This is a genomic window from Methyloversatilis sp. NSM2 (assembly GCF_038066675.1).
GTDB classification, from domain to species: Bacteria; Pseudomonadota; Gammaproteobacteria; order Burkholderiales; family Rhodocyclaceae; genus Methyloversatilis; species Methyloversatilis discipulorum_A.
Window position 1 is genome coordinate 1,484,615 of the sequence record NZ_JBBUKV010000001.1, and the last position, 114,009, is coordinate 1,598,623.

The following is a 114,009-nucleotide window of genomic DNA, read 5'->3' on the forward strand; positions in this document are numbered from 1 at the left end:
GATGACCGCGCACCGGCACGCCACGCCCGGAACGCGACGCTGCGTGCCGGCGCGCCGCAGCGGATAGGCCGCCACCTCCATTGAATGACCGCACCATGCCACATCCATCCGACCCCTACTGCCTCGGCCTCATGCCCGACCCGTCCGAACTTCCCGCGCTGGCGGCCAGTGTCGATGCCGTCATGCTCATCATCCGGCTGTCGGCCCGCTACGGGCCGCTGATGTTCCTGCACGACGCGACCGGCGACGTGCTTCAGCCGCGCTGCCGTCCGGTCGGCTCGCTGCCGGTCGATGACCATGACATCAAGCTGGGCGAGGTGGCCGGGTGCGAATACTGGATCGCACCGTCGGCGCTCGATCAGCTCGGCTCAGGCGCTCTGTTGCTCGATGTGCTGGAAGAGCGCGGTGACGCCACCGGCCTGGCCAGCCGCTTCGTTCTGCGCAAGGTCGGCAACTGATCTGCGCCGGGGCGGCGTCACGCCGCCCCTTTCCCACCTGCGGCCGCCTTCAGGCCCTTCCGCTCCTCTCGTCCCCCTCCCTCCCCAGCGCCGCGAAGCTGCGCAGCGCTGTCCTCACGTCTGATGCTTGACACCATACTGCGAATCATTATCATTTAAAGAAATCGACCGTCTGCGGCCAGACCGCACGCATCCCATGTCCGCCACTGGCAACGAACCGACCGAAGCATTGAAGGTGCGCCTGTCCGCCCTGCTGGATGACCTGATCCGGCACGACGGCTTCGGCTCGCTGAGCGTCGAGGTCCGTTTGCTCAAGCGCGGCCAGAAGGAAGTCATCATCGACTGCGGCAAGCAGTATCGGTACGTCATCGATTTCGCGCCCGGCTGAGGCCGGCGTGACGCAGCACACTCCGGCGGCGCGGGGCCGCGGAGCAGGTTTTCAAATCACAGAAACCGCCTGATCGATCGCCTTCGCGGGGAAGGGATGGATGGCTCAGAACGAGGTCCATCATGTCTTTCCGCCTTCTGCTGTCCGCTGGCGCCCTGTGCGCACTGTCCTCCACCGCCGCCTTCGCCACCAGCGCCAGCTGGGACACCCCGCTTGCCGGTCATGACGGCAACGGAAGTTCCGCCGCCACGCCGTGGGCCAGCGGCAGCGTCTATGCCGAGTGGAACGTGTTCGACAGCTTCAGCACCGACGCCACACCCGACATCGCCGGCAGTGGCAGCGTGAGTCAGCTCAACCCGGGCGCCGGCAGCTTCCTGACCGGCAGCGGCAACCTGTACAGCGCCGCCGGCGCGGCCTCCTTCCTGGTCGATCTCGATGTCGCGCAAAGCGGCACCTGGAACGTGTGGCTGCGCATCGCGACCCAGGGCACGGCGGCCGACGCCGTCGCCACGCTCAATGGCATCGCCGCGAACAAGGTGGTCAGCTACAGCGCCGCGCTCGGCGGCTTCGGTGGCAGCGAGGAAGAGGCCTACTGGACCTGGGTGGTCACCGATCCGCTGTCGCTGCAGTTCAGCTTCACCAGCTCGGAAGCGCACCTCAGCCTCGACCAGCTCGCCGTACTCGCCCAGCCGGTGCCGGAGCCGGCGACCTGGATGTCACTGGCCGCCGGTTTGGGCCTGCTCGGCGCCCTGTCGCGCCGTCGCGCCTGATCCCGGGAGACCGCGATGACTCCGCACACCGATCCCGAGAGCCTGTATCACACCTTCCACGCGCTGAAGGCGGAGCGCCGCCTGCGCAATCGCGACGCTGCCGCAGCCCTCGGCATCAGCGAGGGCGAAGCGATTGCCAGCGGCGTCGGCCGCGACGCCGTGCGCCTGACCGCGCCCTTCGACACGCTGTTTCGCCGCATGCCCGAACTGGGCGAGGTGATGGCGCTGACCCGCAACGAAGCCGCTGTCCATGAAAAGACCGGCTGCTTCGAACAGATGTCGGGCGATGCCAAGGTCGGTCTGGCGCTGGGCAGCGCCATCGACCTGCGCATCTTCTACGGTCGCTGGGCATACGGCTACGCAGTGACCGAACAGGGTCCGAAGGGCGAGTCGCGCAGCCTGCAGTTCTATGACGCGCATGGCGACGCCGTGCACAAGGTGTTCTCGCGCGCTGGCACCGATCTCGCAGCCTGGGACCGGCTGGTCGCCGAGTTCGCCGCCGCCGACCAGAGCGCCGGCGAAAAGGTCGCGCCGCGCAGCGCGCCCGCCGGCGACGAAACGCCGCTCGACGCCATCGACGCCGTCGCCTTCCGCCGCGACTGGCTGGGCATGCAGGACACGCACGACTTCTTCCCGCTGCTGCGTCGGCACAAGGTGTCGCGACGCCAGGCCATGCAGATCGCGCCCGAGGGCCACGCCAACCGGATCGGCAACGATCTGACGCGTTCGCTGCTCGAAGTGGCGGCCGCCGATGGAGTATCGGTCATGTGCTTCGTCGGCAACCCGGGCATGATCCAGATCCACACCGGGCCGGTGCATCGGGTCGAAGTAATGGGGCCCTGGCTCAACGTGCTCGACCCCGGCTTCAACCTGCACCTGCGGCAGGACCTGGTCGACCAGACCTGGATCTTGCGCAAGCCGACCGCCGACGGCGTCGTCACCTCGGTCGAACTGCTCGACGCCGCTGGCGAAACCATTGCGCTGTTCTTCGGCGAGCGCAAACCGGGCAAGCCGGAGCGCGAGGACTGGCGTGCACTGGTGGCCCAGCTCGGCACCGCCGACAGCCTCGCGGCATGAGCCGCCGATCGATCCGCGGCGCGCTGTGGGCGCTGCTGTTCGCCGCTGGTGCGGCAGTTGCCGCGCCAGCGCAGCGGCTGGTCACGGTCGGCGGCGCGGTGACCGAAATCGTCCACGCGTTGGGCGCAGCCGACCGCATCGTCGCTACCGACACCACCAGCACCTGGCCGGCATCCGCGCAGGCGCTGCCTAAGGTGGGCTATCAGCGTGCGCTGGCGGCGGAGGGCGTGCTGTCGATGCGGCCCACCCACCTGATCGCCACCGCCGACGCCGGCCCGCCGGTCACGCTGACGCAGTTGCGCGGCGCCGGTGTGCAGGTGATCCAGCTGCCGCCGGACCACAGCGCGGCGCATGTCGGCAACGCGATCCGCATGGTCGCCGCCGCGCTGGCGATGGAAGACGCCGGCCGCACGCTGGCTGAGCGCTTCGATCACGACTGGAAGACGGCACAGCGCGAGGTGGGCGCCCTGCCCGGCCGGCCGCGCGCGCTGTTCATCCTCGACCACGGCGGCAGCAGTCCGATGGTGGCTGGCGACGACACGGCAGCCAATGCGATGCTGGGCTACGCCGGCGCCGTCAACGTGATGGCCGGACGCTTCCGCGGTTACCGACCGCTGACGCTCGAAGCGGCCTTAGCCGCGGCGCCCGACGTGATCGTGACGACTGACGAGGCCATCGCCGCCGCCGGTGGCGCCAGCGCCTTCCTCGCCCGCCCCGGACTGGCGGTGCTGCCGGCCGCGCGGGCGGGCCGGCTGGTCAGCCTCGACGCACTGCGCATGCTGGGCTTCAGCCCGCGCCTGCCACAGGCGGTGAGCGAACTGGCGCGCCGGATGCGCGCGCCGTGAACACGCGCGCACTCACTCTGCCCGGGGGCGCGCCTGCCTCGCTGACACTGCCGGCGCTTGCGCTGGCGCTGTTCTGCGTCGTCGTACTGGCACTGGGCAGCGGCGCGGTCAGCCTGTCGCCGACGGCCGTGCTCGGCGCGCTGTTCGGTGCCGACGCCGGCAGCGAAGCCGAACTGGTGGTGCGCACGCTGCGCCTGCCGCGCGTGCTGCTCGGCGTGATCGCCGGCGCCGGGCTGGGTATCGCCGGTGCCGCGATGCAGGGCCTGATGCGCAATCCGCTGGCCGACCCGGGGCTGGTCGGCGTCAGCAGCGGCGCGGCACTTGCGGCCGCCTGTGTCGTGGTGCTCGGCGAACAGGCGATGAGCGCGGGTGGCTGGCTCGCCAGTTCGGCACTGCCGCTGGCCGCCTTCGCCGGCGCCGCGCTGACCACCGCAGTCGTATACGCGGCCTCGCGCCGCAATGGCCGCAGTTCGGTCACGTTGATGCTGCTGTCGGGCATCGCCATCAACGCGCTGGCGATGTCCGGCATCGGTCTGCTCATGTTCATGGGCAGCGACGCGCAGGTGCGGCAGTTCACCTTCTGGACGCTGGGCAGCCTCGCCGGCGCGACCTGGCCCGGCGTGGTGGCGGCAATGCTGGCGGTCGCGCTGGCACTGGGCGCGCTGCTGCGCCGCGCCGGACCACTCGATGCGCTCGCGCTGGGCGAGTCGCAGGCCGCCCACCTCGGCGTCGCCACCGCGCGGCTGAACCGCAGTTGCGTGCTGCTGATCGCGCTGTCGGTCGGCGCGACCACCGCGCTCACCGGCACGCTGGGCTTCATCGGGCTGATCGCACCTCACCTCGCACGCCGGTTGGTCGGTCCGGCACATGCACGCCTGCTGCCGGCCAGCGCGCTGACCGGCGCCGCACTGGTCGTGCTGGCCGACAGCGCCGCCCGTACCTGGGTGGCACCGGCCGAACTGCCGATCGGCGTGCTGACGGCACTGTTCGGCGCCCCCTTCTTCATCGCCCTGCTGCGCCGTCGCGCCGCGCACGAAAGCACCTGACATGCTCGCTGCCCGCAATCTGACCGTTCGTGCTGGCCGTCGCCTCCTGCTCGACGACGTTACGCTGACGCTGAAGCCGGGCGAACTGCTGGCGCTGGTCGGCCCGAATGGCGCCGGCAAGACCACGCTGCTGCGCGCACTGGCCGGCGATATCGACGTCCCACACGGCAGCGTGCTGTGCGCCGGCGCCGCGCTGCAGGACATCGCACCGCTTGCGCTGGCGCAAATGCGCGCCGTGCATGCCCAGCACCAGCGCACCGACCTCGAATACACCGCGGTCCAGGTGGTCGAGCTCGGCCGCTTCCCTCACCACCACGGACGCCCGGGCGCCGAAGACCGGCAGATCGCACGCGCCGCGATGGCGCTGACCGGCGTCGACGGCATGGCGGCACGCATCTGTGCCACGCTGTCCGGCGGCGAGCAGGCACGCGTGCACCTGGCGCGCGCGCTGGCGCAGATCTGGACGGCACCCGAAGGCGCGCACGCGCTGCTGCTCGACGAGCCGGTGGCGGCACTCGACATCGCCTGGCAACACCGCACGCTGGCCTGTGCACGCGAATTCGCCCGGCGTCGAGGCTGCGCGGTGCTGGCCATCGTGCATGACCTGAATCTGGCCGCGCGCTACGCCGACCGCATGGTGCTGCTGGCCGACGGCCGCATCCGCGCCGATGCCGCGCCCGCCGCCGTACTGGCCTCACCCGAACTGGCACAGGCCTTCGGCCTGCGCTGCCGGCTGCTGCATGACGCGCACGACGGACAGGCCATACTGATTGCCGAGCCGGCATGATCGGTAAAAAAGCGCGGACAGGGGTTTAGAAGACCGCGCGCACGCCGTAGACCCCGATGCCCGCCCACCACGAGTGCGCGTGGCATCAACGGCACCCGAAACGGCAGAGATCCTCCGATGGCAAGCAATCCGATCGACTCCAGCACCTCGACCTTCCTCGGCATGGGGCTCAAGGTCGGCGACCGCATGCAGCTGGATCCACCGACCAAGATCACCGGCGGCGCGCGCGTCGTCAGGCTGGTCGGCTACACCGAAGACCGTTCGCTGCTGGTCAGCATGCCCGACGAGAGAAACTGGAGCGGCTCGCTGATCGAGGGCGATACCGTGCTGGTGCGCACCTTCTCCGGACGCAAGGCCTTCAGTTTCAACAGCCGCGTGCTCAGGCGCGCGGTCAGCCCCTACGAATACCTGCACCTGGAGTTTCCGTCCGCCGTATCGAGCCGTCGCATCCGCCGCGCCGAACGCGTGCGCACAGACATCGCGGTGCAGCTCAAGGGCGCCGACGCGCGCGCGGTGCGCGTCACCAATCTGAGCGCGACCGGGGCCGAACTGCGCAGCAGCGCCGCCGCGGGCGAAGTGGGGGAAACGCTGAGCTTCACGCTGCCGCTCAAGCTGCACTTCGTCGACATCGAGGTGCAGTGCGAGGGCACGGTGCGCAACGCCCATTCACTGCCGGACGGCGGTGTCGCCTGCGGCGTCGAGTTCGCAGAGCTGGACAACCAGAGCTGGATACTGCTGCGCAGCTACGTCTATCAGCACCTGCTCGATTCGCCGTCCGGGCGCGTCTGAAGCCCGGACGTCCCGCTGCAGCCGGTACATCCGCCGCAACCGGCAGACGGCGCACGCAGGGCGCGCCACCACTGACGCAGTGCCCGACTGGCCGCCAGCGCGGCCAGCGCCACGGCACACAGCGCAACGAAGTCGGTCAGTACGGTCATCCACTCACTCCGGATGCGATGCGGAAGGTCAGGAAGGCTGCCAGCCAGGCCAGCCCGAACAGATAGCCCGCCATCAGCAGCGGCGCCCGCCAGCCACCGGTTTCACGCCGCACGGTAGCCAGCGTCGACAGACATTGCGGCGCGAACACGAACCAGGCGAGCAGCGACAACGCAGTGGGCAGCCCCCAGCTGGCCGAAATCAGCGGTGCCAGCGCCTGCGCAGTGTCGTCGGCGGTGGCCGACAGCGCATACACGGTCCCCAGCGCGCTGACCGCCACTTCGCGCGCCGCCATGCCGGGCACCAGCGCGACCGCGATCTGCCAGTTGAAGCCCACCGGCTCGAACAGCGGCAGCAGGAAGCGGCCCAGCGTACCGGCAAAGCTGTACTCGATCGCCGGGCCGGTGGCGCCGGGCGGCGGTGCCGGGAAGGTGGCGAGGAACCACAGCAGCACGGTCAGCGCGAGGATGATGCCGCCGACCCGGCGCAGGAAGATGAGCACGCGCTGCCACAGGCCGATCGCGATATTGCGCACCGACGGCCAGTGATAGTCCGGCAGTTCCATCATCAGCGTCTGCGTCAGGTCGCGCGCGCCAAAGCGCTTGAGCAGCCAGGCGATGGCGATGGCCGACACGATGCCCGCCAGGTAGAGCGCGAACAGCACCAGCCCCTGCAGTTCCAGCCCGCCGGCAACGGTGCGCGACGGAATGAAGGCGCCGATCAGCAGCGCATACACCGGCAGCCGCGCCGAACAGGTCATCAGCGGCGCGATCATGATGGTGACCCAGCGGTCGCGCGGATTCTGGATGGTGCGCGTGGCCATGATCCCGGGTATCGCGCAGGCGAAGCTCGACAACAACGGGATGAAGGAGCGGCCGGACAACCCTACGCCGCCCATCAGCCGGTCGAGCAGGAAGGCGGCACGCGGCAGATAGCCCGATTCCTCGAGCAGCAGGATGAAGAAGAACAGGATGACGATCTGCGGCAGGAATACCAGCACGCCGCCCAGCCCGGCGACGATGCCGTCGACCAGCAGACTGCGCAGCAGGCCGTCCGGCAGGATCGATCCGACCGCTTCGCCGATCGTGGCGGTCGCCGCCTCGATCCAGCCCATCGGCGCCTCGGCCCAGGCGAACACCGCCTGGAAGATCAGGAACAGCAGCGCGCACAGCAGCAGCGGACCGACCAGCGGATGCAGCAGCACGCGGTCGGCGCGGTCGCTGAAGGCGTGCGCCTGCACGGTGTCGAGCCCGAGCGAAGCCAGGATGTCGCGCACACGTCTGTGGTCGTCGGCGACGTCGCCCGCTTCCGCCGCCGGCAGCGCGGCGCCCGGGCGCACGTCCTCGAGCAGTTCGAGCAGCGCGTCGGCGCCACCCGATTTCACCGCCACCGTGGTGACCACCGGCACGCCGAGCGCTTTCGACAGCGCCTCGGCATCGACGTGGATGCCACGCGCCCGTGCCAGATCGGTCATGTTCAGCGCAACCACCACCGGCAGCCCCTGGCGCATCAGACCGAGCACCAGTCTGAGCTGACGCGGCAGGTGGGTCGCATCGACCACCGCAAGGATCAGATCCGGACGGCGCTCGCCGGACAGACGTCCCGCGAGCACATCACACGTGACCTGCTCGTCCGGCGAATGCGGCGTCAGGCTGTAGGTGCCGGGCAGATCGAGCACCGCCAGCCGGCGGCCGGACGGGGTGCGCAGCACGCCCTCCTTGCGCTCGACGGTCACGCCGGCATAGTTCGCCACCTTCTGCCGGCTGCCGGTGAGCAGGTTGAACAGCGCGGTCTTGCCACAATTCGGGTTGCCCACCAGCGCCAGCAAGGCCGGACCGAGCCGGCTGCTATCGACCACCGTCTGCGTCACGCTGCCGCTCCATCGGCCGCTCGCACCAGTACGCAGTCGGCTTCGGCGCGGCGCAGCGCAAACGTCGACACGCCGACCCGTACCGCCAGCGGCTCGCCGCCCGGCTGACCGCGACGCAGCACGCGTACCGATTCACCACTGATGAACCCGAGTTCGCGCAGCCGGCTGGCCCATTCCGGCGCCCGGGCGTCGGCACGCACCTCGACCACAGTCATCGGCGCGCCGACGGTGGCGCTGCTCAGCGCGAAGCCGGAAGTCGGACCGGGCGTCTGGGATTCCACGTCGGAAGGCGTCGGCATTGCAATATCCGCTGATTCAGATGTTGAGAACAGTTTTCATTCTACCCGAGCGGACCACACAGAGACAGTCCGCGCAATCCGCCGACCCGCGCGGAATTTCCATTGCGCACGAATCGATTGTTGCGACGCCGCAACATCCAGTTTCCAATAACCGTTCTCATTTACACTGCGCCGCACTTGCCCATGTTCGTGTTCCTCGCACGCGCCGGGCAGCGGACCAGCCAGCCCCATTGCGTCGCAGCAAGCCAGTCCAGCCCCCGATATCAACCTACTGGACTTGCACTGATGAAACGCTCGATCCCGCAGCAGCCGCTGACGCTGGCCGCGGCCATGCTGATGGCCCTGTCGTCCACCGCCGGCGCCGAAGAACAGAAGCCCGCCACCGACACCAATGTCCCGGTTCTGCCGGAAGTGAAGGTGCGCGACGAATACGACCGCCCGAACTCCCCGAACCGCGGCTACCAGACCGGCATCGTCACGTCGGCCAAGACCAAGCAGCTGGCCAAGGACATTCCGCAGGCGATCACCACGGTGACCGAGCAGCTGATGCTGGACAGCAACTCGGACACGATGAAGAACGCGCTGCGCCACGTCGCCGGCCTCACCTTCAACTCCGGTGAAGGCGGTCGCATCGGCGACAACATCATGCTGCGCGGCTTCTATTCCTTCGGCGACCTCTATCTGGACGGCATCCGCGACGTCGCCCAGTACAACCGCGAAACCTTCCATGTCGAACAGATCGACGTGCTGCGCGGCTCCGCCGCCATGCTGTTCGGCCGCGGCCAGGCGGGTGGCGTGATCAACCGCGTCAGCAAGCAGCCGGGCCTGGTCGACCGCACTGAAGTGTCGGCCACCGTGGGCAGCTACGACTATGGCCGCGTTACCGCCGACGTGAACAAGGTGGTCGGAGAGAACGCGGCGCTGCGCATCAGCGCAATGAAGACCGATGCGGGCAGTTCGCGCCGTGGCGTCGAATCGGAGCGCGAGGGCATCGCGCCGACCCTGCGCTGGGGTATCGGCACCGCCGATGAGTTCTCGATCGGCCACCTTTACTACACGACGAACAATGTGCCTGACTACGGCGTGCCCTTCGTTACCCGCCCGGGCGCGATCACCCGAACCCAGGTCGCCCGCCGTCCGCTGGATGTTTCGGCGGGCGCCTTCTACGGTACGTCATCGGACTACGAGCAGAACGACACCAACATCACCACCGGTATCTGGACGCACCGCTTCTCACAGGACACCGAAGTGCGCACCGTTGCGCGCTTCGCCGACTACAAGCGCGACCTCTGGGGCGTCGCACCGAACCTGCGCGTGAACCTGGCGAACCCCGATCCGTGTGCGGGCGCCGGTCGCGCACAGCCCACCACCATAGACGACAACTCCATCGTCTGCCGCGGCCGCCAGGCCCGGGGCGGCCGCGAGCACACCGTCACGTTGCAGAGCGACCTGACGACCAAATTCGATCTCGCCGGCATGAAGCACGAAGCACTTCTTGGCGTCGAACTTCTTCGCGAGAAAGCGGATCGCTGGAGCTATACCTCCATCAATGTGACCGCTCCGAACACCACGGTCGGAAACCCGGACCCCGATGTCGCTGTGCCGGCGGCCTACGGTAACCGCGCGCGCTTCAACCCCGCCGGTTACGAGGGCGACTCCTACAGCATCTACGCCCAGGACCAGATCGAATTCATTCCTCAGTGGAAGCTGCTGCTCGGCTTGCGCCATGACCGCATGGACGCCGACTACGCGTCACTCGCGTCCGCAACCGGCATCACCACGGCCTTCAATCTCAAGTACAACGAGTGGAGCTATCGCAGCGGCCTGCTTTACCAGCCCACCGACCTGTCGACTTACTACCTCGCGTGGAGTGACTCCTTCAACCCGACAGCCGACCTTTATCAACTGTCGCCGGCCAACATCAAGTACGACGCTGAACGCAGCCGCACGGTCGAACTGGGCACGAAGTGGGAACTGTTCGATGGCGCACTGTCGCTGCGGACTGCGCTTTACCGAGCAACCAAGTTCAACGAACGCAACACCGATCTCGAGCAGGCCAACACTGCAGTACTGTCGAAGGAACGTCACACCGACGGTTTCGAGATCGAGGCGGCTGGCCGCATCACGCCGCAATGGGATGTGTTCGGTGGCATCGCACTGATGCGTGCGCAGATCGACGAGGTATTCGCTGCCAACAATCCGAATATCGTCGGCCTGCGTCCGCGGAATACACCGCGCTACACGGGCAATCTGTGGACCACCTATCGCCTGACCCCCGCCTGGCGCGTCGGCGGCGGCATTGAGGCAAAGGGCAACCGTCTTGCCTACAGTACCGGCGGCACGACGCCGGTCGCCGTCGCCATGGCGCCAAGCTATGTTCGGGCGGATCTGATGCTGGCCTACGAACAGCCGCGTTACGACGTCCGTCTGAACGTGCTGAACGTGTTCAACAAGCGCTATTACGAGGCGCTGTACGAGAACGGCGGCTTTGCCGTGCCGGGCACCGAGCGCGCCTTCCAGCTGACGGTGGCCGTGAAGTACTGATCGCCCCGCCGCGATGAAAGCCGGGTCGGTGGTCCGCGGACTGCCGGTCCGGCTTTTTTTCTGTCAGCGACCGCTCAAGGCCCGCCAGCCCGCCATCGTCCGCTCGACCAGCGCCCATCCGCCGCCGTTGTCGCACAGGCCGTAGCGGAAGGGCAGGCTGTCGCGGCCGGGCGTTTCGAAGCGCAGGTCGCGGAAGCTGACGCACCCGCCGCCGCCCGCACTGCCCACGCTGTCGAGTACCGGAAACATCGCGAACCAGCGGAAGAAGGCGAAATCCGGCGCCGACCAGACCGCGCGCACCTGATCGCGCACACCGTCGTATCCGCCATTGCCGAAGCGTTCGCGTACTTCCCACTGCGCCAGCGCGACCGGCCGGTAGTGGGCGGAAAAACGGCGAATCAGGTTGTCGTCGGGTCTCGCCTCCAGCACTTCGGTACGCCGCGTGTTGATGTGCGCGATGTGGTATCGCTCGCCGTCGTCGATCACGGCGGTCCAGTTGAAAGGCGAAGCCGGCCGCGGAATCGCGTCGATCGAGACGAAGGCGATGCCCTGCTCCACCGCATGACGCCGCGCGGCCTCGATGGCTTCCGACTTGCCGACCGCGCCCACGCCGACCCACGTGCAGACAGCCATTAGCCCGAGCGCGGCCGGCAGCCGGCTGCGCCGCCACAGCGCACTCGCCGTGAGGCCGGCAATCAGCAGCCCAGTCAGCGGCAGATCGATGATGAAGGTGGTGCCCCAGCCGAAGCGGCGATCGGAGAAAGGCGCCAGGATCATGGTGCCGAACTGCGTGATCAGGTCGCCCAGGATGTGGATCGCAATGCCCGCGCACGCCACTGCGTAGAAGCGCTGCCAGCCGACACTGCGCGCGCGCAGCAGACGCGGCATCAGCCAGGTCAGCAGCAGCGCCCACAAAGGCAGCAGGATGAGGGAGTGCGTGACACCTCTGTGGCCGCGCAGATAGGTGAGCTCGGACACGTAGCCGAGCACGAAGTCGAGGTCGGGAAAGGTGGCGGCCAGACCGCCCGCAAGCACCGTCTGCCAGACCTTGGGCTGGCGTTCGTCGGCCGGCGCGCGTGCCATGAAGCGGCCGAGCAGCGCGCCAGACAGTGCGTGAGTCAGGGTATCCAATCGATTCTTCCGTTCAGGACAGGTCGGATGCGTCGCAAGGACAACACCCCGGCGCACTTCGCGCCGATTGTGGCGCAGTGCACAAGAAGCAGGCGTATAATGCCGCTCCGATTCGCTTCATGGCTTGTTGATGGAATCCGCTACCGCGCTCATCGATTTGCAAGCTTCGCGCGACCCTACCCGACTGCGCGAAATCCCGTACAACTACACCTCGCTCTCCGACCGCGAAATCGTCATCCGGTTGCTGGGCGCACGCATGTGGGACACGCTGTCCAGCCTGCGCGACGAGCGCATGACCGGCCGTTCGGCACGCATGCTCTACGAAGTGCTGGGCGACATCTGGGTCGTTCAGCGCAATCCCTATCTCGAAGACGATCTGCTCGACAACCCGAAGCGCCAGGACGCGCTGGTCGGTGCGATGCACCATCGACTGCGGGAGATCGAACAGCGTCGCCAGCCCGGCAGCGACGCCGCCTCGCAGGAACGCGACCGCAAGGTGGGCGAACTGCTGGCGGCAGCCCGCAGCGCGGTCGAGGCCTTCGCCGCGCATTTCGGTGAAACGCGTCGTCTGCGCAGCCGCATCCGCAAGGTGCTCGGCCGTCACACGCGCGACGCAAATATCGCCTTTGACGGTCTGGCCCGCGTGTCGCACGTGACCGATGCCACCGACTGGCGTGTCGAATATCCGCTGGTCGTGCTCTACCCGGACACCGAGGACGAGATCGCGCCGCTGGTGCGCGGCTGCATCGAACTCGGCCTCACCATCGTGCCGCGCGGCGGCGGCACCGGCTACACCGGTTCCGCGGTGCCGCTGTCGGCAAAATCGGCCGTCATCAACACCGAAAAGCTGATCGATCTCGGCACCGTCGAGCCCATGGTGCTGCCCGGTCTGTCCGAACCGTACGCAACGATACGCACAGGCGCCGGCGTGGTCACCCGCCGCGTCATGGACGCAGCCGAGAATGCCGGCCTGGTGTTCGCCTGCGACCCGACCTCGGCCGATGCCTCCTGTGTCGGCGGCAACATCGCCACCAACGCCGGCGGCAAGAAAGCCGTGCTGTGGGGCACCGCGCTCGACAATCTGGCGAGCTGGCGCATGGTCGACGCCGACGGCTGGCCGATGGAAATCACGCGCCTGGACCACAACCTCGGCAAGATCCACGACGCGCCCGTCGTGCGCTTCTCGATCCAGCGCTTCGAAACCGACGGCCGCACGCCGCGTGGCGCATCCGAACTGCTCGAAGTGCCGGGCGCCCGCTTCCGCAAGGAAGGTCTGGGCAAGGACGTCACCGACAAGTTCCTTGCCGGTCTGCCCGGCGTGCAGAAGGAAGGCTGCGATGGACTGATCACCAGCGCGCGCTGGATCCTGCACAAGCTGCCGCCGGTCACCCGTACGGTCTGTCTCGAATTCTTCGGTCAGGTGCGCGAGGCGGTGCCGGCCATCGTCGAGATCAAGGACTACCTCGACGGCCTGCCGAAGTCGGGCAACGCGCGCGTGCTGCTGGCGGGTCTCGAACACCTCGATGAGCGCTACGTACGCGCGGTCGGTTACGCCACCAAGGCACGCCGCCACGGCCGGCCCAAGATGGTGCTGATCGGTGACATCGTCGGCGACGACGAAACGACGGTCATGGCCGCGGCGTCCGAAGTCGTTCGCCTGTGCAACCAGCGCGGCGCAGAGGGCTTCATCGCCGTGTCGGCCGAGTCGCGCAAGACCTTCTGGCTGGACCGCGCCCGCACCGCCGCCATCGCCCGCCACACCAACGCGTTCAAGATCAACGAGGACGTCGTCATCCCGCTGCCGCGCATGGGTGACTACTGCGACGGCATCGAACGCATCAACATCGAACTGTCGATCGCCAGCAAGCTGCGCCTGTGCGACGCGCTGGTCGACTTCCTGCGCGGCGAACTGCCGCTGCATGCCGGTGACGCCAATGTCGACGCCGACGAACTGATCGGTGACCGCCGCACCCAGGCGCTGCAGCAGGTGGCAGCGGTACGCGGTCGCTGGCAGTGGCTGCTGGACAATCTCGACATGCCGCTGGCACGTGCCGAACCCCTGCTGATGTCGATCGGCGTGGAGATGGGTCCGCTGCTCAACCGCGCCGACCGGCCCACGCTCTTCCATCGGCTGCAGGACTATTCGGTGCGCGTGTCGTGGAAGCGCGAGCTCAAACCGCTGCTCGACGAAATCTTCGACGGTGCGATGTATCGCCCGGTACTCGACCGCGTCGAAATCATCCGCAAGGAAGTGCTGCGCGGCCGCGTGTTCGTCGCGCTGCACATGCACGCTGGCGACGGCAATGTGCATACCAACATTCCGGTGAACTCGGACAACTACGGCATGCTGCAGGAAGCCAATGCCGCGGTCGCCCGCATCATGGCGCTGGCACGTTCGCTCGGCGGCGTCATTTCCGGCGAGCACGGCATCGGCATCACCAAGCTCGAATTCCTGACGCCGGAAGAGCTGGCGCCTTTCATCGCCTACAAGCAGCGGGTCGATCCGGACGGCCACTTCAACGCCGGCAAGCTGCTGCCCGGCGGCGATCTGGCGCGCGCCTACACGCCGTCCTTCTCGCTGCTCGGCACCGAGTCGCTGATCATGGAAATGAGCGACATCGGCCAGATCGCGACCTCGATCAAGGACTGCCTGCGCTGCGGCAAGTGCAAGCCGGTGTGCTCGACCCATGTACCGCGCGCCAACCTGCTCTACTCGCCGCGCAACAAGATCCTCGCCACCTCGCTGCTGATCGAAGCCTTCCTGTACGAGGAACAGACGCGACGCGGCGTGTCGCTGCGCCACTTCGACGAGTTCAGCGACGTGGCCGACCACTGCACGGTATGCCATCGCTGCGAGAAGCCCTGTCCGGTGGACATCGACTTCGGCGACGTATCGATCGCCATGCGCAATGCACTGCGCAAGCAGGGCAAGCGCAAGTTCAACCCGGGCACGGCCGCGTCAATGGCCTTCCTGAACGCGACCGATCCGGCCACCATCAAGACATTGCGCGTGGCCATGATGGGCGTGGGCTACAAGGCACAGCGGCTGGGGCATCGCGTGGGCAAGGCACTCGGCCTGGTCGACCGCCAGACCAAGGCGCCGCCGCCGACGCTGGGCAAGCCGACCATCAAGGCGCAGGTGATCCACTTCATCAACAAGCCGATGCCGGGCAACCTGCCGAAGCGCACCTCGCGCGCGATGCTGGACATCGAGGACGCGGCCATCGTGCCGGTCATCCGCGATCCGAAGCGCGCGTCCGAAGACCAGGAAGCGGTGTTCTACTTCCCCGGCTGCGGGTCCGAGCGGCTGTTCTCGCAGGTCGGTCTGGCCACCCAGGCCATGCTCTACCACGTCGGCGCGCAGACCGTGCTGCCGCCCGGCTACCTGTGCTGCGGCTATCCGCAGACCGCCGGCGGCAACGCGGAAAAGGGACAGCAGATCAGCACGTCGAACCGCGTGCTGTTCCACCGTGTCGCCAACACGCTGAACTATCTCGACATCAAGACGGTGATCGTGTCCTGCGGCACCTGCATGGACCAGCTGCAGCAGTACGAATTCGACAAGATCTTCCCCGGCTGCCGGCTGCTCGACATCCACGAGTACCTGATGGAAAAGGGCGTCAAGCTCGAAGGCGTGCAGGGCGTGCGCTACATGTATCACGACCCCTGCCACACGCCGATGAAGACGCACGCGCCGCTGAAGGTGGTGAATCAGCTGGTCGGCACGGCCGACGGCACGAAAGTGGCGCTGAATGATCGCTGCTGCGGCGAGAGCGGCACGCTGGCGGTCAGCCGGCCGGACATTTCGACCCAGGTGCGCTTCCGCAAGGAAGAGGAAATGCGCAAGGGGGCGGACGTGCTGCGCGCCGACGGTTTTGCCGGCGAGGTGAAGATACTGACCTCCTGCCCGTCCTGTCTGCAGGGCCTGTCGCGCTACGACAACGACAGCAGCACCCAGGCCGACTACATCGTGGTCGAGATGGCGCGCCACCTGCTCGGAGAGGACTGGGCCGCCCGCTACGTCGAGCAGGCCAACGCCGGCGGCATCGAGCGCGTGCTGCTTTGAAGCGTCGCGGGGGCGCGGTCAGCGGCGCTGCGCCGCGGCCGCGCCGTCGCGCAGCTCCTGCATGAAGTTCTCCAGCACCCGCTCCTCGTTCGCCACACCGGGTGCGACTTCGAGGCGCATCGTGCCGTTGCCGGCCGAGCGCTGATCGCGCGCACAGACCACGGTCGCCAGCTGCGTACCGAAGCGCTCACTGCGCCCCTCCTGCTGCAGATAGCGGTTCTGCACGCGGTAGGCATCGCGCTCCGAGCGCAACGTCGCATTGCAGTCGTGCTGGTACAGCGCACCTTTCTGCCGTGCCTCGAGCACGTGCACGAACTCGTGCACCAGGAAGGAATTGTCGGTCGGGTCCTGCAGGTCGAGATCGGCGCGTATAAGTATCTGCTCACGGTCGTGGTCGTACAGCGCAACCAGCTTGTCGCACTCGCGCGGATCGTCCGGACAGGCTTCCTCGACCAGTGCAGCCGGCGCCATCATGCGCAGCGTCGGCAGGTCGGACAGCGGAAGTTCGGGGTAGCCGGACAGCGCAGCGGCGGCGCTGAACAGATAGGACAGCAGGACGGTGTCGGCCATGGCGGCACTCCCTTGCGCGGTGCAATGTGGTCGGGACTTCGACACCGCAGGCGCCAGATATTTCCGCACAGGTTTGCGCAGAACTCGGGCACGCTGCCCGTGTCCCAACGCGAGCCCGGTGCCAGAATGCGCCGGCTGCCGCATCCCTGCAAGCCGTCCGTCCGGAGCCCGTCATGCCCAATGCACCGCGCCTCTGCGCCCGTCTGATCGCCATTTCCCTGTTTGCCTGCGGCAGTAGTGCATTTGCCGTACCGGCCGATTCCGCCCAGCCCGGCGTAAATGCGGCGTCGCCGCGTCTTGCCGGCAGCTGGAGCTGGACCGACCCACAACAGTGCAGCGAAACCTACGAGTACGCCGCCGACGGCAGCGGCCGCGTCAGCAGCGGCGACGAGCGCGCCGAAATGGCCTACATCTTCGATCCGGTGCCACTGAAGGACGGCTTCTACCGGCTGCAGGCGACCATCACCAAGGACAACGGCGGGCGCGACTGCGCCGGCGCCGCCAGCGACGACACCAACGAGCGCTACACCGTCTATCTGAAATTCCACCCCGATGGCGACCAGCACATCGTCTGCATGGAACCGGAACTGAAGCACTGTTTCGGTCCGCTGCGCCGCAAGGCAGCAAACGGAATCTGACACAGCGGCCTACAATCGAAACATGTCGTGCTCTGCGGAGGCCGTCATGCACATCCATCGATTCAAGCAGGCCTGTACCTCTCTGCTGCTCGGCGCGGCGCTGCTCGCGGCGTCGGCCTCGCAGGCCGCGCGCATCGAAACGGCCGGCCCGCTCGCCGCACCACAGATCGTCGGGCTGTGGAGCTGGACCGACGAGTCGCAGTGCGTCGAGAGCTACGAATATCGCAGCGACGGCACCGGCCGTGTCAGCAGCGGCAACGAACAGACCGACGTGAGCTACGTGTTTTCCAGCGTACCGGTCGCCGACGACTTTTTCGAACTGAACGTGACCATCCGGCACAACTCCGGCGGCAAGGACTGTCTCGGGCAGAACGCCGACGACTCGGGCGAAACCTACCGGGTGTTCGTGCACTTCCGCCAGGGCGAGGACAGTCACCTCGTGTGCTACCGCCCCGACGTGACGCAGTGCTTCGGCCCGCTCTACCGGCAGGCCCTGCCCCGCTTCTGACATGAGCACGCGCCTCGCATTGCTGCTGGGCGCTCTGCTGCTTGCGGCCTGCACCACCTACGGCGGCGGCGGACCGCCGGATGGGCGCTGGCAGATCCGCGAGGTCGGCACGACGACAGTACCGGACGACGTCGACGCTCACATCGAATTCCTGCCCGAGGGCCGGCTCGCCGGGCGCGCGGGCTGCAACCGCTACACCGGAAGCTGGGCCCGCCAGGGCCACGACCTGCGCTTCGGCCGCATCGCCGCCACCCGCATGGCCTGCGCCGGCGCGGCGATGGACATCGAGAACCGGCTGTTCGAAATGATGGACAAGGTGGTGCGTCAGGACAGACCGGACGCGCGCACGCTGATCATGGTCACCGGCGACGGCCGGCGCATCGTCGCGACGCGCTGACCGACGCCGCTCAGCGCAGCAGCGACTCGACGCGCGCCAGTTCTTCCGGCGTCGCCAGCAGGCGCACGACCTCGCGCAGATCGGCCTGATCGATGAAATGCGGCGCCCGGCTGGCGACGATTTCGCGGCGCACGACGCCGCCGAAACCGATCACCAGCGCACCGGCTTCTGCCGCTTCGAGATCGGTGATGCCATCACCGACCATCACCACGCGCTCGGCACCGGCGCCAACCCGGCGCACGATTTCCGCCTTGCCACCGCTGCGCGCCAGCGGAGATTCCGGGTCGAAGCCGGCGTAGTGGCCATTCGCGTCGAACCTCAGGTCGACGGCGTGTACGCGCTCGTCCGGCACACCGAGAAAGCGCGCGATGGCCAGCACCGCCTGGCGGATGCCGCCGCTCACCACGTGCACCTGCCAGCCCAGCGCGCCGAGTGCGGCGATCGTCTCGGCTGCGCCCTCGACACGCGTCTCGATGTACTGGCGACCGACCGCGTCGATGGTCGACGCGTCGGGCTTGATCAGGTCCAGCCGCGCGGCATAGGCCTCTTCCAGCTTGAGGCGGCCTTCCATCGCGGCATTGGTCAGCGGTACCACCTGATCGACCACGCCGGCCTGTTCGGCCAGCACGTCGATGCCTTCAATCGTCGACAGCGTGCTGTCGCAGTCGAACAGGATGGCGCGCATCACCGGCTCATCTCCTGCTTCACCGTGGCGTAGCCCCAGTCCAGCCAGGGCGTCAGCGCCGCAACGTCGGCGGTGTCCACGGTCGCGCCACACCAGATGCGCAGGCCGGGCGGCGCGTCGCGGTAGGCGGAAATGTCGAAGGCCGCGTCTTCCGCCTCCAGCAGCGCGCACAGACGCTGCACGATGGCCCAGCGCGCCTCCAGCGACTGCGCCTCGAACCACGGGTCGGTGATCTTCAGGCAGACCGAGGTGTGCGAGCGCACGTCCTCGCGGTCGGCCAGGAAGTCGACCCAGCCGGTCTTGGCCACCCAGCTTTCGAGCACCGCGAAACTGGCCTTGCTGCGCGCGATCAAGGCAGGCAAACCGCCAATATCCTGCGCCCAGCGCAGCACGTCGATCTGGTCCTCGACGCACAGCATGGACGGCGTGTTGATGGTATTGCCCTCGAACAGGTCTTCGGTGAGCTTGCCCTTGTTCATCAGGCGGAACACCTTCGGGATGGGCCAGGCCGGCGTGTGGCGGTACAGCCGCTCGACCGCGCGCGGGCTCAGCACGATCATGCCGTGCGCCGCCTCACCGCCCAGCACCTTCTGCCAGGACCAGGTGGTCACATCCAGCTTGTGCCAGGGCAGTTCCATCGCGAAGGCGGCCGACGTCGCGTCGCAGATCGACAGGCCGGCGCGGTCATCGGCGATCCAGTCGCCGTCCGGCACGCGTACGCCGCCCGAAGTACCGTTCCAGGTGAACACCACGTCACGGTCCCAGCTCACCGCCGACAGATCCGGCAGGCTTCCGTAGGGCGCAACCACGAGGCGTGCGTTGGCGAGCTTGAGCACCGGGCCGACGTCGGTCACCCAGTTGGCGCCGAAGGCTTCCCACGCGAGGCAATCGACCTCACGCTCCCCGAGCAGCGTCCACAGCGCCATTTCGACTGCACCGGTATCGGAACCCGGCACGATGGCGATGCGATAGTCGTCCGGGATGCCGAGCACCTCGCGGCTGCGGACGATGACCTCCTTCAGCTTGGCCAGACCGTCCTTGGCGCGGTGCGAACGGCTGATGAAGGCGTCCTTGAGCACGTCCAGCGTCCAGCCCGGACGCTTGACGCAGGGGCCGGAAGAAAAATACGGGCGGGCCGGACGGGTTTCGGGCTTGGCGACGGTCATGGCGCAATACGGGGGATGCAGGGAAAGCGGGCGAGTATAGCCGCCGCCGCATTGCGGCGCAGCAGCGCGCGCCGCCGGCTGTGCCGTTCAGTTCGCCGCGGCGAGCGGCAGGTTCAGCAGCAGGTTCTGTGGCTTCATCTGCACCAGACCCGCTTCGTCCATCGCCAGCGCCATCCAGACCGGCCGCGCTTCGCCGTCGCGGCGCAGTTCGGCGCGCATCTCCTGCGGATCGACGAAATCGAGGCGGAACAGCGCGACGATGCGTGCCATGCGGTCGGGCGCCAGTTCGCCGCCTTCGTACAGGGTGTTCAGCAGGTCCATCGCCTCGCGATCGAGGCCGATATGCCAGGCCCAGCGATCGTCGTGGATGTCCTTCTGCGGTGCGATGCGGACCGCGCAGCCGTAGAAATGCGCAATCCAGCGCTCCATCACCCGGCACAGCGCATCCAGCCCGGGCTGGCCGACATTCAGCGGCAGCACGGCGCGACGCCCCACCCGCGCGTACAGATCGGCAGCATTGGCCGGATCGAGCACCTCGAGATTCGCAGCCCGCGGCGCAGCACCCGCCTGCAGGATGAGGCGGCCGATATTGCCGAAGCCGCCTGTTTCGGCGTAGTCGCCGAGCACCTCGGCGTCCGCCATCAGTACGCGGCCGGACTGCGGCGTCGCGCGCTGACTGCGGAAGAACAGTTCCGCGGCGCGCCACATCAGCGGGTCGTCGCAGTCCTCCAGCAGCGCGTGCAGGATGATTTCGGTGAGTTGCGGCACGAACAGCGGCGCGATGCCGGACAGGCCGTCGAGGAACAGCTCCAGCCAGGCCGATTCGAGATCCGGCTGCGCCAGCACACGGTCGCGGAAGGCGACGTAGGCGAACCAGTTGTCGCGCGCGTCCTCGTCCGCGATGGCCCCGATCTCACCGTGCTCGACGATGCGCGCAGGCGCGGCGTCGAGCGATGCCACCAGCGCACGTTCGGCGACGCAGCTGTCGTCGACGAGCGCCAGTTCGGGGCGCGACATCCAGCTGCGCAGCAGCGCTTCGGTCACGAGCAGGCGGCCGGCCGCGTTGCGCCCGACCAGCGGATGCAGCGATTCCGGCCACCAGCGGTGCGTTGTCAAGCGCGGACCAGCAGTTCGCCGCGGCCGACCACGCCCATGTCGCCCATGTAGCGGCGGACCGTGCAGGCACTGGCATCCAGGGCACCGAACGCCCCCGGCAGACCTTTCCAGCTCGCATAGAGCAGGCTGAGGAAGCCGAGGCGGTGCGGACCGCAATCGACCATGCCCGGCAGCATCTGCGCCGGCAGGCTGTTCACGATCAGCGTGCCGCGCTTCATCAGGTAGCCCGGGTAGGCGCCGACCGTGCCAGCCACCGCGATGGTGCCGGCGATCATGCGCGCACCGCAGTAGTCGCCCGCGTTGCCGCTGACCAGGATCTGGCCGCGGCGCATGCGGTCGCCGAGGCGCTCGCCGGCGTTGCCGCCGACCAGCAGCAGACCACCGGCCATGCCCTTCATTTCACCTGGAATCGCGCCGCCGGCAAATTCAGCGACGTCGCCCGCCACCTCGATGCGACCGCCCTTCATGCCGGTCGCACAGAAGGCGCCCGCGTTGCCGCCGACGACGATGGTGCCGCCGAGCATGCCCTGACCGACATAGGCACCGGCATGGCCCTCGACCGTCACCCGGCCCGACTTCATGCCGGCACCGATGCGCTCGAACTTGCCGCAGTCGCCACGGAACACGACGTCCGCCGTATCGTCGCCCTCAAGCGAGAACACCTCGTCGACGCGTACCGTGCGCTTGCCGATCTGCAGCGTGAGCGCCGCGATGTCGGCGACCGAGAGGCCGGCCAACGCGGTTGGGTTCAGGGCGCCCGCGTCGACGCGCTGGGCAGGTGCGTTGCGCAGCGTGAATACCAGCGCGCTCATGACAGGATCTCCCGCAGGTGGTACTGGAACTGGCCGAGCTTGCCGCCGTAGTTGCCTGCGGACAGGCGGCGGATGCCGCCGGCCGCGCCGATCTTGCAGACTTCACGCATGCCGACCTCCATCGCCTTCTTGACCGAGGCATCAGTCAGGCCGTCGATGACGATTTCGAGCACGGCGCCGATGCGCTCGTCCAGTTCGGACTTGGTCGCGCCACGCAGCGTCGGGCAGAAGGCGTCATTGGTCGATGCCGACAGCGCCTTGTACTTCGAGCCGACCTTGGAACCCGAACGCACGACGCCGCCCGGGAAGGGCATCACCACTTCCGGCAGCTTGCGCATTTCCCGGATCGCCGCCTCGCAGGCTTCCAGCGCCTGCACCTGGGTGTCGGCCAGCACCAGGAAGTTGCCGCCGCCGACCGCCTTCACCATGCGCGCGGTGTCCTGCACCAGGAATTCGCCGTCCATCACCGGCACGCGCCAGTAGCGCTTGCCGCCGATCTGCTTCGAGGTCTGGAAGCCGTCGCCGAAATAGCGCAGCGTCTTGCCCAGCGGCACCGGGTCGCCTTCATCCAGACCGGCGAAGATGGCGCTGGTCGGGCTGGTCAGCACGCACTGGCCGACGCGTCGCTCGATCTGCTTGATCAGTTCCTTGCTCGACACCGCGAACACCAGCACCGACACGCCCGGACGGCCGTCCGGCGTCTCCGCCGGCGACAGCACGCGCTCGATGCCCGCCTCGGCGCCGCAGGCGATGACCGAGGTCGCGAAGCCGGTCATCGCGTTGGCCGAATTGAGCGCCCAGGTTTCGTTGTACGCGGTGATGATGAGGCGGATGCCCCGCATGCCGAATGCTTCGGCGAAAGTGTCGTCGATCGCTACACCATTGATGATCATCTGCTCAACCCCGCTTCTTGCATGCATGGGCAATCAGCTTGCTGCCACCGCCGCACTCGCACAGTTCGTCGTCGCTGATCTTGAAATTGTTCATGCGCACCGAGTGGTAGCGCTGGAAGTAGGGTTCGATCTTCTTCTCGATGCTGCGATCGAATTCCGGCTTCACCGCGTGCGTGTTGCCACGCACCACCTTGACGATCCGGCCGTCACGCACCACCAGTTCGCCGTCCTTGAACACCAGTTCCGGCTTCTCGAACATGCGCTCGCGATCGGCGTCCTCCTTGTAGACGACGATGTCGGCGGCAGCGCCCGGGGCCAGATGGCCGCGGTCGGCCAGGCCGATCAGCTTTGCCGGCGCGGCGCGCGTCATGATGGCGATCTCGTACAGCGAGTACTCGCGGTCGAGGCCGGCCAGATTGCTCATCGCACGCGCGTCCGGGTTGATGGTGTCCAGCATGGCGTTGCGGAAGCTGCGGTCCATCAGCAGCTTGATCAGGTGCGGATAGGTCGTGAACGGCGCGCCATTCGGGTGGTCGGTGGTCAGGAACACGCGCCACGGGTCATCGACCATCAGGAAGATTTCCAGGCCGATCGCCCACTGCAGCGCGTTGACGAAATTCTGGTCCTTGTACTTGAAGGGCACGACACCGCAGCCAGCGTCGCACTCGATGTCCATGATGACGGACTTCTTCGGCGAGCCGTGGTCGGCGTTACGGTACTGCACCATGTTGTCGCCCGACGCGGTGACGGTCTGACCGAACAGGATCTGGCCGACGTCGGCCGTCACGTTCTTCTTCTGGTTGATCGCCTCGGCGATGCGCGCCGCGGCACTGGAAAACTTGCGGTCGCCTTCGGTGCCGTAGCTGTGGAACTGGATGTGCGTCAGGTGGATGGGCAGGCCTTCGGCCGCGTCCATGGTGCCCAGCGTGGTGTCGACGTTGCCCGGGACACCCAGGTTGCTGGCATGCACGTGCAGCGGCTTCGGCACGCCGAGGTCATGGACCGCGCGCGACAGCACCTTGACGATTTCGCGCGGCGTGATGCCGTAGTAGGCGTTCTGTTCGTCGAGATCGAGCTTGCGCTGGTTGAACTTGAAGGCCGAAATGCCGCCCGGGTTCACGATCTTGATGCCGACCGTCTGGGTCGCGTTCAGCGTCCAGGCGACGTAGTCGTTGATCGCCTTCTGATCTTCCTTGGCCGCCATCATGCGCAGGAAGAAATCGTCGCTGCCCAGCATGGCGTAACCGCCGGTATCGAGAATGGGCGTATCGCCCATTTCCATGTGCGCCTGGCGCGCGTTGATCGGCAGGATGGCCGGCTCGAAGGCGGCCGTGTAGCCCATTTCGGCGTAGCGATAACCGGCCGCAAGCGTACCGGGCGCTGCGTGACCGCAGCTCGAACGGGTCAGTTCGGTGCGCTCCAGCGGATCGCCGCGGTGATCTTCCGGCAGCATTTCGCGCGCGATGTTCACCTTGCCGCCACCGATGTGGCTGTGCATGTCGATGGCACCCGACATGACGATGCGGCCGGCAATGTTGTACTCGGCGGTGATCTTCTCGTGCTCGTTCGGTCCGGCGACGATGCGACCATCACGCACGTAGATGTCGCGCACCTGGTCGTTCACGCCGTTGGCCGGATCAATCACGCGGCCACCGGTCAGTTTGATCAGACTCACGCTCCCACCTCCTTCATCTTGGCCACGATGGCGGCCGTCACCTGCTCCGCCGCGGGCAGCGACGACTTCTTCAGCGCCCGCAACGGCAGCGACACCACCTTGTCGGTGCGCACGAAATGCCCGGTCAGGTGCATGCCTGGCGTGGCCACCGGAATGAACACATGCGGCTCCGCATCGAGCTTCTGCGTCGGCGGCGCGATCACCACCGTAGGCAGGCCGGTCGATGGCGGTGCAACCGTGTCGTTCAGACTGGACAGCCACACCAGCGCGTCGGTTTCGCCATTGGCGACCAGGCGCGAAAGGCCGTTGTGCAGCGGGTCGAACTTCGGCGTACCGCTGGCGTAGCTGGTGCGCATCGGGAAGCCGGTCTGCCAAAGGTGCACCGCACCCATCGTCGAATCGCCGTCGTTGCCGGCCAGCGGCAGCGCGTTGCAGCGCGTCGTCACATTGAGCTTGCGGGCGATCGCCGCGATGGCGCCGACGTTCATGTCGACCTGCGGCGTGTCGAACGCGGATGCCGTCCACACCAGCACGCTGTATTTCGCCGCCAGCAATGCGTCAGCCAGCGCCTGCCAGCGAGCAAGTGCGATGCCCAGCGGCGCCTCACCGGCCACCGGCTGCTTCGCCAGCAGCGCATTGAGCACCGACAGCGCCTCGGGCATGCGCTTCTTGTCGAATTCGAACACGTCGGGCTGGCGGCCGTCCGGCGACACGCCCGGCGCGGTATTCAGACCGGCGCCCAGATAGACGATGTGGCGGCTGGTTGTATCGAAGTCGAACATCGACTCCTTCACCCACACCGTGCGCTCGAAGAAACGCGGCTGACGCGACACCGCGTCGGTACCGAACAGCACGATGAGGTCGGCGCGGTTCTTCACTTCGGCCAGCGTCGTGTTGATGCCGCCGCCGTCCTGCACGGCGCGACTCGCGCGCCAGCCGAATTCGTTGTTGATGTGTTCGACGATGCCGCCCGCCAGGTCGACCAGTTCCATCGCGCCGCGCGCACCGTTCAGGTCCAGCGCCATGCCGCCGAACACCGGCTGCTGCGCGCCCGCAAGGATGCGCGCAGCAGCCGCACAGGCCTCGTCCAGCGACGCCGGCTTACCGTCGATGCGGGCGGAAGCGTTCGTCGGAACACCACCGAGTCGAGAAAAACCGTCGCGCGCCCTGTCGCAGCCGTTGGCCACGACGGTCAGGCCGCTGCCCGCGGTATCGACGCTCAGGTCGTCACAGGCGTGCCCGCACAGCGGACAGGCCACTTCGGTGACGACGGTCGAAGTCGCTTCATTCGTCATGAGTCATCCGTTTCATCAGGTTGATAGAACCCGCAGCCCGCAACGATACAACAAGCGCAAACCTGCGACGGGCGCGCCTTCGCGCGCCGCACTGCAGCATCCGGCAGGACAGGCCGCACCGCGGTCAACCTGTTTCACATGCGTGACAGCGCGATCCGTAAACGACCGTCGCCCGACTGTCTTGAACGGCTTCCGGCACCGTCGCAAAAGCCTTTGCCAGTGACGCCGCCGAATTTGGGATAATCCGCGCCTTCGCAACGACAGACCCATCGGATGAACGCTTCGCACGCGACCGCCGCCGCCCTGCAAGTCCGGGCTCCCGCTCGCCTGCACATGGGGTTCGTCGACCTTGATGGCAGTCTCGGGCGACGCTTCGGCAGCGTGGGCCTGACGCTGGAAGGCCTGAACACCACCTTGCAGATCCGACCAGCCGCGAAACTCGAAGTCAGCGGCCACGACGCCGAGCGTGCGCGCCGCTACGCGGCGGCGATCTGCGAACGCTTCAATCTCCCCCCTGCCCGCATCGACATCACCGGCGCCATCCCCTCGCACTCCGGGCTGGGCTCCGGCACACAACTTGCTCTCGCGGTCGGCATGGCGCTGGCGCGTCTGCACGGCCTGAATCTGAGTTCGCGCGACATCGCCGGCCTGCTCGACCGTGGCGCGCGTTCGGGCATCGGCATCGGCAGTTTCGATGGCGGCGGTTTCATCGTCGATGGGGGTCGCGGCGCGCTGGACGCCCCACCGCCCATCGTCGTGCAAATGCCGTTCCCGGCGGAGTGGCGCATGGTGCTGATCTTCGATCACGCCTGTCGCGGCCTGCACGGGGCGGCCGAGAAGGAGGCATTCCGCGTGCTGCCGCCTTACAAGGCGGGGCTGGCGGACCGCTTGAGCCGGCTGGTGCTGATGCGCGCACTGCCGGCGCTGGCCGAACGCGACATCGACATGTTCGGTGCCGCGATCAACGAATTGCAGCAATGTGTCGGCGACTATTTCGCGCCGGCACAGGGCGGCCGCTACACCAGTGCGCTGGTGAGCAGTGTCGCGGAACACCTGGCCGGGCTCGGCGCAGCCTGCATCGGCCAGAGTTCTTGGGGGCCGACCGGCTTTGCGCTGGCAGCGTCGGAGGCCGACGCGAACGCCATGGTGGCGTCTGCGCGCACGCGGTTCGCGCAGGCGGAAGGACTGGAATTGATGGTGTGCGCTGCGCGCAACGAGGGCGCGCAGTGGACGGAACTGCCGGGCTGATGCCTCAGGTGCAGACCGGGAATTAGAGGAGAGGTGCGTCACCGCACCCCACAACGACGTAAGAGAGCACCCAGCCTTCGGGCGGAAAGAGCGAGAGAGACCATGGAAAACCCGTACATCCTGCACATGTTCAGCCCCACCAACAACATCAGCCCCTTCGATGTGAACATGGCGTGCGACGCCGGCTTCCAGGTGCTGATGCCCTACTCCGGCGTCGGGCTGGACCAGATCTACGGCCTCACCCAGGATGCCATCTTCTCGCGCGGCCCCAATGGCGTGAAGCGCACCGGCATCTTCATCGGCGGCCGTGACATCGGCCTGGCGGCCGACATGCTCGACGCCTGCCGTGGCGCCATGGTGCCGCCGTTCGAAGTGTCGGTATTCGCCGACCCCTCCGGCGCCTTCACCACCGCCGCCGCCCTCGTCGCCTGCGTCGAGCGTCAGCTGCGCAAGGCGCACAACACCGAACTCGAAGGCAAGACCGTGCTGGTGCTCGGCGGTACCGGCCCGGTCGGCACCGCCGCTGCAGTGCTGGCTTCCAGCGCTGGCGCCAAGGTGCTGGTCGGCAGTCATTCGAGCGCGATGCGCGCCCGCGTCGCCTCGGAAGTCGTGAATACCCGCTACGGTTCGTCGGTCGAGCCGGTCGAAGCGGGTTCGAACGAACAGAAGGAAAGCCTGATGCCCCAGGCCAACGTCATCCTGTGCACGGCCAAGGCCGGCATCCAGGTGCTGAGCAAGGCCCAGCTCCAGAACGCGCGCTCGCTGCTGGTCGCTGCCGACGTGAACGCCGTTCCGCCGGCGGGCATCGAAGGGCTGGGCGTCATGGACGACGGCAAGCCGCTCGGCGCCGGATCGGGCAAGGCCGTCGGCATCGGCGCACTGGCCATCGGCAACGTGAAGTACCTGTGCCAGCGCGGTCTGTTCCAGCGCATGATCAACACCGACAAGCCGGTCTATCTCGACTTCCGCGACGCCTTCGCCACCGCGCGCGACCTGGTCGCCTGAGGCGGAATCGCCGACGGAGCGCGGGCCGGTGTCGCACTGGCTCATCGTCGCCGGCAGTGCGCGTGCACTTGCACGCTCCTGCGTCGAGGCCGGCTGGCGCTGCGACGTGATCGATCCATTTGCCGACAGCGACACCGCACGACTGGCCTGCCGGCTGGAACGCGGCGCCCTGTCGGGCGATCACTTCGATGAGCGGCTGCCGGCGCTGGTCCGGTCGATGGCCGGCAACTGGCGCGGCATCGTCGCCGGTTCGGGTTTCGAGGCCGTCCCGTCAATGCTCGACGAGCTGGATTCGATCGCACCGGTGTTCGGCAACGACGCCACCACGGTCGCCCGCTGCAAGGCGCCGATGAATCTCGCGGAGACCGCGCACCGGGCCGGTGTTCGCTGCGCAGAGGTCGACATTTCGGGCCCGGTGGCCGGCGACGACTGGCTGATGAAGCCGATAGGCGGCTGTGGCGGCATCGGCGTGCGTCCGGCGCGAGCGGGCGAACAGATCGCCGAGGGCTGGTTCGCACAGCGCCGTATCGACGGCGTGCCGGCGTCAGTGCTGTTTCTCGCCGACGGTCACGACGCACGCATCGTCGGCGTCACGCGCCAGTATCCAGGCAGCGTGGCCGGTCCCTACGCCTGGTGCGAAGCAGTCAGCGACCTGCCGCTGAGTGCCGCGCAGCATGCGCGGCTGGCGCGCGATGTCGCTGCACTGACACAACAGTTCGGTCTGCGCGGTCTGAATGGCGCAGATCTGGTATTCGACGGCGAGCACGCGGTGCTGATAGAGATCAATCCACGGCCTACCGCAACGATGATGCTGTACGAACAACGCGTGGCTGGCGGCTTGTTCGCCGCCCACGTAGCGGCCTGCGAAGGCCGGCTCGACGAGGTCGGACTGCTGGCCGGCGACGAGGTGCACGGACTGCGCGTGGTGTATGCGCCAGACACGCTGCGGATCGGCGACGATGCGGCCTGGCCGGCATGGAGTGCCGACCGGCCGCCGGCCGGCAACACGACGGCGCGCGCGATGCCGCTCTGCACGGTGCTTGCCACCGGTCGCGACGGCGCCGACGTGAGCCGGCTGCTGCGGCAGCGCGAACGACAACTTCTGGACACGCCCGGCCTTTTCGCCGGACAGATGACGACAACAGCCCTTTCCTGAGGAGAACTGAAGATGAGCAACCCTGAACACGGCCCGGTGCTGACCGGCGCACAGCCCAGCGTGGGCAAGCATGTGATGGCCCTGGTCGAGGGTCTGGTGCGCGACGCCGACGCGCTGCGCATCAAGGTCGAGCCGCTGCCCGGTGGCGGCCGCGTCATCGACGCCGGCATCAACTGCCCGGGCGGCATCGAAGCCGGCCGCCGCATCACCGAAATCTGCATGGGTGGTCTCGGCACCGCCACCTTCAACACGCGCGAAGCGCACTGGCCGCTCATCATCAACGTGCACTCCACGCACCCGGTCGTCGCCTGTCTGGCCAGCCAGTACGCCGGCTGGAGCCTGTCGCACGGCGAAGGCAAGGAGGCTTTCCATGCGCTGGGTTCCGGCCCGGGCCGTGCGCTGGCGGTGAAGGAGCCGCTGTACAAGGAACTGGGCTACAAGGACGACGCGAAGCACGCCGTACTGGTGCTCGAAGTCGACCGCCAGCCGCCGGCCGAAGTGCTGGCCAAGATCCGCCGTGACTGCAATGTGCCGGACGATGGCGTGACGCTCATCCTGACACCGACACGCAGTCTCGCCGGCACGGTGCAGGTGGTCGGCCGCGTGCTCGAAGTGGCGCTGCACAAGGTGCACGCGCTCGGCTTCCCGCTGCAGCACATCGTCGACGGCTCGGCCAGCGCACCGATCGCACCGCCGGCGCCCGACTTCCTGAACGCGATGGGCCGCACCAACGACGCCATCCTGTTCGGCGGCGTCGCCCAGCTCTACGTCGATTGCGAGGACGACGCCGCCGCCGATCTGGCGCAGAAGCTGCCGTCGTCGGCTTCGCGCGACTACGGCCGTCCGTTCGCCGAAGTGTTCAAGGAAGTGAAGTACGACTTCTACAAGATCGACCCGATGCTGTTCGCACCGGCCCGCGTGGTGGTGAGCAATCTGCGCACCGGCAAGAGCTTCCGCGCCGGCCAGATCAATACCGAACTGCTGGCCAAGTCCTTCGGCGAGGGCAAGTAATCGGCATGAACGTGCAGCAGGCGGACATCGCCATCGTCACCGACGAGCCGGGCTGGCATGGCGCCCGGCTGCGCGAGGCCTTCCGCGCACGCGGCCTGCTGGCCCGCTACGTCAGCCTCGGTGAATGCCACATCGACCTTCAGCGCGGCATTTCCGGCGTCGTCATGCCGGGCTTCGAACAGAAGCTGCCGCAGGCGGTGTTCGTGCGCGGCGTGGCCGGCGGTTCGCTGCAGCAGGTCGTGCTGCGCATGGATTTCCTGCACTACCTGGGCGAGCTGGGCATCCCGGTCTACAACCACGCGCGCGCGATCGAGAAGAGCGTGGACAAGGCGATGACCAGCGTGCTGCTGCACCGCGCCGGCATCCCGACGCCGCCGACCTGGGTGACCGAACAGGAAGCCGAGGCGCGCGCGGTGCTGATGCGCGAATTCGCCGCCGGGCACGACGTGCTGGTGAAGCCGCTGTTCGGCTCGCAGGGTGAAGGCATCGTTCGGCTGAAGGCCGGCGACCCGCTGCCGGCGGCGGAAACGCTGGGCAATGTCTGGTACATGCAGCGCTACAGCGCGCGCTCGCGCGACAGCGTCGGCGAGTGGTCGGACTGGCGCGTCATGGTGATCGACGGTAGGCCGGTCGCCGCCATGCTGCGCCGCGGAAAGAGCTGGCTCAACAACGTCGCCCAGGGCGGCGTCTGTGAGGCGATACCGGTGTCGCCGGACGACGCGCTGATGCGCCTGGCCGTCGACGCCACCCGCGCCTGCAGCATGGACTACGCCGGCATCGACATCCTGCGCGACGACCACGGCGAGCTCACCGTGCTCGAGGTCAACAGCATTCCGGCCTGGAAGGGCCTGCAGGGCGTGTCGCCGCTGAACATCGCGCAACTGCTGGCCGACGACCTGCTGCGCCGCATTCCGGGCGCTGGCGTGATCGCATGCTGAGCACACCGGCGGCCGCGCAGCTCGCCACCCTGTTCGAGCGCGCCTGCCGGCTCGACGTCGAAGCGCTCAAGCCGGGCAACGTCGGCCTTCACGGCGACGGTCACCGCATGCAGGTCGATGATTTCATCGCCAGTGCGCAGGCCGCGGCCGCACCACTGTGTCGCCCCGACGCCACAGTCGGCGAGCGCATCGAGGACGCGATGCGCGCCACCTGGCAGGCGGTCGGCTGCAACACCAATCTGGGCATCGTGCTTGGCTGTGCGCCGATCGCCCATGCCGCACTGCATCGAAACAGCAACGAAACGCTGCGCGCATCGCTGCAGCGCACACTGGCCGGGCTGACGGTCATCGACGCGTCACACGCGTATGCGGCAATCCGCCTCGCGCATCCGGCAGGCATCGGGGAACGCGCCGAGCACGACGTTGCCGAAGCTCCGGTGATCACGCTGCTCGACGCGATGCAGCTGGCGGCGCACCGCGACAGCATCGCCTCGCTTTACGCAAGCGGGCATGCTCTGGTGTTCGATCACCTGCTGCCAAAGTATGTTGCAGCGCGTCGTCGATGGTGCAGTGAAGCATGGGCAGCGACCACAGTGTTCATGTTCTGTCTCGCATTGATTCCCGACACCCATATCGCGCGCAAACATGGTGCGGAAACGGCGCGCTCGATACGCGAAAAGGGCGTCCAGATGTACGTTCGGCTTGAACAATGTCGTGATCCGGTTATGATGCAAGACGCGCTGATGGCATGGGACGCAGAGCTCAAATCAGTCGGAATCAACCCCGGTACAAGTGCCGACCTGACCGTCGTGACGGCCTTCCTGGCCGACGTGCTCGACTGGATCGAAGGGCGGCGCGAAGAGCAGCAGAAGAAGAAGTTTTGATCCTGTGTTTCGCACCCCGGAACATGGGTTACCACCCCGGGGGGGATCTACCCCCTATAACTGCCTTGTAAATGAGGAGATTCAATATGGCGAAGATTAACGGTCTGTGTGTTGGCGAATCCCTGGTTGGTGACGGCAACGAAGTTGCTCACATCGATCTGATCATGGGCCCGCGTGGCAGCGCCGCCGAAGCCGCGTTCGCAAACGCACTGGTCAACAACAAGGACGGCTTCACGTCCCTGCTGGCCGTTGTCGCTCCGAACCTGGTCTGCAAGCCGGCCACCGTCATGTTCAACAAGGTCACCATCAAGGGCGCCAAGCAAGCCGTCCAGATGTTTGGCCCGGCACAGCGCGGCGTTGCAATGGCCGTGGCTGACAGCGTTGCTGACGGCACGATCCCGGCTGACGAAGCCGACAACCTGTTCATCTGCGTTGGCGTGTTCATCCACTGGCTGGCCGACGACGACGCGAAGATCCAAGACTTCAACTACCGCGCTGTCAAGGAATCGATCGCCCGTGCAGTTGCCGGCACCCCGACCGCTGCTGAAGTGGTTGCCAAGAAGGGTTCCGCTGCTCACCCGTTCGCCGCCAACTAAGCTTCACCGCTCGGTTAGCACGAACGCCTCCGGCCGCAAGGCCGGGGGCGTTTTCTTTTGCAGCGTCCGCCACTGTCGATATCGCGATACCTGCCGCGTCGTCGACCGGCGCAGACGACCTTATCCACGATGACTCCAGTTCAACCCGCCCCGAAAGCCGGCCGCCGAGAATGGACAGGTCTGGCCGTGATCGCCCTGCCCTGTCTGGTCTATGCGATGGACCTGACGGTGCTCAATCTCGCGCTGCCGGCGATCAGCACCGACCTCGCACCCAGTGCGGCGCAGATGCTGTGGATCATCGACATCTACGGCTTCATGGTGGCCGGCCTGCTGATCACGATGGGCACGCTGGGCGACCGCATCGGCCGCCGGCGCCTGCTGCTGGCCGGTGCGGCCGCCTTTGCGCTGACCTCTGTGCTGGCCGCCTTCGCCAGCAGCCCCGGCACGCTGATCGCAGCACGCGCCCTGCTCGGCGTGGCCGGAGCGACGCTGGCGCCGTCCACGCTTTCGCTGATCCGCAACATGTTCCATGACGAGCACGAGCGGCAGTTCGCCATCGGCATCTGGATCACCGCCTTCTCGGTCGGCAGTGCACTCGGTCCGCTGATTGGCGGCGTCATGCTGCAGTACTTCTGGTGGGGCTCGACCTTCCTGCTGGCGGTGCCGGTGATGGCACTGCTCCTGCTGCTCGGCCCCTCGCTGCTGCCGGAATATCGCGACGAGCACGCGGGCCGCATCGACCTGCCCAGCGTGGCACTGTCGCTGTCCGCTGTGCTGAGCACGATCTACGGTCTGAAGCACGCGGCGACGCTCGGGCCCAATGCGCCGGCGCTGGTCGCCGTGCTGGCGGGCGTGAGCCTCGGCGTGCTGTTCGTACGGCGTCAGCGGACCATCGCCTACCCGCTGCTCGACGTCGCACTGTTCCGCCGCCCTGCCTTCAGCGCCACGGTGGCCGCCTACGCGCTGTCCTGCCTGGCGATGTTCGGCGTCTACATCTTCATCGCCCAGCACCTGCAACTGGTGCTCGGCCTGTCGCCGCTGGAAGCGGGCGTCGCCATCCTGCCGTGGTCACTCGGTTTCGTGTTCGGTTCGCTGCTGTCGCCGCGACTGGCGCGGCACGTGTCGGCGGTGTCGATACTGGTGTGGGGCATGGCGATCACCGCCGTCGGCTTCGCGCTGCTGACGCTGATCGATGGCCCGCACGGCCTCGCCGTGCTGGTCGCCGCCACTGTCGTGATGAGTCTGGGCATGGCGCCGGTATTCACGATAGGCAATGACATCATCGTCAGTTCGGCGCCGCCGGAACGCGCTGGCGCGGCCGCTGCGCTGTCGGAAACCAGCGCCGAGTTCAGCGGCGCGCTGGGCATCGCGCTGTTCGGCAGCCTGGGCACGCTGATCTACCGTCACCTGCTGACCGGAAGCATGCCAGCTGACTTGCCGGCGGCGTTGTCGACCGGAGCCCTGTCAACCATAGGCGGTGCGGTCGCTGCCGCCGCACAGTTGCCCGCGCCAGCCGGCGCCGCGCTGCTCTCGGCCGCACACGTCGCGTTCACCGACGCGCTGCAGTTCACCGCCGCCTGCGGCGCGGTGCTGGTGGCGGGCGCCAGTCTGCTCGTCGCACGCATCCTGCGCGCACCGGCGAAAACCGCCGCCGGAGCCGACGCGCGCTGATCACTCAGCGCAGTGCGGCCAGCGCCTGCGCCAGTTCGGGCACGCTGGCGACAGCAAGGTCGACCGGAACCGCCGCCGCTGATTCGCCCCGCCCCGCGCCGAACTCGTCCGGCCGCGCAAGAAAGGCGGTGCGCAGTCCGGCCGCTGCTGCCGCAGCCAGATCGGACGAATGCGCGGCAACCATCAGCGTCTGCGCCGGTGCGAGATCGAAAGCGTCGGCCGCCGCCAGATACACCACCGGTCGCGGCTTGTAGTCGCGTGCCACTTCGGCGCCCAGCACCGCGTCCCAGACGAAGCCGTTGCGCCGCGCCAGATTCACCATCAGCGCGATATGTCCGTTCGAACATGGCGCGATCCGGTAATCGCGGCGCAGCATCTGCAAACCGGCCGCCACGTCCGGCCAGGCATCGAGGCGGTGCCAGGCGAGGTTGAGCGCGACGCGCGTCGCCTCGTCGCAGTCGTCCAGACCGGCGCGGGCGAGCACGATGTCGAGGTTGCGCCGATGCAAGCGGTCGAGCTTGCAGAACGGAATACGCCCGGCGCGCACCTCCTCCATCGCCGGCTGGTACTCGGCCCGCCAGGCGTCCGCCAGCGCCCAAGCATCCGCGCGGTCGCCGAACACTGCCTGCAGTTCGCGCGCGATCGAAGTGCGCCAGTCCACCAGCGTGCCGAACACGTCGAACACCACCGCCTTCACGTCCTTCATGCGTCCTCCGGTCTGTTGTCGTGCGGCACGATTATCCGCGCGCGATGGCGGAGCGCCATGTCCGGGCGGAGAAGTTCTGCGAGACTGGTGATTGCAGGACCGCCCACCATTCTGGAACAGGAGTCCGGATGAATTTCCCGTCCGCCTACCCGCTGCTCGCCGATCTGGTGCTGTTGCTGCACTTCGCCGTCGTGCTGTTCGTCGTCGGCGGACTGCTGCTGGTGTTCGTGGGCAACAGGCTGAACTGGCGCCGGGTCAACGCGCTGTCTTTCCGGCTGGCCCATCTGGCCGCCATCGGCATCGTCGTCGCGCAGGCCTGGCTTGGTCAGGCCTGTCCGCTGACCACGCTCGAAATGTGGCTGCGCCGGCAGGCCGGCGAAGCGACCTACGGTGCGAGTTTCATCGAGCACTGGGTGCAGCGGCTGCTCTATTACGAAGCGCCGTCCTGGGTGTTCACGCTCGCCTATTCGCTGTTCGCACTGCTGGTGGCGGCGGCATGGTGGTACTTCCCGCCGCGGCGAGGCAGATGAGTTTCCGGCCCTGGCAGCCGCCTGGATCGGGGTCTGCGACCGACAATGTCCATGTCGCGATCAGTAGCTGCCGGCCTCGACTGCCTGCAGGCCGAGTATTGCCTGCCGCATGTCGCCGTCCTTCGGCTCGGCCTTGCTGCAGGCCTGGTCGCAGCCACCCAGTATCGGGCAACGCCCGAACAGTTCGGCCGCCCAGTCGACGAAGGCGCGCACCTTGGGCGACAGGTGACGGTTCTGCAGATAGACCACCGAAATCGGCATCGGTGATGGCCGCCACTGCGGCAGCACTTCGCGCAAGGCACCCGACTGCAGGTGGGCCTGCACCATGAAGCGCGGCGGCTGGATCAGGCCGAAACCCTGCAGCCCGCAAGCGACGTAGGCGTCACCGTCGTTCACCGACACCTTGCCCGGCACCTTGACTTCGGTTACCTCGCCCTCGACGACGAAATCGAGGTCGTAGATGCGACCGGTGCGGCTGGAGAAGTAATGCACCGCGCGATGCTGCTGCAGGTCGGCCAACGCGACCGGCTCGCCGTGACGTTCGATGTAATCGGGCGACGCGCAGGTTACCGTCTCCATCGTGCCGATGCGTCGCGCGACCAGCGTCGAGTCCTGCAGTTCGCCGATGCGGATGACGCAATCGACGCTTTCCCGCACCAGGTCGACCGGACGGTCGCCCATGCCAATGGCCAGTTCGATGTCCGGATAGCGGCTGTGGAATTCGCACATGCGCGGAATCAGCACCAGCCGCCCGACCGGCGCCGGCACGTCGATGCGCAGACGGCCCTTGGGCCCGCGGGCCACCTCGCGGAAGGACGATTCGGCCTCCTCGACGTCGGCCAGGATGCGCGCGCAGCGCTCGTAGTAGGCCGCACCGTCCGGCGTCAGGCTGATGCGCCGGGTCGTGCGGTTGAGCAGGCGCACCTGCAGCAGGTTCTCCAGGTTCTGCACCGCGGTGGTGACGGTGGCACGCGGCAGCCCGAGGCTGTCGGCGGCACGCGTGAAGCTGTTGGAATCGACGACGCGGGTGAACACCTGCATGGCCTGGAAACGATCCATGGCGCAACTCCGGACAAGGGTGGGCAAGCGAGCGCGCACCGGACCCTCGTCCGATTATTCGCACTCAACGAACAGTGTTACCAGATTAGACCAGTTTATCCACGACGGGCCAACATACAGAATCCGGTCACACCTTGACCCCGGCATGGCCGGCAGGACTGACCGCATGAATCTGCTGTACCCGGACGCGCACGGCACCGCTGCACCGCACGTGCGCAACATCGACATTGCCGGCCCGCACGGCCGCCTGCCGCTGCGCATCTATCGGCCGCGCTCGGACACCCTGCTGCCGCTGGTGATCTATCTGCACGGCGGCGGCTTCGTCGGCGGATCGCTGGACGACGCCGACCTGCCGGCGCACTACATCGCGGCGACGCTGCCTGCCGTCGTGGTGTCGGTCGATTACGCGCTGGCGCCGGCACACCCGTTCCCGGCCGCGCCTGAGGACGCCTACGCGGCGACGCTGTGGGCCGCCGACAACGCGGCCACGCTCGGCGCCGACGCGCAGCGTATCGCGGTCGCCGGCGACGACGCCGGCGGCAACCTCGCCGCCAGCCTGGCGCTGATCGCGCGCGACCGACAGGACGTGCACATCGCCGTGCAGGTGCTGATCGGCCCGATGCTGGACCCGAGCATGACGCGCACCGGCGACGCCGCGCGTCTGCAGTCCGACCTGCGCGCCGAAGACTGCGCCGACTGCTACCGCCAGTACCTGCCGCAGCTGTCGCAGCGCCTGCACCCCTACGCCGCACCGCTGGAGTCGTGCCGCCAGGCCGGTCTGCCGGCCGCCTACATCGCCACCGCCGGGCGCGACCTGCTGCATTGCGAAGCCGAGAAATATGCCGCGGCGCTGATCGCCGCCGGCGTGCACACCCAGGTCGAGCGTTTCGCCGGCATCACGCACGCCACCCTGCTCGCCCATCCGCCGCTGCTCGACGGCGTCGTCCAGTTCCTGCGCTGCCGGCTCGGCCGCGCGCAGGCCGGTCACAACGACGCACGTCACGCCGTCTGAACACCGATCCGATGCCTCTTCATTCCATCCAACCCTCCAGCAAGGAAGCCGCCATGTCCATCCCGCACACGCGCACCGCCCTCGCCCTCGTCATCACCGCACTGGTTGCCACCGGTGGTTTTGCCGTCATGCGCGCGCAAGCCGACACGCCGCCCGCCGCAGCGGCCGCGCCGGCCGCCACCCCGGTCGAAGTGGCCGAAGTCAGCCGCCAGACCATCATCGACTGGCAGGACTATTCCGGCCGGCTGGAGGCGGTGGATCGCGTCGAAATACGGCCCCTGGTGTCCGGCACGCTGACCGCCGTGCATTTCCGCGACGGTGCCCGCGTGAAGAAGGGCGACGTGCTGTTCACCATCGATCCGCGCCCCTACGCGGCCGAAGTCGAGCGCGCACAGGCGCAGCTGGCGGCGACCGAAACGCGGGCCGCCTACACCGCGACCGACCTCGCGCGCGGCCAACGCCTGGCGGCCGACAACGCGATCGCGAAGCGCGACCTCGACGAGAAGCAGAACGCCGCGCGCGAAGCCGCCGCCCAGGTCCAGGCGGCGCAGGCCGCGCTGACCGCGGCGAAACTCAACCTCGAATACACGCGCATCACCGCCCCGGTGTCTGGCCGCATTTCGCGCGCCGAAGTGACCGTGGGCAATATCGTCGCCGCCGGCGCCGGCACCACGCCGCTGACCACGCTGGTGTCGATGGACAAGATCTACGCCGCCTTCGACGTCGACGAGCAGAGCTTCCTGAAGTACGTGAATCCGGCTCGCGCCGCCGGCGGCGAACCGGTGCCGGTCTTCCTCGGCCTGGCCGACGAAGAGGGCCATTCGCGCCGCGGCACCGTGGCCTCGGTCGACAACCGCCTCGATACCTCGTCCGGCACCATCCGCGTGCGCGCCGTGTTCGACAACGCCGACGGTCTGCTGCTGCCCGGCCTCTACGCGCGCATCCGCCTCGGTGGCGGTGCCCCGCGCGAAGCGGTGCTGATCGACGAACGCGCCATCGGCACGGATCAGGACAAGCGCTTCGTGCTGGTGGTCGACGAGACCAACCGCACCGCCTACCGCGAAGTACGGCTGGGCGCGCGCCAGAGTGGCCTGCGCATCATCGAGAACGGGCTGAACGCCGGCGAACGCATCGTCGTCAGCGGTCTGCAGCGCACCCGCCCGGGCGACACCGTGGCACCGAAAAGCGTGCCGATGAACCGCGAAAGCCTGGTCGGTGCGCCCGCGCAGCCGGCCCGGCGTGCTCCGAACGTGAAGGCCTGATGCCATGAACATTTCCAGATTCTTCATCGACCGCCCCATCTTCGCCGGTGTGCTGTCGGTGCTCATCCTGCTGGCCGGCGCGCTGTCGCTGTTCCAGCTGCCCATTTCCGAATACCCGGAAGTGGTGCCGCCGTCGGTCGTCGTGCGCGCCCAGTTCCCGGGCGCCAACCCCAAGGTGATCGCCGAAACCGTGGCCTCGCCACTGGAAGAGGCGATCAACGGCGTCGAGGACATGCTGTACATGCAGTCGCAGGCCAACAGCGACGGCAACCTGACGCTGACCGTCTACTTCAACCTCGGCATGGACCCGGACAAGGCGCAGCAGCTGGTGCAGAACCGCGTGTCGCAGGCGATGCCAAGGCTGCCGGAAGACGTGCAGCGGCTGGGCGTGACCACGCTCAAGAGCTCGCCCACGCTGACCATGGTGGTGCACCTGATTTCGCCGGATAACCGCTACGACACGACCTATCTGCGCAACTACGCCGTCATCAACGTGAAGGACCGGCTGGCGCGCATCAAGGGCGTCGGTGAGGTCGGCCTGTTCGGTTCCGGCAACTACGCCATGCGCGTGTGGCTCGATCCGCAGAAGGTGGCCCAGCGCAACATGACCGCCAGCGACGTGGTGCGCGCGATCCGTGAGCAGAACGTGCAGGTGGCGGCCGGCGTCATCGGTGCCTCACCGAATTCGGCCGACGTGCCGCTGCAGCTGTCGGTCAACGCGCAAGGTCGTCTGCAGACGGTCGAGGAGTTCTCGGACATCATCCTGAAGTCCTCGCCAGACGGCAGCATCACGCGACTTGCCGACGTCGCGCGGGTCGAACTCGCCGCCTCGGAATACGGCCTGCGCTCGCTGCTCGACAACAAGCCGGCGGTGGCGCTGCCTATCCGCCAGGCACCGGGCGCGAATGCGCTCGACGTGTCGGCCGCGGTGCGCGAAACCATGGCCGAACTGGCCAAGGATTTCCCGCCCTCGGTCGAGTACCGCATCGTCTATGACCCGACGCAGTTCGTGCGCGCGTCGATCAAGGCGGTCATCGTGACGCTGCTCGAAGCGATCGCGCTGGTCGTGCTCGTGGTCATCGTGTTCCTGCAGACCTGGCGCGCCTCCATCATTCCGCTGCTGGCGGTGCCGGTGTCCATCGTCGGCACCTTCTCGCTGATGCTGGGCTTTGGCTACTCGATCAACGCGCTGTCGCTGTTCGGCATGGTGCTGGCCATCGGCATCGTGGTCGATGACGCGATCGTGGTGGTCGAGAACGTCGAGCGCAACATCGCGGAGGGCCTGTCGGCACGCGAAGCGACCTACCGCGCGATGCAGGAAGTGAGCGGCCCCATCATCGCCATCGCGCTGACGCTGGTCGCAGTGTTCGTGCCGCTGGCCTTCATGACCGGCCTGACCGGCCAGTTCTACAAGCAGTTCGCGATGACGATCGCCATCTCGACCGTCATCTCCGCCTTCAACTCGCTGACGCTGTCGCCGGCACTGGCGGCCATGCTGCTGAAGGGCCACGACGCCAAGCCGGACGCGCTGACGCGGGCGATGAATGCCGTGTTCGGCGGCTTCTTCGCGCGCTTCAACCGCTTCTTCAACCGCAGTTCGGAAAACTACGGACGCGGCGTCAGCGGCATGATCCAGCGCAAGGGCGCTGCGATGGGCGTCTATGCCGTGCTGCTCGGCGCGACGGTCGGCCTGTCCTACCTGGTGCCAGGCGGCTTCGTGCCGGCGCAGGACAAGCAGTACCTGATCAGCTTCACCCAGCTGCCGGCCGGCGCCTCGATCGACCGTACCGAAGACGTGATCCGCCGCATGGGCGAGATCGCGCTGGCCCAGCCGGGCGTCGAGAACGCGGTCGCCTTCCCCGGGCTGTCGATCAACGGCTTCACCAACAGTTCGAGTGCCGGCATCGTGTTCGCGACGCTCAAGCCCTTCGACGAGCGCAAGAGCCCGGAGCTGTCGGCCGGCGCGATCGCCGCGTCGCTGAACGCCAAGTTCGCCGACATCAAGGACGCCTACATCGCGGTGTTCCCGCCGCCGCCGGTCATGGGTCTGGGCACGCTGGGCGGCTTCAAGCTGCAGCTGCAGGACCGCGGCGCGCTTGGCTACGCCGAACTGGAAGCGGCCAAGGAAGCCTTCATCGCCGCCGCCGCGAAGGCGCCGGAACTGGGTCCGACCTTCTCCAGTTACCAGATCAACGTGCCGCAGCTCGACGTGGATCTGGACCGCGTGAAGGCCAAGCAGCTCGGCGTGCCGATCACCGACGTGTTCGACACCATGCAGATCTACCTCGGTTCGCTCTACGTGAATGACTTCAACCGCTTCGGCCGCGTCTATCAGGTGCGTGCCCAGGCTGACGCGCCCTTCCGCGCCGAAGCCGCGGACATCCTGGCGCTGAAGACGCGCAACACGAATGGCGACATGGTGCCGCTGTCCTCGCTGGTCAAGGTGAAGCAGAGCTTCGGCCCGGAAATGGTGGTGCGCTACAACGGCTACACGTCGGCCGACATCAACGGCGGCCCCGCGCCCGGCTATTCGTCCGACCAGGCGCAGGCCGCGGCCGAGCGCATCGCCGACGAAGTGCTGCCGCGCGGCGTCAAGTACGAATGGACGGACCTGATCTACCAGAAGATCCTTGCCGGCAACGCCGGTGTCTGGGTGTTCCCGATCAGCGTGCTGCTGGTGTTCCTGGTGCTCGCCGCGCAGTACGAAAGCCTCACGCTGCCGCTGGCCGTCATCCTCATCGTGCCGATGAGCATCCTGGCCGCGCTGACCGGCGTCTGGCTCACTGCCGGCGACAACAACATCTTCACGCAGATCGGTCTGATGGTGCTGGTCGGGCTGTCGGCGAAGAACGCCATCCTGATCGTCGAATTCGCCCGCGAGCTGGAACTGCGCGGACGCGGCATCGTCGAGGCGGCGATCGAAGCCAGCCGACTGCGGCTGCGCCCCATCCTGATGACATCGATCGCTTTCATCATGGGCGTGGTGCCGCTGGTCACGTCGAGCGGCGCCGGCGCGGAAATGCGTCATGCCATGGGCGTGGCGGTGTTCTCCGGCATGCTGGGCGTCACCTTCTTCGGTCTCTTCCTGACCCCGGTGTTCTACGTGCTGCTGCGCAAGGCCTCCGGCAAGCGCCTCACCCACGCCGGCCACACGCCGCTGCCTGACGTCGCAGCCGTCGCCCACTGATCCGGAGCATTGACATGAACACATCGTTGAACACGGCGAGCACGCTCGCTCCTGCAGATGCCTACCGCTCGCTGCGGACCGGTGCCGTGCTGCTGTCCAGCCTGCTGGTGCTGGCCGGCTGCTCGGTGATGCAGACCTACGAGCGTCCGGCGGTCGATACGCCGCAGGCCTTCAAGGAAGCGCCCGCCGGCAACAAGGACTGGAAGCCGGCGCGGCCGTCGGAAGAGCTGGCGCGCGGCGAATGGTGGACGGTGTTCGGCGACGGTCGCCTGAACACGCTGGTCGCGCAGGCGATGGCCGCCAACCAGGACCTGAAGGCCGCCGCCGCACGCCTCGCCCAGTCCCGCGCCCTGGTGCGCGACGCCCGCTCGCAGCAGTCACCGCAGGTCGGCGCCGGTTTCGGCCCGACCCGGCAGCGGCAGTCGCCGGCGGCGCGCGGGCTGGACGACAGCGCGGACGGCAACGCGCTGACGCTGTGGCGTGCGCAGGCCACCGTCGCCTACGAGGTCGACCTGTTCGGCCGCGTGGCCGCCGGCGTCGATGCGGCCAGCGCCACCGCGCAGCAGCGCGAGGCGCTGTTCCGCTCGCTGCAGCTCGCGCTGCAGGCCGACGTCGCACAGACCTATTTCCTGATCCGTGAGCTCGATGCCGAACAGGCGCTCTACACCGGCACCGTGCAGCTGCGCACTGAAACGCTGCGCCTGGTGCAGCGGCGCTTCGACGAAGGCGACGTGAGCGAGCTGGAACTGGCGCGCGCAAAGACCGAGCTGGCGTCGGCGCAGTCCGAGTCCTTCGGCGTGTCGCGCCGCCGCGCCAACGCCGAACACGCGCTTGCACTGCTGCTCGGCCGCGCACCGGCTGACTTCGCGCTCGAGCCGCAGCCGCTCGAGCGGGTCACGCTCGACATCCCGCCGGGCCTGCCGTCGGCACTGCTCGAACGCCGACCCGACATCGCCGCCGCAGAGCGCGCGATGGCGGCTGCCAACGCCCGTGTCGGCATCGCGCAGGCGGCCTGGTTTCCGCGTCTTAACCTGACCGGCGCACTGGGCTACGAATCGTCCGAACTGGGCAATCTGTTCCAGTGGAGCACGCGCAGCTTCGTGCTCGGACCGCTGGTCGGCACCGCGCTGACGCTGCCCCTCTTCGACGGCGGCGCGCGCGAAGCCGGGCTGGAACGCGCCCGCGCCGTCTACGACGAAGAGGTCGCCGCCTACCGCCAGACCGTGCTCGGCGCCTTCCGCGAGGTCGAGGACAACCTGGCCGGCCTGCGCATCCTGGCGGAACAGACGCGCACGCAGGACGAAGCGGTACGCGCCGCCGCGCGCGCCGCGCAGCTGTCGCAGATCCAGTACCGCGAAGGTTCGGTCAGCCAGCTCGACGTGATCGATGCCGACCGCAGCGTGCTGCTGCAGCGGCGCATCGCCTCGCAGCTCGAAGGCGAACGCGCGCGCGCCGCGGTCGGTCTCATCCGTGCATTGGGTGGCGGCTGGGACGGCCAGGCACCCGCAGACATTTCCGACGCAGGGCCGGACCAGCCCCTGCACGCCCGCAATCCCTGAGGAGCTAGAGCATGAACACGCAACAGAAAGTCGCCTTCATCACCGGTGGCAACCGTGGTCTCGGCCTTGAAACCGCACGCGGCCTCGGCCGTCTCGGCATCGAGGTGGTGATCGGCGTGCGCGATCCGGACAAGGGCGAGGAAGCCGTCGCCGCGCTGCGCAACGAAGGCATTCACGCTTCGGCCATCGGCTTCGACGCGACCAAGCCGTCGACCTTCCAGGCGGTATACGACCACTTCGCCAGCCAGTACGGCCGGCTCGACATCCTGGTGAACAACGCGGGCATCGCGCTCGGCGATTTCTTCGCGCCGAACGCCAGCACAGTGTCGCAGGACGTCCTGCGCCGCACCTTCGACGTGAACTTCTTCGCCGTGATCGAACTGACGCAGATCCTGCTGCCGCTGATCCGCAAGGCACCGGCCGGCCGCATCGTGAACCTGTCGTCCATCCTCGGTTCGCTCGGCACGCACTGCGCGCCGGACTCGCCGATCGCACCGGCCAAGGAAGTCGCCTACAACGCGTCGAAGACCGCGCTGAACGCCTACACCGTGCACCTGGCGGCCGAACTGGCCGACACGCCGATCAAGGTGAACTCCGCCCATCCGGGCTGGGTGAAGACCGACATGGGCGGCCCGAACGCACCGATGGACATCGCCGACGGCGGCAAGACCAGCGTGCAGCTGGCGACCCTGCCGGCCGACGGCCCGACCGGCGGCTTCTTCCACATGGGCGAGGCACTGCCCTGGTAAGTGCAGGCCGCGCGACGGCAACTGTGCTGCCGCACGCCGCGTAACACTTGTGCGCTGCGGCTCGCCTGGCGGCGGGCCGCGCGCTAGATTCGGCGCTCCTGCACATCACCGGAGCCTGTCTTGAGCCGCCCCTCGATTCTCGTCGCCCGCTACGTCCTGCCTGAACTGATAGACCGTCTGTCGCAGCATTTCGACGTCGATGCCAACCAGGAAGATCGCGTGTTCACACAGCCGGAGCTGATCGCGCGGCTGCAGGGCAAGGCCGGCGCCTTCATCACCGCCAACGAGAAGATCGACGCCGCACTGCTCGACGCCTGCCCCGGCCTGCGCGCGGTGTGCACGATGGCGGTCGGCTACAACAACATCGACGTCGCCGCCTGCACCGCCCGCGGCATCCTGGTCAGCAATACGCCGGACGTGCTGACCGAATCGACCGCCGACTTCGGCTTCGCGCTGATGATGGCGGCCGCCCGTCGCGTCACCGAAAGCGAGCGCTTCCTGCGCGACGGCCGGTGGACGCACTGGACCTACTCGCTGATGAATGGCGTCGACGTGTACGGCAAGACACTGGGCATCTTCGGCATGGGCCGCATCGGCCAGGCGATCGCCCGCCGCGGCGCGTTCGGCTTCGGCATGAAGGTGATCTACCACAACCGCAGCCCGCTCCCGGCCGCCATCGAAACGCCGCTCGGTGCGCGCTGGGTGGACAAGGACACGCTGCTGCGCGAAGCCGATCACCTCGTACTGGTCGTGCCCTATTCGCCCGTCGTGCATCACGCCATCGGCGTTGATGAGCTGGCGCTGATGAAGCCGACCGCCACGCTGACCAATATCGCGCGCGGCGGCGTGGTCGACGACGCGGCGCTGGTCGAGGCGCTGCGCCACGGCCGCATCGGTGCCGCCGCGCTCGACGTCTATGAAGGCGAACCGAAGCTGAATCCGGGCCTGCTCGAAGTGCCCAACGTCGTGCTGACACCGCACATCGCCAGCGCCACCGGCGCCACCCGCAAGGCCATGGCCGACCTCGCCGCCGACAACCTGATCGCCGCGCTGACCGGCGGCACGCCGCCGACGCCGGTCAGGCTCTGAGCACGACCGCTGCCGGGTCCGGGTCGGCCGGGCACTGCTGTCGCGCGTCAACCTCGGCCAGGAATTCGAGCACCCAGCGGTCGACGCGCGGCAGGCAGCCGGCCAGCGAGTCCTGCAATGAATCGAGTTCGAAGTAATCCGGTTCGTGCAGATAGGGGTGGGTCATCGCACCCACGTCAGCCGCGTCGTGACTCAGATCGACGACGCGGTGATCGATGTAGTTGTACTGGTGCTGGAAATGGCCGCGCAGCGAACCGCCGAACACGCGATTCATGAACAGCGAGCCATAGCGGCAGGAACCGGACAGATCGACCGGCATCACCACATTGCGCTCGACCGCCAGCTCGCACCACTTGCGGAACACGAAATCCTTGGCGTGGGAGAAATGCGCGCCGGTACAGGCGAGTTGCGCAACGTGACAGGCGTTCCAATCGGAATACATCGTGAACCCGGGGCGATGACGGTCAGTCACCGTAGCATGCCGTCGGGCGTGTGCAAGGACGAGCGGTCGTAGTCGGAAGACCTCAAATTCAAACCGCAAGACAGCGCACAGAGGCAGGATATCTGCCCGGCTTGAAACCACCGCCGCTGCCCCGATCTGCGATTGATGACTCCGCTCACCTCCACCCTCGCACTGGCCGCGCTGATCGCGGTACTGCTGTCTGCCGCGCTGTGGCTGTTCGCCGATCCGCTGCGTACCGCACTGCGCCGGCGCCGCATCCGGGCGCGTCCTTTCCCCGCCGAGTGGCGCCGTCTGCTGCAGCGGAACATGCCGGCCTGGCGAGCACTGCCGCCTGATCTGCAGCAGCAGCTGCGCCGTCGCATCCAGGTGTTCGTTGCCGAGAAGCGCTTCATCGGCTGCGACGGCATGGTGATCACCGACGAGGTGCGGGTGCTGATCGCCGCCCAGGCCTGCCTGCTCATCCTGAACCGGCCGACCGACTACTTCGCCGGGCTGCGCGAAATCCTGGTCTATCCGGGTGCCTTTGCCGTCACCCGAACCGAAACCGACGCCGCTGGCGTGCAGCACGCCTGGCGCCGCGTACATCTGGGCGAATCGTCGTCGCGCGGCCAGGTCGTGCTGGCCTGGGACGCGGTGCTCGCTGGCGCCGCCGACGCGGCCGACGGGCACAACGTGGTCATCCACGAGTTCGCGCATCAGCTGGACCAGGAGAACGGCGAGGCAAACGGCGCGCCGCCGCTGCGCGGTGCGGCGCGCGTGGCGCGCTGGGCGGCGGTGATGGGGGCGGCATACGCGATGCTGCACCAGCAGGTCGCGGCGCACGAGCCGCCGGTGCTCGACCCCTACGGGGCCTACAGCCCGGCCGAGTTCTTCGCCGTCGCCACCGAAAGCTTCTTCGAGCGGCCGCAGCATCTTGCGGCAGCGCTGCCCGAGGCCTACGCCGAACTGTCGTCCTACTACCGGGTGAATCCGCTGGTGTGGTAGCTCACCGGCTGCACCTGCACCACCACGCGGTTGCGGCCCTGCTGCTTGGCTTCGTACAGCGCCTGGTCAGCGGCGTCGATCAGCGACGACGGCTTGCCGGCGAGCTTGCCGACGAAGGCGGGCGGCGGCACGAAGGTGGCGACGCCGATGCTCACCGTCACGCAATCGTGCACCGACGACTTGCCGTGCGGAATGCCCAGCGACAGCACGGCGCGACAGGCCGACTGCGCCACCGCCGAGGCGTCCGACTCGCCGGTATCCGGCAGCAGGATGGCGAATTCCTCGCCGCCATAGCGCGCCACCAGATCGGAGGCGCGCCGCGTACAGGACGCCAGCGCCTGCGCCACACTGCGCAGGCAGTCGTCGCCGCCAAGGTGACCGTGCGTGTCGTTGTAAGGCTTGAAATGATCGACATCCAGCATCAGCAGCGACAGCGGCCGGCCGCTGCGCAGGCTGCGATGCCATTCGCGTCCCAGCGTTTCGCCGAACACCCGGCGATTGGCGATGCCGGTGAGCGCGTCGGTCGCATTCAGGCGTTCGAGTTCCGAGGCCTTGAGCCTCACCCGCTCATGCGCACGGCCCAGATGGGCGTACAGGCGCCCGTTCTCGATCACCAGCGCGACCAGCACCATGCTGGCCGCGAGCAGCCCGTGGACGCGCCCGACGTAGAAGCCGAGGTCATAGCGCCCGGCGTTGAACACCGCCACCAGCGCCACTTCGAGCAGCCAGGCCACCATGGTCACGATGAGCCACAGATCGAGCGCGGCGCGCGGTTTCTTCCGCCATAGCACATACAGCGCAAAGCCATTCAGAATCCATATCGCGGACACGATCCAGAACATTCGGTGGGTATATCCGAACGTACCTTTCATGATGTCCGGCAATATATTGGCGCCATGTATCGCCAGCAGCGCGGACAATACGGCCATCAGCAACGTGCACGAAACATGCCGCCCCGCACTGCCGAATATCGAGCGTATTCCGGGACCCCTGCTGCATTCTCTCGGCATCATCAGTGAATAGCCGATCACGCACAGCGGAAATCCCACATGCCAGAACTGGAATATCCACGCGGTGGTCTGAATATTCGCACCGAGCAATCCTTCGGCGGAGAAAACCTCGGGATAGGTGAGCAGATGCGGCGCAATCATCGCCGAGGCGTAGAGAAAGCCATCCGCCAGCAGGAACATCGCGCTTGAGCGCAGCGTCACGCCATGCCCGTAAAGCAGCACGGCGGTGACCAGATAGACGACGAACAATGCGGAATCGTAGACCGCGACAAATGCCGGAATATGCGGCAATGGCATTTTCGCGTAGGGCACGCTGACTGCAAAAAGCAGCAGCGAAAATATGACGACGAGACTGACCAACCGACGTTCGCGTGGACCGGCCGCGTGCGTCGAAAGCAATTCCGGGCTGTCGTCTGTCGATACGTATGGCATTTTCTTGCCAGTTCGTTATGTCCGCCCCACGCAAAAGATCCGGACCGCCATTCGGCGGGCTTTCAATTCCCGGAGCTGTTCACGCCGCGTCGGATCTGCCCGAGATCCGGTCGTGCTGTGTCGAAATGCAATCTACTCCTTGCAATTGATCTGACGGTAAAAATTCGTGGCGTTTCAAACGTCGCGAATTCCGCGCTGCAGCATGCGGCCTCAGCCACCCGCCAGCCGGCCATCGTGCAGCGCGCTCGCCACCAGCACCGCCGGCACACCGGCCTCGTCCAGCGCGGCAAGGTCTACCGCGTCACGCACACCACCGGCGGCGATCACCGCAACGTCAGGGCACTGAGCGCGCAAGCGGGCGATCAGTGCCAGCTCGGGCCCGGCCTCCGAGCCGACCCGCGCCAGTTCCATCGCGATCACCCGTGCCGGCCAGAATTCGGGCGCGTGCGCCCATGCGGCGCCGAGCGGTACGCCGCCGCGATAGTCGAGCGACAGCAGCGCCGGCACGCCCGCCGCCGACAGTTTCGCCAGCGTATTGGGCTCGGTCAGGCTTTCACTGCCCAGGACGGGCGTCGCGCCGGTCGCGTGGTGCAGCGCCAGCGCGGCATCGGCATCGGCAAAACCGCCGTCCACCCAGAACTCGACCTGCGGATGACGCTCGGTCAGAGCAGCGATCACCTCTGTGTGGTCGCCGCCCAATCGGCGGATGGCGTCGAGATCGGCAATATAGATATGGCGGGCGGTGGTCGCCGCGAGCAGTGCGTCGACCACGTCGGCCGGCACGCAACCCTCGACCAGACGCGAGCGCAGCGGCTGGTAAGCTTGCCGGTCGCCACGACGCGCGTGCACGACCCGACCTTGCATCAGGTCGATGACGGGTATCAGTTCAGGCACAGAAAACCTTATATGAATCAACGAATTTTCGTGTTCGAGTTTATCACCGGCGGTGGTCTGGCCGGCCAGCCACTGCCGGCCTCGCTCGTGCGCGAAGGCCGCCTGATGCGCGATGCGCTGCTGCGCGACGCCGCCGACATCGCCGGCGCCGAACTGGTGACGCTGCACGACGCCCGGCTCGAAGCGGCGCTGCCCGGCTCGATCGCGGTAGCCGAGACCGGCGCGTTCGTCGCCGCCTTCGATGCCGCACTGGCCGGTGCCGACGCGGCGCTCATCGTCGCGCCGGAAACTGGCGATCTGCTGGCCACGCTGGCCGCCCGTGTCGAAGCGAGCGGCAGCCGCCTGCTCGGCTGCGACGCCGCAAGCTGCCGCGTCGCCGCGTCGAAGTCACGCACCGCGCGCGTGCTGGCAGAGGCCGGCGTCGCCGTGCTGCCGCACTACAGCGACGCCGACGCACTGCCCGACGTCCTTGGCGCATGGGCGGTGAAGCCGGACGACGGCGCCGGTTGCGAGGGTCTGCAGCGTCTGGGCGACCGCGCAGCCGCCGCTCGCGTACTGCGCGCGGCCGGGCCGGATCACATCGCCCAGCCGTGGCTGGACGGCGAGGCGCGCAGCATGAACCTGCTGTGCGCGCGTGGCCGCGCCGCGCTGCTGTCGGTGAACCGGCAAGTGCTCGAGCACCGCGGCGAACGCGTGCGTCTTGCCGCGCTCGCCGTCGGCGCGGTCGACGCCACGCCGCAACACGCCGCGCTCGCGCAGCGCATCGCCGCCGCCCTGCCCGGTCTGCTCGGACCGGTCGGCGTCGATTTCATCGAAACCGCGGACGGCCCGGTCGTGGTCGAGATCAATCCGCGCATGAGCACCTCGGCCTGCGCGCTGCGCGCAGCGACCGGCCTCAACCTGGTCGCCGCCACACTGAGCGCGGCACGCGACGGCAGCCTGCCGTCGACCGACGCTCCGCGTCCGCACACACTTACCCTCGACGCCCATGAAGAAGCCGTCTGATGCAACGCTGATCGGCTGGGACATTGGCGGCGCCCACGTCAAGGCCGCGCGCATAGACGGCGGCCGGGTGAGCGGCGTGGTGCAGGTCGCCTGCCCGCTGTGGCAGGGGCTGGACAAGCTCGACACCGCCGTGGCCGAAGCGCTGGCCGCACTGGGTGCAGCGCCGCGCCACGCAGTCACGATGACCGGCGAAATGACCGACCTGTTCGATGCCCGCGCCGACGGCGTGGCCGGCATCGCACAGCGCATGCGCACCGCATTGGCGGGCGAAATCACGCTGTACGCCGGTCGCGCGGGCTGGGCGCAGGTCGATGACGCGCGCGCCCGCGCCGACGACATCGCCTCGGCCAACTGGCTTGCTACTGCGGCGTGGATCGCCACCCGTCTGCCGCAAGCGCTGCTGGCCGATGTCGGCAGCACCACCAGCGACCTCATCGTCATCGATGGCGGCGTCGCCACGACCAGCCGCTCTGACGCCGACCGGCTGATCAGCGGCGAACTGGTCTATGCCGGCGTCGTGCGCACGCCGCTGATGGCGCTCGCGCCGGCGGTCGACTTCAAGCGCCAGCGCCACCGGCTGATGGCCGAGTACTTCGCCACCTCGGCCGACGTGTGGCGCCTGCTTGGTGAGCTGCCGGAGCACGCAGACCACTATCCGGCGGCCGACGGCGGCGCCAAGACGGCGGAGGCCAGCGCCCGCCGGCTGGCGCGCATGATAGGTCGCGATCTCGCCGAAGGCTCGATGGAAGACTGGCGCGCACTCGCGTCGGCTTTCGCCGATGCACAGCTGGGCGCCCTGATCGACGCCTGCTCTGCCCTGCCCGGCATCGCCGCGCTCGCGCCCGAGGCACCGGTGGTCTGCGCGGGGGCCGGCCGCTTCGTCGCCGCCCGTCTCGCCCGCGCGCTCGGTCGCCCGGCCGTCACGCTCGGTGAGCTGCTGGCCGATCTCGCGCCCGACTGCGCGGACGAAGCCACCACCTGCGCACCGGCGGTCGCCGTGGGCTTGCTGGCCGAGGGGAAGCGATGAAGCCGTCCGCCATCATCCATCTGATCGGCGTCGTCGCCTTCGGCCTGCTTTACGTGCCGTTCAAGACGCTGACCGGCGGCGATGCTCAGATGCTCGCGTTGGCCCTCCTTTATCTGCTGGCGCTGCGCCTGCTCGGCCAGATGCTGGACCGCCGCATCGACCGCGACCACAAGCCGTGACCCGCGCACCTGTGGTGATCAAGCTCGGCGGCAGCCTGCTGTCCGTCCCGCATGACGGACGACTTCAGCGCTGGTGCGAACGGCTTGCCGGCGAGGCGTCAGGCAGCGCCGTCATCGTGCCCGGCGGCGGGGCGTATGCCGACGCCGTACGCGACGCCCAGACGCACTGGCGCTTTTCCGAAGACGCGGCGCACCGCATGGCGCTGCGCGCGATGGACCAGTGCGGGCTGATGCTGTGCGACCTGTTTCCGGCGCTGCTCGCCTGCGATGACATCGACGCACTGGCCGACCACTGCGCTGCCGGCCGCACGCCGGTGTGGCTGCCCTCCCGTCATCTCGACCTCAGTACCGACCTCCCGCGCGACTGGACGGTGACCTCCGACAGCATCGCCGTCTGGCTCGCTGCCCGCATCGGCAGCCCGCGCGTCCTGCTGGTGAAGTCCTGCGCCCTGCCGGACGGTGATCTCACGGCACTTGCTGCACAGGGCATCGTCGACCCGCATCTGCCGCAGATCGCGACCCGGGCGAACATCGAGGTTCGCCTCGCCCACGCCGACTCGCCGTTCTAGTTCGGCGCGACGGTCGTGGTCGGCAGCCCCCTCCCACAGAACTCCGGCCCAGGGTCGGGCTCCCGGATCGGGCGTGGCCCCTTGGCCGCGACGCGGCCGGCGCTGGCCGCTGACGTCGATCAAGGCGCTTGCGGGAACGATTCGATCGCGCACGTGCCGCATGCATGACTGCTGCGAATTCGAACGGTCCGAGACCAGGCGATCTCCATGCCGCACTGCACCTTGGATGATTTTTTAGACTTGATCTAAATATAATGAAAATAGCGATCTCGGCATCGCGGGCGGCGACGCAGAATGTGTTCCGCACGGTCGACGCGGCACGACGATCGAGCACCCAGAAAAACAGAGCATGCAGGGCTGAAGGCGGGGCGTTGCTCCCCCCGCACCTTGGTTGCACCCCGAACTGCCCGCGAAAGTTGTTCCGGGCGCGTACCTGACACCGGCCGGAAGCATCGCGCCGGAGTCCCGAAAAACAAGGAGAGCGATGTGAACACGAGAGATCAGAACACGATCGGCAAATGCCCGGTCATGCACGGCGGCGCGACCACCGGCAGCATCAACGTGATGGAGTGGTGGCCTGAGGGGCTGAATCTGGACATCCTGCACCAGCACGACCGCAAGACCAATCCTATGGGTGAAGGCTTCAACTATCGGGAAGAGGTGAAGAAGCTCGACTTCGCCGCACTCAGGAAGGATGTGACCGCGCTGATGACCGACAGCCAGGACTGGTGGCCGGCCGACTGGGGTCATTACGGCGGCCTGATGATACGGATGGCCTGGCATGCCGCCGGCACCTACCGCGTGGCCGACGGCCGCGGCGGCGGCGGCACCGGCAACCAGCGCTTCGCCCCGCTGAACTCCTGGCCCGACAACGGCAACCTCGACAAGGCCCGCCGCCTGCTGTGGCCGATCAAGAAGAAGTACGGCAACAAGCTGTCCTGGGCCGACCTCATCCTGTACGCAGGCACCGTGGCCTATGAATCGATGGGCCTCAAGACCTACGGCTTCGCCTTCGGCCGCGAAGACATCTGGCACCCGGAAAAGGACATTTACTGGGGCTCGGAGAAGGAATGGCTTGCCAAGTCCGACAACCCGCACAGCCGCTACTCAGGCGAACGCGACCTCGACAATCCGCTGGCCGCGGTGATGATGGGCCTGATCTACGTGAACCCGGAAGGCGTGGACGGCCAGCCCGACCCGCTGAAGACCGCCCACGACGTGCGCGTCACCTTCGCTCGCATGGCGATGGACGACGAGGAAACGGTGGCGCTCACTGCCGGTGGCCACACCGTCGGCAAGGCACACGGGAATGGTGACGCCGCCCTGCTCGGCCCCTCACCCGAAGGCGCACCGATCGAGGAACAGGGCTTCGGCTGGATGAATCACAGCACGCGCGGCGTCGGCAACCAGGCGGTCACCAGCGGCCTCGAAGGTGCCTGGACCACGAACCCGACCCGCTGGGACGACGGTTACTTCAAGCTGCTGCTCGGCTACGAGTGGGCACTGACGAAGAGCCCGGCCGGCGCCTGGCAGTGGGAACCCATCGGCATCCGCGAAGAGGACAAGCCGGTCGACGCGGAAAACCCCTCGGTCCGCCACAACCCCATCATGACCGACGCCGACATGGCGATGAAGATGGACCCTGCCTACCGGAAGATTTCCGAGCGCTTCCACGCCGACCCGGCCTACTTCAGCGAAGTGTTCGCGCGCGCCTGGTTCAAGCTCACCCACCGCGACATGGGTCCGAAAACCCGCTACATCGGTCCGGACGTGCCGGGCGAAGACCTGATCTGGCAGGACCCGGTGCCCGCCGGTCGCACCGACTACGACCTTGCCGCAGTCAAGGCGAAGATCGCCGCTGCAGGTCTGAGCATCGGCGACATGGTCGCCACCGCCTGGGACAGCGCCCGCACCTTCCGCGGCTCCGACATGCGCGGCGGCGCCAATGGCGCACGCATCCGCCTCGCGCCGCAGAAGGACTGGGAAGCCAACGAACCGGCACGTCTGGCGGAAGTGCTGCCGGTGTACGAACGCATCGCTGCGGAGACCGGCGCCAGCGTGGCCGACGTGATCGTGCTGGCCGGCAATGTCGGTGTCGAACAGGCGATCAAGGCGACCGGCTTCAATGTCACCGTGCCGTTCGCACCCGGCCGTGGCGACGCCAGCCAGGCGCAGACCGACGTCGAATCGTTCGAAGTGCTCGAGCCGGCCGCCGACGGCTACCGCAACTGGCAACCGCGCGACTACGTGGTGAAGCCGGAAGAACTGCTGCTCGACCGCACCCAGCTCCTCGGCCTCACCGCCCCGGAAATGACCGCGCTGATCGGCGGCCTGCGCGTGCTCGGCACCAATCACGGCGGCAGCCCTCACGGCGTATTCACCGACCGCGTCGGCGCGCTGACGAACGACTTCTTCGTCAATCTGACCGACATGGCCTACCGCTGGAAGCCGGCCGGCAGCAATCTGTACGAAATCGTCGACCGCAAGACCGGTCAGGTGAAATGGACGGCAACCCGCGTCGATCTGGTGTTCGGTTCGAACTCCATCCTGCGCGCCTACGCCGAGGTCTATGCACAGGACGACAACCAGGAAAAGTTCGTCCGCGACTTCGTCGCCGCCTGGACCAAGGTGATGAACGCCGACCGCTTCGACCTTACCTGAAGTCGCCCGGCCGTGCGAAGGCATGGCTAGTGCTCAAGGCCCGCTCCCTCATCCGCTGGGGCGGGCCTTTTCCCTTTCGAAGCCCCAGCTTTTTACGGCAGCGGGGTATCCGCCGGAATAAATCGTCAACACTTTAACGCAGTGCAACGCGCCCAACGTGCATGACATACAGGATTTTCCGCTACTATCGCATCATGACATGCACGCAAAAAACTCTCTGTTCGATGACTAGAAACAGAAAATGTGCAATGGTGATCGCTAGCTCTCCGAATTAATACGAGAGCGGGGTTCTATTTTCTAGGCGTTCTGGAGCGGCGTCAGGTTTTTAAAAATTGAACAACCCACCTCAAAGAAGACAGCGCAAGAAAAGAAATTAAAAACAACCTTAAAACACAAACAAAGAAAATGAAAAAAGAAATTTATCAAACCCGCGACGTATTCACCCCGACAAAGCCGGCCAGAATAGCTTTTGTCGAACGGATAACAGTGAACGACAAACTCGTCAACTCACTTACAACACCCGGAAAACAAATAGTTGTTTACGGACACTCAGGGACTGGAAAAACCACTTTACTCGTAAACAAACTAAATCAACTCTACGAGCACCACATAACTACACGCTGCATGAAAGGACTAAAATTTGACCAACTGGTGCTCGACGCATTCGACCAACTAGCACCTTACTACACTCAAGAGCGAAACAAGACCCAGAGAAAATCACTGAGCGTAGATCTTGGTGCAATGTACAAAGCACTACAAGCAAAAATATCTTCCACTTCTTCAATCGACGAAACAGAAAAACAAAGCAGGATACTTCCACCTCAACTAACGCCGCAAACGCTAGGGCGTTTTCTCGGCGATCAAAATGCATGCTGGGTTCTAGAAGATTTTCATAAGATAGACGAATCAGAAAAAGAAGAGCTTTCCCAGTTAATGAAGGTCTTCATGGATCTTTCGGACGACTATCCAGAACTTAAGATTATTGCGCTTGGGGCAGTGGACACTGCTAGGCAAGTGGTGGATTACGATCCTGAAATGCGCAATAGAGTAGCAGAAATCCAAGTCACCCTAATGACAGAACAAGAGATTGCGGAGATTATCACAAAGGGTGAAAATGCACTTAATATCAGATTCAAGGACGAAATTAGACGATTGATTTCACGGCACTCAAACGGTCTGGCTTCTGTTTGCCACCACCTGTGCTTGAACATGTGCAACGTTGCCGGAATCAAAGAGACTGTCACCGGAGACCCCTTTGTACTATCCAATCAACATTGCGAAGACGCAGTTAGGACGTACGTAGAAGAGGCTTCAGATAGCATAAAAAGCGCATTTGACAAAGCACTAAAACAGCGTCGAAAGACAAAGTTTTCCAATGCCACCTTAATCATCAAGGCACTTAGCAGCCTCAACGAAAGTGGAGCCGCACGCACAGACATTCACAAAAAAATACAACGCACCGAACCCAAATACCCAGAAGCAAACTTGAAATACTTACTCCCAAAACTTTGTACTCCGGAGTATGGAGGCCTTCTTCGCCACGACTCAAACTCGGGCTTATACTCATTCTCCGATCCAATTTATCGCGCCTATGCAATGGCACAATTTCAGAAACAAGAAACATCCTCCAGCAGAATATCCAGCAGCGACTTCGAACAGACGCTCCTGAAATTTCTAACCGAAAAAATTCACGTCGAATTTCGTGAAAATTTTAAATTAGTAATTGACACAAGAAAAAACAAGACTAGTTGATTGTATTTGGAAAAATATAAGAAAATCGTGGCGCACACGAATCTATCCAGGTCGATTTATTTTGGCCATTCGCGAAGAGAGTCCCTTCAGTTTTCGATCACTTAATTCCGAGGAGGCTAAGTCCAAATCAAACACCGCGCTGTGATGTCTCCCCTCGTCGTACATCACGGTCAGCCTGTGTACACCTGTCTCGTTCAGCAGCTGCTTGCCAGCTACATCCGACGACCCCCTCCTCCGTCCGTCAACCAATGCCCCGACCTCTGAGCGCCACGCATCGCGAGTTGCAATGGCACGTGGCGCCAATGCGGGGCCGGGCTCAGGCGGCTGACATCGCTAAGACCGACGATGCGCAGCGTGGCATGCAGCGGGCGCTTACCGCGTGGCCGGCGCCCGCATCCGCCTCGCGCCACAGAAGGACTGGGAAGCCAACGAACCGGCCCGCCTCGCCCGGCTACTGTCGGTGTACGAACGCATCGCCATGGAGACCGACGTCGAATCGTTCGAAGTGCTCGAGCCGGCCGCCGACGGCTACCGCAACTGGCAACCGCGCGACTACGTGGTGAAGCCGGAAGAACTGCTGCTCGACCGCACCCAGCTCCTCGGCCTCACCGCCCCGGAAATGACCGCGCTGATCGGCGGCCTGCGCGTGCTCGGCACCAATCACGGCGGCAGCCCGCACGGCGTATTCACAGACCGCGTCGGCGCGCTGACGAACGACTTTTTCGTCAATCTGACCGACATGGCCTACCGCTGGAAGCCGGCCGGCAGCAATCTGTACGAAATCGTCGACCGCAAGACCGGTCAGGTGAAATGGACGGCAACCCGCGTCGATCTGGTGTTCGGTTCGAACTCCATCCTGCGCGCCTACGCCGAGGTCTATGCACAGGACGACAACAAGGAAAAGTTCGTCCGCGACTTCGTCGCCGCCTGGACCAAGGTGATGAACGCCGACCGCTTCGACCTCGTCTGAAGTCGCCGGCCGGAATGACAAAGCCCGCCTCCGCATCCGCGGGGCGGGCTTTTTCTTGATCTGCACCGAAGTCGGCGGTCTGCCGCTGCCGTATCGCGGCCAAGGCCGCTCCCACAGAGGGCGCCCGATTCGCCGGCTGAGCCAGGGCCGAGTTTCTGTGGGAGGGGTCTTCTGACCCCGACATTGGCCTGCATCGAAGCCGGCGGCCCACGACGGCCGCATCGCGGCCAAGGCCGCTCCCACAAGAAGCGCTCCCTGATCGCTGCCGGAGCCGGGGTTGTGTGGGAGCGAGCTTGCTCGCGATTGCAGCTTGAAGCGAAGCCTGCGGCCCGCATCCGCAGCATCGCGGCCAAGGCCCCTCACACTAGAGAAACCAGCCTTACCCCTGCATCGCCCCGCGCCGCAGCACGCCGTACACCTGTTCGATCTCCGGCAGCAGCCCAGCGAATCGCTCGCGCGTCGGCGCCGGGCGCTGGCTGACATGGCATACCGGATCGTCGTACAGCTCGCTCGCGCCGCCGGCCAGCACGCTGGCGGTGAACACCAGATCCGACAGCGAGCGCGGCATGCCGGTGCTTGCGCGCGGCTGTTCGTGATCGCGCATCGCGTCGATCAGCACCTCGGGCACGCCCAGCGACTGCAGCAGCGATTCGCCCACGCTTTCGTGCCATTCGAGGATGAGCGCATTGATGTCCTGCGCGTCGAACGCCGCCGACGGGCGCCGCGCCAGGCGGTCCAGCAGGTAGAAGGCACCGATGTCGTGCAGCAGCCCTGCCGTCATCGCCTCGTCCGGATCGAGTGACGTGAGCCGGCGCGCCAGCACGAAGGCGCCGGCCGCCGTACGCAGCGTGTGCAGCCACAGCCGACGCGACAGTTCGTCGACGTGCGAAAGCTGCCGCGCACAGCCGATCTGGCCACAGGACACCGCACGCGCCACGCGCTGCGCCCGGTCCGCGCCCAGCCTGGCCAGCGCATCGCGCACGCCGGTCACCGGCTCGGCACGCCGACCGCGGTTCGCGCGCCTGAGCAGCCGCGCACACAGCAGCGGATCGACCCGCGCCGCGCCTGCCAGATGGGGCGTCGTCACCTCGGGCGCGCGCAAGGTCTGCCGCACGCACAGCAGTGCGTCGAAACAGATCGGAAAGATCACCCCCGGCCGCAGATCGCGCGCGAGGTCGGCAAGCAGGTCGAAGGCGCGGACGCTGTCGTCAGCAGGCGAAAGCATCGGCGCGAAGTCGCGCGTGGCGACGGAGGGCATCGTGGCGCTGAACGATGGATTCAATCCGTTCTCCCTGGCGGACGACGGCACAGGCCGGGCCTGCGGGCTGACCGGAACAGCAACCGGCCTCGTTCCATCCTCTACACGCGGGCGACGCAAGCGGATGCACCCGGAGAGCCGCCATCCGCGTTCAGGACTGCGTGCATCATCCGCCTGAACAATCCACGGCACCTGACAACTATGTGGCACTTCGCCGTCGCTCGGGAGCCGATCACCGTCCACGCAAACAAAAAGGGCCTTGAAACATCAAGGCCCTTTCGTCGTGCAAGCGGGTGCGCTCAGCTGTGCTTGTAGTGCTTGCGCAGCGGCTTCACGACTTCCCACATCGACTTCATGCCCTTCGGGAACACGACGAAGTCGCCGGCCTTGATCACCACCTTGTCGCCGCCCTGCGGCGTCACGTGGATTTCGCCTTCGAGCAGGTAGGCGCTTTCGGTCATCGAGAAGTCGAGCGGAAACTTCGACACTTCCTTTTCCCAGATCGACCAGCTGGACACGCCCAGCTCCTTCAGCTTCTCTTCGGTCGGGTTGTGATCGACGACGATTTGAGTCATGACTGTTCCTTGATTGGATGGGAGGTTGAAACGAAAGGCGGAGCCGCCTGACGGCGAGAAAAGCGATGGACGGTCCCCCACAGCGTGACCGTTACCGAGGCTTGCATGCTCACGGCGGTCGGCCCAAGGGTCAAGGCAACGCGGCGCGGCATCGCCGAATCGGACCACATCGTTTCGGTGCCGCCGGTTTTCGCGAATCGGAATGTCAGGAACGGAACACTGCCGGAGCGAGGTCTGCTCGCGAATGAACCCCGAACAGCACCGTCACACCGTGCCGCAGGCTGAACGACCGGAAAGGGTGCCAGTTCGCACCGGCTAGATCCCGGGCGGCGCATCCACCGTGAAACGGACACTGTGATGCCTCCCCGCTTCGTCCATCACGGTCAGGCGGTGCGTACCCGCCTCGTTCAGCAGCAGTTTGCCACCGGCGTCCGGCATCACCCTCTGCCCGTCCAGCAGCCAGTACACGGGCCCCTGCGCGCCGCGCACGGCGAGCTGCAGCGACACGTGGTGGTGCTGCGGTGCCGGGCGCAGGCGGCTGCCTTCGCTGAGGCCGACGATGCGCAGCGTGGCGGCGGGGGTACCGCCGGTCGGGGCGCAGCCGGGTTGCCAGTCGGGGATACGCTGATCGGCGGGTAGCCAGCCGTCGAGCCACGGTTGCAGCAAGGTGGGCCAGCGGGCGGTGTCGCGCGGCTCACCGTGGCCGCAGCCGGGCACCGTGCGCAGACCGCTGGCCGGGTCTATCCAGAGGGTCTGGCGCAGGCTGCTGCCGTCGATGCGGTCGGGCCGGGTGGGCGGCACGGCGCCAGCCAGTGACCAGGCGGCGCGGCGGCGGTGGCACAGTGGCGCGGGGGTGTCAGCAGCGGCCGTGCCCAAGGGCCAGCAGATGTCGACCGGCTGCACCGAGGCCGGCCGTTCGCGCGGCGGGATGAGCTCGCGCGGCAGTGCGGCGGCGATGTCCTTCAGCAGGGGTGCAGCGACATTGGCGCCGAAAAAGCCGGGGTTGGGCGTGCCGTCCGGCCGACCCAGCCACACGCCCAGCGCGTAGCGGCCGGACACGCCGACCGCCCAGGCGTCGCGGAAGCCAAAGCTGGTGCCAGTCTTCCATGCCAGCGGCGCGGCGCCGCCGCCCTCGATGAAGGGCCGGTCCGGGTGACCACCGCCTTCCAGGATGTCGCGCACGATCCACGCGGCACCCTCACTCATCAGCCGCGTTTCCTCGACCGGGGCCTCAGGCGTCAGACGCGGTTTGCCGGCCAAACCGTCGGCGGCGAGCGCGCGGTAGCCGCCGACCAGTTCCTCCAGCGTGACGCCAGCGCCGCCAAGGATGAGGCTGAGGTTGGGCTGTTCGCCGGTAGCGATGCGCGGCTTGATGCCGGCCTGAGCCAGCCGCGCGGCGAAACGCGCCGGGCCGATCTGGTCCAGCAGGTCGACGGCCGGCACGTTGAGCGATCTCTGCAGCGCCTCGGACACGCTGACCGGCCCGGAGAAGTCCGCCTGGAAATTGCCGGGCTGGTAGCCGCCGAAGGCCTGTGGCGCATCGATCAGCAGGCTTTCGGAGTGGATCAGGCCGTCGTCCAGCGCCATCGCGTACAGGAAGGGCTTGAGTGCGGAGCCGGGCGAACGCACGCCGCGCACCATGTCGACGTGGGCGCCACGCGCGTTGTCGCTGAAGTCGGCCGAGCCGGCGTAGGCACGCACTTCCAGCGTGGCGGCGTCGACCACCAGCGCGGCGATGGACACCCGCGGCGGCAGCACGCTGGCGCGGTCGGCCAGCAGGCGCTCGACCGTGGCCTGCAGTTCGCGGTCCAGCGTGCTGGCGACCCGGGTAAGGCCGGCGGCGCCGGCCTTGCGCGCGCGACTGCGCAGGCGCTCGGCGGCCAGTGGCGCGAGCCAGGCGCCCTGCAGCTTCTGCGCGATCACCGGCTCGATGCGCGCATCGGCCACCACTTCGGACGACCAGATGTCGAAGCTTTCCAGCCGCGCCAGCACGCGGTCGCGCGCGATCTGGGCCGCCTGCGGCGCGCGATCCGGACGCAGGCGACTGGGCGCGCGTGGCAGTGTGGCGAGCAGCGCCGCTTCGGCGTGACTGAGATCGCGCGAAGGCTTGCCGAGATAGGCACGGCTGGCCATTTCGACGCCTTCGACGATGCCGCCCATCGGCGCGTGATTCAGGTAGAGCGTCAGGATGTCGTCCTTCGACAGCCGCCATTCCAGCTGCAGCGCACGTACGATCTGGCGCAGCTTGCCGCGCGGCGTGCGCGGCACCGGTTCGAGGATGCGCGCCACCTGCATGGTCAGTGTGGAGCCGCCGGACACGATGCGGCCGGTGGTGGCCCACTGCCAGGCGGCGCGCGCGAGCGAAGCCGGATTGACGCCCGGATGCCAGCGGAACCAGCGGTCTTCATAACCGAGCAGCGCGTCGATGTAGCGCGGCGACACCTCGGCCGGCGTGACCGGGTAGCGCCAGGCGCCGTCGCTGCCCGGCCAGGCGCGCAGCGGGCTGCCGTCGCGCGCCAGCACGATGAAGCCGTCGTTGCCGGACGGCAGCGGAGGAGGAAAGAGGCGGTCGAGCAGCCACAGCGCGACCAGCAACAGCAGGATGCCGGCGACGATGCGCCGCCGCCATGCCGCGCTGGCCGACTTCATTCAGCGGGTGGGGGAGGAACCGGATCGGACCCGGGCGCCGGGTGTTCCGCCATCCAGCGCGCGAGCAGCGCCTGACCACGCTCGAACTCGGCATCCTCGATCAGCAGCGTGACCGCCCCGCCCTGCCGCGCGTCGGCAGAGCTGGCCGTCAGCTTGACGTGCAGGCCTTCGAGCGCGAGCACGTCGCGCAGCATGCGGGCGTCGAGTCCGTTGGCGATGGTGGCGAGGGTTTTCATGGCGAGCGATCGGATGCCGGCGCGGCGATGCGCCGGCGGTCGAGGCCCGCAATCTAACCGATATCGGTGCCGGTCGCTCAGCGTGCGCCGGTCGTCGCCGCGACGGCCGGCGCCGGCAGCGCGAACACGTGCAGGCCGTCACCCTGCGGGAAGCCGAACAATGCGTTGCCGCCAGCGGCGACCGCGACGTACTGGCGACCGTCGATCGCGTAGCTGACGGGCGGCGCATTGACGCCGGCGTCGACCTGCCACGACCACAGCCGCATGCCGCTGCCGCTGTCGAAGGCGGCGAAGCTGCGCTCGCCGATACCGGTGAACAGCAGCCCGCCGGCCGTCGACAGCACGCCGCCGACCATGGGCTGGTCGAGCTTCACCTGCCAGCGCAGCCGCCCTTCGCGGGCGAGGTCGACGGCCGCCAGCACGCCGCCACGCGGACCTTCCGGTTCGCTGACCACGTACTGGAAGCGGCTGCCATCGGCACGCTCGGCCTCGCGCACCGTGTAGCGGGTCGGCAGGTGGATGCCGGGCACGAACAGCAGCGCCTGCTGCGGATCGAGCGCCGAGGGCGACCAGCTGGCGCCGCCAGCGATGCCCGGCGCGATCACGACGCCCTCGGCACTGGGCGCGGCGAACAGGTTCTGCTGCGGCACGAAGGCCTCGGAGCGAAACAGCAGGCGACCGTCGCGCCGGTCATGCACATAGACCCAGCCCAGCTTGCTCGGCTGCGCCAGCGCCGGGATGCGCTCGCCACCCTGCTGCAGCTCGAACAGCACCGGCGGGCTGGCGACGTCGTAGCCCCAGCGATCGTGCGGCACCTGCTGGTAATGCCACACAAGGCGGCCGGTACGCAGGTCCAGCGCGACCAGCGAGGCGGTGTACAGGTTGTCGCCGGGACGCGAACCGTCGGCCATCTGTGGCGACGGATTGCCGGTGCCGAAGAAGATCAGTCCGCGTTCGGCGTCGATGGCCGGCGTCGCCCACAGCGAGCCGCCCCCATGGCGCCATGCCCCGCCCTCGCGGGCGAGCGCCGCGCGTTCGGCCGGCAGGTCGCGGCCGAGATCCAGGCCATCGGCGGTGCGGGCCGCGAATGAGCCCTCCCAGCCGGGGCCGGTCACGTCGAACTGCCACACACGCCGGCCGCTGGCGGCGTCGAAGGCAGCCAGCACGCCGGGCCGCCCGTACTGCCCCGGCAAGCCGACCACCGCGTTCTCCGGGTGCAGGCCGTAGCCGACGCCGGTGATGCCGACGATGACCAGGTCGCCGGCCACCTGCGGCGCCATCGCGATGCCGACGCCGGTCGAGCCCTGGGTTTCGCGCCGGCTCAGCGGGTCGCTCTCCGGCAGTTGACCCGCCTGCTCGGTCGCAGGCGCGGCGTCGGCCACCGCCACATTCCACAGCGGCTGGCCGGTGCGCGCGTCGAGCGCGATCAGACGGGCATCGACGGTGCCGACGAAGACGCGGCCGTCGCGCACCGCCACGCCTCGATTGGCAGGCCCGCAGCACAGCCGACCCGCGGGGCGCGGATGTTCGTAACGCCACAGCTCGCGGCCGCTGCGCGCGTCGAGGGCGGCGACGTGGCTGAAGGGCAAGGACAGGTACATCCTGTCGCCGACCACGATGGGCGTCGCCTGGAAGGTGGCCTTGACGCCGCTGCGCCAGGTCCAGGCCGGTTCGAGCTGCGCCACGTTGTCGCGGTTGATCTGGTCCAGCCGCGCGTGCCGCTGACCGCCGGCGTCATTGCCGTGCAGCGGCCAGTCGCCACTGCCACCATCGCCATGCGCCGCAGCGGCGGTCGTCAGTGCCAGCGCCCACAGCAGGCGGCCGGCCAGCCTGCACATTCCGTGATCCCTACTCATTCGCCCCGCTCCGTCGTCGATGCCGACGGGATGGTAGGGCCGCTGCAGCTCGCGCCGTACAGGCAATTTGCCGCATCTACCGGTGGCAGCTTCCCCGCGCGGCGGGGCGAAGACTCAGGGGCGATCGAGCAGGTAGGTCAGGGTGCCGCCCTGCGCCGGGCGCTCGATGCGCAGCAGAACGGCGGCCACCTGCCCCTCCGTCTCCGCGGCTACACGCCGGTATCCGCGCATGACGCAGTCGTCGCGCGCGCTTTCACCCGGCTGCAGCACGCCGTTCAGGCTGCGGTAGTGCAGTCGTCCGTCGGCCAGCCAGCCCGGCTGCACGCGATCGCGCGACAACGGTACCGGCAGGTCGAAGCCGTCGTCGCGCCAGCCGACGACGAAGTCCTGCTCGGACACGGCGGCAGGTGCGACCTCGATGCCGCTCTGCCACGCCTGGCCCGCCGTGTCGCGCCAGTAGATGCGCAGCGGCGGCGGTTCGCTGCCGTCGGCCCAGGCCAGATGCAGGTCTTCGCCGTTGCGGCACAGCCAGGGATGCATCTGCGTGGCGGTGTCGGCCCACAGCCCGCCCTGCAGCGCTTCGACGCGCTCGATCTGCACGCCCGGCGGCGCGATCAGCGACTGTGCAACGAGCACGCCGGCGTCGCCGAGACGAAAGCGCTGGGCCGCGTCGGCGCGATGCGGCAACGGCGTTTCGGGACGCGAGGCGCGGGCGACGGCGTCGAACTGGCGCGAGATCATGAACACTGGCGTCTGCAGCGCGGTGAACACCGCTGGCGGACACAGCAGCAGCATCAGGCCGCTGCCGGCGATCCATGCGGATTCGCCGCGCGACAAGCGCGGCGAGGCAAGCCAGCCGGCCAGCAGGTGCACGCCGAACCACAGCAGCGGCGCCACGCCGAGCAGCAGCAGGTAGAACACCGCCAACCCTTCCATGCCCGACACCGCACGCGCCGGGCCGAACACCGCCGCCACGACGACGGCCAGCGCCGGCAGCGAAGCCAGCCGCACCACCCACCACGACGCCCCCTTGCCGCGTGCCACGAACATGCGCCGCTCCAGCCGCAGCACGACAAGGGCGGCGACCAGCAATGCCAGCGAAACGACGGCCCACAGCGCGCGCGCAAGCGGCGGCTGGGCGGCGACGACGTCGTTCAGGAATTCGGGCATGGAGTTCAGTGGGTGAAGAGTGGTTGGCGCACGTTCATCCGGTAACGGCAGCACATGCGCATTCTCAAGCCGGCCGGGTCGATGCCGATAGCACAACAGTTCCGCATGCCGACGAAGGACAACATCAATGAACGGTGAACGAGCGACAGAACACGACTACGTGCGCCTGCTGCGCGCCTGGGTAGCCAGCCTGAAGCAGCGCTTCCGTCTCGACCCGGCATGGGAAAGCGCGCTGGATCGACTGGACCGGCGCCTGACCGAGTTGCCGGCAACGGTCACCGCCTACGACGTCGGCCGGCTGTTCCACCCGCTGGAAAAGCACCGCATGGTCACCCGCGACACGCCGGGCGCCGACCGCGTGCTGCACTACCTGATCGAAGCAGGCCGTGACGGCCCGATGGAAAAATGCTCACCCGAACTGCGCGAGTGGTTCCGCAAGCACTATCTGTGGTCGAGCGGCAGCGTAATGATGCCGATGCAGGTTCATGAGCTGAACACCCAGACCTCGGACGAGGCCTTTCGCCACTACTTCGGCAGCGGCACCTGAACAGAGCGCTGCGTGGCTGGCGCCCCCGCCTACAACCCCGCCTTGTTGCATCGCTGCGACAACTGACCACGCAGGCGACCGTAATCAGCCAGCTCCGACACGTCCATGTCGCGCTCCACCGCGCGCCGGTAATAGGCCTCGATCGCATTCGCACGCGCCTCGCTGCCATACATCCTGCGCATGCCCGGATCGAGCATGCCGGCGACCACCTGGTCGGCGGTCGCCGCCCGGTTCACGCAGGGGTTCAGGTCGAATTGCTGCTGCGCGATCATCCGCTCGCCCAGCCGGCCCTCGGCCTGATGACGAGCAGTTTCGCGATCGACGCAATCGCAGTCGTAGCGCAGATACCCGGAGCCGCCGCGACCGGCGTTCTGTTTCGCGCACCAGTCGCGATTCTTCGCGCGCACCGCACCGGCGTCACCCGCCGGCGCTGCGGCAGAAAGGGGCATGGGCCCCTTGCGGTAGCCGGCTCCAAGGGCTTCCGGCGTTCCCTGCCCGTGCAGGCAGCGCGCCATATAGGACTTTCGCAGGCCGGGGTCACCAATATTGTCGGCTGCCCATGCCTCGCAGGCGGGCTGCCGCGCCATCCTGTCCTGCCGTGGATCGATCGCCGTGCCAGCCGCCGAATCGGCCCGCTGCGCCGCCACCCGCTCGCGCGGCGACGGCGCGCCGGAGGACGCCGCGCCTCGCTCGGCATGACGCTTGCCCTCGCGTGACAGGCACATCCACAGCGACTGATCGCGATCGCCCGGCCGGCTCTCCCGCAGTTGCGCCGCCCTGCTGCGGCAAAATTCGATCTTGTCCGGTGGCACGCGCCCATCCGAGATATGAGCGTCCGCCATGCAGCGATAGCGCTGCGCATCGCCTCCCGCCCTGTCGCACTGTCTGCGCACGCCATCCGACCATTCGAGATACGCCTTCGCCCCCTCCGACGCCGCAGCGGCGGGCAGTGGAGGGCACGCTCCCCAGGCAACAGCGGTGGCAACCAGATACGTTCTGACAAACGAGGCCTTCATCGGTCGCTCCCGTCATGAAAATGAACGGATGCCGCTCTGCTGCAATTGAACGCCGTCCCGGTCGCCGCTGCACGTTGCGGCGCAACGAAACTGCGGGTGAAGCGGAGGCGGAGCGGGATCCCCGCCGCGCCGCGGTCAGAGGGCCGCTCCTGCACGGGGCTCGGCTTGCCTGTCTGCGAGCGATCCTCGCGAGCAGGCTATCTGCAGATCCGGTTAAGTGCGCTGCGCAGGCGCGCGTCGTCGGCCAGATCGACCGCCTTGATGTCCTTGCCGATCGCGCGGCGATAGCAGGCCTCTCGCGCGCGGATGTCGTCGTCACTGTCGAACAGGCTGCCGAGGGTGCGCCCGCCCATGTCAGCCACCACGCGCTCGGCGGTCGCGCTGCGATCGACGCAGGTGCTCAGGTCGAACCTGCGGGCGACAATCGCCGCATCGTCCAGCTTCTTGGCGCGCTGCTGCATTGCCGTGCTGCTGTCGACGCAACTGCAGTCATAGCGCAGCAGGCCGGTGCGATCACCGCCCGCGTTGTGCTCGGCGCACCAGGCACGGTTCTTCGCTCGCACCGGGTTGTCGCCGACGGCGGTACCCGACAGCGCGGGAGCATCCTGACCCATCGTGTCATTCGTGCCGCCACGTCTCATCGTCGCGCCCACCGCTGCAGGCGATGCGGTCGAGTACATGCAGCGTGCGATGTAGTCGAGATGCGAAGCGCCGGGTTCCAGATTGTCGCGCGCCCAGTCCTCGCAGACAGGCCGGCGCGCCGTGGCGCGCTCCGGCGAATCGTGACGCTGCAGCGCCGCGTTGCCGCTGGCTGCGGCCACGCCTCCACTTTCCGCGTGCCGCTTGCCCTCTCGGGCCAGGCAATTCCACAGCGATTCGTCGCTCTCGCCCTCGCGGTTACCCCAGAAGGCACCGGACTTTTCGCGACAGCGCTCGATGCGTTCCTGCGAGACCCAGCCGCCACCTTCGTGCGCGTCGACCATGCAGCGATGGAACAGCACGCCGTCCAGTCGTCCGCCCTTACGGGCGTCTGCATCGCACTGCTTGCGCGCCGCCGCCGACCAGGCGTCGAAGTCTGCACGGCTGTCCGCCCGCACCGGCGATGCACCGACCAGCATGCCGATCAGGGCTGCCACGGCCACCTGATGTACCGACCGCTTTCGCATCATGATGCCTTCCTCCCGTTGCCTGCCGCACTCACTTGCGGGCCGATCCGCCGTCTACAACGTCCAGCATCGCGCCGCGTTCACCGACGATGCGCAGTTCCGGCCGGTACATGTCCTCGACGAAGGTGCCGGGCACGGTGTAGTGGCCGGGCGTGACGACGCGCACCATATAGACGAGATTCAGTGGCGCCGAATCCAGCTTCACCGCAGCGACGAAGCGGTCGTCGCGGTACTCGCGGTGTTTCACCCCGTTGTCCATCAGCGTGTCCATCACGCGCAGCGACTGGCCGCCCGGCAACTGCAGCGTGAATTCGGTCGCCTGAGGTCCCTGCGACAGGTTCTGGTTCTCGATTTCCAGACCTGCCGGCAGGCGGTCGACGACCAGCGCGTCGTCGGCGCGCCGGGTCGGCCTGACCTCGACCCGTACCAGCATCAGTTCGCCCACTTTCAGCGCGCGACCGCCCCACGGACGCCCGTCGGCTTCGAACAGCGTGCGCTGCGCCGTGCCCAGTCCGTTATCCACCGGCGGCGCGACCTTCGGATAACCGGCGCCCTCGATCTCGACATAGAGCGGCGCGTCGCCGGTGTTGCTGATCATCGCGCCCTTGCGCGCCGCGGCAGCATCGACCGGCAGCAGCGCAGGCTTGTCGCCCTTGAAGTCCGCTCCGCCTTCCAGCGCGGCCGACCATGGCTTGCCGGCGCCCAGACCGGCCGCGCGGCCGGCCATCACCAGCGAGATCTGTTCCTGCGTCGACAGCCAGCGTCGCTTCGCCGTGTCATTCGACAGCTCGAACAGCAGATTGGCGGCGCGGTCGAGCTTGACCTCGTGACGGGCGAGCAGCGCGTACAGCGTGGCGCGGTCGCGCAGCGGACTGCCGTAATCGCCCAGCCATTCGTACTCGCTGTCGTTGCCGCGCAGTCCGTAGGGCTTGGCCAGCGCCTCGTCGAGCGCGACGCGCGAACGCGCCTCGTCGCCCATCAGCTTCAGCGCCAGACCGAGGTGGGCAAGCGCCAGTGGCGACTTGGCCAGCTGCCGGTGCTCGTCATGCAGCAGGCGCAGCGTGGCCAGCGGCGCGCGCTGCTCACGCGCCAGCACGTAGCCGAGGTGGGCGGCATTGGCGAAGCGAAGATGGGCGCCGCGCACGAGGTCCATCTGGCCGGGCTGGTTGCCCGCTTGTGCCGGCAACCGCGGCATCTGCGACGGCGCGAGCTGGAATTCCTTCAGCATCCAGTCGCCCAGTTTCTTCTGGAAGGCCTCGGGAACGGTGAAACCGCCCGCCTTGGCGTCGATCAGGAAACCGGCGACATAGGCACTGATCCAGTGCTCGTACTCGCCGCCGCCCCACATCGTCATGCCGCCGGAAGCGCCCTGCATGCCGGCCAGCCGGCCGATGGCGCCCTCGACCATGGCCGTGCGCTCCGCCCGGCTGTACTGTTTCAGCCTCAGTTCCTTCGCGTAGGCGTCGTCGATGATGACATGCGGCCAGGCGGAGCTGACCGTCTGTTCGGCGCAGCCGTAGGGGTAGCGCAGCAGGCCGCGCACGCTTTCGCGGATATTCAGCGGCGGGCTGGACGAGGCGCTCACGTTCAGCGTCGCCGAGGCCGGCCAGAATTTCTCCAGCAGCGCGACGTCGATGGCCTGACGCGTGCCCGGCTCGACCTTCAGGCGCAGCACGCTGCGTTCGAGCGCGACCGGCGGCGTCACCTGCAGCGCGGCTTCGCGTTCGATGTGGATCGGCTTCGCGCCGCCAGTGGCGTCGAGCACCAGCTTAAGCCGCGCCAGCCCCTCGGCCTCGACCGCCTCGGCGTCGAAGCGCAGCGTTTCGCGCTGCTTCGGCGCAAGCGTCAGCGTGCGTGTGCCGTCTGCGATGCGCGCCGGCGACTCGGCCGCCAGCATGAGTCGGATCTGCTGCGGCGTTTCGGTCAGATTGGTCACTTCGAGCGCCACCTTCGCGCTGTCGCCCGGCGCGATGAAGCGCGGCGTCGACAGCTCGGCGACGATGGGTGCCGCCACCGTCAGTTCGCGCTCGCCGTGGCCGTAGCGCTCGGGCGTCGAGGCGACCGCCATCAGGCGCAGGCTGCCGTTGAAGTCGGGCAGCGTCAGCGTGATCGCCGCCTCGCCCTTGTCGTCGAGCTTCACCGGGCCGGAGAACAGATCGACCAGCTTCACCTTCTTCGGCATGCTCTGCGAGTCGCGCATGCCGGCATCACCGCCCCACTTGAGCTTGCCGCGCGAGCCGTCCATCTTCTCGATCAGCCGGCCGTAGATGTCGAGCAGGTCAGGCGCATAACGCTGCTTGCCGAAGAAGTAGCCGTGCGGGTCGGGGGTGGCGAACTTCGTGATGTTCAGGATGCCCTGGTCCACCGCCGACAGCGTCACCCAGGCGGCCTGTCCGGTCGCGCCATCGACCTTCACCTTCACCGTGGTTTTCGTTTCCGGCTCGACCTTGGCCGGCGCGTCCAGCGCCACCTTGAGCCGGCGGTCCTCACGCGCGAGCGGGATGTGCGCTAATCCGAGCGCGCGCGCCGGCGTGACGCGGCTGCCCTCGCTGCCTGGCCGGAAGGCCAGCACCGACGCGTAGAGGTCGTGCCGGTTCCAGCTCTTGTCCAGCGGCAGGTCGATGGCGGTGCCGGCGGCACTCACCTTGACCCGCTTCGCCCACAGCACGCGGTCGCCCTCGATCAGCACCAGCGCCTCGCCGTCGTGCGGCGGCGTCAGGTGCGCCTTCACCGTGTCGCCCGCCCTGTAGGGCGCACCTTCGAGCCGCACCTGCACGCGGTCCGGCCGGTTGCCGAGCGCCTCATTGTCCTGCGCACCCCAGCCGGCGTAGAAGCGGTAGCGCATCGTGAGTTTGGTCTGCGGGTCGTCGATCTCCAGCCGGTAGCGGCCCCAGGTGACCGGAAAGCCGAGCTTGGTCTGCGCCTTCAGCGCGACGCTGCGACTGTCGACCAGTTCGTCGTTCTCGCTGAAACCTGAATGCCAGCCGCGCTGGTCGTCGAAGCGCCAGTAGTACTGACGCTCTTCCCTGAACAGCCGCACATTGGCCTTGTCGACAGGCGCGAAGGCGGCGTCGGGCAGGAAGCGGCCGACCTCGAATTCGGCCAGCGCCGATTCGCGCGCGACGTCGCCGTCGAACAGCGGACGCACGGCGATCAGCGCTGGCGCCGGCCACCACGCGCGCTCGATCGAACGCACGACCGGGCGACCGGCCGATTCCAGCAGGCTCAGGCTGACGCGCAGTTGCAGCGGCGAGCACGCGGTGCCCGGGTCGTAGGGCACTTCGACGGTCGCGGCGCCGCGGTCGTCGAGCGCAGTTTCCTCCAGCTCACGACGGCCCTTCAGCGCGTCGTCGGCGAAGTCGCCGAAGATGAAACCGGGCTTCTTCTGCGCCAGCGCGAAACGCTGGCGCTCGGTGGCGAGCGCGCCCAGCAGGCGGTTGCCTGAGGCCGGTGCGCCGAACAGGTAGTCGCCCTGCACGCCGATGTCGAAAGGCGCGCCTTCGGTCAGCACGCGCTCGTCGCTCTTCAGCGCGAGCTTCATCCGTTCGGGCAGGAATTCCTCGACCTTGAAACGCATGACGGCGTCCGGTCGCTTCGCCGCCGGATCGGCGCGCAGTTCCAGCGTCCAGGCGCCGGTCTGCGCGTCGGCCGGTATGGCCAGCGGCTGGCGGTAGTAACCGGGCTGTTCGCCCGAACTTTTCCAGACGCGCTGGCTCACGGTGCGGCCGTCCGGCCGCTTCAGCACCGCGGTGAGCGGCAGCGGCTCGATCGCGCGGCCGTCGGCGTCGCGCGCCAGCACCGACACGTCGAAGGTTTCGCCCGGCCGGTAGAGGTCGCGACCGCTGTACGCGAAAAGCCTGGTGCTGGTGGGCAGCAGGCCCGAGGTGTCGAACTCCGACAGGTCCAGCGCCGCCTCGGCCAGCGACACGACCGACAGTTCGCGTCCGCGCCGCGCGATCACCAGCCGCGCATCGGCCGGTGCCGCATCAAAGCTGGCGCGACCGTCGCCATCTCCCTTCACCGTCGCGACGCGCTTGCCGTCACCGTCGAGCAGTTCGAATTCGACGCCGTCGAGGGCGGAACCCGATTTGAGCGACGTGGCAAAGGCGTCGATGCGGCCGCCGTTGCGGTGCAGATGCAGGCCGATGTCGCTGACGTAGAAATAGGTGGTCTGGTAGTCGCCCGCAAAACTCCCAGGCGCGCTCATCACGGCGATGTAGACGCCGGGCTCCTTCAGTTCCTTGATGTTCTCGACCGGCAGGAAGCTCACGTGCCGGCGGTCCTTCTTGTCGTCCGTCAGGAAGCGGCCGAGATAGACGCTGGGCGACAGATCCTTCAGCCGGTCGAGATACCAGCCCGAGGTGCGGCCGCGAAGATCGACCGTTCCGCCGTCGTAGTACTCGTCGTCGTAATAGCTGGGCTCACCCTCTTCCGCCGCCTCGTTGCGGCGGATGCCATACACCTTGTCGAGGAAAGCGGGCAGCTGGGCCGGCTCGACGCGCAGGAACTGTACGTCGACCTCCGGCGTATTGACGGTGACGACCGGCAGGCCGCCGTTCTGGCCGGCCGGCAGCACGGTGCCGCGGCTGGCGAAGAAGTGCGCCGGCGGCATGTCCTCGACCAGCGTTTCGCACTGGTGGGCGCCGGCCAGCTGATCGCCGGAGCGCGCCGCTACGCCGGTGGCGATGTCGATGCGGTAGCGACGCTTCGGCAGCACGCCGGTAAAGAAGGCGACGCGCGGATTGTCACCGACGCGCCAGTGGCCGGCGACCTTGTCGGCGGCATCACGCCCGGCGTCCGCTTCGCCGAGGTCGGTCACCTTCATCAGGTCGTTCAGCGTCTGCCGTGCGGCGAGCGGCCGGCTGAAGGTCACTGCAAGCACCGGGCCCTCGTCGCGGCTGCGCGCACTGCAGCTCATAACGGCGAAGGGCGTATCCGGATCGTCGCCGATTGCCGCCACACCTGTCTCGGGCGTGCGCCCGAACTGCCACCATGCACCGGCCGATGCGGCCACCACGACCGCTGCCGCCAACCATCCGACCACCTTCCCGTTCGCCATCGCGGACCGCCCGTATGTCATGACGCGACGGATTATCCTCGCTGCCGGGGTGTAATGGCGGACGAATGCACCGGGTCGGCGTCGTTCTACACACTGCGACGGCGCCGACCTTCCCCGAACCACAGCCACGATCGCGAGCAAGCTCGCCCACACGGGAATTCGTCCTCGGCAGTGCATCGAGGGTGCTTTTCTTTACGGGAGCAAGCTTGCTCGCGATCGCAGTCCGGACCGAAGCGCCAGCCGCTCATCCGGCGGTGACGGCCGACGTGCGTGAGTCCATGCGTGGACGCGCCCGGTGCTCGCCGCTATGCTGCGCGGCCTGACGAATCAACGCTTTACCGCCATGCCCACGATAGAACTCCGCGGCGCCCGCCTCGCCGGCGCAGCCACGCTGCGCAGCACGCTCGCCGACCTGCTCGACCGCCTGTACGCGCGCGACAGCGCGCTCGATGCGTCGCGCCTGAAGGCGCTGGTGGTGACCGACGACGTCGCCGCGCCCGCGCAGGGACAGACCGAAGCACCACCGCTGACGCGCGAGGACGCCGCGGACGGCTGCACGATCACGCTGGCTGCGCACTATGTCGAACAGGCGCTGGGCGGCGACACCGACCAGTTGCTGCAGCTGGTGCACCTGCTGCACCGCGAACTGTGGCGCGGCCAGCTGACGCTCGACCCTGTCGCCGCCGCACCGGCCGACGCGCTGGCGGCGCAGTTCGCGCCCATCGTCACCCGCATGTTCGACGAATACCGCGCCAACCGCGCCAGCGCGTGGTCGCTGCCGGCCACGGCCGACCTGCTGCTGCCGCATCTGCTCGGCCTGCTGGAAGAACTGCCGGCCGCCTGCGAGCGGGCGCTCGCCGACTACCGGCTCGACGGCAATCTCGACGCGCTGGCCGGCATTTCGATGGCGCGGCTGGCGCTGCTGATGCAGACCACTGCCTTCAGCCTCGGCTACCTGGCCGGTCTCGGCCGCACCGTGGCCGACATCGCCCCCGAACTGAAGGACGGCATCGACGCCTCTCAGCTCGGCCGCGAATGGCCGCGCATCGCCGCGCTGCTGGCCGGCGCCACCGCCAGCGAAGGCGAAGCGCGCACGCTGCAGCTGGACATGCTGCGCACCCGGGTGGTCGCCGTGCTCGGCGCAATGGGCCTTACTGCGCGCCTGGGCGAGGACGGTGCGGTCTGGATGGACGTTGCCGACGCGTCGGCCGAAGCCACCGCCGCCGCGGTAGCGCGCATGGGCACGCTGCACTGATCGTTGACGCGGCGCGCCAGGGTCTCTGCAGAAAACGCCTGGCCGCTGCAATCCGCGGCCTTCGACGCCGCCCGCTTTCGCGGTCAAAGCGCCTTCCCACATAGCCCGCCGCGGCCACTTGTGGGAGCGGCCTTGGCCGCGACGCGGCGTAAGCAGTCCGAAGACGCCGGTCCGGGGTCAGAAGAGCCCTCCCACAAAGCCAGTCGCAGGCTCGCTCCGGCGCTGCGGATCATCGCCGGACCATCTGTCGGCGACATGAAAACGTCAAGTCCGCATCAACACGCTGAAACCGTCCAAGATCAGGCTGCGCACTCGGCAAGGAAGCAGATCACGGCACAGGATCTCTTTGCTGAAGTTTGCATACCGGTCACCGATACACGAGGCGCCTCCCCATGTCTCCCCGCACTCTGCACGACGCCGCGAACGACGCACTCTTCCGGCCCTTCCCGCTGCTGCGCCCGCGACCGCGGCTGCGCGCGGTCGCTCCGCCGGCGCTGCAACATGCGGCTGCGCTGCCGGTCGCCATCGAATTCACGATTGCCGCCGATGCGGCAGACCTCGCGGCGGCCGAGGCGCTGGTCGTGCGCTGCTATGGCTGGCGTGGCTATGGCGTCGAGCAGCGCGCCGCACGGCAGGGTGAAACGACCTTGCTGGCACGGCTGGATGGCGACGTGGTCGGCACGCTGACCGTGCGCTGCGGCACGCGGCTTCGTCTGCAGGCGGAAGCGGGCTATGCCGAACACGTGGGCGAGCTGCGCCGGCAGGGGCGCCGTCTGGTCGAATACACGCGTTTCGCCATCGAACGCGAGCGTGCACTGCCAGACGATCTCGCACCGCAACTGATGCGCCGCGCGCTGCTGCTGGGGCATGTCGCGCTCGGCGCCACCGACTGCGTGATCGAGGTCAACCCGCGCCACGCGCGCTACTACCGGCGCGAATTCGGTTTCCGCGAGTGCGGACCGGAACGCACCTGCGAACGGGTAGGCGCGCCCGCCCGACTGCTGCATCTGGACATGGTCGTGCCGCCGGCCTGCCTCGCGCACGATCCGCGGACACCGCTGCACTGAATGAGACGGCCCGCCGCTCAGCGGCCGCTGCTGCCCGGAGCCGGCACCTGTTCGGCCGACACCGCTTCGCCCTGCACCGCACGGATGCCCAGCGCGTACAGCCCGGCCAGCGTCTCCGCGTGTTCGACCGCCACCGCCATCGGTGTGATCGACAGCGCCGACGCAATGCCGGCCAGTGAGCTCACATAGGCGCCGGAATCCGGGTTCAGCAGCGCTTCGCGCGTCAGCGTGACCGAGAACTTCACGTGCGCCGGACGCAGGCGGCGCAGCAGCGTCAGCGCGTTCGCATGCAGGCCGAAATGCTTGATGCCCAGCGCCAGACCGTTGGCCTGTGCCTGATGGGCAAAGGCCTCCGCGGCATCCGGGTCACCGAGCAGTGCCGACTCGGGGAATTCGAGCACCAGCGTGCCGATGCGCGGGTCGTGACGGTAGCCGCGCAGCCAGCGCTGGATGTCGGGGTCGGTCAGCGTCGCCGCACCGACATTGACCACGGTGGCAATGCCGTCGCGACGCGCCTTCGCATGTTCCAGCGCGCGCATCAGGCAGGCGCCATCGAGCGCGGCCGACACGCGGGTTTCGCTCGCGTAGGCGATGTACTCGGCGGCGCGGATCAGGCGCTGGCCGTCGTCCAGCGTGGCACGCAGCTCGACGTGCAGCGGCGCTCCAATGTGTTCGCCATCGAGGGCCCGCGTGGTCTGTTCGGCAAAGGCGATGCGCCCGGCCCCGATCAGCTCGCGCACGCGGGCACGCAGACTGCCGCCGCCCGCTTCCGCCAAACGCGCGTGTGCCAGCACCGGCGCCGCGCCGCTTTCGATGCGCCACTGATGCAGCGCGCGATCGGCCGCTGCAAGCCAGTGCGCAGCGTCGCCCTCGGTGGCGCAGTCGGCCGCACCGGCCCGCCAGGCATAGGCCTGGCCTGCCCCGGCGGCGGCGGCGAGGCTGTTAAGCCGTGCGAGCAATGCCGTCAGCGCGTCGTGCGTCGTGTACTCGTCGGCATCGAACAGCAGCGCGAAGCAGGCACCCTCGACGCGGCCGCTCAGTTCAACCGTATCGATGGCCGCCATGAAACCGGCCGATTCGGTCAGCAGATCGTCGACCGCTTCGCGACCATACAGATGGTTCAGGTCTTCCAGCCCCTCGACGCGCAGCAGCGCCAGCCAGCCGCTGCGCGCACCGGCTTCGATGCGCGCTTCGAGCGCGGCGCGGAAGCCGCGCCGGTTCGGCAACCCGGTCAGTTCGTCCACCAGTGCCTGGTCGCGGAACTGTGCAGCGCGCCCGGCTTCGCTTTCGAGCGCGCCGGCCATGGCGGTGAGCATGCGGTTGAAGGCACCGACCAGTGGCTGCAGTTCGATCGGCATGCGCGTTTCGTCGATGGGCACAAACTTGCGCGAGGCAGCCGCGACCGCCGAGCGCTGCACGCGGCGCAGCGGACGCAGACCCCAGCGCAATGCCATCAGACGGAGCACACTGGCCACCGCGAGACCGCCGCCCATCCACAGCGCCAGCGTTTCGGCGACGGCCCAGAGCTGCAGCTGCGCCCAGTGCGGATGCGGCTCGACGACGACGCTGCCGGCAATGCGCCAGCCATGCATGATGTCGGCACTCTGCGCGCCAGCCGCCAGCGGCAGCAGCTCGCTGAACCATTGCGGCGCGCCACCGGCCAGCCGGGCCGGGGCCTGCCGCGCGGCGATCACCGCACCCTTGGCATCGCGCACCTCTATGCGGCGAAGGTAGCTCTGGTCGAATACCGGCTCGACCAGGCTTTCTGCATTCTGCAGCGCCGGTTCGCCGCCCGCGGTCAGCGCCACCGTCAGCGACAGCGCGATCGACTGCGCCTGGCTGGCCATCTGCGCCTCGACCCGGTCGCGCGACACCCACAGCGCGGTGGCCAGCGCCGCCGCGAAGGCGACGACACCGACGCCGAGCAGCGCGGCGAGCAGACGCAGGCGCAGGCTGTTCATCCGCGCACCTCGGCCTCGACCCGATCGAGCAGTTCGCGCCACTTGCGCAACTGCTGCGGCGAGCCCAGCTCGCGGTCGCCACCGCTCTGCACCTTCCACACGCGATCGTCATTGAAGCTGTAGACCGGCGTCAGGTCGGGCCGGTCGCGCGCCAGCATGAAACGCTTTTCGAGATTGTCGAGCACCCAGGGCTCGGCGCCGGGTTCCGGGTAGTAGGCGAGCACCATGTGGTTCTCCAGGCGTCCCTGGCGCAGCAGGCGCACATAGGTGATGCGCAGCTTGTCGGCCGGCATGCCCAGTTCGCGCAGCGCGAAGTACTTGGCCAGCGAGTAGTCCTCGCAGTCGCCGGCGGCCAGCGCGGCGAATTCCACCGGCGTCGCCCAGTAGTCCTCCGACTGCCAGAGCTGTGCGTCGGTCATGTAGCGCGCGCGGTTGGCGATCTGGTTGATCCGTTCGACGCGCACCGCCTCGTCGGCGATGCGGCCGGCGGCATTCAGCGCCTCGGCCAGTTCGGCCATGCGCGGCCCGGCCTTGTCGCCGAAACGCGCCGTCATTTTCTGCTGCAGCTCAGTGCGCACGGTGAGCAGATAGCCCTGGTAGGTGAACGCGGTCGCCTGCGCCGCCATGAACACCAGCAACAGGCAGGCGATCAGGCGCGGACGGGAGAACACGACAGTCAGGGCGGGCAACGGTGGCATGGCGACGGGGCAAAGGACAGTTCTCCTTTAACGGTCGTACCCTGCTCCCCCTTGATGCGGAGCGGGGTTACCAGAACTGCCATTGTGCCGTGTGCACCACCCACAGGCCCAGCAGCAGATTGGTCAGCGCGTGCGAAACGATGGGCAACCAAAGGCGCCCGCTCGCCCGGTACAACTGGCCGTAGGCCAGACCGGCAACGATGCCGGCCGCCCACTGGCCATGCTCGAAGCCGAAGGCGATCGAGCAGAACAGCATGCTGCGCAGCGTGACCGAGCGCGCGGCCACGGCAAGGAAATTCGGGGAATCGAGCCAGCGCTGGACGAAGGAGCGCCAGAACAGCTCTTCCATGACAGGCACGACGACAGCGGCGCCGAAGATGCGTATGACGACCATGGGCAGGATGAGCGCGCCGGCCTCGTCCAGGGGCTGGTAACCCTTGCCCGGCGCGAAGGCGAAGGGCGAGAAGTCGAGCCATATCCAGATCGCCCAGACGAGTGCGCCGGACAGCAGCGCCGCGACCCAGCCGGCGGCACCGGACAGCGGCCCGGACGGCGGAGCTTCGCGCAGCTCCACGTAGTCGCGCTGGAAGTACAGCAGAGCGACGATGACGCACGCGATCTGCACCGCATACATCCAGCGCACGTCGACGCCAGCCAGCTCGGCCAGCGGCGCGGAGATGACGAGGAAGACGATGTAGAGGGCGAACGGAATGACGCGTGCGAGCACTGCACGCCTGGATGCTGCGGTGGTCGGGCTCATCAGGGCCGTGGCGGGAAGGTCCGGAATGGCTGGATCATACGGCCGCCATGCAACATGGAAATGTCACCAACCGTTACAAGGTCACGCGGGTGTCGACTGCGCCACGACCGGCGCCCACACGGGTAGCCATCCCGGTTCGCCCGGCGCGGCCTGCCAAGGTGGCGCCGGTTCGCAGCCGGGCATCCACAGCGCCTCGCGACCGACTGCAAGAATGGGGGCGCGATCGCGCAACCAGGGCGGCAGGCCGCATTCCTGCGCGATCTGCTTGACGCCGGCACGCGGTCGTCCGGGACCGCGGCAGACGCGGTCCTTGGGCTGACGGGCACGTATCGTGAGCTGACCGACGGGCAATGCGGATGACGCAAACCCGCGCCCGATGACGGCGTCGAAACTCAGGCAGCCTGTACCCCAGACGATGGCCGTTTCGCCCTGCCAGACGACGGCTGCGGGCGGTGGCTGATCGGGCATCAGCCACAGCAGGCCACGATGACAGAAGCCGGCGACGCCGGCGTGTGTCACCGGGCATTCGGCACCCGGCTGCCAGGCGCGGATCTGGCGCAGCCATTCGTCCAGCCACGCTTCGGTTGGTGCAGTGCGGGCGCCGTGCACGCGCAGCAGGCGACGCAGCAGGTTGCGGCTGCGCGCGTCGTCGAGCGCGCGCAGGCCGTCGATCGACCAGGCCGTGCCCCATTCGGTCGCCGTTGTCAGCGCCGCCGCGTCATCATCGGCCAGACCGTCGAGCAGGGTCTGCGCTTCGGCCAGCCGGCGCGCGACGCCGGACATGGTTTCGGCGGCACGCGGCCATCGCGCGCTCAGTCGCGGCATCACCTCGCGCCGCAGGTAGTTGCGCGCGTAGCGGGTATCCGCGTTCGATTCGTCGTCGATCCAGACGAGGCCATGTTCGATCGCGCATGCTTCGAGCGCTGAACGCGCCAGACCGAGCAGCGGCCGCAACTGGGCCGGGCGCGCAGGAGTCGCTGGACGCCAGACCGGCATGCCGGCCAGGCCGAGCAGCCCGGCGCCGCGCACCATGTTGTGCAGCAGCGTTTCCGCCTGGTCGTCGGCGTGGTGTGCGGTCAGCAGCGCGTCGGCACCGAGGGCCTGCGCCTGCGCGTTGAGCGCCCGGTAACGGGCGTCGCGGGCGGCGCATTCAAGTCCGTCCGGGCTGGCCGTGTCGACCTGCACGCGATGCAGCGAGAACGGAATGCCGAGCGCAGCGGCCTGCGCGGCGCAATGATGGGCCCAGGCATCGGCGTTCGGGCTCAGGCCGTGATGGACATGCGCGCACGCAAGCCGCCAGCGACGTTCATCGCGGGCGGCTGCCAGTGCGTGCAGCAGTACGGTTGAATCGAGCCCGCCGCTGAGGCCGATCAGCAGCTGTGAGCCGTCGGCCAGATGCGCCGCCGTGCTGGCGGCGATGCGGGCGTAAAGATCAGGCGACCGCCTGCTCCTTGAACTTTCCATAGGACATCACGCGCTCGAAACGGCGCTCGACCAGCTGGGTGGGGGTCAGGTCGGCCAGCTGACGCAGCGATTCGGCCAGTGCGCGCTTCAGCGATGCTGCTACGGCCGCGTGGTCGCGGTGGGCGCCGCCTGCCGGCTCGTTCACGACCTTGTCGATCAGGCCCAGCGTCTTCAGTCGCGACGCGGTGATGCCCATGATCTCGGCCGCATCGGCCGCCTTGTCGGCGCTCTTCCACAGGATGGAAGCACAGCCTTCGGGCGAGATGACCGAGTAGGTGGAGTACTGCAGCATCATCAGCGTGTCGGCCACGGCGATCGCCAGCGCGCCGCCGGAGCCGCCCTCACCGATGATGGTGGACACGATGGGCACGCGCAGTTCGGCCATCGCGTAAAGATTGTGACCGATCGCCTCGGACTGGCCGCGTTCCTCGGCATCGATGCCCGGATAGGCACCCGGTGTATCGACGAAGGTGAATACCGGAATGCCGAACTTCTCGGCCAGCTTCATCAGGCGCAGCGCCTTGCGATAGCCCTCCGGGCGCGGCATGCCGAAATTTCGGAGGATCTTCTCCTTGGTGTCGCGGCCCTTCTGGTGACCGATCACCATGCAGGACTGGCCATTGAAACGGGCGATACCGCCGACGATGGCATGGTCGTCGGCGAAAGCGCGATCACCGTGCAGTTCCTGGAAATCGGAGAACATCAGGCGCAGGTAGTCGAGCGTGTAGGGGCGCTGTGGGTGGCGCGCCACCTGGGCGATCTGCCACGGCGTGAGCTTGGCGTAGATGTCCTTGGTCAGCGCCTGACTCTTGCCTTCGAGTCGCGTGATTTCCTCGGATATGTCGACAGCGGAGTCATCCTGGACAAAGCGGAGCTCTTCGATCTTGGCTTCGAGCTCGGCAATCGGCTGTTCGAAATCGAGAAAGGTTGTTTTCATCAGGCTGACCACAAACAAAGGTGCGCAATTCTAGCGCGTCGAGGGCGCGACGGCTCGTGCTGCGTGCAAGCGACCGCAGCAGCCGGATTACCTCTGTAAATCAATGGGCTGGAAAGAAAAAACCGGCTTTCGCCGGTTTTCTTCCTACTTGATTCGCCGAAGATGCGGTCGCGCCGCCGGCTTTTCCGGTGTCGTCAGCACCGGATGCTCGACCCGGTCGGTGACCGGGTTGGGTGCCAGATCGGCACGCACCGGCTGGCCCGGCGTCACTTCGAACGCCATGCCGTGGCCGTTTTCGCGCGCGTAGATCGCGGCGACACATTCGACAGGAATCGTCAGTTCCTGCGCCACGCCGCCGAAGCGGGCAGAACAGGTAATGAGCTCGTTACCCATCACCAGCTGGTGCACCGCCTCACGACCGATGTTCAGGATGATCTGGCCATCCTTCACATACTGGCGAGGCACGCCCGCACGGTCGTCAACAACGACCGCGATGTACGGCGTCAGCCCCTGGTCGGCGCACCAGTCGAACAGTGCGCGCAACAGATAGGGCTTGGTGGAAACGGAACTCATGACGTCCATGAAGACTTTCGCGCAGAGCCGACGCGGGTCAGCGACGCATCACCTTTTCGGACGGTGTGAGTGCATCGATGAATCCCTGACGGGAGAAGATGCGCTCAGCGTACTTCATCAGCGGTGCGGCCGACTTCGGCAGCTCGATACCGTAGTGGTCAAGGCGCCATAGTAACGGAGCGATGGCCACGTCGAGCATGGAAAATTCCTCGCCCAGCATGTACTTCTGTTTCGCGAAGATCGCGGTCAGCTCGGTCAGGCGGTCGCGCAGGTGGGTGCGCGACTTGTCGGCGGTGCGTGCGTTCTTCTCGAGTGCCTCGATGTGCGAGAACAGCTCGTTTTCGACCGTATGCAGCAGCTGGCGTGCCCGCGCGCGCATGATCGGATCCGGCGGCATCAGCTGCGGATGAGGAAAGCGCTCGTCAATGTACTCGTTGATGATGTTCGAGTCATACAGGATGAGATCGCGATCGACCAGAACCGGCACACGGTTGTAGGGATTGATGACCGCGATGTCTTCCGGCTTGTTGTAGAGGTCGACATCGATGACCTGGAAATCCATGCCCTTTTCGTAGAGCACGATCCGGCAACGATGGGAAAAGGGATCGGTAGTCCCCGAGTACAGATTCATCATGGTGTTAACACCCCAGGAGTACTCGGCATCCCTCACCACGCGTCTGACGCGTGATGAGGTCGCTTCGCGATGACCGAGAGCTTGCATGACTTTCGGGCGTATTGATTAGTGAACGTCTTTCCAGAATTCGCGCTTGAGCAGGTAGCTCAGAACGAGAAGAACGGAAAGACCGATGATGACCAGAAGACCGGTCTGACGGCGCTTTTCAGCGCCCGGTTCGCCCATATAGACCAGATAGGCGACGAGATCGCCGACCATCGAGTCGTATTCGGACTTGCTCAGCTTGCCCGGCTTGGTAAGTTCAAGCTGGACGACTTCCTTTTCGCCGCCGTGACCATCCGCCACCTTGACGTGCTTGGCCGTCTGCTCGCCCTGCAGCTCGTACAGGACGTGCGGCATGCCAACGTTGGCGAAGGTGGTGTTGTTCCAGCCGGTCGGACGGTTCTCGTCGCGATAGAAGCTGCGCAGATAGGTGTAGAGCCAGTCCGCGCCGCTGCCGTCGGCCGAGGCACGCGAACGTGCAATCACGGTCAGATCCGGCGGTGCCGCACCGAACCACGCCTTGCCGTCGTCGCGGGTCATGGCCACCTTCATCGTTTCACCGACCTTGTCGGCGGCGAACAGAAGGTTGTCCTTGATCTGCTCGTCCGTCAGGCCGACATCCTTCAGGCGGTTGTAGCGCATGTAGGACGCCGAGTGGCAGTTCAGGCAGTAATTGACGAAAACCTGGGCGCCGCGCTGGATGGCGATGGCGTCGCGGAATTTCTCGGTCGGCGCACGATCGAGGTGCACCGGTTCGGAACTGGCAATCGCCAGCAGGGGCGCGCACAGCGCGCCGAGAAACAGTTTTTTGAGTTGTTTCATGGTTCTCTGGCTCTCAGTGACCGGTCACGCGCGCGGGTTCGGGCTTGCACTTGTCGATCGCGGTGTACCAGGGCATCAGCGCGAAGAACAGGAAGTAGATGACCGTGCAGATCTGCGAAACCAGCGTGCCCATCGGCGTCGGTGCCTGCATGCCAAGGTAGCCCAGGATCAGGAAGGCGATCACGAACACCACCAGAGCCGACTTGAAGATCGGGCCCTTGTAGCGGATCGACTTGACCGGCGAGCGGTCCAGCCACGGCAGCGCGAAGAAGACCATGACCGACAGGCCCATGAAAATGACGCCCCACAGCTTCGCATCGACCCAGAAGAAGTTGATCGTGTTGGCACGCAGGATCGAGTAGAACGGCGTGAAGTACCACACCGGCGCGATGTGCGGCGGCGTCTTCATCGGGTCAGCCGGGATGAAGTTGTTGTACTCCAGGAAGTAGCCGCCGAACTCCGGACCGAAGAACACCACGGCCGAGAAGCAGATCAGGAAGACGACGACACCGACGATGTCCTTCACCGTGTAGTACGGGTGGAAGGGAATGCCGTCCAGCGGGATGCCGGTCTTCGGATCCTTGTTCTTCTTGATCTCGACGCCGTCCGGGTTGTTCGACCCGACTTCGTGCAGCGCGATGATGTGGGCGGCGACGAGGCCGATCAGCACCAGCGGCACGGCGATAACGTGGAAGGAGAAGAAACGGTTCAGCGTCGCATCACCGATCACGAAGTCACCACGCAGCCAGGTCGACAGATCATTGCCGATCAGCGGGATGGCCGAGAACAGGTTGATGATGACCTGGGCGCCCCAGTACGACATCTGGCCCCACGGCAGCAGGTAGCCCATGAAGGCTTCCGCCATCAGGCACAGGAAGATCAGGCAGCCGAAGATCCACACCAGCTCGCGCGGCTTGCGGTAGGAACCGTAAAGCAGGCCGCGGAACATGTGCAAGTACACGACGACGAAGAACGCCGAGGCGCCGGTCGAGTGCATGTAGCGGATGAGCCAGCCCCACGGCACGTCGCGCATGATGTATTCGACGCTGGCAAAGGCCACCGGCACGCCCGAGGCGTTCAGCGAAGCGTCCGGCTTGAAGTGCATGACCAGGAAGATGCCGGTCACGATCTGGATCACCAGCACCAGCAGTGCCAGCGAGCCGAAGAAGTACCAGAAGTTGAAGTTCTTCGGTGCGTAGTACTCCGAAAGGTGTTCCTTCCAGAGCGATGTGAGCGGGAAGCGCTCGTCGATCCAGCCGAGCAGGCCGGTGGTGGTCACTACCTTTTCGCCAGCCATTCGATCAACCCTCCTTGGAATCCTGGCCGACCAGGATGCGCGAGTCAGACAGGAACATGTACGGCGGAACCTTCAGGTTGTCCGGGGCCGGCATGGCCTTGAACACGCGACCGGACAGGTCGAAGGTCGAACCGTGGCACGGACACACGAAGCCGGCGACGTCGCCGAGCTGCGCGTTGGAGCCCGACTCGAAGGGGCCCGACGGCGAACAGCCGAGGTGGGTACAGATGGCGACGACGACCAGCACGTCGGCGTGGTCTTCACGCGAGCGCTGCACGTTGCGTGCGTATTCGGGAGTGAACTCGGAAGGATTGCGCTCCGACTTCGGGTCGGCCAGCTTGTCGTCGATCTTGGCCAGCGCTTCGAGCTGGGTCGGCGTGCGGCGCATGATCCACACCGGCTTGCCTTGCCACTCGACGGTGGTCATTTCACCGGGACCGAGTTTGGAAATGTCCACCTCGACCGGAGCACCGGCCGCTTTCGCGCGCTCCGAGGGGGAAAGACTGGTCAGAAAAGGCACTGCCACCGCGAGCCCGGCCACACCGCCAGCACAGGCTGTTGCCACGAGCAGATTGCGCCGGCCGCAATCCGCTTTCCGTTCATTGCCACTCATGCTTTATCCCGTCTAGACAATTGATTCTGCACAACCTGCGATTATACCCTCAAGCGGTGCCCCGTTTAAAGCCCTGCTGCACTGCAAACAACGCGGAAGCGGCGAGAGAAGCCGATTTCCGATGATTTCAAAGCGCGCCCCCGGCGCGCAGCGCGGCAATGTCGCCGCTGCCATATCCGAGCCCCCCCAGCACTTCGTCCGTGTGTTCACCCAGCGCCGGCCCGATCCAGTCGGTGCGCCCGGGTGTCTCCGACAGCCTCGGCATCGGCGCCGGCGCCTTGAACTCTCGACCGTCAGGCAGACGCGCGGTCTCGAACACCGCGCGCGCCAGATACTGCGGATCGGCGGCGATGTCCTCGATCGAATAGACCCGGCTGACCGGCACGTCGGCCTCGCCCAGCAGGCGCAGCACTTCGTCGCCGTCGCGCGCGGCGACCCAGGCGTCGATCAGGCCGTAAATTTCGTCGCGACGCGCGTCGCGCCCGGCGTTGTCGGCCAGATCGGGATCGTCGGCCAGATCGGGCCGCCCGATCGCTATCATCAGCCGCCGGAAGATGGCATCGCCGTTGCCGCCGATGATGATGTGACGGCCGTCGCGCGCGGTATGCGTGTTCGACGGCGTGATGCCCGGCATGATGTTGCCAGTGCGGCCGCGGATGAAACCGAACACGTCGAACTCCGGCAGCATGCTTTCCATCATCGCGAACACCGCTTCGTACAGCGCGACATCGACGGTCTGGCCCTGCCCTGCCCCGCGCCCGCCGGTGGCGTCGCGATGGCGCAGCGCCATCAGCGCGCCGATCACCCCCCACAAGGCTGCGATCGAATCGCCGATCGAAATGCCCACCTTGACCGGCGGGCGATCGGGAAAGCCGGTGATGTAGCGCAGCCCGCCCATCGATTCGCCGATGGCCCCGAAACCCGGCTGCTGCGCCATCGGTCCGGTCTGCCCGAAGCCCGACAGGCGCACGATGACCAGCGACGGATTGATGTCCTTCAGCACCGCTTCCGGCAGACCGAGCTTGTCGAGCACGCCCGGGCGGAAGTTTTCGACCAGCACGTCGGCGTCCGCCAGCAGCCTCTTCAGTACCGCGATCGCGTCCGGATGCTTCAGGTTCAGCGTGACCGACTTCTTGTTGCGCGCCTGCACGAACCACCACAGCGAAGTGCCTTCGTACAGCAGGCGCCACTTGCGCAGCGGGTCACCGCCATCTGGCGACTCGACCTTGATCACCTCGGCGCCGAACTCGGCCAGGATGCGCGAGGCGAACGGTCCGGCGATCAGCGTACCCAGTTCGACCACTTTCAGGCCATCGAGCGGGCGTGCCTGCGTGCTCACGCCGGCCGCCTTTCCGACAGCGCCTGGGCGATGGTGCCGATATCCGTGTGTTCCAGTTCGCCACCGACCGGAAGTCCGCGGGCGATGCGGCTGACGGCGAGGCCGCGCGCACGCAGCATTTCACCGAGGTAATGCGCCGTCGCTTCGCCCTCGTTGGTGAAATTGGTGGCCAGGATGACCTCGCGCACGGCCGGGTCGGCGGCGCGTTCGAGCAGGCGATCGAGCCGCAGCTCCTTCGGGCCGACACCTTCGAGTGGCGCGATGCGCCCCATCAGGCAGAAATAGAGCCCGGCATAGCTGTGCGTCTGCTCCATCATCAGCATGTCGGCCGGCGTTTCGACCACGCACAGAAGACTGGCATCGCGGCGCGGCGAACTGCAGCGCTCGCACACCTCGAGTTCGGTGAAGGTATTGCAGCGCGCGCAGTTGTGCAGCCGCGTCAGCGCATTGCCGAGCGCGCGCGCCAGCTTCTCGGCACCGCCGCGGTCGCGCTGCAGCAGATGGAAGGCCATGCGCTGCGCGCTTTTCGGGCCGACCGAAGGCAGGCAGCGCAGCGCGCTGACCAGCTCGTCCAGCACACCTGTACTCATGACGGGCGCAGGACCGGACTCAGAACGGCAGCTTGAAGCCCGGCGGCAGGTTCAGACCGGACGTGAAACCGGCCATCTTTTCCTGGGTGGTCGCCTCGACGCGGCGTACCGCGTCGTTGACGGCGGCCGCGAGCAGGTCTTCCAGCATTTCGCGGTCGTCCATCACCGACGGGTCGATGGAAACGCGACGCACGTCGTGCTTGCAGGTCATGATCACCTTGACCATGCCGGCACCCGACTGGCCCTCGACTTCGACGCTGGCCAGCTGCTCCTGCATCTTCTTCATGTTTTCCTGCATCTGCTGGGCCTGCTTCATCAGGCCACCGATGCCACCTTTCATCATGGTGCTGTCCTCAAAGGGGTTTGATCGAGTCTTCGATCAGCCGGGCGCCGAACTGTTCAATCACCTGCTGCACGAAGGGGTCATTCTTCATCGACGCGCACGCCTGTTCATGGCGCGCGCGCTGTTCTGCGTTCAGTCGCTGGGCAACGGTCTGTCCGACCGGGTCACCCTGTTCGAAATGCAGCCGGACATTGACGCCGAGGCGGGTCTGCAGCGCGGCGCGCAACTTGTCCTGGCCGGAAGTGATCAGGTGCGCCATGTCGCGCGAAAGGCGCAGGCGGATCGCCTCGCCTTCGCTGGCCAGCCATTCGCTCTGGTGCGCCAGCTGCTTGCTCAGCGCGGCAACGTCCAGCGTATCGACCAGCGCATGCCAGTCAGCGTTGGTGCGCGGCATCGCTGCTGCGGCCGCGGCGGGCGGCGCGACATTGACCGGCTCGTCCTCCTCCCAAGGCGGCGGTGCCGGATTCGCGTCGGCCAGCGGCGCTGGCGCGCTGGGCGACGGCGTTTCTCGCGGCAACGGCGCGGCGACCGGTGCCTCGGCAGCGGGGGGCGGCACCGGCGCGCTGGTGCGCGCGACACGGTTGGGCGCCTGCAGCGCGGCGCTCTGGCCGCGCGGCGTGATGCCCAGCGCCGGCGGCGTCTCCGGACGGAAGGCCAGCAGGCGCAGCAGGGTCATCGAGAACCCGGTGACTTCGTCCGGCGCCAGCGCCAGATCGTTGCAGCCCTGGACGACGATCTGGTAGGCCAGCTGCACCGATTCGGCGTCCATCGCCGCAGCATAGGGTTCGAGCCGCGCCTTCTCACCTTCATCAGTGATCGCGTCCGGCACTTTCTGCGCCACTGCCACACGGTGCAGCAGCACGGCCAGTTCGCGCAGCGCCTGGTCAAAATCGACGCTGCGCGCGCGCATCTGGGCAGTCAGCGTCATCAGCGCGGCACCGTCCCCGGCGAGCAGCGCGTCGAGAATGAGGTAGAGGTGTTCGTCGCCCACCGTGCCCAGCATGTCGAGCACGTCCTGCTCGACCAGTCGGCCGGCACCGTGCGCAATGGCCTGATCGAGCAGCGACAGCGCGTCGCGCATCGAACCGGCGGCGCCCTTGGCGATCGGCCGCAGTGCGGCCGGTTCGTATTCGACACCTTCGGCGTCGAGCACGCCCGACAGATGACGCACGATGGCGTCGGGCGGCATCTGCTTCAGGTTGAACTGCAGGCAGCGGCTCAGCACGGTCACCGGAATCTTCTGCGGATCGGTGGTCGCAAGGATGAACTTCACGTGCTCCGGCGGCTCTTCGAGCGTCTTCAGCATCGCGTTGAAGGCGTGGCCGGTCAGCATGTGGACTTCGTCGATCATGTAGACCTTGTAACGCCCGCGCGCCGGTGCGTAGGCCGCCTTTTCCAACAGAGCGGCCATGTCGTCCACGCTGCGGTTGGACGCGGCATCCATTTCAACGTAGTCGACGAAACGGCCGGCATCGATTTCGGTACAGGCGGCGCAGGTGCCGCAGGGCTTTGCCGTAATGCCGGTTTCGCAGTTCAGGCTCTTGGCCAGGATGCGCGAGATCGTCGTCTTGCCGACGCCGCGGGTGCCGGTGAACAGGTAGGCGTGATGCAGGCGTTGCTGTTCGAGCGCGTGCGTCAGCGCGCGCACGACGTGATCCTGTCCGACCAGGGTTTCGAAGCTGCGGGGACGCCACTTGCGCGCAAGAACCTGATAAGTCATCTGGACGCTGGCGTAAGAGGACGGCTGTGCGGACTGCAGAAAAGGGAGGGGTGGCGAGCCTGACCCCCGGCACTCGTGGTGAGCAGCTGTGGCTGCTTCCTTCCGGACCTGACCAGGTTCACCGCGCCACGATGCGGGGAGACCCGCCACGCCGAATATTAACCCGGGAGGCCCCCTCTCGACCAGCCCGAACTGAAATTCTGGCCGGACTCAGCCGCCGCCGCGCTGGAAATGCCGGTCGAAGCGCGCCATGAAGGCGGCCATGAAATCGACATCGCGAACCGTGAAGTCGATCTGCACCCGCAGGCGAGGCAGGCTCAGCAGCGCGATGTGAAGCGCCGGCAGCACCTCGGCGGATACCGTCCAGCCACGGCCGCTCACGCTGTCACCGCGATGGACGATGGGCAGTTCGACCGCGCCGGGCAGCATCTGGAAGAACTCTTCGCGCCCTATGCTCATCACGCGCACGACCTGGCCGGCGGCGATCTCTTCCGGTTTCAGTGGAAAGGCGGCGTTCATCCGCCCGCCACCGGCGGCCAGATGGCGAGTATGTCGTTATCGACCAGCGCGCGCGCATCGCGGCTGGCGGGAGGAATGAAATGACCGTTCACGAGAACCAGATGGACGAGCCGTGCAGGAAGCTGATGGCGCGCGATCATATCGCCAACCGTCGTTCCTTCGGGCACGTCCATCGGCCACTCGTTGGTGCGCTTCGCCTCGTCCGGCAGGAAATCGGACAGCGAGGCGTACAACTTCAGCGTTACCCGCATCTTCAGTGCAGCGCTTCGGCCAGCGGCGGCGCGCTCTGCGCCTGGGCCATCGACAGATAGGCCTCCATCACGCGCAGCGGGTCGTGCATCAGGCGCTGCTTCCAGCTGCCCAGCGGCGTTCGGGTCTGGATCAGGCCGCGCAGCACGCCGACGTGGTCGGTCAGGCCGATCGAGGTCGCGCCCACCAGCACGTCGTCCTTGAACTGCAGACTGATGTAGCGGAAGCGCTCTTCGTCAATCAGCTCAACCGAATCGCCGCCCTCGGCGCCCCACCACTGTCCGAACGAAGCCGAGATCAGACCCAGCGTGTCGAGCACGTTGATCGCCATCGTGCCTTGCGAGCGCGTGTTGCGTCCCACCATGTTCATCGCCGCGACTCGGCCCTGGTCGACCGCGTTCGGCTGGATCGCATTGACCAGACGCTCGCCAGTCGAGAAATCAACCGCCTCGGCCACATCGCCGGCGGCAAACACGCCCGGGATGTTGGTTTCGCAGCGTTCGTCGATCAGGATGCCGGTCGCGCAGGCGATGCCGCTTCCCTGCAGGAAGGCCACGTTCGGCTTCACACCAGCCGACGCGATGATGAGGTCGGCCACCACTTCGGTGCCGTCACCCAGCGTGGCAATCAGCTCGTCGCCGTTCTGGCGGATCGAAGTGACGCGCGCGCTGGTGTGCACATTGACGCCCTTCTGCTTCACCCAGCGCGCGATCATGCCGCCCGCCTTGGACGTCATCATGCGCGGCACCATGCGGTCGCCCATTTCGACGATGTCCAGCTTCACGCCGCGCGACGCGAGCGCTTCCATGATGATGCAGCCGATGAAACCGGCGCCGATTTGCAGCACCCGAGCGCCCTTCTTCGCCTTGGCCGCAATGTGGCGCGCGTCGTCCAGCGTCCAGCAGCTGTGAACGTTCGGTGAGTCAATGCCCGGCACCGGCAGCTTCAGCGGATGCGAACCGGTACAGATGAGCAGGCGGTCGTAGGCGAAGGAGCTGCCATCCTCCATATGGACGACGCGACCGGCGGTGTCCACCGACTTCGCGCGCCCGAGCACTTCCTTGATGTTCAGCGACGCGAAATGACCGTCGGTCTTGCGCAGCCACGTGCCCTTTTCCTGGATGTTGCCAACCAGCAGGTAGGGAATGGCCATGCGCGAATACGGCGGCTCGGGTTCGTCGCCGATCATGACGATGTCGGCATTGCGATCCGCACGGCGGATCGCTTCGGCGGCGACCACGCCGGCCGGACCGTTGCCGATGATGACGTGCTTCATGAGTGATGCTCCTGAAATGCAGCGCGCCCCGGAGGGCGCGCTGTGTTCATGCGACGACTTCGATCAGAGACCCAGGCGGGCAACCGTCTCCGCCGTCGGGCGGCCTTCGGTGTCCCAGCCGCGCAGTTCGTAGTACTCGGGAATCATCTTGTCGATGCCCGACACCAGGCCCTTGGCCGGACCGACCTTGGCGGCTTCGTTCTTCAGGCGCGGCGGCAGATCGTCGTCCTTGCGGGTGAAGCCGGCTGCATTGTTGAACTGACGCTCCATATTCCAGATGCGCTCGCCCATCAGGTCCAGCTTTTCCATCGACCAGTCGCCTTCGCAGGCAGCCTGCAGTTGCGGCTGGATGTCCGACAGCGCCCAGGCGAAGGTCGTGAACACGCACAGGCCGGACGAATCGACCACTGCTGTGGCGTCCTGGAAGGCCTTGACCAGTGCCGGCTTGCCTTCGGTGGTGTGCGGATCGGTCTTGACCGGGATGCCCAGCACTTCCGACGAGATGGTGTACGAACGCAGGTGGCAGGCACCGCGGTTCGAGGTCGCGTAGGTCAGGCCCATGCCCTGCACGCCACGCGCGTCGTAGGCCGGGAATTCCTGGCCCTTGACCGACATCGACAGTTCGGGATGACCGTACTTTTCGCACAGGCGCTTCGAGCCGAGACCGACGATCTTGCCGAAACCTTCGCCACGGGCCGTCTGTTCGGCCAGGAAGGTAAGCGCGCGGGCCGAGCCGAACGGCGCCTCGATGCCGATCTCCTCCTTGGTCAGCACACCCATTTCGTACAGTTCCATCACCGCACCGATGGTGGCGCCGAAGGAAATCGGATCGAAACCGTCTTCATTGCACAGCATGTTGGCGTACTGCAGCGCCTCGATGTCATCGACACCGTTGGCACAGCCGAGCGACCACGCCGCTTCGTACTCCAGACCGCCGGAGGCGCCCCAGTACTTCGGGCTGTTCACCACGGTGTAGTGGGTCTGGTCGATCTTCGAAATGCGGCCGCAAGCGATGGTGCAGCCGAAGCAACCCTGGTTGTTCACCAGTTGCGCCTTGCCGTCCGATTCGCGCGGCTCGTGCATCGCCTCAGCGGAAATCTTGCGCGCACCCTCGAACTGCACGTCCTTGTGGTTGCGCGTCGGCATGGCGCCGATCTCGTTGATCACGTTCATCAGCACCTGGGTGCCATAGGTCGGCAGGCCCTGACCGGTGACCGCATTCTCCTTGAGGATCTTCTTCTTCTCGTAGGTGACCTTCATGAACTCCTTCGGGTTGGCCAGATTGCCGACGCCGAGGGTGCCACGCACCACGAGTGCCTTCAGGTTCTTCGAACCGGCGACCGCGCCGACGCCGGAACGGCCGGCTGCGCGGTGCAGGTCATTGACGATGGCGGCGTAAAGCACGCCGGCTTCGCCGGTGCGGCCAATACAGGAAACGCGTACCTGCGGATCCTGGTGAGCGGCCTTGATCGTCTCTTCGGTTTCCCAGACGGTCTTGCCCCACAGATGGGACGCGTCACGGATTTCGACCTTGTCGTTCTCGATCGACAGGTAGACCGGGCTCGAAGCGCGGCCTTCGATGATGACCATGTCCCAGCCGGCGAACTTCAGCTCGGCGCCGAAGTAACCACCGGAATTCGAACAGGCGATGGCGCCCGTCAGCGGGCCCTTGGTGACGACCGAGTAGCGGCCGCCGGTCGAGGCCATGGTGCCGGTCAGCGGACCGGTCGCCCAGATGATCTTGTTGTCCGGCGACAGCGGATCGACCTTGGGATCGATCTCCGACACCAGATACTTCGTTGCCAGACCACGCTGGCCGAGATAGTCCTGAGCCCACTGCATGTTCAGGGGCTCGCTCTTGCAGGTGCGGTCGGTCAGGTTAACGCGCAGGATTTTGCGGGTCCATGCCATTTTGTGTTCCTCCGAAAATCAGGCGGGCTGGTTGCCGAGCTTGTCGGCCCACTGGCGCATGCGGTCCAGACCGGTCCAGTTGGCGTCCACATAGGTGATGGCACCGGTCGGACAGGCTTCCGCACAGGCCGGGTTGCCGCCGCACAGATCGCACTTCTGCACCTTGCCGGTCTCGGCCACGTAATTCACGGTGCCGAACGGACAGGCGATCGTGCACACCTTGCAGCCCACGCACACGTCTTCGAACACGACCTTGGCGCCGTTGGTCTTGTCGAGCTTGATCGCCTCGACCGGACAGGCGTGCATGCACCAGGCTTCATCGCACTGCGTACAGGTGTAGGGAACCTTGGCGCCCGTATGGTGGAAGTCGAACACCTTGATGCGCGACAGCGAGTTGTTGAATACACCGTAGTTCTCGAACGAACAGGCCATTTCGCATTGCAGGCAGCTGGTGCATTTCGAGGGATCGATGTGTAGGGACTTCTGCATATTGATTCGCTCCTCCACGTTCTGGGCGTGACACGGTTCGCAGGGTGATTTTGGCGGGAAAGCCGCCCCGCTATGAAAAACACTTCACATTTTAGCGCTCGGAATTTGGCGCCTGTGCGCTTCCGCCGTCTCAATAAATCCTTATTTGCGAGACAGGTGTCCAGGTGTCCATAAACTGGACACCTGGACACTCAGGGTGCACGCCACTTGATATTATGTCGCGCCATGATGCGCTCGATTTCGCCGTCGGCGACCAGCGCATTCATCGCCTCCATGATGGCCCGACCAAGCTGCTGTTCGCCCTTGCGGATGGCGATGCCGACCGGCCACTGACGGGTATTGAGCAGTGCGATCGGTGCCGGGCCGACCGGGAAGTTCGCGTCACCGGCGACGGCCCCTTCAAGCTCGCCCTGCAGCGCCATCACCCCGGCAACCTCGCCGGAGCGCAGCGCAGCCATCGCCTCAGCCAGCGTCTTGTAATGCTTGAGCTGACTGCGATAACGCCCGCCGTCGGCCGACAGCATCAGCGAATCGGGCAGCGTATCGACCACCACGCCACAGGGCAGCTTTTCGAACGGCGCCATCGTTTCGAGGTTGTCGACGCGGCGCCTGTCGTAGGCGATGGCATAGCGCTCACGGTGATACGGCGCGAGGAATTCCACCTTGTCCTGACGGGCCATGTACTCGCGGTCGACCGGCGCGTGCATCATCATGTCGGCCGGGCCGTGGCCCATGTAGTGGCCCTTCCAGACCATGTTGCGCAGGTCGTCGCCCATGTTCTCGTCGGCGTCGAAGAACATCGGCGACATCTTCAGTCCCATGCGTGCCGCCAGCGCGGCGGCGATATCGACGTCGGAACCCTTGCCCTCATTCGAGAACGGCGCGAAGTCCTTGTAGAAGGCAACGCGCAGCAGACCGGACTTCTTCACGCCGGCCCAGACCTCGTCGCCCTCCGCCCACGCGGGCAGCCCGGTCAATGCCAGGCCGGCGCCGGCGAGCAGCAGGCGGCGGCGCTGAGCCCCAATATCAGTCTTCATGACGGGTTTCGATGTAGGCACGGATGGCCCACATGGCTTCCTGCGACAGCGCTTCCTCGAACGGCGGCATGTAGACGGCGCCGTTGCGCACGCGGCCGCGGCGCACGGTGTTGAGGAAATAGTCGTCGGTTTCGGCATCGATCGGGAGCATGCGCAGATCCGGGGCGATACCGCCACTGACGGCTTCCAGACCGTGGCAGCGCGCACAGTTCTGGTTGTAGGCGGAACTGCCGATGCGGATCGCTTCCTTGTCGCCGCGGTAGGGGTTCTCTTTGCGCCACTCGGCGCCCAGCGCCTTCAGCGTGCTGACATCGACGGCCTGCGGTACGACGTCGCCGTGAGCTTCGACACGCATCGTGGTCATGCTGCCCAGTGCGATCAGCGCGGTGACGATGGCCGTCGTCTTCAAAGTTGCGGCTCCTGCTTTCATAACTCCTCCGTAGATGTTCACATGCTGCAAGTCAGCTTGCGGGTGTGCCCGTTTGCACGAATCGTGCCAAGTTCGGCTTCACTTTGAGACAGGTGTAGCGCAGCGAAGCGAATCACGCTATAAAGCTTCGACAGTCCGGTGGGACGATGGCGCAGGCACGAGCTGCCGCCAACCCGCCGGAGGCGAGAGCCGGTACAACCGGCCGTGCATCCCGGAAACGGGCTCGGAGGAGACCATGGAATCAAGCCCCGCCGACATCGCGCGCAGCGAACAGGCACACGAAATCATGCGCAGCGCCGGCGAAGTGCCGGCAGGCGTCCTGCCAGCACTGATCGAAACATCGTGGAGCCGCTGCATCAGCCGCGGCCTCGACGCCGACAAGAACAGTCGCGAAGTCGAAAGAGCCCGCCGCGACCTGCTGCTGACCGAACGCGAGCGCAACGAGTCGCTGCTCAAGCACGCGGCGCCGGTGATGAACGGCCTGTACGCGCAGATCGCCCGCTCGGGCAGCATGATCGTGCTGACCAATGCCTCGGGTTTCATCATCCATTCGGTTGGCGACCAGACCTTCCTCGACCGCGCATCCAAGGTCGCGCTGTCGCCCGGCGTCGAATGGTCGGAGGAAAGCAAGGGCACCAACGCCATCGGTACCGCGCTGGTGGAAAAGGTGCCAGTGTCGGTGCATGGCTCGCAGCACTTCTTCTCGGCCAACCACTTCCTCACCTGTTCGGCCTCGCCCATCTTCGACCCGTGCAGCCGCATGCTCGGCGTGCTTGACGTCACCGGTGACTCGCGCAATCCGTCGCATCACAGCCTGGCGCTGATCAATCTGGCGGTGCAGACCATCGAGAACCAGATGTTCGCGCACGCCTTCCCGGACGGTTTCCTGCTGCACTGTCATGTCCAGCAGGAGCTGATTGGCACCGTGTTCGAGGCCCTGCTCGCCTTCGACCAGGATGGTCGCGTACTGTCCGCCAACCGCAGCGCCTGTCGGCTGATTGGCCGCAGCCACGCCGAGCTGCTGACGCACACCTTCAGTTCGATGTTCGACAAGCCGCTGGGTGCGTTGTACGACCCGCTGCTGCGCGGCACCGACATGCTCGAACTGCGTCTGTTCGGCGGCCGCACGCTGTTCGGTCGCCCGCAAGCGGGCAATCAAAGCCGTCCGCCGGCCCGTGTGATCAGCATGGACGTCCAGCGTCCGGAATCCGGTCAGTCGGTCAGTCGGGTGCAGATCGCCAAGGACCGCGGACTGGCCCGGCTCAGCACCGGCGATGCGCAGATGGATGCAGTCGTCGAAAAGGTTCGCCGCGTGCTCGGGCGGGACATCCCGGTACTGATCCAGGGCGAGACCGGCACCGGCAAGGAACTGCTGGCACGCGCCATTCACGACGAAGGGCCGCGTCGCGACCAGACCTTCGTCGCTGTGAACTGCGCCGCCATCCCCGACGGCCTGATCGAGTCGGAGCTGTTCGGCTACGAGGAAGGCGCCTTCACCGGTGCGCGTCGCAAGGGTTACCCCGGCCGCATCATGCAGGCGGACGGCGGCACTCTGTTCCTCGACGAGATCGGCGACATGCCGCTGGCACTGCAGGCGCGCCTGCTGCGTGTGCTGCAGGAACGCACCGTGGTGCCGCTGGGCAGCGGCCGCGCAACTCCGGTCGATCTGTCCATCATCTGCGCGACCCACCGCAAGCTGCGCGACCTGGTCGCCCAAGGCAGCTTCCGCGCCGACCTCTACTACCGGCTCAACGGTCTGACCGTGATGCTGCCGCCGCTGCGTGAACGCAGCGATCTGCGCGCTCTGGTGCATCGCATTCTCGCCAGCGAGGAATCCATTCCGCAGGGGCTGCGCATCGACGACGAAGTGGTCGCGCTGTTCGAACGCCATCCCTGGCCGGGCAATATGCGCCAGCTGGCGAATCTGTTGCGCACCGCCGGCGTGATGGCCGCCGACGATGGCTGCATCCGCAAGACTCACCTCCCGGACGACTTCATCGATGAGCTGGGCGGAGCGCCGACGTTCGCTCCGAGCGAACCCGAGTTCCGTGCAGTCACCACTCAGGCACCGTGCGACCTGGACAGCCTCACGCTGCGCGCAATACGCGAGTCGCTGTCGCGCAACGAGGGAAACGTGGCCGCCACGGCGCGCGAGCTGGGCATCAGCCGGACCACGCTCTATCGCAAGCTGAAGGAAGGCTGATCAGGCTCCGGCCGCCGCACTGCCAGGGCGGCAGCCACGGAACTGAACACTTCGTACAGTAACGTTCCACCTGTACAGCGGGCGGGAATCGCTCCCGCGCATCCCTTGGCACCCGTTTCGGACAGGCAAAAAAATGGCCGGCTTGGGTAAGCCGGCCAAAGAGCCATGTCTAACTGAAGAGAACAACACCACCCCGAAACTGCCTGTAACGGAACGGATACGGCCGCGAAACCGGGGATGGATCACACCACCGGAAGCGGGCTCGGCCTGAAGTTCCAGTACGTCGCTCCAGTCCGCCGCGACCTGCCCGCTTGTTTCCTTCATCCCGACGCCCACAGGCGCCGGGATACACGACTTATGCAAGCGCTATGCCAGCACAGGTCGTCGATGTCATTACTTGTGCAGCTTGAACACCCACATCGAACCGCCCTGGTTCAGGTAGTTGACCTTCTTGGCCACGTCCCCACCCCACAGCGGCACAGCGCCACCCCAGCCGGCAGCGACGCCGATGTACTGCTCGCCGTCCTGTTCCCAGGTGATCGGGGGCGCCACGACGCCGGTACCGGTCTGGAAGGACCACACTTCCTTGCCGGTCTTCGCGTCGGCGGCCTTCAGGAAACCTTCAGGCGTACCCCAGAACACCAGGCCACCCTTGGTCGTCATCACACCACCCCACAGCGGAGCGTTGTTGGTGACTTCCCAGACGATCTTGCCAGTCTTCGGATCGACCGCACGCAGCGCGCCGATGTACTTGTCGTCGATGGTCTTGATGGTGAAGCCGGCGCCCAGATAGGCAGCACCCTTCTTGTAGGTGATCGGCTCGTTCCAGATTTCCATGCCCCACTCGTTGGCCGGCACGTAGAACAGGCCGGTGTCCGGGCTGTAAGCCATCGGCATCTGGTTCTTGCCGCCGAGGAAGGACGGAGCGGAGAACACCACTTCACCCTTCTTGCCGTCGGCGCCCTTGGACGGGTCGCCAGGACGGTTGGCCGGATCGAAGATCGGCTTGCCGTTGGCATCCAGGCCCTTGGCCCAGGTGATCTTCTTGACGAAGGGGAAGCCGCGCTCGAACTTGCCGGTGTTGGCGTCCAGCACGTAGAAGAAGCCGTTGCGGTCGGCCTTGCCGCCCATGCGCTTGCCGTTCATGTCGAACGTGACGAATTCGTTCACGCCGTCATAGTCCCAGCCGTCGTTCGGCGTGCCCTGGAAGTGCCACTTGATCTGGCCGGTGGCGACGTCGATGGCAACGGTCGCGCACGAATACAGGTTGTCGCCGGGACGCAGGTGGCTGTTCCACGGAGCCGGGTTGCCGGTGCCGAAATAGGCCAGACCGGTCTTGGCGTCGTAGGAGCCGCCGAGCCAGGTGGCCGCGCCGCCGGTCTTCCACAGGTCGCCCTGCCAGGTGGCGTTGGTGGTGCCGCTGATGCCATTCTCCGTCTTGTTGCCGGCGGCATCGTACTTGTAACCCATGTGACCTTCGACGGTCGGACGGCTCCACACCATCTTGCCCGTCTTGGCATCACGCGCCTCGACGCGGCCGACGATGCCGAACTCACCACCGGACACGCCGGTCAGGATCAGGCCCTTGGCGATGATCGGGGCTGCGGTGTTGGAGTAACCAGCCTGGTAGTCGTCGATCTTTTCCTTCCAGACGACCTTGCCGGTGTTCTGGTCGAGAGCGACCAGTTGTGCGTCCAGCGTGCTGAAGATGACCAGGTTGTCATACACGGCGGCGCCGCGGTTCACCACGTCGCAGCACGGCATGATGCCGTCCGGCAGGCGGTGCTCGTATTGCCACAGCTTGGCGCCGGTCTTGGCATCGAGTGCGTACAGGCGGGAGTAGGAACCCGTAACGAACATCTTGCCATTGACGACGAGCGGCTGCGATTCCTGACCGCGCTGCTTTTCGCCGCCGAACGAGAACGACCACACCGGAACCAGATTCTTGACGTTGCCGACGTTGATCTTGTCGAGCGGGCTGTAGCGCTGGCCTTCCGTGCCCATGCCCCAGGACAGCACATCGCCGGTCGTCTTCGCGTCGTTTTCGATGTCACGGTCGGTCACACCGGCCATGACCTGCGGTGCTGCCATCGCGGCGAACGCCGCAACCAGCAGGCTGGACAGCGTGGAATTACGCAAGCCTTTCATACTTCCTCCTCGTTGGTGAATTTCTCTCTTGCACGAAGGGAATGGTTCCCTTTTTCGGCAGGAGACCGACCGCAAAAACCGGGCCAGCCCAAAACAAGGAGAAAATCCCGTTCGCACCGCACTCCTGCGATGCGAAACGGGTCAGGTGTTCATTTTTGTTGCAACACAGGCAGTGCAACACTGTCCAGCGCGCGCAACTCGTAGGCACCGTAAAGATGGGTGACCGAACGCTCGAATTCGCTACGCGCCAGCGGCATTCGCTCGAAGCGCTCGGGCAGCGGCAGGCGCATCACCTCGGCCATGTCGAGACCGTTTGCCGCTGACTGCATCAGGGTCTGATCAAGCCACTTGAGCCAGTCGCGCGTCTGCTCGATGCCCGCGCTACCTGCATGCACGGGACCGTGACCGGGCAGCGTCTTCTTTGCGCCCAGCGCGGCGAGCGCGTCGAGCGACTTAAGCCAGCGCTGCACCGACGCGTGCGGCGTGGTCGGGGCGCGATCGAGGAACACCAGATCGCCGGCGAACAGCACGCCGGTCCGGTGATCGAGAATGGCCAGATCGCCCGCGGTGTGTCCTTCGAGCGCGATCAGTTCGAACTCGTGTCCGCCCACCGTCAGCCGTCCCGGCTGCGCGTCCTGCTGCGCAATCTGGGGCTCGGTGCCAGATGCCCAGTCGCCCGCCATCCGGTACATGTTGTCGGCGAAGGCGCCGCCGTCGTCACGCTCACCGGCCCGCGTGGCGGGCAATGCGGCAATCGGAACATCCGCGTACGCCTGATTTCCGAGGAAGTGATCGGGGTGATGGTGTGTGTTGAACACGCGCACGACCGGCTTGTCGGTGACGCGGGCGATGGCCGCCCTCATCTGTTCGCCGTAGCGGCGCGACGGGCCGCTGTCGATCACGACCACGCCCTCCTTGGTCACGACGAAGGCGGTGTTGACGATATTGCCGCCGTTGGCGCGCGTGATGTCCTCGGTGCTGCCGATCAGCACCCAGGTGTCGTCGGCGATCTTCTCCGGCTTCAGGCGATAGTCGAAAGGTGTGGCCGCGTGTGCCGCGAAGCTCAGCGCAAAGGCGACCAGTGCAGCAAGGAGGCGGGCCATCATGGCTGCACCTTGGCGTCGATGCGATTGCCGTTGTTGTCGCGGCCGACGACACGCAGCGCCACCGCGCCGGTGTCCGGCAGATCGAACGAGAACACCGGGTTCTCGCTCAGCGGCTCGAAGGTCTCGAGCTTCAGCATGGCGTCGCCCTTGTCGTCGACGATGGCGAGCTGTTCGATGAAGAAGGCCGGAATGCCGGGTGCCAGACCGGTGTCCATCGGATGCATGATGCGCAGACGGACCCGCTGGTTCTGTCCGTCGCGCCACACCCTGCCCTGCACCTGATTGAGCTTCTGCGCCCAGTCCGGCGCGCTGCGACCGGTGCTCGGTGCGGTACAGCCGCCGCCTGCCGCATCCACCCAGACCCCGCCGGCCAGCCAGTTGCCGTCACCGGTCTGCACCAGCGCACGGATCGGGCTCGCCTGCTGCAGCTTGATGCGGAAGGACAGGCCGGGCTGCGCCAGCAGCGGCTGGAAGTCGAGCACCTTGACGATGGGATTGAAGTCGGCAATCACCAGCACGCGCTTGACGTCAGGCAAGCCCTTCAGCCTGACGGTCACCGGCACGTTCATCGAATCCTCGGCCACCTTGGGCGCCAGCACTTCGATGCGCGGATCGAAAGCGACCGGCGCATCGTTCAGATATTCGCGCTGCAGATCCGGCCAGCGCGAGGAATTCAGCGGATCGGCATCGGCCGCGTGCACAGCGCCAGCCAACGCAAGCGCGAACCCGAGGGCCGCAATCACCTTCTTCATCGGGACAAACTCCTCCATTGCATCTTCTATATGTAGTCGGCGCCAGAAATCGGGCACCGCGCAGCAGGGCAAGCAAGACGAGGACCATCGCCGCACGGAACCGGCAGACCGCCTCGCATCCGGCATAAAGCTTGCCGAACCATCGTCTGTTACAGACCTCGACAACTAAGTGTCCATCCCTGAAACAGTCCGGAAAAACGGGATCGACTCCCTGATTCTGCGGGAGCTTTGAACCTTCGACACCTCCAGGTGCTGCCTAACCTGCAGTGCGCATCACGACCCTGTGTCCGCGAAACAAGCGGGGCCGCGATGACGACACGACAGATCAACACTGAAAGAGGAGTCAGGATGAAAACGTTTGCCCTCAGGAACCCGGCACTGCTGATCGCGCTGGGCATCCTTGCAGCAGGCCCGGTGCACGCCGCCAAGACGGTGAGCTGGGAAGATATCGTCAACGACGACAAGACGACCAAGGACGTGCTGACCTACGGTCTGGGCATGAAAGCCCAGCGTCACAGCCCGCTCAAGCAGATCAACACGCAGACCGTCGCATCGCTGAGCCCCGCGTGGTCCTACTCCTTCGGCGGCGAGAAGCAGCGTGGCCAGGAAGGCCAGGCGCTGGTGCACGACGGCGTCATCTACATCACCGGCTCCTACTCCCGCATGTACGCCATCGACGCCAAGACCGGCAAGCGTCTGTGGGCGTACGAACATCGGCTGCCGGACGACATCCGTCCGTGCTGCGACGTGGTGAACCGCGGTGCGGCGATCTACGGCGACAAGGTGTACTTCGGCACGCTGGACGCCGGCATGGTGGCCTTGAACAAGGACACCGGCAAGGTCGTCTGGTCGAAGAAGTGGGGCGACCACAAGGTCGGCTACACGATGTCGGGCGCCCCCTTCATCGTCAAGGACAAGAAGTCCGGCCGCGTGATGCTGGTGCACGGTTCGTCCGGTGACGAATTCGGCGTGATCGGCTACCTGTTTGCGCGCGACGTCGATACCGGCGAGGAGATCTGGGCGCGCCCGATGGTTGAGGGCCACATGGGTCGCCTGAACGGCAAGGACAGCACGACGACCGGCGACGCCAAGGCGCCGTCGTGGCCGGATGATCCCAGCCGCGAAACCGGCAAGGTCGAAGCCTGGAGTCACGGTGGCGGTGCCCCGTGGCAAACCGCGTCGTTCGACGTCGAACAGAACATGGTCGTGATCGGCACCGGCAACCCGGCCCCGTGGAACACCTGGAAACGGACCAAGGAAGGCGACAGCCCGACCAAGTGGCCCAGCCTGTTCACCTCCGGTCAGGCCTATGTCGATGCGTCGACCGGCGAACTGAAGGGCTTCTTCTCGCACACGCCGAACGACGCCTGGGACTTCTCCGGCAACAACTCTGTGCTGCTGTTCGAGTACAAGGATCCGAAGACCGGCAAGCTGGTGAAGGCCTCGGCGCACGCCGACCGCAACGGCTACTTCTTCGTGACCGACCGCGAAAAGCTGGCCACCGGCGCCGGCTACCCGTGGAAGCAGACCGCGCTGATCGGTGCCTGGCCCTTCGTCGACGGCATCACCTGGTCCAAGGGCTTCGATCCGAAGACCGGCCTGCCCAACGTGGTCGAGAGCCAGTATCCGCCGAAGCCCAAGGCCGGTGCGGACAAGGGCGAATCCATCTTCGTGTCACCGCCCTTCCTCGGCGGCACCAACTGGATGCCGATGTCGTACAGCCCGGACACCGAGCTGTTCTACATCCCGGCCAACCACTGGGCGATGGACTACTGGACCGAGAACGTGACCTACAAGCCGGGTGCTGCCTACCTTGGCCAGGGCTTCCGGATCAAGAAGCTGTTCGACGACCACGTCGGCGTACTGCGCGCAATCGACCCGAAGACCGGCAAGATCGCCTGGGAACACAAGGAGCAGTTCCCGCTGTGGGCCGGCACGCTGACCACCGCCGGCGGCCTGGTGTTCACCGGCACTTCCGACGGCTACGTGAAGGCCTTCGACGCCAAGACCGGCAAGGAAGTCTGGAAATTCCAGACCGGCTCCGGCGTGGTGTCGGTGCCCATTACCTGGGAACAGGATGGCGAACAGTACATCGGCATCTCTTCCGGCTACGGCGGCGCGGTGCCGCTGTGGGGCGGCGACATGGCCGAGCTGACCAAGCAGGTCAGCCAGGGCGGCTCGTTCTGGGCCTTCAAGCTGCCGAAGCGCTGATTGACGGCGCGCCCCCGCCGCCCGGCGGGGGCCGGCCACTCCTCCTGCCGGCCCTGCGTGGCCGGCCTTTACCTGGCAACTGCGAAACGATTTCCGGTGCCGCCGCATCAGCGTCGGCCCAAGATGCGCGGTTGCCAGGTTCTTTCTGTCCGGAGTCCTCGATGCGAAGACTTTTCCCCGCAGTACTGCTCGCACTGCTCGGCCTGAGCACGCCTGCCGTCGCCGAAGACGCCTCGGCCAGCGAAACACTGGTCGTCAATGGCTGCCCGATCTGGCCCTACACCCGTTGCCCGGGTGCCGACCTGCGCCACGCCGACCTGTCGGCAAAGGACCTCGCCGGCGCCGACTTCACCGGCGCGAACATGGTGCGCGCCGACCTGCGCGCCGCCAATCTTGCCGGTGCAATACTGGACCGCGCCGATCTCAGCTCGGCCCGCCTGCAGAAGGCCAACATTCCCGCCGCCAGCCTGCGCGGCGCACGGCTGGTCGGTGCGGACATGGAGTTCGCACGCATGTTCCGCGTCGACTTCAGCTACGCCGACCTGACGGCCGCCAACCTGGAAGCGGCTCGCCCGATGTTCGCGCGCTTCCACTACGCCCGGCTGGTCAACGCCAACCTGCAGGAAACCAAGTTCGGCAGCGCCGATTTCCGCAACGCCATCATGGAAGGCTGCGTAACGCGCTACACCGTTTTCCTCGATGCCAATTTCGACGACTGCAAAGGTTGTCCGGTGGGCTGGTAAGCACCGCCCCGCCGCAATGGAGATACCGCACATGATCAGGACACTGGCCGCACCGCTGCTGCTGGCTGCGCTGCTCGGCAGCGCACACGCTGGCGATCCGGCGATGGAAGCGCATCCGCCGAAGACCGATATCTCGGCGCTGCCGCCGGTCGGCGACGCATGGAAGGACAGCAATCCCTACCGCGGCAACGCCGCCGTCGTCGACACCGGTCGCGCGCTCTACAACGAGTCGTGCGCCGTCTGCCACGGTACCGATGTCAATCACAAGAACCAGGTCGGCCCCAACCTGCTGCGCCTGCACCGCGGCTGTCGCAAGGTGACCGAACCCGACCTGCAGCTTCGCTGCCTCAGCGACGTCGATCACTACTTCGTCAAGACGGTACGCAAGGGCAAGCGCGTGCTCGACGTGCAGCACATGCCGCCGTGGGACAAGGTGCTGACGCAGGAGGCGGTGTGGGCGATCAAGACCTTCATCGAAGCGCGCATCGACGAGGATGCGCGGATCAAGGCGCAGGGAAAGACCGCGGCGCGCTGAAACTCACCCGCGACAAATGAAAAAGCCGGCGCGATGCGCCGGCTTTTTCTTGTTCGGGATCGACGCGTTTCAGATCTGGAAGGTGCGCAGGCTGGCTTCGAGCTCGCGCGCCGAACCGGCGACCGATTCGCCCTGCGACGCGGTCTGCGCCACGCCGCGTGCGTTGTCCTCGGACAGCGCCGACAGTTCGCCCGCGTTGCGCAGGATGGCGTGCGCCGTGGTGTCCTGTTCGCGCATGCTGGTCGCCACTTCACCCGACTTGTTCACCAGTTCTTCCATGCGGTGCAGGATGGATTCGAAAGTCTCCACGGCGCCGCGCGAGGTGGTCACCGCGCCGCTGACGCGTTCGCTGGCCTGACCGACACGCTCGACCGTTTCCTGGGCGTCGTGGCGGATCTTGGCGACGATCTGCTCGATGTCCGCGGTCGAACCCTGCGTGCGCTGCGCCAGCTTGCGCACCTCGTCGGCCACCACCGCAAAACCGCGACCCTGCTCGCCGGCACGTGCGGCCTCGATCGCGGCGTTGAGCGCCAGCAGATTGGTCTGGTCGGAAATGTCCTTCACCACGTCGTTGATCTTGGCGATCTCTTCCGAATCCTTGACCAGACGCTCGATCACCTGCAGCGACTCTTCCATCTCCTTGGCGATGCGGCTGACGCCCTCCATCGACACTTCGAGGTCGGTCTTGCCGCTGCGCGTACTGTCGCCGGCGGCGCGCACGATGCTGTCCATGTCGGCCGACAGATCGGCCACCTGGCGGGCCGAAGCGGTCATCTGCTCCATCGCCTCGGCGACGGTACGGATACGGTCGGCCTGGCGCGAGCCGGTCTCGTTCGCGGCGATGGTCAGCTTGGACAGTTCTTCGGCCGAACTGGTGAGCGTCGACGACAGGGTCGTCATCTTCTCGATCAGCTTGCGGAAAGACTTGCAGGCCTGGTTGTACTCGTAGCCCAGCCAGGCAAAGTCGTCCTTGCCGGACAGGCTGAGCTTGTGATTGAGCTTGCCTTCGGCAAGGCTGTGCATGGCGTTAACCAGCAGTTCGGCGCGCTGACCGAAGCCGGTGCCGAACCAGATGCCGACACCCATGATGAAGACGGAACTCAGGACAGACGAGACGATAAGGCCGGTCCAACCCGGAAACAGAAACTCCTGCACGCCGAAAATGGCCGTGCACATGGCCGACGCAAAGATCGAGTGAAAAAGGAAGGCTTTGCGGATGCTCAGCATGTTCTTCATGTGTCTGTTCCCTGTTTTCGATTCACTACATGGCCAATATCGACAGGTGCTTATAGGACTTTAGTTATACGGAAGCGCACCGTCGATCTCCTCGTAGGACCATTTACGACTGTCGGCACCGCGGACTTGAGCGAGGGCTCCGCAAAAAAGAAAAACGCCGCGCATAACTTCACGCGGCGTCAGAACTGCGGGTTGCAGCGGTGTCAGGTGCGCATCAGCTGATCATGCCCAGCGTCCGCGGCAGCCACAGCGACAGAGCGGGCCAGTAGGTGACGATGACCAGGAAGATGAGCATCGTGATCAGCCACGGCGACACCGCCTTGGTCATGTCCGTCATGCCCAGCTTGGCGATGCCGCTTCCGACATACAGGTTCAGGCCCACCGGCGGCGTGATCATGCCGATTTCCATGTTCACCGTGATGATGATGCCGAAGTGCACCGGGTCGATGCCCAGCGCCATCGCCACCGGGAACAGGATGGGCGCGGTGATCAGGATGATGGACGACGGCTCCATGATGTTGCCGGCCAGCAGCAGCAGAATGTTCACCACCAGCAGGAAGCCCAGCGCCCCCATGCCGCTGTCCACCAGCCAGGCCGCCACCGCCTGTGGAATCTGTTCCGAGGTCAGCAGGAAGGAGAACAGGATGGCGTTGGTGATGATGTAGAGCAGCATCGCGCTCATGTTTGCCGAATCGAGCAGCACCTTGGGGATGCGCTTCAGCGGCAGGTCACGATAGACGAATACCGCGACGATGAAGGCGTACACCGCACTCATCGCGGCCGCTTCGGTCGGCGTGAAGATGCCGGTATAGATGCCGCCCATCACGACGACGATGAGCATCAGCCCCCAGAAGGATTCGCGAAAGGCCTTGATGCGATCGACCATCGGCGCCTTCGGCATGCGCGGGTAGTTGTTGCTCTTGGCGCGCCACCAGGTGGTGAAGCCCAGCATGAACAGCAGCACAGCGCCCGGGATGATGCCGGCCATGAACAGCGCGCCGATCGACGAGTTCGTCGACACCGCATACATCACCATCACGATGGACGGCGGAATCAGGATGCCCAGCGCGCCCGAGCTGGCGACGATGCCGGCGCCGAACTTCATCGGGAAGCCCTGCTTGACCATCGCCGGCAGCAGGATGGCGCCGATCGCCGCCACCGTCGCCGGGCTGGAGCCCGACACCGCAGCGAACAGACCGCAGGCCACCACGCCGCCCATGCCCAGGCCGCCGTGGAAATGGCCGACCAGCGAGGTGGCGAAGTTGATCATCCGCTTCGCCACACCGCCGTGGGTGAGGAAGTTGCCGGCCAGGATGAAGAACGGAATCGCCATGATTTCGAACTTCTCGATACCGGTGAACAGCTTCAGCGCCACCGACTCGACCGGCACATCGGTCATCGTGAACAGGAAGGTCAGTACGGTCAGACCCAGCGAGATGGACACCGGCATGCCGGTGAGCATCAGCACCAGCAGCAGTGCAAAGATGATGGCGGCGCTCATGGGCGGCCTCCCTTGGCGTGTTCGCGCTCTTCGGCTTCTTCGACCGCCTCGCCGATCAGTACCGGCTTGACGTCCTCCATGCCCTCGACGTGCGCATGATCGTGGTGCGGCAGCTCACCGGTGCGGATGAAGGCCGTCATCACCTGCAGGAAGCGGAAGCACATCAGGCCGGAACCCAGTGGTATGGCCATGTATACGATCCAGGTCGGCCATTCGAGGTCGGGCGTGGTCGGCCCCTCGAACAGGTCGCCGGTGTCCTGGCCGAGGGCGCTCAGCACCGCATAGGCGGCGCCGTTCTCCCACACGAAGTGGCTGCCCAGCGCACAAATGACGCCAGTGAACAGCGCGCCGGCCGCCAGACCGAACACGACGAACTTGTTGCGCAGTGCCGGCTGCAACTGGTTGATCAGCACATCGACGCCGACGTGGATGCCGGTGCGCACACCGTAGGCGGCGCCGAACTTGGCCATCCAGACGAACAGGATGATGCACAGCTCCTGTGCCCAGCCGAGATTCAGCGACAGCAGCCAGTCCTGCAGGCCGGGCACGTCGAAACCGGCGGCGTAGCGATGCACGACGGACACGAAAATGATGATGGTGGCCACGCCTATCAGCAGCGTGATGAGCCACTCCTCGATATGGTCGAGTATTCGGAGCACGGTGGTCTCCCGATGAGGTGAGGGTGATGCAGTGTGCGCGCCTGCGCGCAGGGATGCGACACGTGCGGCGGACGCCGCACGTGTGCGGGGCGGATTACAGCTTCGACGGATCGAAGTCGGTTTCCTTGTAGATGGCTTGGATCAGGTCGGCGCCCATCCGGCTTTCCATCTTCTTGTGCACCGGCACCAGCGCACGCTTGAACGCCAGACGCTCTTCCGCCGTCGGCACATAGACCTGGGTCCGGCCGCTCTTGCGCACGCCTTCGAGCGCAGCGTCGTTCTCTTCCTTGGCGATCTTGTTGGCGTAGCTGGTGGCTTCCTTCATCGCCGTGTCGAGCTGACCGCGCACGTCGGCCGGCAGGCCGTCCCAGAACTTCTTGTTCACGATGACGGCGTAACCCAGATAGCCGTGGTCGGTCACCGCCATGTGCTTCTGCACCTCATGCATCTTCTGCGTGTAGAGGTTGGAATGCGGGTTCTCGGTGCCGTCGACCACGCCGGTCTGCAGCGCCTGATAGACCTCGGAGAAAGCCATCACCTGCGGCAGCGCGCCGAGCGAACGGATCTGCTCTTCCAGCACCTTGGACGACTGGATGCGCAGCTTCTTGCCCTTCAGGTCGGCCGGCGTCTTGATCGGCGTGTTGGCCGAGAAGGACTTGAAGCCGTTGTCCCAGAAGCCCAGGCCGACGATGCCCTTCGGCTCCAGCTTCTTCAGGATGGACACACCGATCGGGCCCTGCGTCACCTTGTGCAGGTCGGCGTAGCCGTCGAAGATGAAAGGCAGGTCGAACACCTCGAATTCCTTGACGCCCAGCGGGCCGAACTTGGCCAGCGACGGCGCCAGCATCTGCACGGCGCCCAGCTGCAGCGCCTCCATCTCTTCCTTGTCCTTATACAGCTGGCTGTTCGGATACACCTCGACCTTCACCTTGCCGCCGGTCAGTTCCTCGGCGCGCTTCTTGAAGAAATCGGCCGCCTTGCCCTTCGGAGTTTCGGTCGCCACGACGTGGCTGAACTTGATCACGATGGGCTGCTGCGCCAGCGCAAACGGAGTCAGGCCGAGCGTAAGCAGACCGAAAAGCATGGAATGAAGTTTCATGGTGTCTCCTCTTGTGTATGAAGGCCACACGGCGCGAACGGCCAATGTGATGCCCGGATTGTGGTCGGCGGGGATGGCTGCGGCCATTGTGGATATCCGCAACCGCTCAGCCTGACGAGGAGAACGCGTCAGCGAACGCCGGAAACCGGGAGGACCTTCTCGCGCAGCTTGCGATGCAACTGCGTTGTCACGGGCACGAAGTCGTCGAAGGACACCGGACGTGACATGAAATAGCCTTGCGCCAGATCGCAGCCCAGCTGGCTGAGCAGCTGCCAGTCCTCAAGACTTTCCACGCCTTCGCCGACGGTCACCATGCCCAGGCGACGCCCCATGTCGATCGCCGACTCGAGTATCGTGCGCCGCGCCGGCCGTGTATGGGCTTCATGCACGATCGAACGGTCTATCTTCAGCTCGGAAAAGGGAACCTTGGACAACTGCTCCATCGACGAGAAGCCGGTGCCGAAGTCGTCGATGGCGAGCGAAAAGCCATTCAGCTTCAGCCGGAGCAGCGTCTTCAGCGCCGCTGCGCCCGAGGTCATGGCCGTTTCGGTCACTTCGAAGGTGATGCGGCCGGCATCGATGCCCGCCCGCGCCACCTGCTCGATCAGATCGTCCGCGAGCTTGCGGTCGGAAAAGGTCACCGGCGACAGGTTGATGGCCACGGAAAGACGCAGACCGCGACTGTCCCAACGCTGCAGCGCCTCCAGTGCGCCGCGCAGCATGACGACCGTCAGCAGCGCGATCTGGCCTGTGCGTTCCGCGACGCCGATGAAGCGGACCGGTTCGATGACGCTACCATCTTCGTTGATCCAGCGCGCCAGCACTTCAGCTCCACGCGGCATTGCCGTCTGCAGATCCACCTTCGGCTGGAACCACGGCACGACGCGGCCTGCTGCAAGCGCTGCGGCCAGCTCTTCGGAACTGACCTCCGGTGACGGCGTTGCGGCATGCGCCCTCACCGCCGATGGCACCAAAGCGCCGACCTGGGCGCCCGCGCGCATTGCGGCAGCCAGTCGATCGGGCAGGATGGGTTTGCGCATGGTGGCCAGCAGGTGCAGGCCCAGCTCGGACACCATGGTTTCAACGGAGTCGAGCAGCATGGCCTCGCGCGCACTGGTGATGATCACCCCGGGCCGGTAGCCCGACGCGGCCATGCGATGCAGCAGCTCCACGCCATCCATCACCGGCATTTCCAGATCCACCAGCACCACCGCCGGCGGGCGCGTCAGCGCCTGCAGCTTCTGCAGCGCCTCTTCTCCGTTCGTCGCCTCCTCGATGACGGATATCCCGAGTTCGCGCAGCATGCCCAGCAGCATCATGCGTTGAGGCAGGCTGTCCTCGACAACCATTACCCCGGCTTCGTTCAGCAGCGTCAGCGGATCCGCTTCACTTGCCATAACGGTTGATCATTCCCGGGATCTGATCGAGTCCGATCACGTGCTCGACGGCACCGAACCTGATCGCTTCCTTGGGCATGCCGAACACCACGCAGCTGGCTTCGTCCTGAGCACAGGTCATGGCTCCGGCATCGCGCATTTCCTTCAGTCCGCGCGCACCGTCGTCGCCCATGCCGGTCATGATGATGCCCAGCGCGTTCTTGCCCGCATACTTGGCAACCGAGCGGAACAGCACATCGACCGAGGGCTTGTGGCGATTTACCAAGGGTCCGTCGCTGACCTCGACGACGTACTGGGCACCATTGCGCCTGAGCATCATGTGGCGTCCGCCCGGCGCAATGAGTGCAACGCCCGGCATCACGCGGTCGCCATTCACCGCCTCCTTGACATGGATTTCGCAGATGCCGTCCAGACGCGCCGCGAAGGCGGCGGTAAAACGTTCCGGCATGTGCTGTACGACGACGATGCCGGGCGATACGCGGGGCAACTGCGTCAGTACCGCTTCAAGCGCCTGCGTGCCCCCGGTCGAGGTGCCCAGTGCGATGAGCTTCTCCGTTGTCATCCGCATCGCCTCGCCGGTCACCGGCGGCAGCATGACGTCGGCCGTCAGTTTGGGGCCGGACTTGGGCCCTGCCACCGGTGCGACCCGCGGCCTGCCGACGCGCGCGCGCGCCGCCGCTTTCACCGCATCTGTCAGCGCCTGGGCCGATTCATGCAGGAACTGCTTGATCCCGAGCTTGGGCTTGGTCACCACGCTGATCGCGCCGGCGGCCAGCACTTCCATCGTGGTTTCCGCCCCCTTCTCGGTCAGCGACGAACAGACGACGATGGGCGTCGGTCGTTCGGACATGATGCGACGAACAAAGGTGACGCCGTCCATGCGCGGCATTTCGACGTCGGTCACGATCACGTCCGGCCACTCGACCTTCAGTCGTTCAAGTGCGATCAGCGGGTCCGGCGCGGTGGCGATGACGCGTAGCAGCGGATCAGCGGACAGCAGTTCAGACAGCACCTGACGCACGACCGCCGAATCATCGACGATCAGGACGCGAATGCGCGCACCCGCCGACGCGGGCGGTTTGACCGCAGCCGGGCTCAGCATGCAAGTTCTCCGTGGGTACTGACGCCGGCGCCCGAACGAGGGCCGTCGTGGCGCATCCATACGACGCCGGTACTGACGTCCATCATCAGCACGCGCTGACCGTATCCGCCGGTATGTTCGGCCACCGGCCGGACACCCAGCGCGTCCAGCAGCGCGCGCGCGCGCCGCACATTGGCTTCGCCGATCGGCACGTTGTTGCTGCCGGCGATTCCGGGAAACATATTGCCCCCGCCGAACAGCTTGAATTCATAGTCGAGCTCGCGCGTACCGAAACGCCGCGCCTCGCGAATCATGGACTTCATCGCGCCCTCGGCAAAACGCGCGCTCAACCCGTCGCCGCCCAGATCGGCACGGGCGTTGCCCGGCAGCATGAAGTGGCACATGCCACCTATCCGTCGGACGGGGTGCCACATCGTGATGGCGACACAGGAGCCCAGCACAGTGCGCAGGCACATGGTGTCGTCGCCGAAGAACAGATCTCCGGGCTTCAGGTAAATCTCGGTTCGTACCGGCGGCCTCATGCACATGTCGTCACTTGAGGCGGTAAATGGACGGCTTGACGATGTCCACGCGGTCGGTGACGCCATGCAGATTTTCCGAATGGCTCACGAACACATGACCGCGCGGCTTCAGCTTGGTCAGAATGCGCCCCATGACCTGTCGCTTGGTGTCCGGGTCGAAATAGATCATCACGTTGCGCACGAACACGATATCGAACATGCCGATATCCGGCAGCGTTTCGTTCAGGTTGATCTGTGCGAACGACACCCGCTCGCGCAGTGGACGGTCGATCAGGAAGGTTCCCTCCTGCGGGCCTGTGCCCTTCAGGCAGAAGCGCTTCAGGAAAGCGGTCGGGATCTTGTCCGCGCGAGTCATCGGATAGTGCGCACGGCGTGCGGTTTCGAGCACGCGCGTGCTCAGATCCGAACCGAAGATTTCCCAGCGCCGCCCCATGCCCAGCGTGTCCGCCAATACCATGGCCAGCGTGTAGATTTCTTCGCCCGAGGAGCTGGCAGCGCTCCAGATGCGCAGCGGCTCGCTGCCTTCGAAGCGCGTAAGTATCTGCTCGGCGAGAAAAGTGAAGTGGGCGGGCTCGCGGAAGAAATATGTTTCGTTCGTCGTCAGCAGATCGATGGCGACCTGAAGTTCTCCCGGCCGGCTGCCATCCATCAGCAGTTCGAAGTAGTCCTTCCAGCCACGCACACCGCAAGGTCCGAGCCTCTTGGAAAGACGCCCCACGAGCAGCGTCTTCTTGTGATCGGCCAAGGCAATGCCTGCCGCTTCGTGCAGCCAGCGCTGGAAGCGACGGAAGTCGATGTCGCTGATCGAGGGGATGGCGAACGCAGCCTCCTTCGACCCGGAGCGGCTTCCTGCAAGTGCGGCAGAACTCATGCTCAACCAGCCGCCTTCATATCGTTGACCGCCGCCATGTCCTCGCCTGCGAGCACGCGGTCGATGTCGAGCATGATCACGAAGCCGTCGTCGAGCTTGCCCATGCCGGCGATGAAGTCCGCCCTCACCTTCGCACCGAAGGACGGTCCGGGTTCCACCGACTGCGGCGGAATATCGACCACCTGGCTTACTGCATCGACAATGATTCCCATGTCCTGTGCTTCGCCGTCGTTCGCGACCTCGACGATGACAATGCAGGTACGCCGCGTCACCGCCGCACTTTCGCTACGCAAGCGCGCGGCCAGGTCGATCACCGGCACGACCCGTCCGCGCAGATTGATCACGCCGCGGACGAAGCCCGGCATCATCGGCACCTGCGTCACACCGCCGTACTCGATGATTTCCTTCACCGACAACAGGCCCAGCGCGTAGCTCTCTTCGCCCAGCCTGAAAGTCAGGTACTGCTGTTGCTGGTCCGCCGCCGCGTCGTCGTCATCGACCACGGTCAGCGCCAGCGAATGGCGTGCATTCATGTCGCCCACTCCTAGAAACGTGTGAAATCGTTTTCGCTGGCGCTGTCGAGCGCCAGCGCGCCGCGCACGGACCCGCTGCGTGCCGGCGCGCGACGCACCGGCGGTTCATTCGCAGCGAGGCTGGGAACGAGCTTGTCGGCGCGCAGGCGGAACACCGACATCGCCTGCTGCAGCTGTTGCGCCTGGCCGCTCATTTCCTCGGCCGTCGCCGCCAGTTCTTCCGACGCCGACGCTGTCTGCTGCACCGTCTGGCT

At 66.5% G+C, this 114,009-nt stretch carries 101 protein-coding genes, 1 other RNA gene and 2 pseudogenes; 43 read left to right on the top strand and 61 right to left on the bottom strand.

Annotated elements, in window-relative coordinates; genetic code table 11:
• Positions 1 to 95: 95 nt before the first annotated feature.
• The 8 genes from WJU27_RS06795 (at position 96) to WJU27_RS06830 (ending at position 6,160) form a co-directional block, all read left to right on the top strand.
• On the top strand, positions 96 to 458 hold the full coding sequence (locus tag WJU27_RS06795) for a DUF779 domain-containing protein (protein WP_341421540.1): 363 nt from the start codon (positions 96 to 98) through the stop codon (positions 456 to 458).
• 196 nt (positions 459 to 654) lie between these two features.
• Positions 655 to 846, top strand: coding sequence for a hypothetical protein (locus WJU27_RS06800; protein ID WP_341421541.1), 192 nt, complete (start codon positions 655 to 657; stop codon positions 844 to 846).
• A gap of 122 nt (positions 847 to 968) precedes the next feature.
• The gene (locus WJU27_RS06805) at positions 969 to 1,616 is read left to right on the top strand and encodes a PEP-CTERM sorting domain-containing protein (protein WP_341421542.1); all 648 of its coding nucleotides are present in this window, start codon (positions 969 to 971) and stop codon (positions 1,614 to 1,616) included.
• A gap of 15 nt (positions 1,617 to 1,631) precedes the next feature.
• The gene (locus WJU27_RS06810) at positions 1,632 to 2,693 is read left to right on the top strand and encodes a hemin-degrading factor (RefSeq protein ID WP_341421543.1); all 1,062 of its coding nucleotides are present in this window, start codon (positions 1,632 to 1,634) and stop codon (positions 2,691 to 2,693) included.
• Positions 2,690 to 3,538 carry a heme/hemin ABC transporter substrate-binding protein gene (locus WJU27_RS06815; protein ID WP_341421544.1) on the top strand — a complete coding sequence of 283 codons (849 nt, stop codon included), beginning with the start codon at positions 2,690 to 2,692 and terminating at the stop codon, positions 3,536 to 3,538. Before WJU27_RS06810 ends, WJU27_RS06815 begins: the two co-directional genes overlap by 4 nt.
• On the top strand, positions 3,535 to 4,584 hold the full coding sequence (locus WJU27_RS06820; protein WP_341421545.1) for a FecCD family ABC transporter permease: 1,050 nt from the start codon (positions 3,535 to 3,537) through the stop codon (positions 4,582 to 4,584). Before WJU27_RS06815 ends, WJU27_RS06820 begins: the two co-directional genes overlap by 4 nt.
• Position 4,585: 1 nt before the next feature.
• Positions 4,586 to 5,371 (top strand): heme ABC transporter ATP-binding protein, encoded by a 786-nt coding sequence (locus WJU27_RS06825; protein WP_341421546.1) that lies wholly within the window; start codon positions 4,586 to 4,588, stop codon positions 5,369 to 5,371.
• A gap of 117 nt (positions 5,372 to 5,488) precedes the next feature.
• Positions 5,489 to 6,160, top strand: a complete 672-nt coding sequence (locus WJU27_RS06830; RefSeq protein WP_341421547.1) for a flagellar brake protein — start codon at positions 5,489 to 5,491, stop codon at positions 6,158 to 6,160.
• On the opposite strand, the gene WJU27_RS06835 is transcribed toward WJU27_RS06830, so the two are convergent.
• The 3 genes from WJU27_RS06835 to WJU27_RS06845 are packed head-to-tail and all read right to left on the bottom strand — an operon-like array spanning position 6,124 to position 8,476.
• A complete protein-coding gene (locus WJU27_RS06835; protein ID WP_341421548.1) occupies positions 6,124 to 6,309 on the bottom strand; it encodes a hypothetical protein in 186 nt (61 codons plus the stop codon). The two genes, WJU27_RS06830 and WJU27_RS06835, sit on opposite strands and share 37 nt — an antisense overlap.
• Positions 6,306 to 8,177 (bottom strand): ferrous iron transporter B, encoded by a 1,872-nt coding sequence (gene feoB / locus WJU27_RS06840; protein ID WP_304003501.1) that lies wholly within the window; start codon positions 8,175 to 8,177, stop codon positions 6,306 to 6,308. Before feoB ends, WJU27_RS06835 begins: the two co-directional genes overlap by 4 nt.
• Complete coding sequence (locus WJU27_RS06845) at positions 8,174 to 8,476, bottom strand: FeoA family protein (RefSeq protein WP_341421549.1); 303 nt, start codon at positions 8,474 to 8,476, stop codon at positions 8,174 to 8,176. Before WJU27_RS06845 ends, feoB begins: the two co-directional genes overlap by 4 nt.
• Positions 8,477 to 8,761: 285 nt before the next feature.
• On the opposite strand from WJU27_RS06845, the gene WJU27_RS06850 reads away from it, so the two are divergent.
• A complete protein-coding gene (locus tag WJU27_RS06850) occupies positions 8,762 to 11,020 on the top strand; it encodes a TonB-dependent receptor (protein ID WP_341421550.1) in 2,259 nt (752 codons plus the stop codon).
• 63 nt (positions 11,021 to 11,083) lie between these two features.
• Here WJU27_RS06850 and WJU27_RS06855 read toward each other — a convergent pair whose 3' ends face one another.
• Entirely contained in the window at positions 11,084 to 12,151 is a 1,068-nt protein-coding gene (locus WJU27_RS06855) for a metal-dependent hydrolase (protein WP_341421551.1), read from the bottom strand.
• Between the two features lie 130 nt (positions 12,152 to 12,281).
• Here WJU27_RS06855 and WJU27_RS06860 point away from each other — a divergent pair, with 130 nt between their 5' ends.
• On the top strand, positions 12,282 to 16,217 hold the full coding sequence (locus tag WJU27_RS06860; RefSeq protein ID WP_341421552.1) for a DUF3683 domain-containing protein: 3,936 nt from the start codon (positions 12,282 to 12,284) through the stop codon (positions 16,215 to 16,217).
• Positions 16,218 to 16,235: 18 nt separating this feature from the next.
• Here WJU27_RS06860 and WJU27_RS06865 read toward each other — a convergent pair whose 3' ends face one another.
• A complete protein-coding gene (locus WJU27_RS06865; protein ID WP_341421553.1) occupies positions 16,236 to 16,787 on the bottom strand; it encodes a DUF6647 family protein in 552 nt (183 codons plus the stop codon).
• A 173-nt stretch (positions 16,788 to 16,960) separates the two neighbouring features.
• On the opposite strand from WJU27_RS06865, the gene WJU27_RS06870 reads away from it, so the two are divergent.
• The 3 genes from WJU27_RS06870 to WJU27_RS06880 are packed head-to-tail and all read left to right on the top strand — an operon-like array spanning position 16,961 to position 18,330.
• Positions 16,961 to 17,425 carry a hypothetical protein gene (locus tag WJU27_RS06870; RefSeq protein WP_341421554.1) on the top strand — a complete coding sequence of 155 codons (465 nt, stop codon included), beginning with the start codon at positions 16,961 to 16,963 and terminating at the stop codon, positions 17,423 to 17,425.
• Positions 17,426 to 17,471: 46 nt separating this feature from the next.
• Positions 17,472 to 17,933, top strand: coding sequence for a hypothetical protein (locus tag WJU27_RS06875; protein WP_304003510.1), 462 nt, complete (start codon positions 17,472 to 17,474; stop codon positions 17,931 to 17,933).
• A gap of 1 nt (position 17,934) precedes the next feature.
• A complete protein-coding gene (locus WJU27_RS06880) occupies positions 17,935 to 18,330 on the top strand; it encodes an META domain-containing protein (RefSeq protein WP_341421555.1) in 396 nt (131 codons plus the stop codon).
• Between the two features lie 10 nt (positions 18,331 to 18,340).
• Here WJU27_RS06880 and WJU27_RS06885 read toward each other — a convergent pair whose 3' ends face one another.
• From WJU27_RS06885 to WJU27_RS06915, 7 genes are all read right to left on the bottom strand, one after another.
• Entirely contained in the window at positions 18,341 to 19,015 is a 675-nt protein-coding gene (locus tag WJU27_RS06885) for an HAD-IB family phosphatase (protein ID WP_341421630.1), read from the bottom strand.
• On the bottom strand, positions 19,015 to 20,181 hold the full coding sequence (locus tag WJU27_RS06890; protein WP_341421556.1) for a phosphoserine transaminase: 1,167 nt from the start codon (positions 20,179 to 20,181) through the stop codon (positions 19,015 to 19,017). Before WJU27_RS06890 ends, WJU27_RS06885 begins: the two co-directional genes overlap by 1 nt.
• Before the next feature lie 87 nt (positions 20,182 to 20,268).
• Positions 20,269 to 21,297, bottom strand: a complete 1,029-nt coding sequence (locus tag WJU27_RS06895) for a DUF6352 family protein (protein WP_341421557.1) — start codon at positions 21,295 to 21,297, stop codon at positions 20,269 to 20,271.
• On the bottom strand, positions 21,294 to 22,109 hold the full coding sequence (locus WJU27_RS06900) for a formylmethanofuran dehydrogenase subunit C (protein ID WP_341421558.1): 816 nt from the start codon (positions 22,107 to 22,109) through the stop codon (positions 21,294 to 21,296). Before WJU27_RS06900 ends, WJU27_RS06895 begins: the two co-directional genes overlap by 4 nt.
• Positions 22,106 to 23,002, bottom strand: a complete 897-nt coding sequence (fhcD, locus tag WJU27_RS06905; protein WP_296810811.1) for a formylmethanofuran--tetrahydromethanopterin N-formyltransferase — start codon at positions 23,000 to 23,002, stop codon at positions 22,106 to 22,108. Before fhcD ends, WJU27_RS06900 begins: the two co-directional genes overlap by 4 nt.
• A 4-nt stretch (positions 23,003 to 23,006) precedes the next feature.
• Entirely contained in the window at positions 23,007 to 24,677 is a 1,671-nt protein-coding gene (locus tag WJU27_RS06910) for a formylmethanofuran dehydrogenase subunit A (RefSeq protein WP_020164342.1), read from the bottom strand.
• The gene (locus WJU27_RS06915) at positions 24,674 to 25,972 is read right to left on the bottom strand and encodes a formyltransferase (protein ID WP_341421559.1); all 1,299 of its coding nucleotides are present in this window, start codon (positions 25,970 to 25,972) and stop codon (positions 24,674 to 24,676) included. Before WJU27_RS06915 ends, WJU27_RS06910 begins: the two co-directional genes overlap by 4 nt.
• A 273-nt stretch (positions 25,973 to 26,245) precedes the next feature.
• On the opposite strand from WJU27_RS06915, the gene WJU27_RS06920 reads away from it, so the two are divergent.
• The 8 genes from WJU27_RS06920 (at position 26,246) to WJU27_RS06955 (ending at position 34,481) form a co-directional block, all read left to right on the top strand.
• Positions 26,246 to 27,220 carry a beta-ribofuranosylaminobenzene 5'-phosphate synthase family protein gene (locus tag WJU27_RS06920; protein ID WP_341421560.1) on the top strand — a complete coding sequence of 325 codons (975 nt, stop codon included), beginning with the start codon at positions 26,246 to 26,248 and terminating at the stop codon, positions 27,218 to 27,220.
• Positions 27,221 to 27,322: 102 nt separating this feature from the next.
• Positions 27,323 to 28,225, top strand: coding sequence for an NAD(P)-dependent methylenetetrahydromethanopterin dehydrogenase (locus tag WJU27_RS06925; protein ID WP_019918606.1), 903 nt, complete (start codon positions 27,323 to 27,325; stop codon positions 28,223 to 28,225).
• 28 nt (positions 28,226 to 28,253) lie between these two features.
• A complete protein-coding gene (locus WJU27_RS06930; protein ID WP_341421561.1) occupies positions 28,254 to 29,381 on the top strand; it encodes an ATP-grasp domain-containing protein in 1,128 nt (375 codons plus the stop codon).
• Positions 29,382 to 29,393: 12 nt separating this feature from the next.
• A complete protein-coding gene (mch, locus tag WJU27_RS06935; RefSeq protein WP_296810798.1) occupies positions 29,394 to 30,392 on the top strand; it encodes a methenyltetrahydromethanopterin cyclohydrolase in 999 nt (332 codons plus the stop codon).
• A gap of 5 nt (positions 30,393 to 30,397) precedes the next feature.
• Positions 30,398 to 31,330, top strand: coding sequence for an ATP-grasp domain-containing protein (locus WJU27_RS06940; protein WP_341421562.1), 933 nt, complete (start codon positions 30,398 to 30,400; stop codon positions 31,328 to 31,330).
• Entirely contained in the window at positions 31,324 to 32,214 is an 891-nt protein-coding gene (locus WJU27_RS06945; RefSeq protein WP_341421563.1) for a triphosphoribosyl-dephospho-CoA synthase, read from the top strand. The genes WJU27_RS06940 and WJU27_RS06945 overlap by 7 nt, the downstream gene beginning before the upstream one ends.
• Positions 32,215 to 32,300: 86 nt before the next feature.
• Entirely contained in the window at positions 32,301 to 32,810 is a 510-nt protein-coding gene (gene fae / locus WJU27_RS06950) for a formaldehyde-activating enzyme (protein WP_019918611.1), read from the top strand.
• 129 nt (positions 32,811 to 32,939) lie between these two features.
• Positions 32,940 to 34,481 (top strand): MFS transporter, encoded by a 1,542-nt coding sequence (locus tag WJU27_RS06955; protein WP_445928425.1) that lies wholly within the window; start codon positions 32,940 to 32,942, stop codon positions 34,479 to 34,481.
• Positions 34,482 to 34,485: 4 nt separating this feature from the next.
• Here the strand turns inward: WJU27_RS06955 and WJU27_RS06960 are convergent, their stop codons facing one another.
• Positions 34,486 to 35,187 carry a haloacid dehalogenase type II gene (locus WJU27_RS06960; RefSeq protein ID WP_020164334.1) on the bottom strand — a complete coding sequence of 234 codons (702 nt, stop codon included), beginning with the start codon at positions 35,185 to 35,187 and terminating at the stop codon, positions 34,486 to 34,488.
• 128 nt (positions 35,188 to 35,315) lie between these two features.
• On the opposite strand from WJU27_RS06960, the gene WJU27_RS06965 reads away from it, so the two are divergent.
• Positions 35,316 to 35,717, top strand: coding sequence for a DUF2784 domain-containing protein (locus tag WJU27_RS06965; protein WP_341421565.1), 402 nt, complete (start codon positions 35,316 to 35,318; stop codon positions 35,715 to 35,717).
• A gap of 60 nt (positions 35,718 to 35,777) precedes the next feature.
• Here WJU27_RS06965 and WJU27_RS06970 read toward each other — a convergent pair whose 3' ends face one another.
• Positions 35,778 to 36,776 (bottom strand): LysR family transcriptional regulator, encoded by a 999-nt coding sequence (locus WJU27_RS06970; protein WP_341421566.1) that lies wholly within the window; start codon positions 36,774 to 36,776, stop codon positions 35,778 to 35,780.
• 166 nt (positions 36,777 to 36,942) lie between these two features.
• Here WJU27_RS06970 and WJU27_RS06975 point away from each other — a divergent pair, with 166 nt between their 5' ends.
• The 6 genes from WJU27_RS06975 (at position 36,943) to WJU27_RS07000 (ending at position 45,634) form a co-directional block, all read left to right on the top strand.
• Positions 36,943 to 37,788, top strand: coding sequence for an alpha/beta hydrolase (locus WJU27_RS06975; RefSeq protein ID WP_341421567.1), 846 nt, complete (start codon positions 36,943 to 36,945; stop codon positions 37,786 to 37,788).
• A gap of 53 nt (positions 37,789 to 37,841) precedes the next feature.
• Positions 37,842 to 39,050 (top strand): efflux RND transporter periplasmic adaptor subunit, encoded by a 1,209-nt coding sequence (locus WJU27_RS06980; protein WP_341421568.1) that lies wholly within the window; start codon positions 37,842 to 37,844, stop codon positions 39,048 to 39,050.
• Positions 39,051 to 39,054: 4 nt separating this feature from the next.
• The gene (locus WJU27_RS06985) at positions 39,055 to 42,237 is read left to right on the top strand and encodes an efflux RND transporter permease subunit (RefSeq protein ID WP_341421569.1); all 3,183 of its coding nucleotides are present in this window, start codon (positions 39,055 to 39,057) and stop codon (positions 42,235 to 42,237) included.
• A gap of 14 nt (positions 42,238 to 42,251) precedes the next feature.
• Entirely contained in the window at positions 42,252 to 43,796 is a 1,545-nt protein-coding gene (locus WJU27_RS06990; protein WP_341421570.1) for an efflux transporter outer membrane subunit, read from the top strand.
• Positions 43,797 to 43,807: 11 nt separating this feature from the next.
• Positions 43,808 to 44,545, top strand: a complete 738-nt coding sequence (locus WJU27_RS06995; protein WP_341421571.1) for an SDR family oxidoreductase — start codon at positions 43,808 to 43,810, stop codon at positions 44,543 to 44,545.
• A 120-nt stretch (positions 44,546 to 44,665) separates the two neighbouring features.
• Positions 44,666 to 45,634: a 2-hydroxyacid dehydrogenase gene (locus WJU27_RS07000; protein WP_341421572.1), complete on the top strand. Its 969-nt coding sequence runs from the start codon at positions 44,666 to 44,668 to the stop codon at positions 45,632 to 45,634.
• Here the strand turns inward: WJU27_RS07000 and WJU27_RS07005 are convergent.
• Positions 45,624 to 46,076 (bottom strand): hypothetical protein, encoded by a 453-nt coding sequence (locus WJU27_RS07005; RefSeq protein ID WP_020164325.1) that lies wholly within the window; start codon positions 46,074 to 46,076, stop codon positions 45,624 to 45,626. The genes WJU27_RS07000 and WJU27_RS07005 overlap by 11 nt on opposite strands.
• 165 nt (positions 46,077 to 46,241) lie before the next feature.
• Here WJU27_RS07005 and WJU27_RS07010 point away from each other — a divergent pair, with 165 nt between their 5' ends.
• The gene (locus tag WJU27_RS07010) at positions 46,242 to 47,081 is read left to right on the top strand and encodes a M90 family metallopeptidase (RefSeq protein ID WP_341421573.1); all 840 of its coding nucleotides are present in this window, start codon (positions 46,242 to 46,244) and stop codon (positions 47,079 to 47,081) included.
• On the opposite strand, the gene WJU27_RS07015 is transcribed toward WJU27_RS07010, so the two are convergent.
• Both WJU27_RS07015 and WJU27_RS07020 read right to left on the bottom strand, forming a co-directional pair.
• Positions 47,054 to 48,403 (bottom strand): sensor domain-containing diguanylate cyclase, encoded by a 1,350-nt coding sequence (locus tag WJU27_RS07015; RefSeq protein WP_232416005.1) that lies wholly within the window; start codon positions 48,401 to 48,403, stop codon positions 47,054 to 47,056. The genes WJU27_RS07010 and WJU27_RS07015 overlap by 28 nt on opposite strands.
• Before the next feature lie 330 nt (positions 48,404 to 48,733).
• Positions 48,734 to 49,417: a HisA/HisF-related TIM barrel protein gene (locus WJU27_RS07020; RefSeq protein ID WP_341421574.1), complete on the bottom strand. Its 684-nt coding sequence runs from the start codon at positions 49,415 to 49,417 to the stop codon at positions 48,734 to 48,736.
• A 12-nt stretch (positions 49,418 to 49,429) separates the two neighbouring features.
• On the opposite strand from WJU27_RS07020, the gene WJU27_RS07025 reads away from it, so the two are divergent.
• From WJU27_RS07025 to WJU27_RS07055, 7 genes and pseudogenes are all read left to right on the top strand, one after another.
• Positions 49,430 to 50,422, top strand: coding sequence for an ATP-grasp domain-containing protein (locus WJU27_RS07025; RefSeq protein WP_341421575.1), 993 nt, complete (start codon positions 49,430 to 49,432; stop codon positions 50,420 to 50,422).
• A complete protein-coding gene (locus WJU27_RS07030) occupies positions 50,406 to 51,449 on the top strand; it encodes a hydantoinase/oxoprolinase family protein (protein WP_341421576.1) in 1,044 nt (347 codons plus the stop codon). Before WJU27_RS07025 ends, WJU27_RS07030 begins: the two co-directional genes overlap by 17 nt.
• Entirely contained in the window at positions 51,446 to 51,628 is a 183-nt protein-coding gene (locus WJU27_RS07035) for a hypothetical protein (protein WP_341421577.1), read from the top strand. Before WJU27_RS07030 ends, WJU27_RS07035 begins: the two co-directional genes overlap by 4 nt.
• Positions 51,625 to 52,197, top strand: coding sequence for an amino acid kinase family protein (locus WJU27_RS07040; RefSeq protein WP_341421578.1), 573 nt, complete (start codon positions 51,625 to 51,627; stop codon positions 52,195 to 52,197). The genes WJU27_RS07035 and WJU27_RS07040 overlap by 4 nt, the downstream gene beginning before the upstream one ends.
• Positions 52,198 to 52,683: 486 nt before the next feature.
• Positions 52,684 to 54,858 carry a catalase/peroxidase HPI gene (katG, locus tag WJU27_RS07045; RefSeq protein ID WP_341421579.1) on the top strand — a complete coding sequence of 725 codons (2,175 nt, stop codon included), beginning with the start codon at positions 52,684 to 52,686 and terminating at the stop codon, positions 54,856 to 54,858.
• A 405-nt stretch (positions 54,859 to 55,263) separates the two neighbouring features.
• On the top strand, positions 55,264 to 56,610 hold the full coding sequence (locus WJU27_RS07050) for an ATP-binding protein (RefSeq protein ID WP_341421580.1): 1,347 nt from the start codon (positions 55,264 to 55,266) through the stop codon (positions 56,608 to 56,610).
• Between the two features lie 352 nt (positions 56,611 to 56,962).
• A pseudogene (locus tag WJU27_RS07055) lies at positions 56,963 to 57,580 on the top strand (peroxidase family protein); the annotation flags it as partial.
• Between the two features lie 379 nt (positions 57,581 to 57,959).
• Here WJU27_RS07055 and WJU27_RS07060 read toward each other — a convergent pair.
• The 6 genes from WJU27_RS07060 to WJU27_RS07085 all read right to left on the bottom strand — a co-directional run bounded on the left by WJU27_RS07060 (position 57,960) and on the right by WJU27_RS07085 (position 65,324).
• Positions 57,960 to 58,862, bottom strand: coding sequence for an HDOD domain-containing protein (locus tag WJU27_RS07060; RefSeq protein WP_341421581.1), 903 nt, complete (start codon positions 58,860 to 58,862; stop codon positions 57,960 to 57,962).
• 275 nt (positions 58,863 to 59,137) lie between these two features.
• Positions 59,138 to 59,413 carry a cupin domain-containing protein gene (locus WJU27_RS07065; RefSeq protein WP_019918632.1) on the bottom strand — a complete coding sequence of 92 codons (276 nt, stop codon included), beginning with the start codon at positions 59,411 to 59,413 and terminating at the stop codon, positions 59,138 to 59,140.
• Positions 59,414 to 59,728: 315 nt separating this feature from the next.
• On the bottom strand, positions 59,729 to 62,062 hold the full coding sequence (gene pbpC / locus WJU27_RS07070) for a penicillin-binding protein 1C (protein ID WP_341421582.1): 2,334 nt from the start codon (positions 62,060 to 62,062) through the stop codon (positions 59,729 to 59,731).
• Entirely contained in the window at positions 62,059 to 62,298 is a 240-nt protein-coding gene (locus WJU27_RS07075; RefSeq protein WP_341421583.1) for a hypothetical protein, read from the bottom strand. Before WJU27_RS07075 ends, pbpC begins: the two co-directional genes overlap by 4 nt.
• A 77-nt stretch (positions 62,299 to 62,375) precedes the next feature.
• On the bottom strand, positions 62,376 to 64,154 hold the full coding sequence (locus WJU27_RS07080) for a pyrroloquinoline quinone-dependent dehydrogenase (protein ID WP_341421584.1): 1,779 nt from the start codon (positions 64,152 to 64,154) through the stop codon (positions 62,376 to 62,378).
• A 114-nt stretch (positions 64,155 to 64,268) separates the two neighbouring features.
• Entirely contained in the window at positions 64,269 to 65,324 is a 1,056-nt protein-coding gene (locus WJU27_RS07085; RefSeq protein WP_020164312.1) for a hypothetical protein, read from the bottom strand.
• A 127-nt stretch (positions 65,325 to 65,451) separates the two neighbouring features.
• On the opposite strand from WJU27_RS07085, the gene WJU27_RS07090 reads away from it, so the two are divergent.
• Entirely contained in the window at positions 65,452 to 65,871 is a 420-nt protein-coding gene (locus WJU27_RS07090; RefSeq protein ID WP_341421585.1) for a hypothetical protein, read from the top strand.
• A 29-nt stretch (positions 65,872 to 65,900) separates the two neighbouring features.
• Here the strand turns inward: WJU27_RS07090 and WJU27_RS07095 are convergent, their stop codons facing one another.
• The 3 genes from WJU27_RS07095 to WJU27_RS07105 all read right to left on the bottom strand — a co-directional run bounded on the left by WJU27_RS07095 (position 65,901) and on the right by WJU27_RS07105 (position 73,112).
• Complete coding sequence (locus WJU27_RS07095) at positions 65,901 to 66,887, bottom strand: hypothetical protein (protein WP_341421586.1); 987 nt, start codon at positions 66,885 to 66,887, stop codon at positions 65,901 to 65,903.
• Between the two features lie 197 nt (positions 66,888 to 67,084).
• On the bottom strand, positions 67,085 to 68,056 hold the full coding sequence (locus tag WJU27_RS07100) for a hypothetical protein (RefSeq protein ID WP_341421587.1): 972 nt from the start codon (positions 68,054 to 68,056) through the stop codon (positions 67,085 to 67,087).
• Positions 68,057 to 68,084: 28 nt separating this feature from the next.
• On the bottom strand, positions 68,085 to 73,112 hold the full coding sequence (locus WJU27_RS07105; protein ID WP_341421588.1) for an alpha-2-macroglobulin family protein: 5,028 nt from the start codon (positions 73,110 to 73,112) through the stop codon (positions 68,085 to 68,087).
• Positions 73,113 to 73,455: 343 nt separating this feature from the next.
• Here WJU27_RS07105 and WJU27_RS07110 point away from each other — a divergent pair, with 343 nt between their 5' ends.
• Both WJU27_RS07110 and WJU27_RS07115 read left to right on the top strand, forming a co-directional pair.
• The gene (locus WJU27_RS07110; protein WP_341421589.1) at positions 73,456 to 74,367 is read left to right on the top strand and encodes a hypothetical protein; all 912 of its coding nucleotides are present in this window, start codon (positions 73,456 to 73,458) and stop codon (positions 74,365 to 74,367) included.
• Positions 74,368 to 74,759: 392 nt separating this feature from the next.
• Positions 74,760 to 75,434 (top strand): N-acyl amino acid synthase FeeM domain-containing protein, encoded by a 675-nt coding sequence (locus WJU27_RS07115; protein WP_341421590.1) that lies wholly within the window; start codon positions 74,760 to 74,762, stop codon positions 75,432 to 75,434.
• A 17-nt stretch (positions 75,435 to 75,451) separates the two neighbouring features.
• Here WJU27_RS07115 and WJU27_RS07120 read toward each other — a convergent pair whose 3' ends face one another.
• From WJU27_RS07120 to pedF, 22 genes are all read right to left on the bottom strand, one after another.
• Positions 75,452 to 77,395 (bottom strand): EAL domain-containing protein, encoded by a 1,944-nt coding sequence (locus WJU27_RS07120; RefSeq protein WP_341421591.1) that lies wholly within the window; start codon positions 77,393 to 77,395, stop codon positions 75,452 to 75,454.
• A complete protein-coding gene (locus tag WJU27_RS07125; RefSeq protein WP_341421592.1) occupies positions 77,392 to 78,084 on the bottom strand; it encodes a transglutaminase-like cysteine peptidase in 693 nt (230 codons plus the stop codon). The genes WJU27_RS07120 and WJU27_RS07125 overlap by 4 nt, the downstream gene beginning before the upstream one ends.
• Positions 78,085 to 78,160: 76 nt before the next feature.
• Positions 78,161 to 78,853, bottom strand: a complete 693-nt coding sequence (locus WJU27_RS07130; protein WP_341421593.1) for a CAAX prenyl protease-related protein — start codon at positions 78,851 to 78,853, stop codon at positions 78,161 to 78,163.
• An 81-nt stretch (positions 78,854 to 78,934) separates the two neighbouring features.
• On the bottom strand, positions 78,935 to 80,317 hold the full coding sequence (tilS, locus tag WJU27_RS07135; protein ID WP_341421594.1) for a tRNA lysidine(34) synthetase TilS: 1,383 nt from the start codon (positions 80,315 to 80,317) through the stop codon (positions 78,935 to 78,937).
• Entirely contained in the window at positions 80,286 to 81,254 is a 969-nt protein-coding gene (locus WJU27_RS07140) for an acetyl-CoA carboxylase carboxyltransferase subunit alpha (RefSeq protein ID WP_019918646.1), read from the bottom strand. Before WJU27_RS07140 ends, tilS begins: the two co-directional genes overlap by 32 nt.
• A gap of 144 nt (positions 81,255 to 81,398) precedes the next feature.
• Positions 81,399 to 81,836: a ClpXP protease specificity-enhancing factor gene (locus WJU27_RS07145; RefSeq protein ID WP_020164299.1), complete on the bottom strand. Its 438-nt coding sequence runs from the start codon at positions 81,834 to 81,836 to the stop codon at positions 81,399 to 81,401.
• Between the two features lie 28 nt (positions 81,837 to 81,864).
• Positions 81,865 to 82,461, bottom strand: coding sequence for a glutathione S-transferase N-terminal domain-containing protein (locus WJU27_RS07150; protein ID WP_024300503.1), 597 nt, complete (start codon positions 82,459 to 82,461; stop codon positions 81,865 to 81,867).
• Between the two features lie 105 nt (positions 82,462 to 82,566).
• Complete coding sequence (locus WJU27_RS07155) at positions 82,567 to 83,325, bottom strand: cytochrome c1 (protein WP_341421595.1); 759 nt, start codon at positions 83,323 to 83,325, stop codon at positions 82,567 to 82,569.
• A gap of 13 nt (positions 83,326 to 83,338) precedes the next feature.
• Entirely contained in the window at positions 83,339 to 84,622 is a 1,284-nt protein-coding gene (locus tag WJU27_RS07160; protein WP_020164296.1) for a cytochrome b, read from the bottom strand.
• A 4-nt stretch (positions 84,623 to 84,626) separates the two neighbouring features.
• A complete protein-coding gene (gene petA, locus WJU27_RS07165; RefSeq protein WP_341421596.1) occupies positions 84,627 to 85,235 on the bottom strand; it encodes a ubiquinol-cytochrome c reductase iron-sulfur subunit in 609 nt (202 codons plus the stop codon).
• Positions 85,236 to 85,362: 127 nt separating this feature from the next.
• On the bottom strand, positions 85,363 to 86,574 hold the full coding sequence (locus WJU27_RS07170; protein WP_341421597.1) for a CaiB/BaiF CoA transferase family protein: 1,212 nt from the start codon (positions 86,572 to 86,574) through the stop codon (positions 85,363 to 85,365).
• Positions 86,571 to 87,164 carry a recombination mediator RecR gene (gene recR, locus WJU27_RS07175; protein WP_029143636.1) on the bottom strand — a complete coding sequence of 198 codons (594 nt, stop codon included), beginning with the start codon at positions 87,162 to 87,164 and terminating at the stop codon, positions 86,571 to 86,573. The genes WJU27_RS07170 and recR overlap by 4 nt, the downstream gene beginning before the upstream one ends.
• A gap of 19 nt (positions 87,165 to 87,183) precedes the next feature.
• Positions 87,184 to 87,507 carry a YbaB/EbfC family nucleoid-associated protein gene (locus WJU27_RS07180; RefSeq protein ID WP_020164292.1) on the bottom strand — a complete coding sequence of 108 codons (324 nt, stop codon included), beginning with the start codon at positions 87,505 to 87,507 and terminating at the stop codon, positions 87,184 to 87,186.
• 10 nt (positions 87,508 to 87,517) lie between these two features.
• Positions 87,518 to 89,227 (bottom strand): DNA polymerase III subunit gamma/tau, encoded by a 1,710-nt coding sequence (gene dnaX, locus WJU27_RS07185; RefSeq protein WP_341421598.1) that lies wholly within the window; start codon positions 89,225 to 89,227, stop codon positions 87,518 to 87,520.
• A 49-nt stretch (positions 89,228 to 89,276) separates the two neighbouring features.
• An RNA gene (gene ffs, locus WJU27_RS07190) (signal recognition particle sRNA small type) lies at positions 89,277 to 89,375 on the bottom strand.
• Between the two features lie 62 nt (positions 89,376 to 89,437).
• The gene (locus tag WJU27_RS07195) at positions 89,438 to 89,746 is read right to left on the bottom strand and encodes a hypothetical protein (RefSeq protein ID WP_341421599.1); all 309 of its coding nucleotides are present in this window, start codon (positions 89,744 to 89,746) and stop codon (positions 89,438 to 89,440) included.
• A complete protein-coding gene (gene thiS, locus WJU27_RS07200) occupies positions 89,743 to 89,997 on the bottom strand; it encodes a sulfur carrier protein ThiS (RefSeq protein WP_020164289.1) in 255 nt (84 codons plus the stop codon). The genes WJU27_RS07195 and thiS overlap by 4 nt, the downstream gene beginning before the upstream one ends.
• A gap of 2 nt (positions 89,998 to 89,999) precedes the next feature.
• The gene (locus WJU27_RS07205) at positions 90,000 to 91,271 is read right to left on the bottom strand and encodes an NAD(P)/FAD-dependent oxidoreductase (protein WP_296810701.1); all 1,272 of its coding nucleotides are present in this window, start codon (positions 91,269 to 91,271) and stop codon (positions 90,000 to 90,002) included.
• Between the two features lie 63 nt (positions 91,272 to 91,334).
• Positions 91,335 to 93,182 carry an aldehyde ferredoxin oxidoreductase family protein gene (locus tag WJU27_RS07210; RefSeq protein ID WP_020164287.1) on the bottom strand — a complete coding sequence of 616 codons (1,848 nt, stop codon included), beginning with the start codon at positions 93,180 to 93,182 and terminating at the stop codon, positions 91,335 to 91,337.
• Positions 93,183 to 93,200: 18 nt separating this feature from the next.
• Entirely contained in the window at positions 93,201 to 93,671 is a 471-nt protein-coding gene (locus WJU27_RS07215) for a 4Fe-4S dicluster domain-containing protein (RefSeq protein ID WP_019918660.1), read from the bottom strand.
• 191 nt (positions 93,672 to 93,862) lie between these two features.
• A complete protein-coding gene (locus tag WJU27_RS07220) occupies positions 93,863 to 94,708 on the bottom strand; it encodes a substrate-binding periplasmic protein (RefSeq protein ID WP_341421600.1) in 846 nt (281 codons plus the stop codon).
• Positions 94,698 to 95,138 (bottom strand): cytochrome c-550 PedF, encoded by a 441-nt coding sequence (pedF, locus tag WJU27_RS07225; protein ID WP_029143635.1) that lies wholly within the window; start codon positions 95,136 to 95,138, stop codon positions 94,698 to 94,700. The genes WJU27_RS07220 and pedF overlap by 11 nt, the downstream gene beginning before the upstream one ends.
• A 235-nt stretch (positions 95,139 to 95,373) precedes the next feature.
• Between pedF and WJU27_RS07230 the strand changes: the two genes are divergently transcribed.
• Positions 95,374 to 97,341, top strand: a complete 1,968-nt coding sequence (locus WJU27_RS07230) for a sigma-54-dependent Fis family transcriptional regulator (protein WP_296810691.1) — start codon at positions 95,374 to 95,376, stop codon at positions 97,339 to 97,341.
• 393 nt (positions 97,342 to 97,734) lie between these two features.
• Here WJU27_RS07230 and WJU27_RS07235 read toward each other — a convergent pair whose 3' ends face one another.
• The 3 genes from WJU27_RS07235 to WJU27_RS07245 form a co-directional block, all read right to left on the bottom strand.
• Entirely contained in the window at positions 97,735 to 99,489 is a 1,755-nt protein-coding gene (locus WJU27_RS07235; RefSeq protein WP_020164282.1) for a PQQ-dependent methanol/ethanol family dehydrogenase, read from the bottom strand.
• Between the two features lie 149 nt (positions 99,490 to 99,638).
• The gene (locus WJU27_RS07240; protein WP_341421601.1) at positions 99,639 to 100,595 is read right to left on the bottom strand and encodes a quinoprotein relay system zinc metallohydrolase 1; all 957 of its coding nucleotides are present in this window, start codon (positions 100,593 to 100,595) and stop codon (positions 99,639 to 99,641) included.
• Complete coding sequence (locus tag WJU27_RS07245; protein WP_296810686.1) at positions 100,592 to 101,347, bottom strand: quinoprotein dehydrogenase-associated SoxYZ-like carrier; 756 nt, start codon at positions 101,345 to 101,347, stop codon at positions 100,592 to 100,594. Before WJU27_RS07245 ends, WJU27_RS07240 begins: the two co-directional genes overlap by 4 nt.
• 348 nt (positions 101,348 to 101,695) lie before the next feature.
• Between WJU27_RS07245 and WJU27_RS07250 the strand changes: the two genes are divergently transcribed.
• The 3 genes from WJU27_RS07250 to WJU27_RS07260 all read left to right on the top strand — a co-directional run bounded on the left by WJU27_RS07250 (position 101,696) and on the right by WJU27_RS07260 (position 104,836).
• Positions 101,696 to 103,558, top strand: coding sequence for a methanol/ethanol family PQQ-dependent dehydrogenase (locus WJU27_RS07250; protein ID WP_020164279.1), 1,863 nt, complete (start codon positions 101,696 to 101,698; stop codon positions 103,556 to 103,558).
• A gap of 161 nt (positions 103,559 to 103,719) precedes the next feature.
• Complete coding sequence (locus WJU27_RS07255; RefSeq protein ID WP_020164278.1) at positions 103,720 to 104,301, top strand: pentapeptide repeat-containing protein; 582 nt, start codon at positions 103,720 to 103,722, stop codon at positions 104,299 to 104,301.
• Positions 104,302 to 104,332: 31 nt separating this feature from the next.
• Entirely contained in the window at positions 104,333 to 104,836 is a 504-nt protein-coding gene (locus WJU27_RS07260; protein ID WP_020164277.1) for a c-type cytochrome, read from the top strand.
• 69 nt (positions 104,837 to 104,905) lie between these two features.
• Here WJU27_RS07260 and WJU27_RS07265 read toward each other — a convergent pair whose 3' ends face one another.
• The 10 genes and pseudogenes from WJU27_RS07265 to WJU27_RS07310 all read right to left on the bottom strand — a co-directional run.
• Complete coding sequence (locus WJU27_RS07265; RefSeq protein WP_020164276.1) at positions 104,906 to 106,072, bottom strand: methyl-accepting chemotaxis protein; 1,167 nt, start codon at positions 106,070 to 106,072, stop codon at positions 104,906 to 104,908.
• Between the two features lie 214 nt (positions 106,073 to 106,286).
• On the bottom strand, positions 106,287 to 107,573 hold the full coding sequence (locus tag WJU27_RS07270) for a TRAP transporter large permease (protein ID WP_341421602.1): 1,287 nt from the start codon (positions 107,571 to 107,573) through the stop codon (positions 106,287 to 106,289).
• On the bottom strand, positions 107,570 to 108,232 hold the full coding sequence (locus tag WJU27_RS07275) for a TRAP transporter small permease (RefSeq protein WP_341421603.1): 663 nt from the start codon (positions 108,230 to 108,232) through the stop codon (positions 107,570 to 107,572). Before WJU27_RS07275 ends, WJU27_RS07270 begins: the two co-directional genes overlap by 4 nt.
• A 94-nt stretch (positions 108,233 to 108,326) precedes the next feature.
• Positions 108,327 to 109,331, bottom strand: coding sequence for a TRAP transporter substrate-binding protein (locus WJU27_RS07280; protein WP_296810675.1), 1,005 nt, complete (start codon positions 109,329 to 109,331; stop codon positions 108,327 to 108,329).
• A gap of 128 nt (positions 109,332 to 109,459) precedes the next feature.
• A complete protein-coding gene (locus tag WJU27_RS07285) occupies positions 109,460 to 110,728 on the bottom strand; it encodes an EAL domain-containing response regulator (RefSeq protein WP_341421604.1) in 1,269 nt (422 codons plus the stop codon).
• Positions 110,718 to 111,830 (bottom strand): protein-glutamate methylesterase/protein-glutamine glutaminase, encoded by a 1,113-nt coding sequence (locus tag WJU27_RS07290; protein ID WP_341421605.1) that lies wholly within the window; start codon positions 111,828 to 111,830, stop codon positions 110,718 to 110,720. The genes WJU27_RS07285 and WJU27_RS07290 overlap by 11 nt, the downstream gene beginning before the upstream one ends.
• A complete protein-coding gene (locus tag WJU27_RS07295) occupies positions 111,824 to 112,351 on the bottom strand; it encodes a chemotaxis protein CheD (protein WP_341421606.1) in 528 nt (175 codons plus the stop codon). Before WJU27_RS07295 ends, WJU27_RS07290 begins: the two co-directional genes overlap by 7 nt.
• A gap of 10 nt (positions 112,352 to 112,361) precedes the next feature.
• A complete protein-coding gene (locus WJU27_RS07300) occupies positions 112,362 to 113,222 on the bottom strand; it encodes a CheR family methyltransferase (RefSeq protein ID WP_341421607.1) in 861 nt (286 codons plus the stop codon).
• A gap of 2 nt (positions 113,223 to 113,224) precedes the next feature.
• On the bottom strand, positions 113,225 to 113,755 hold the full coding sequence (locus WJU27_RS07305) for a chemotaxis protein CheW (protein ID WP_341421608.1): 531 nt from the start codon (positions 113,753 to 113,755) through the stop codon (positions 113,225 to 113,227).
• A gap of 11 nt (positions 113,756 to 113,766) precedes the next feature.
• Positions 113,767 to 114,009, bottom strand: a pseudogene (locus tag WJU27_RS07310) (methyl-accepting chemotaxis protein); the annotation flags it as partial.

Bases quoted from the DNA above. Each gene is read 5' to 3' on its own strand.
- WJU27_RS06795 (WP_341421540.1), top strand. From the start codon at position 96: ATGCCACATCCATCCGACCCCTACTGCCTCGGCCTCATGCCCGACCCG.
- WJU27_RS06800 (WP_341421541.1), top strand. From the start codon at position 655: ATGTCCGCCACTGGCAACGAACCGACCGAAGCATTGAAGGTGCGCCTG.
- WJU27_RS06805 (WP_341421542.1), top strand. From the start codon at position 969: ATGTCTTTCCGCCTTCTGCTGTCCGCTGGCGCCCTGTGCGCACTGTCC.
- WJU27_RS06810 (WP_341421543.1), top strand. From the start codon at position 1,632: ATGACTCCGCACACCGATCCCGAGAGCCTGTATCACACCTTCCACGCG.
- WJU27_RS06815 (WP_341421544.1), top strand. From the start codon at position 2,690: ATGAGCCGCCGATCGATCCGCGGCGCGCTGTGGGCGCTGCTGTTCGCC.
- WJU27_RS06825 (WP_341421546.1), top strand. From the start codon at position 4,586: ATGCTCGCTGCCCGCAATCTGACCGTTCGTGCTGGCCGTCGCCTCCTG.
- WJU27_RS06830 (WP_341421547.1), top strand. From the start codon at position 5,489: ATGGCAAGCAATCCGATCGACTCCAGCACCTCGACCTTCCTCGGCATG.
- WJU27_RS06835 (WP_341421548.1), bottom strand. From the start codon at position 6,309: ATGACCGTACTGACCGACTTCGTTGCGCTGTGTGCCGTGGCGCTGGCC.
- WJU27_RS06845 (WP_341421549.1), bottom strand. From the start codon at position 8,476: ATGCCGACGCCTTCCGACGTGGAATCCCAGACGCCCGGTCCGACTTCC.
- WJU27_RS06850 (WP_341421550.1), top strand. From the start codon at position 8,762: ATGAAACGCTCGATCCCGCAGCAGCCGCTGACGCTGGCCGCGGCCATG.
- WJU27_RS06860 (WP_341421552.1), top strand. From the start codon at position 12,282: ATGGAATCCGCTACCGCGCTCATCGATTTGCAAGCTTCGCGCGACCCT.
- WJU27_RS06865 (WP_341421553.1), bottom strand. From the start codon at position 16,787: ATGGCCGACACCGTCCTGCTGTCCTATCTGTTCAGCGCCGCCGCTGCG.
- WJU27_RS06870 (WP_341421554.1), top strand. From the start codon at position 16,961: ATGCCCAATGCACCGCGCCTCTGCGCCCGTCTGATCGCCATTTCCCTG.
- WJU27_RS06875 (WP_304003510.1), top strand. From the start codon at position 17,472: ATGCACATCCATCGATTCAAGCAGGCCTGTACCTCTCTGCTGCTCGGC.
- WJU27_RS06880 (WP_341421555.1), top strand. From the start codon at position 17,935: ATGAGCACGCGCCTCGCATTGCTGCTGGGCGCTCTGCTGCTTGCGGCC.
- WJU27_RS06885 (WP_341421630.1), bottom strand. From the start codon at position 19,015: ATGCGCGCCATCCTGTTCGACTGCGACAGCACGCTGTCGACGATTGAA.
- WJU27_RS06890 (WP_341421556.1), bottom strand. From the start codon at position 20,181: ATGACCGTCGCCAAGCCCGAAACCCGTCCGGCCCGCCCGTATTTTTCT.
- WJU27_RS06900 (WP_341421558.1), bottom strand. From the start codon at position 22,109: ATGAGCGCGCTGGTATTCACGCTGCGCAACGCACCTGCCCAGCGCGTC.
- fhcD (WP_296810811.1), bottom strand. From the start codon at position 23,002: ATGATCATCAATGGTGTAGCGATCGACGACACTTTCGCCGAAGCATTC.
- WJU27_RS06915 (WP_341421559.1), bottom strand. From the start codon at position 25,972: ATGACGAATGAAGCGACTTCGACCGTCGTCACCGAAGTGGCCTGTCCG.
- WJU27_RS06920 (WP_341421560.1), top strand. From the start codon at position 26,246: ATGAACGCTTCGCACGCGACCGCCGCCGCCCTGCAAGTCCGGGCTCCC.
- WJU27_RS06925 (WP_019918606.1), top strand. From the start codon at position 27,323: ATGGAAAACCCGTACATCCTGCACATGTTCAGCCCCACCAACAACATC.
- mch (WP_296810798.1), top strand. From the start codon at position 29,394: ATGAGCAACCCTGAACACGGCCCGGTGCTGACCGGCGCACAGCCCAGC.
- WJU27_RS06940 (WP_341421562.1), top strand. From the start codon at position 30,398: ATGAACGTGCAGCAGGCGGACATCGCCATCGTCACCGACGAGCCGGGC.
- WJU27_RS06945 (WP_341421563.1), top strand. From the start codon at position 31,324: ATGCTGAGCACACCGGCGGCCGCGCAGCTCGCCACCCTGTTCGAGCGC.
- fae (WP_019918611.1), top strand. From the start codon at position 32,301: ATGGCGAAGATTAACGGTCTGTGTGTTGGCGAATCCCTGGTTGGTGAC.
- WJU27_RS06955 (WP_445928425.1), top strand. From the start codon at position 32,940: ATGACTCCAGTTCAACCCGCCCCGAAAGCCGGCCGCCGAGAATGGACA.
- WJU27_RS06960 (WP_020164334.1), bottom strand. From the start codon at position 35,187: ATGAAGGACGTGAAGGCGGTGGTGTTCGACGTGTTCGGCACGCTGGTG.
- WJU27_RS06965 (WP_341421565.1), top strand. From the start codon at position 35,316: ATGAATTTCCCGTCCGCCTACCCGCTGCTCGCCGATCTGGTGCTGTTG.
- WJU27_RS06970 (WP_341421566.1), bottom strand. From the start codon at position 36,776: ATGGATCGTTTCCAGGCCATGCAGGTGTTCACCCGCGTCGTCGATTCC.
- WJU27_RS06975 (WP_341421567.1), top strand. From the start codon at position 36,943: ATGAATCTGCTGTACCCGGACGCGCACGGCACCGCTGCACCGCACGTG.
- WJU27_RS06980 (WP_341421568.1), top strand. From the start codon at position 37,842: ATGTCCATCCCGCACACGCGCACCGCCCTCGCCCTCGTCATCACCGCA.
- WJU27_RS06985 (WP_341421569.1), top strand. From the start codon at position 39,055: ATGAACATTTCCAGATTCTTCATCGACCGCCCCATCTTCGCCGGTGTG.
- WJU27_RS06990 (WP_341421570.1), top strand. From the start codon at position 42,252: ATGAACACATCGTTGAACACGGCGAGCACGCTCGCTCCTGCAGATGCC.
- WJU27_RS06995 (WP_341421571.1), top strand. From the start codon at position 43,808: ATGAACACGCAACAGAAAGTCGCCTTCATCACCGGTGGCAACCGTGGT.
- WJU27_RS07005 (WP_020164325.1), bottom strand. From the start codon at position 46,076: ATGTATTCCGATTGGAACGCCTGTCACGTTGCGCAACTCGCCTGTACC.
- WJU27_RS07010 (WP_341421573.1), top strand. From the start codon at position 46,242: ATGACTCCGCTCACCTCCACCCTCGCACTGGCCGCGCTGATCGCGGTA.
- WJU27_RS07025 (WP_341421575.1), top strand. From the start codon at position 49,430: ATGAATCAACGAATTTTCGTGTTCGAGTTTATCACCGGCGGTGGTCTG.
- WJU27_RS07030 (WP_341421576.1), top strand. From the start codon at position 50,406: ATGAAGAAGCCGTCTGATGCAACGCTGATCGGCTGGGACATTGGCGGC.
- WJU27_RS07035 (WP_341421577.1), top strand. From the start codon at position 51,446: ATGAAGCCGTCCGCCATCATCCATCTGATCGGCGTCGTCGCCTTCGGC.
- WJU27_RS07050 (WP_341421580.1), top strand. From the start codon at position 55,264: ATGAAAAAAGAAATTTATCAAACCCGCGACGTATTCACCCCGACAAAG.
- WJU27_RS07065 (WP_019918632.1), bottom strand. From the start codon at position 59,413: ATGACTCAAATCGTCGTCGATCACAACCCGACCGAAGAGAAGCTGAAG.
- pbpC (WP_341421582.1), bottom strand. From the start codon at position 62,062: ATGAAGTCGGCCAGCGCGGCATGGCGGCGGCGCATCGTCGCCGGCATC.
- WJU27_RS07075 (WP_341421583.1), bottom strand. From the start codon at position 62,298: ATGAAAACCCTCGCCACCATCGCCAACGGACTCGACGCCCGCATGCTG.
- WJU27_RS07080 (WP_341421584.1), bottom strand. From the start codon at position 64,154: ATGAGTAGGGATCACGGAATGTGCAGGCTGGCCGGCCGCCTGCTGTGG.
- WJU27_RS07085 (WP_020164312.1), bottom strand. From the start codon at position 65,324: ATGCCCGAATTCCTGAACGACGTCGTCGCCGCCCAGCCGCCGCTTGCG.
- WJU27_RS07090 (WP_341421585.1), top strand. From the start codon at position 65,452: ATGAACGGTGAACGAGCGACAGAACACGACTACGTGCGCCTGCTGCGC.
- WJU27_RS07095 (WP_341421586.1), bottom strand. From the start codon at position 66,887: ATGAAGGCCTCGTTTGTCAGAACGTATCTGGTTGCCACCGCTGTTGCC.
- WJU27_RS07100 (WP_341421587.1), bottom strand. From the start codon at position 68,056: ATGATGCGAAAGCGGTCGGTACATCAGGTGGCCGTGGCAGCCCTGATC.
- WJU27_RS07105 (WP_341421588.1), bottom strand. From the start codon at position 73,112: ATGGCGAACGGGAAGGTGGTCGGATGGTTGGCGGCAGCGGTCGTGGTG.
- WJU27_RS07110 (WP_341421589.1), top strand. From the start codon at position 73,456: ATGCCCACGATAGAACTCCGCGGCGCCCGCCTCGCCGGCGCAGCCACG.
- WJU27_RS07115 (WP_341421590.1), top strand. From the start codon at position 74,760: ATGTCTCCCCGCACTCTGCACGACGCCGCGAACGACGCACTCTTCCGG.
- WJU27_RS07120 (WP_341421591.1), bottom strand. From the start codon at position 77,395: ATGAACAGCCTGCGCCTGCGTCTGCTCGCCGCGCTGCTCGGCGTCGGT.
- WJU27_RS07130 (WP_341421593.1), bottom strand. From the start codon at position 78,853: ATGAGCCCGACCACCGCAGCATCCAGGCGTGCAGTGCTCGCACGCGTC.
- tilS (WP_341421594.1), bottom strand. From the start codon at position 80,317: ATGGAAAGTTCAAGGAGCAGGCGGTCGCCTGATCTTTACGCCCGCATC.
- WJU27_RS07140 (WP_019918646.1), bottom strand. From the start codon at position 81,254: ATGAAAACAACCTTTCTCGATTTCGAACAGCCGATTGCCGAGCTCGAA.
- WJU27_RS07145 (WP_020164299.1), bottom strand. From the start codon at position 81,836: ATGGACGTCATGAGTTCCGTTTCCACCAAGCCCTATCTGTTGCGCGCA.
- WJU27_RS07150 (WP_024300503.1), bottom strand. From the start codon at position 82,461: ATGATGAATCTGTACTCGGGGACTACCGATCCCTTTTCCCATCGTTGC.
- WJU27_RS07155 (WP_341421595.1), bottom strand. From the start codon at position 83,325: ATGAAACAACTCAAAAAACTGTTTCTCGGCGCGCTGTGCGCGCCCCTG.
- WJU27_RS07160 (WP_020164296.1), bottom strand. From the start codon at position 84,622: ATGGCTGGCGAAAAGGTAGTGACCACCACCGGCCTGCTCGGCTGGATC.
- petA (WP_341421596.1), bottom strand. From the start codon at position 85,235: ATGAGTGGCAATGAACGGAAAGCGGATTGCGGCCGGCGCAATCTGCTC.
- recR (WP_029143636.1), bottom strand. From the start codon at position 87,164: ATGAGTACAGGTGTGCTGGACGAGCTGGTCAGCGCGCTGCGCTGCCTG.
- WJU27_RS07180 (WP_020164292.1), bottom strand. From the start codon at position 87,507: ATGATGAAAGGTGGCATCGGTGGCCTGATGAAGCAGGCCCAGCAGATG.
- dnaX (WP_341421598.1), bottom strand. From the start codon at position 89,227: ATGACTTATCAGGTTCTTGCGCGCAAGTGGCGTCCCCGCAGCTTCGAA.
- WJU27_RS07195 (WP_341421599.1), bottom strand. From the start codon at position 89,746: ATGAACGCCGCCTTTCCACTGAAACCGGAAGAGATCGCCGCCGGCCAG.
- thiS (WP_020164289.1), bottom strand. From the start codon at position 89,997: ATGCGGGTAACGCTGAAGTTGTACGCCTCGCTGTCCGATTTCCTGCCG.
- WJU27_RS07205 (WP_296810701.1), bottom strand. From the start codon at position 91,271: ATGAAGCACGTCATCATCGGCAACGGTCCGGCCGGCGTGGTCGCCGCC.
- WJU27_RS07210 (WP_020164287.1), bottom strand. From the start codon at position 93,182: ATGGCATGGACCCGCAAAATCCTGCGCGTTAACCTGACCGACCGCACC.
- WJU27_RS07215 (WP_019918660.1), bottom strand. From the start codon at position 93,671: ATGCAGAAGTCCCTACACATCGATCCCTCGAAATGCACCAGCTGCCTG.
- WJU27_RS07220 (WP_341421600.1), bottom strand. From the start codon at position 94,708: ATGAAGACTGATATTGGGGCTCAGCGCCGCCGCCTGCTGCTCGCCGGC.
- pedF (WP_029143635.1), bottom strand. From the start codon at position 95,138: ATGAAAGCAGGAGCCGCAACTTTGAAGACGACGGCCATCGTCACCGCG.
- WJU27_RS07230 (WP_296810691.1), top strand. From the start codon at position 95,374: ATGGAATCAAGCCCCGCCGACATCGCGCGCAGCGAACAGGCACACGAA.
- WJU27_RS07235 (WP_020164282.1), bottom strand. From the start codon at position 99,489: ATGAAAGGCTTGCGTAATTCCACGCTGTCCAGCCTGCTGGTTGCGGCG.
- WJU27_RS07240 (WP_341421601.1), bottom strand. From the start codon at position 100,595: ATGATGGCCCGCCTCCTTGCTGCACTGGTCGCCTTTGCGCTGAGCTTC.
- WJU27_RS07245 (WP_296810686.1), bottom strand. From the start codon at position 101,347: ATGAAGAAGGTGATTGCGGCCCTCGGGTTCGCGCTTGCGTTGGCTGGC.
- WJU27_RS07250 (WP_020164279.1), top strand. From the start codon at position 101,696: ATGAAAACGTTTGCCCTCAGGAACCCGGCACTGCTGATCGCGCTGGGC.
- WJU27_RS07255 (WP_020164278.1), top strand. From the start codon at position 103,720: ATGCGAAGACTTTTCCCCGCAGTACTGCTCGCACTGCTCGGCCTGAGC.
- WJU27_RS07260 (WP_020164277.1), top strand. From the start codon at position 104,333: ATGATCAGGACACTGGCCGCACCGCTGCTGCTGGCTGCGCTGCTCGGC.
- WJU27_RS07265 (WP_020164276.1), bottom strand. From the start codon at position 106,072: ATGAAGAACATGCTGAGCATCCGCAAAGCCTTCCTTTTTCACTCGATC.
- WJU27_RS07270 (WP_341421602.1), bottom strand. From the start codon at position 107,573: ATGAGCGCCGCCATCATCTTTGCACTGCTGCTGGTGCTGATGCTCACC.
- WJU27_RS07280 (WP_296810675.1), bottom strand. From the start codon at position 109,331: ATGAAACTTCATTCCATGCTTTTCGGTCTGCTTACGCTCGGCCTGACT.
- WJU27_RS07285 (WP_341421604.1), bottom strand. From the start codon at position 110,728: ATGGCAAGTGAAGCGGATCCGCTGACGCTGCTGAACGAAGCCGGGGTA.
- WJU27_RS07290 (WP_341421605.1), bottom strand. From the start codon at position 111,830: ATGCTGAGCCCGGCTGCGGTCAAACCGCCCGCGTCGGCGGGTGCGCGC.
- WJU27_RS07295 (WP_341421606.1), bottom strand. From the start codon at position 112,351: ATGAGGCCGCCGGTACGAACCGAGATTTACCTGAAGCCCGGAGATCTG.
- WJU27_RS07300 (WP_341421607.1), bottom strand. From the start codon at position 113,222: ATGAGTTCTGCCGCACTTGCAGGAAGCCGCTCCGGGTCGAAGGAGGCT.
- WJU27_RS07305 (WP_341421608.1), bottom strand. From the start codon at position 113,755: ATGAATGCACGCCATTCGCTGGCGCTGACCGTGGTCGATGACGACGAC.